General features: G+C 54.1%; 106 protein-coding genes and 1 tRNA gene (2 of these 107 cut by a window edge). 62 read left to right on the forward strand and 45 right to left on the reverse strand.

The genetic code is table 11. The features are described 5' to 3' along the window. Window positions 1-413, reverse strand: the 5' end (the start) of a protein-coding gene (locus OU789_RS06075) for a glucokinase (RefSeq protein WP_274654148.1). It extends 571 nt beyond the left edge of the window; 413 of the gene's 984 nt are visible here — the first part of the coding sequence; it begins with the start codon at window positions 411-413; its stop codon lies off the left edge, out of view. Window positions 414-536: 123 nt separating this feature from the next. Next, complete coding sequence (locus OU789_RS06080) at window positions 537-1,562, reverse strand: substrate-binding domain-containing protein (protein WP_274654150.1); 1,026 nt, start codon at window positions 1,560-1,562, stop codon at window positions 537-539. A 246-nt stretch (window positions 1,563-1,808) separates the two neighbouring features. On the opposite strand from OU789_RS06080, the gene OU789_RS06085 reads away from it, so the two are divergent. The 5 genes from OU789_RS06085 to OU789_RS06105 all read left to right on the forward strand — a co-directional run bounded on the left by OU789_RS06085 (window position 1,809) and on the right by OU789_RS06105 (window position 8,077). Then, window positions 1,809-3,155, forward strand: a complete 1,347-nt coding sequence (locus OU789_RS06085; RefSeq protein WP_274654152.1) for an ABC transporter substrate-binding protein — start codon at window positions 1,809-1,811, stop codon at window positions 3,153-3,155. A gap of 61 nt (window positions 3,156-3,216) precedes the next feature. Then, window positions 3,217-4,209, forward strand: coding sequence for a carbohydrate ABC transporter permease (locus OU789_RS06090; RefSeq protein WP_263953337.1), 993 nt, complete (start codon window positions 3,217-3,219; stop codon window positions 4,207-4,209). After that, complete coding sequence (locus OU789_RS06095) at window positions 4,209-5,339, forward strand: ABC transporter permease subunit (protein WP_274654154.1); 1,131 nt, start codon at window positions 4,209-4,211, stop codon at window positions 5,337-5,339. The genes OU789_RS06090 and OU789_RS06095 overlap by 1 nt, the downstream gene beginning before the upstream one ends. 11 nt (window positions 5,340-5,350) lie before the next feature. Further along, window positions 5,351-6,982, forward strand: coding sequence for an alpha-amylase family glycosyl hydrolase (locus OU789_RS06100; protein ID WP_446719166.1), 1,632 nt, complete (start codon window positions 5,351-5,353; stop codon window positions 6,980-6,982). 9 nt (window positions 6,983-6,991) lie between these two features. Further along, window positions 6,992-8,077, forward strand: coding sequence for an ABC transporter ATP-binding protein (locus OU789_RS06105; RefSeq protein WP_274654158.1), 1,086 nt, complete (start codon window positions 6,992-6,994; stop codon window positions 8,075-8,077). A 35-nt stretch (window positions 8,078-8,112) separates the two neighbouring features. Here OU789_RS06105 and OU789_RS06110 read toward each other — a convergent pair whose 3' ends face one another. The 5 genes from OU789_RS06110 to OU789_RS06130 all read right to left on the reverse strand — a co-directional run bounded on the left by OU789_RS06110 (window position 8,113) and on the right by OU789_RS06130 (window position 14,516). Next, window positions 8,113-9,513, reverse strand: coding sequence for a TRAP transporter large permease (locus tag OU789_RS06110; protein ID WP_263953333.1), 1,401 nt, complete (start codon window positions 9,511-9,513; stop codon window positions 8,113-8,115). Next, the gene (locus OU789_RS06115; RefSeq protein WP_263953332.1) at window positions 9,513-10,178 is read right to left on the reverse strand and encodes a TRAP transporter small permease subunit; all 666 of its coding nucleotides are present in this window, start codon (window positions 10,176-10,178) and stop codon (window positions 9,513-9,515) included. The genes OU789_RS06110 and OU789_RS06115 overlap by 1 nt, the downstream gene beginning before the upstream one ends. A 70-nt stretch (window positions 10,179-10,248) precedes the next feature. Further along, the gene (locus tag OU789_RS06120; RefSeq protein WP_274654161.1) at window positions 10,249-11,250 is read right to left on the reverse strand and encodes a C4-dicarboxylate TRAP transporter substrate-binding protein; all 1,002 of its coding nucleotides are present in this window, start codon (window positions 11,248-11,250) and stop codon (window positions 10,249-10,251) included. Between the two features lie 139 nt (window positions 11,251-11,389). Then, a complete protein-coding gene (locus OU789_RS06125) occupies window positions 11,390-12,742 on the reverse strand; it encodes a sigma-54-dependent transcriptional regulator (RefSeq protein WP_274654163.1) in 1,353 nt (450 codons plus the stop codon). 1 nt (window position 12,743) lies between these two features. Further along, complete coding sequence (locus tag OU789_RS06130) at window positions 12,744-14,516, reverse strand: sensor histidine kinase (RefSeq protein WP_274654165.1); 1,773 nt, start codon at window positions 14,514-14,516, stop codon at window positions 12,744-12,746. 181 nt (window positions 14,517-14,697) lie between these two features. Here OU789_RS06130 and OU789_RS06135 point away from each other — a divergent pair, with 181 nt between their 5' ends. From OU789_RS06135 to OU789_RS06150, 4 genes are all read left to right on the forward strand, one after another. Then, entirely contained in the window at window positions 14,698-15,489 is a 792-nt protein-coding gene (locus OU789_RS06135; protein WP_274654167.1) for an HpcH/HpaI aldolase family protein, read from the forward strand. Between the two features lie 147 nt (window positions 15,490-15,636). After that, complete coding sequence (gene guaB / locus OU789_RS06140; protein WP_263953327.1) at window positions 15,637-17,091, forward strand: IMP dehydrogenase; 1,455 nt, start codon at window positions 15,637-15,639, stop codon at window positions 17,089-17,091. Between the two features lie 58 nt (window positions 17,092-17,149). Beyond that, window positions 17,150-18,310: an RsmB/NOP family class I SAM-dependent RNA methyltransferase gene (locus OU789_RS06145; protein ID WP_274654170.1), complete on the forward strand. Its 1,161-nt coding sequence runs from the start codon at window positions 17,150-17,152 to the stop codon at window positions 18,308-18,310. 368 nt (window positions 18,311-18,678) lie between these two features. After that, on the forward strand, window positions 18,679-20,742 hold the full coding sequence (locus tag OU789_RS06150; protein WP_274654172.1) for an ATP-binding protein: 2,064 nt from the start codon (window positions 18,679-18,681) through the stop codon (window positions 20,740-20,742). Here the strand turns inward: OU789_RS06150 and OU789_RS06155 are convergent. Continuing rightward, window positions 20,739-21,332 carry a sulfotransferase family 2 domain-containing protein gene (locus OU789_RS06155; RefSeq protein ID WP_274654174.1) on the reverse strand — a complete coding sequence of 198 codons (594 nt, stop codon included), beginning with the start codon at window positions 21,330-21,332 and terminating at the stop codon, window positions 20,739-20,741. The genes OU789_RS06150 and OU789_RS06155 overlap by 4 nt on opposite strands. A 189-nt stretch (window positions 21,333-21,521) precedes the next feature. Between OU789_RS06155 and recA the strand changes: the two genes are divergently transcribed. The 3 genes from recA (at window position 21,522) to OU789_RS06170 (ending at window position 25,663) form a co-directional block, all read left to right on the forward strand. Further along, a complete protein-coding gene (gene recA, locus OU789_RS06160; protein WP_263953323.1) occupies window positions 21,522-22,589 on the forward strand; it encodes a recombinase RecA in 1,068 nt (355 codons plus the stop codon). A 130-nt stretch (window positions 22,590-22,719) separates the two neighbouring features. Continuing rightward, a complete protein-coding gene (gene alaS, locus OU789_RS06165) occupies window positions 22,720-25,374 on the forward strand; it encodes an alanine--tRNA ligase (RefSeq protein ID WP_274654176.1) in 2,655 nt (884 codons plus the stop codon). A 1-nt stretch (window position 25,375) separates the two neighbouring features. Next, entirely contained in the window at window positions 25,376-25,663 is a 288-nt protein-coding gene (locus OU789_RS06170; protein WP_263953321.1) for a DUF1330 domain-containing protein, read from the forward strand. 72 nt (window positions 25,664-25,735) lie between these two features. Here OU789_RS06170 and typA read toward each other — a convergent pair whose 3' ends face one another. The 6 genes from typA to OU789_RS06200 all read right to left on the reverse strand — a co-directional run bounded on the left by typA (window position 25,736) and on the right by OU789_RS06200 (window position 31,368). Next, window positions 25,736-27,550, reverse strand: a complete 1,815-nt coding sequence (typA, locus tag OU789_RS06175) for a translational GTPase TypA (protein ID WP_263953320.1) — start codon at window positions 27,548-27,550, stop codon at window positions 25,736-25,738. A 201-nt stretch (window positions 27,551-27,751) separates the two neighbouring features. Continuing rightward, on the reverse strand, window positions 27,752-28,960 hold the full coding sequence (locus OU789_RS06180; protein ID WP_274654179.1) for an NADP-dependent isocitrate dehydrogenase: 1,209 nt from the start codon (window positions 28,958-28,960) through the stop codon (window positions 27,752-27,754). A 125-nt stretch (window positions 28,961-29,085) separates the two neighbouring features. Further along, the gene (locus tag OU789_RS06185; RefSeq protein WP_263953318.1) at window positions 29,086-29,811 is read right to left on the reverse strand and encodes a VIT1/CCC1 transporter family protein; all 726 of its coding nucleotides are present in this window, start codon (window positions 29,809-29,811) and stop codon (window positions 29,086-29,088) included. 61 nt (window positions 29,812-29,872) lie between these two features. Beyond that, entirely contained in the window at window positions 29,873-30,454 is a 582-nt protein-coding gene (locus OU789_RS06190) for an HD domain-containing protein (protein WP_274654181.1), read from the reverse strand. Window positions 30,455-30,464: 10 nt separating this feature from the next. Further along, a complete protein-coding gene (locus OU789_RS06195; protein ID WP_263953316.1) occupies window positions 30,465-30,713 on the reverse strand; it encodes a hypothetical protein in 249 nt (82 codons plus the stop codon). Window position 30,714: 1 nt separating this feature from the next. Continuing rightward, entirely contained in the window at window positions 30,715-31,368 is a 654-nt protein-coding gene (locus OU789_RS06200) for an alpha/beta hydrolase (protein WP_263953315.1), read from the reverse strand. 322 nt (window positions 31,369-31,690) lie between these two features. Between OU789_RS06200 and OU789_RS06205 the strand changes: the two genes are divergently transcribed. From OU789_RS06205 to OU789_RS06250, 10 genes are all read left to right on the forward strand, one after another. Then, window positions 31,691-32,182, forward strand: coding sequence for an Rrf2 family transcriptional regulator (locus tag OU789_RS06205; RefSeq protein WP_274654184.1), 492 nt, complete (start codon window positions 31,691-31,693; stop codon window positions 32,180-32,182). Window positions 32,183-32,237: 55 nt separating this feature from the next. Further along, window positions 32,238-33,302: a cysteine desulfurase family protein gene (locus tag OU789_RS06210; RefSeq protein WP_274654187.1), complete on the forward strand. Its 1,065-nt coding sequence runs from the start codon at window positions 32,238-32,240 to the stop codon at window positions 33,300-33,302. A 57-nt stretch (window positions 33,303-33,359) separates the two neighbouring features. Then, on the forward strand, window positions 33,360-34,865 hold the full coding sequence (sufB, locus tag OU789_RS06215; RefSeq protein ID WP_263953312.1) for a Fe-S cluster assembly protein SufB: 1,506 nt from the start codon (window positions 33,360-33,362) through the stop codon (window positions 34,863-34,865). After that, window positions 34,862-35,158 carry a hypothetical protein gene (locus OU789_RS06220; RefSeq protein ID WP_263953311.1) on the forward strand — a complete coding sequence of 99 codons (297 nt, stop codon included), beginning with the start codon at window positions 34,862-34,864 and terminating at the stop codon, window positions 35,156-35,158. Before sufB ends, OU789_RS06220 begins: the two co-directional genes overlap by 4 nt. Window positions 35,159-35,200: 42 nt before the next feature. Continuing rightward, window positions 35,201-35,956: a Fe-S cluster assembly ATPase SufC gene (gene sufC, locus OU789_RS06225; RefSeq protein ID WP_274654190.1), complete on the forward strand. Its 756-nt coding sequence runs from the start codon at window positions 35,201-35,203 to the stop codon at window positions 35,954-35,956. Next, entirely contained in the window at window positions 35,956-37,227 is a 1,272-nt protein-coding gene (locus OU789_RS06230) for a SufB/SufD family protein (protein ID WP_274654192.1), read from the forward strand. Before sufC ends, OU789_RS06230 begins: the two co-directional genes overlap by 1 nt. A 3-nt stretch (window positions 37,228-37,230) precedes the next feature. After that, window positions 37,231-37,731, forward strand: a complete 501-nt coding sequence (locus tag OU789_RS06235) for a YIP1 family protein (protein WP_263953308.1) — start codon at window positions 37,231-37,233, stop codon at window positions 37,729-37,731. Next, complete coding sequence (locus tag OU789_RS06240) at window positions 37,728-38,306, forward strand: YIP1 family protein (protein WP_274654194.1); 579 nt, start codon at window positions 37,728-37,730, stop codon at window positions 38,304-38,306. Before OU789_RS06235 ends, OU789_RS06240 begins: the two co-directional genes overlap by 4 nt. Before the next feature lie 27 nt (window positions 38,307-38,333). Continuing rightward, window positions 38,334-39,554 (forward strand): cysteine desulfurase, encoded by a 1,221-nt coding sequence (locus OU789_RS06245; RefSeq protein WP_274654196.1) that lies wholly within the window; start codon window positions 38,334-38,336, stop codon window positions 39,552-39,554. 91 nt (window positions 39,555-39,645) lie between these two features. Further along, window positions 39,646-39,722 (forward strand) — tRNA-Arg (locus OU789_RS06250). 546 nt (window positions 39,723-40,268) lie between these two features. Here the strand turns inward: OU789_RS06250 and OU789_RS06255 are convergent. Further along, a complete protein-coding gene (locus OU789_RS06255) occupies window positions 40,269-41,831 on the reverse strand; it encodes an amidohydrolase family protein (RefSeq protein WP_274654198.1) in 1,563 nt (520 codons plus the stop codon). A gap of 552 nt (window positions 41,832-42,383) precedes the next feature. Between OU789_RS06255 and OU789_RS06260 the strand changes: the two genes are divergently transcribed. The 11 genes from OU789_RS06260 (at window position 42,384) to OU789_RS06310 (ending at window position 52,377) form a co-directional block, all read left to right on the forward strand. Further along, entirely contained in the window at window positions 42,384-42,563 is a 180-nt protein-coding gene (locus OU789_RS06260; RefSeq protein WP_274654200.1) for a Flp family type IVb pilin, read from the forward strand. A gap of 233 nt (window positions 42,564-42,796) precedes the next feature. Further along, window positions 42,797-43,600, forward strand: coding sequence for a Flp pilus assembly protein CpaB (cpaB, locus tag OU789_RS06265; protein WP_263953248.1), 804 nt, complete (start codon window positions 42,797-42,799; stop codon window positions 43,598-43,600). A gap of 21 nt (window positions 43,601-43,621) precedes the next feature. Beyond that, window positions 43,622-45,067: a pilus assembly protein gene (locus OU789_RS06270; protein WP_274654203.1), complete on the forward strand. Its 1,446-nt coding sequence runs from the start codon at window positions 43,622-43,624 to the stop codon at window positions 45,065-45,067. Next, window positions 45,064-45,564, forward strand: a complete 501-nt coding sequence (locus tag OU789_RS06275; RefSeq protein WP_274654204.1) for a TadE/TadG family type IV pilus assembly protein — start codon at window positions 45,064-45,066, stop codon at window positions 45,562-45,564. The genes OU789_RS06270 and OU789_RS06275 overlap by 4 nt, the downstream gene beginning before the upstream one ends. After that, window positions 45,561-46,211 (forward strand): TadE/TadG family type IV pilus assembly protein, encoded by a 651-nt coding sequence (locus OU789_RS06280; RefSeq protein WP_274654206.1) that lies wholly within the window; start codon window positions 45,561-45,563, stop codon window positions 46,209-46,211. Before OU789_RS06275 ends, OU789_RS06280 begins: the two co-directional genes overlap by 4 nt. 19 nt (window positions 46,212-46,230) lie before the next feature. After that, complete coding sequence (locus OU789_RS06285) at window positions 46,231-47,451, forward strand: AAA family ATPase (RefSeq protein ID WP_274654208.1); 1,221 nt, start codon at window positions 46,231-46,233, stop codon at window positions 47,449-47,451. After that, window positions 47,444-48,829 carry a CpaF family protein gene (locus OU789_RS06290; RefSeq protein WP_274654210.1) on the forward strand — a complete coding sequence of 462 codons (1,386 nt, stop codon included), beginning with the start codon at window positions 47,444-47,446 and terminating at the stop codon, window positions 48,827-48,829. The genes OU789_RS06285 and OU789_RS06290 overlap by 8 nt, the downstream gene beginning before the upstream one ends. Window positions 48,830-48,832: 3 nt before the next feature. Next, window positions 48,833-49,804, forward strand: coding sequence for a type II secretion system F family protein (locus OU789_RS06295; RefSeq protein ID WP_274654212.1), 972 nt, complete (start codon window positions 48,833-48,835; stop codon window positions 49,802-49,804). Between the two features lie 11 nt (window positions 49,805-49,815). After that, window positions 49,816-50,817: a type II secretion system F family protein gene (locus tag OU789_RS06300; protein ID WP_274654214.1), complete on the forward strand. Its 1,002-nt coding sequence runs from the start codon at window positions 49,816-49,818 to the stop codon at window positions 50,815-50,817. Between the two features lie 297 nt (window positions 50,818-51,114). Beyond that, window positions 51,115-51,951: a helix-turn-helix transcriptional regulator gene (locus OU789_RS06305; protein WP_274654217.1), complete on the forward strand. Its 837-nt coding sequence runs from the start codon at window positions 51,115-51,117 to the stop codon at window positions 51,949-51,951. 3 nt (window positions 51,952-51,954) lie between these two features. After that, window positions 51,955-52,377 carry a prepilin peptidase gene (locus OU789_RS06310; protein WP_274654219.1) on the forward strand — a complete coding sequence of 141 codons (423 nt, stop codon included), beginning with the start codon at window positions 51,955-51,957 and terminating at the stop codon, window positions 52,375-52,377. 92 nt (window positions 52,378-52,469) lie between these two features. Here the strand turns inward: OU789_RS06310 and OU789_RS06315 are convergent, their stop codons facing one another. Together OU789_RS06315 and OU789_RS06320 are read right to left on the reverse strand one after the other, a co-directional pair. Then, window positions 52,470-53,387: a hypothetical protein gene (locus tag OU789_RS06315; protein ID WP_274654221.1), complete on the reverse strand. Its 918-nt coding sequence runs from the start codon at window positions 53,385-53,387 to the stop codon at window positions 52,470-52,472. A 297-nt stretch (window positions 53,388-53,684) separates the two neighbouring features. Beyond that, the gene (locus tag OU789_RS06320; protein ID WP_263953237.1) at window positions 53,685-54,254 is read right to left on the reverse strand and encodes a YcbK family protein; all 570 of its coding nucleotides are present in this window, start codon (window positions 54,252-54,254) and stop codon (window positions 53,685-53,687) included. 315 nt (window positions 54,255-54,569) lie between these two features. Between OU789_RS06320 and OU789_RS06325 the strand changes: the two genes are divergently transcribed. From OU789_RS06325 to OU789_RS06340, 4 genes are read left to right on the forward strand one after another with little or no spacing between them, the layout of a single operon-like run. Next, the gene (locus OU789_RS06325; protein ID WP_274654223.1) at window positions 54,570-56,198 is read left to right on the forward strand and encodes a L,D-transpeptidase family protein; all 1,629 of its coding nucleotides are present in this window, start codon (window positions 54,570-54,572) and stop codon (window positions 56,196-56,198) included. 28 nt (window positions 56,199-56,226) lie between these two features. Further along, window positions 56,227-57,315, forward strand: coding sequence for a UDP-3-O-(3-hydroxymyristoyl)glucosamine N-acyltransferase (gene lpxD, locus OU789_RS06330; RefSeq protein WP_274654225.1), 1,089 nt, complete (start codon window positions 56,227-56,229; stop codon window positions 57,313-57,315). A gap of 36 nt (window positions 57,316-57,351) precedes the next feature. Further along, window positions 57,352-57,615 (forward strand): acyl carrier protein, encoded by a 264-nt coding sequence (locus tag OU789_RS06335; protein WP_263953235.1) that lies wholly within the window; start codon window positions 57,352-57,354, stop codon window positions 57,613-57,615. Beyond that, entirely contained in the window at window positions 57,612-58,820 is a 1,209-nt protein-coding gene (locus OU789_RS06340; RefSeq protein WP_274654227.1) for a beta-ketoacyl-[acyl-carrier-protein] synthase family protein, read from the forward strand. The genes OU789_RS06335 and OU789_RS06340 overlap by 4 nt, the downstream gene beginning before the upstream one ends. Before the next feature lie 71 nt (window positions 58,821-58,891). Here OU789_RS06340 and OU789_RS06345 read toward each other — a convergent pair whose 3' ends face one another. Continuing rightward, a complete protein-coding gene (locus OU789_RS06345) occupies window positions 58,892-59,512 on the reverse strand; it encodes an invasion associated locus B family protein (RefSeq protein WP_274654229.1) in 621 nt (206 codons plus the stop codon). Window positions 59,513-59,976: 464 nt separating this feature from the next. Here OU789_RS06345 and OU789_RS06350 point away from each other — a divergent pair, with 464 nt between their 5' ends. After that, window positions 59,977-61,536: a helicase HerA-like domain-containing protein gene (locus OU789_RS06350; protein WP_274654231.1), complete on the forward strand. Its 1,560-nt coding sequence runs from the start codon at window positions 59,977-59,979 to the stop codon at window positions 61,534-61,536. Here OU789_RS06350 and OU789_RS06355 read toward each other — a convergent pair. Further along, the gene (locus OU789_RS06355) at window positions 61,533-62,312 is read right to left on the reverse strand and encodes an enoyl-CoA hydratase (protein WP_274654233.1); all 780 of its coding nucleotides are present in this window, start codon (window positions 62,310-62,312) and stop codon (window positions 61,533-61,535) included. The two genes, OU789_RS06350 and OU789_RS06355, sit on opposite strands and share 4 nt — an antisense overlap. Window positions 62,313-62,368: 56 nt before the next feature. Between OU789_RS06355 and OU789_RS06360 the strand changes: the two genes are divergently transcribed. Beyond that, window positions 62,369-62,803 carry a PaaI family thioesterase gene (locus OU789_RS06360; RefSeq protein WP_274654235.1) on the forward strand — a complete coding sequence of 145 codons (435 nt, stop codon included), beginning with the start codon at window positions 62,369-62,371 and terminating at the stop codon, window positions 62,801-62,803. Window positions 62,804-62,860: 57 nt separating this feature from the next. Here the strand turns inward: OU789_RS06360 and OU789_RS06365 are convergent, their stop codons facing one another. After that, window positions 62,861-63,094, reverse strand: coding sequence for a DUF1127 domain-containing protein (locus OU789_RS06365; RefSeq protein ID WP_263953229.1), 234 nt, complete (start codon window positions 63,092-63,094; stop codon window positions 62,861-62,863). A gap of 93 nt (window positions 63,095-63,187) precedes the next feature. Between OU789_RS06365 and OU789_RS06370 the strand changes: the two genes are divergently transcribed. The 3 genes from OU789_RS06370 to rpsI all read left to right on the forward strand — a co-directional run bounded on the left by OU789_RS06370 (window position 63,188) and on the right by rpsI (window position 65,712). After that, window positions 63,188-64,582 (forward strand): aminotransferase-like domain-containing protein, encoded by a 1,395-nt coding sequence (locus OU789_RS06370; RefSeq protein ID WP_274654238.1) that lies wholly within the window; start codon window positions 63,188-63,190, stop codon window positions 64,580-64,582. A 177-nt stretch (window positions 64,583-64,759) separates the two neighbouring features. Further along, window positions 64,760-65,224 carry a 50S ribosomal protein L13 gene (rplM, locus tag OU789_RS06375; protein WP_263953227.1) on the forward strand — a complete coding sequence of 155 codons (465 nt, stop codon included), beginning with the start codon at window positions 64,760-64,762 and terminating at the stop codon, window positions 65,222-65,224. A 2-nt stretch (window positions 65,225-65,226) separates the two neighbouring features. Beyond that, on the forward strand, window positions 65,227-65,712 hold the full coding sequence (gene rpsI, locus OU789_RS06380) for a 30S ribosomal protein S9 (protein WP_263953226.1): 486 nt from the start codon (window positions 65,227-65,229) through the stop codon (window positions 65,710-65,712). 136 nt (window positions 65,713-65,848) lie between these two features. Here the strand turns inward: rpsI and OU789_RS06385 are convergent, their stop codons facing one another. The 8 genes from OU789_RS06385 to guaA form a co-directional block, all read right to left on the reverse strand. Then, on the reverse strand, window positions 65,849-66,469 hold the full coding sequence (locus OU789_RS06385) for a TetR/AcrR family transcriptional regulator (protein ID WP_263953225.1): 621 nt from the start codon (window positions 66,467-66,469) through the stop codon (window positions 65,849-65,851). Further along, complete coding sequence (gene ppk2 / locus OU789_RS06390; RefSeq protein WP_274654241.1) at window positions 66,462-67,325, reverse strand: polyphosphate kinase 2; 864 nt, start codon at window positions 67,323-67,325, stop codon at window positions 66,462-66,464. The genes OU789_RS06385 and ppk2 overlap by 8 nt, the downstream gene beginning before the upstream one ends. A 56-nt stretch (window positions 67,326-67,381) precedes the next feature. After that, window positions 67,382-68,299, reverse strand: coding sequence for a homoserine O-acetyltransferase MetA (gene metA / locus OU789_RS06395; RefSeq protein ID WP_263953223.1), 918 nt, complete (start codon window positions 68,297-68,299; stop codon window positions 67,382-67,384). Window positions 68,300-68,361: 62 nt separating this feature from the next. Beyond that, a complete protein-coding gene (locus tag OU789_RS06400) occupies window positions 68,362-69,234 on the reverse strand; it encodes an ATPase (protein WP_274654526.1) in 873 nt (290 codons plus the stop codon). A gap of 126 nt (window positions 69,235-69,360) precedes the next feature. After that, window positions 69,361-70,464: a hypothetical protein gene (locus OU789_RS06405; RefSeq protein WP_274654244.1), complete on the reverse strand. Its 1,104-nt coding sequence runs from the start codon at window positions 70,462-70,464 to the stop codon at window positions 69,361-69,363. Between the two features lie 128 nt (window positions 70,465-70,592). After that, window positions 70,593-71,489, reverse strand: coding sequence for a DMT family transporter (locus OU789_RS06410; RefSeq protein ID WP_274654246.1), 897 nt, complete (start codon window positions 71,487-71,489; stop codon window positions 70,593-70,595). Window positions 71,490-71,618: 129 nt separating this feature from the next. Beyond that, window positions 71,619-71,834, reverse strand: a complete 216-nt coding sequence (locus OU789_RS16915) for a DUF6552 family protein (RefSeq protein WP_342453574.1) — start codon at window positions 71,832-71,834, stop codon at window positions 71,619-71,621. 109 nt (window positions 71,835-71,943) lie between these two features. Beyond that, complete coding sequence (gene guaA / locus OU789_RS06415) at window positions 71,944-73,500, reverse strand: glutamine-hydrolyzing GMP synthase (RefSeq protein WP_274654528.1); 1,557 nt, start codon at window positions 73,498-73,500, stop codon at window positions 71,944-71,946. Between the two features lie 214 nt (window positions 73,501-73,714). Between guaA and OU789_RS06420 the strand changes: the two genes are divergently transcribed. Continuing rightward, window positions 73,715-75,253: a trimethylamine methyltransferase family protein gene (locus OU789_RS06420; protein ID WP_274654248.1), complete on the forward strand. Its 1,539-nt coding sequence runs from the start codon at window positions 73,715-73,717 to the stop codon at window positions 75,251-75,253. 17 nt (window positions 75,254-75,270) lie between these two features. On the opposite strand, the gene OU789_RS06425 is transcribed toward OU789_RS06420, so the two are convergent. Next, window positions 75,271-75,588, reverse strand: a complete 318-nt coding sequence (locus OU789_RS06425) for a DUF6477 family protein (protein WP_274654250.1) — start codon at window positions 75,586-75,588, stop codon at window positions 75,271-75,273. A 207-nt stretch (window positions 75,589-75,795) separates the two neighbouring features. On the opposite strand from OU789_RS06425, the gene OU789_RS06430 reads away from it, so the two are divergent. Both OU789_RS06430 and lipA read left to right on the forward strand, forming a co-directional pair. Then, window positions 75,796-76,899, forward strand: a complete 1,104-nt coding sequence (locus tag OU789_RS06430) for a DUF6456 domain-containing protein (protein ID WP_274654252.1) — start codon at window positions 75,796-75,798, stop codon at window positions 76,897-76,899. 301 nt (window positions 76,900-77,200) lie between these two features. Next, on the forward strand, window positions 77,201-78,157 hold the full coding sequence (lipA, locus tag OU789_RS06435) for a lipoyl synthase (protein WP_263953215.1): 957 nt from the start codon (window positions 77,201-77,203) through the stop codon (window positions 78,155-78,157). Window positions 78,158-78,253: 96 nt separating this feature from the next. Here the strand turns inward: lipA and OU789_RS06440 are convergent, their stop codons facing one another. Together OU789_RS06440 and hpt are read right to left on the reverse strand one after the other, a co-directional pair. Next, window positions 78,254-79,195 (reverse strand): hypothetical protein, encoded by a 942-nt coding sequence (locus tag OU789_RS06440; RefSeq protein WP_274654255.1) that lies wholly within the window; start codon window positions 79,193-79,195, stop codon window positions 78,254-78,256. Window positions 79,196-79,500: 305 nt separating this feature from the next. Then, entirely contained in the window at window positions 79,501-80,043 is a 543-nt protein-coding gene (gene hpt, locus OU789_RS06450) for a hypoxanthine phosphoribosyltransferase (RefSeq protein WP_263953212.1), read from the reverse strand. Window positions 80,044-80,123: 80 nt separating this feature from the next. Here hpt and OU789_RS06455 point away from each other — a divergent pair, with 80 nt between their 5' ends. Both OU789_RS06455 and OU789_RS06460 read left to right on the forward strand, forming a co-directional pair. Further along, complete coding sequence (locus tag OU789_RS06455; protein WP_274654259.1) at window positions 80,124-80,570, forward strand: type II toxin-antitoxin system RatA family toxin; 447 nt, start codon at window positions 80,124-80,126, stop codon at window positions 80,568-80,570. A 37-nt stretch (window positions 80,571-80,607) separates the two neighbouring features. Then, a complete protein-coding gene (locus tag OU789_RS06460; protein WP_263953210.1) occupies window positions 80,608-80,760 on the forward strand; it encodes a hypothetical protein in 153 nt (50 codons plus the stop codon). A gap of 77 nt (window positions 80,761-80,837) precedes the next feature. On the opposite strand, the gene OU789_RS06465 is transcribed toward OU789_RS06460, so the two are convergent. The 4 genes from OU789_RS06465 to OU789_RS06480 all read right to left on the reverse strand — a co-directional run bounded on the left by OU789_RS06465 (window position 80,838) and on the right by OU789_RS06480 (window position 84,283). Continuing rightward, entirely contained in the window at window positions 80,838-82,013 is a 1,176-nt protein-coding gene (locus OU789_RS06465; protein ID WP_274654261.1) for an ammonium transporter, read from the reverse strand. A 160-nt stretch (window positions 82,014-82,173) separates the two neighbouring features. Further along, window positions 82,174-82,644 carry a CinA family protein gene (locus tag OU789_RS06470; RefSeq protein ID WP_263953208.1) on the reverse strand — a complete coding sequence of 157 codons (471 nt, stop codon included), beginning with the start codon at window positions 82,642-82,644 and terminating at the stop codon, window positions 82,174-82,176. Next, complete coding sequence (locus tag OU789_RS06475) at window positions 82,641-83,135, reverse strand: phosphatidylglycerophosphatase A family protein (protein ID WP_263953207.1); 495 nt, start codon at window positions 83,133-83,135, stop codon at window positions 82,641-82,643. The genes OU789_RS06470 and OU789_RS06475 overlap by 4 nt, the downstream gene beginning before the upstream one ends. After that, entirely contained in the window at window positions 83,132-84,283 is a 1,152-nt protein-coding gene (locus tag OU789_RS06480; RefSeq protein ID WP_274654530.1) for a bifunctional 2-C-methyl-D-erythritol 4-phosphate cytidylyltransferase/2-C-methyl-D-erythritol 2,4-cyclodiphosphate synthase, read from the reverse strand. The genes OU789_RS06475 and OU789_RS06480 overlap by 4 nt, the downstream gene beginning before the upstream one ends. A 207-nt stretch (window positions 84,284-84,490) precedes the next feature. Here OU789_RS06480 and dusB point away from each other — a divergent pair, with 207 nt between their 5' ends. The 9 genes from dusB to hflX all read left to right on the forward strand — a co-directional run bounded on the left by dusB (window position 84,491) and on the right by hflX (window position 96,365). After that, window positions 84,491-85,474, forward strand: a complete 984-nt coding sequence (gene dusB / locus OU789_RS06485) for a tRNA dihydrouridine synthase DusB (protein ID WP_274654265.1) — start codon at window positions 84,491-84,493, stop codon at window positions 85,472-85,474. Further along, on the forward strand, window positions 85,471-86,565 hold the full coding sequence (locus tag OU789_RS06490) for a two-component system sensor histidine kinase NtrB (protein WP_274654267.1): 1,095 nt from the start codon (window positions 85,471-85,473) through the stop codon (window positions 86,563-86,565). Before dusB ends, OU789_RS06490 begins: the two co-directional genes overlap by 4 nt. Beyond that, window positions 86,565-87,941: a sigma-54 dependent transcriptional regulator gene (locus OU789_RS06495; RefSeq protein ID WP_263953204.1), complete on the forward strand. Its 1,377-nt coding sequence runs from the start codon at window positions 86,565-86,567 to the stop codon at window positions 87,939-87,941. Before OU789_RS06490 ends, OU789_RS06495 begins: the two co-directional genes overlap by 1 nt. Window positions 87,942-88,040: 99 nt before the next feature. Next, complete coding sequence (locus tag OU789_RS06500) at window positions 88,041-90,290, forward strand: sensor histidine kinase NtrY-like (RefSeq protein ID WP_274654270.1); 2,250 nt, start codon at window positions 88,041-88,043, stop codon at window positions 90,288-90,290. After that, window positions 90,287-91,699 carry a nitrogen assimilation response regulator NtrX gene (gene ntrX / locus OU789_RS06505; RefSeq protein ID WP_263953202.1) on the forward strand — a complete coding sequence of 471 codons (1,413 nt, stop codon included), beginning with the start codon at window positions 90,287-90,289 and terminating at the stop codon, window positions 91,697-91,699. The genes OU789_RS06500 and ntrX overlap by 4 nt, the downstream gene beginning before the upstream one ends. 92 nt (window positions 91,700-91,791) lie before the next feature. Next, window positions 91,792-93,168, forward strand: a complete 1,377-nt coding sequence (gene trkA / locus OU789_RS06510) for a Trk system potassium transporter TrkA (protein ID WP_263953201.1) — start codon at window positions 91,792-91,794, stop codon at window positions 93,166-93,168. A 5-nt stretch (window positions 93,169-93,173) separates the two neighbouring features. Further along, complete coding sequence (locus tag OU789_RS06515; RefSeq protein WP_274654273.1) at window positions 93,174-94,688, forward strand: TrkH family potassium uptake protein; 1,515 nt, start codon at window positions 93,174-93,176, stop codon at window positions 94,686-94,688. A gap of 156 nt (window positions 94,689-94,844) precedes the next feature. Continuing rightward, a complete protein-coding gene (gene hfq / locus OU789_RS06520; RefSeq protein ID WP_263953199.1) occupies window positions 94,845-95,078 on the forward strand; it encodes an RNA chaperone Hfq in 234 nt (77 codons plus the stop codon). A 6-nt stretch (window positions 95,079-95,084) separates the two neighbouring features. Next, entirely contained in the window at window positions 95,085-96,365 is a 1,281-nt protein-coding gene (gene hflX / locus OU789_RS06525) for a GTPase HflX (RefSeq protein ID WP_263953198.1), read from the forward strand. A 51-nt stretch (window positions 96,366-96,416) separates the two neighbouring features. Here the strand turns inward: hflX and OU789_RS06530 are convergent, their stop codons facing one another. Next, the gene (locus OU789_RS06530; protein ID WP_274654276.1) at window positions 96,417-98,897 is read right to left on the reverse strand and encodes a penicillin acylase family protein; all 2,481 of its coding nucleotides are present in this window, start codon (window positions 98,895-98,897) and stop codon (window positions 96,417-96,419) included. 104 nt (window positions 98,898-99,001) lie between these two features. Between OU789_RS06530 and OU789_RS06535 the strand changes: the two genes are divergently transcribed. Continuing rightward, on the forward strand, window positions 99,002-99,874 hold the full coding sequence (locus OU789_RS06535) for an NAD(P)-dependent oxidoreductase (protein WP_274654277.1): 873 nt from the start codon (window positions 99,002-99,004) through the stop codon (window positions 99,872-99,874). A gap of 76 nt (window positions 99,875-99,950) precedes the next feature. On the opposite strand, the gene OU789_RS06540 is transcribed toward OU789_RS06535, so the two are convergent. Both OU789_RS06540 and hemB read right to left on the reverse strand, forming a co-directional pair. After that, window positions 99,951-100,529, reverse strand: a complete 579-nt coding sequence (locus OU789_RS06540; protein WP_274654279.1) for a lipid-binding SYLF domain-containing protein — start codon at window positions 100,527-100,529, stop codon at window positions 99,951-99,953. 152 nt (window positions 100,530-100,681) lie between these two features. Continuing rightward, window positions 100,682-101,686, reverse strand: a complete 1,005-nt coding sequence (hemB, locus tag OU789_RS06545) for a porphobilinogen synthase (protein ID WP_274654281.1) — start codon at window positions 101,684-101,686, stop codon at window positions 100,682-100,684. Between the two features lie 125 nt (window positions 101,687-101,811). On the opposite strand from hemB, the gene OU789_RS06550 reads away from it, so the two are divergent. Both OU789_RS06550 and mfd read left to right on the forward strand, forming a co-directional pair. Then, on the forward strand, window positions 101,812-102,336 hold the full coding sequence (locus tag OU789_RS06550) for a component of SufBCD complex (protein ID WP_274654283.1): 525 nt from the start codon (window positions 101,812-101,814) through the stop codon (window positions 102,334-102,336). Window positions 102,337-102,390: 54 nt separating this feature from the next. After that, the gene (mfd, locus tag OU789_RS06555) at window positions 102,391-105,888 is read left to right on the forward strand and encodes a transcription-repair coupling factor (RefSeq protein WP_274654285.1); all 3,498 of its coding nucleotides are present in this window, start codon (window positions 102,391-102,393) and stop codon (window positions 105,886-105,888) included. Between the two features lie 21 nt (window positions 105,889-105,909). On the opposite strand, the gene OU789_RS06560 is transcribed toward mfd, so the two are convergent. Together OU789_RS06560 and OU789_RS06565 are read right to left on the reverse strand one after the other, a co-directional pair. Further along, on the reverse strand, window positions 105,910-107,142 hold the full coding sequence (locus OU789_RS06560; RefSeq protein WP_274654287.1) for a multidrug effflux MFS transporter: 1,233 nt from the start codon (window positions 107,140-107,142) through the stop codon (window positions 105,910-105,912). A 107-nt stretch (window positions 107,143-107,249) separates the two neighbouring features. Then, a complete protein-coding gene (locus OU789_RS06565; protein WP_274654289.1) occupies window positions 107,250-107,912 on the reverse strand; it encodes a DsbA family oxidoreductase in 663 nt (220 codons plus the stop codon). A 230-nt stretch (window positions 107,913-108,142) separates the two neighbouring features. Between OU789_RS06565 and OU789_RS06570 the strand changes: the two genes are divergently transcribed. Beyond that, window positions 108,143-108,763: a helix-turn-helix domain-containing protein gene (locus OU789_RS06570; RefSeq protein ID WP_274654291.1), complete on the forward strand. Its 621-nt coding sequence runs from the start codon at window positions 108,143-108,145 to the stop codon at window positions 108,761-108,763. A 100-nt stretch (window positions 108,764-108,863) separates the two neighbouring features. Here the strand turns inward: OU789_RS06570 and OU789_RS06575 are convergent, their stop codons facing one another. Continuing rightward, complete coding sequence (locus OU789_RS06575; RefSeq protein WP_263953188.1) at window positions 108,864-108,977, reverse strand: entericidin EcnA/B family protein; 114 nt, start codon at window positions 108,975-108,977, stop codon at window positions 108,864-108,866. Window positions 108,978-108,979: 2 nt separating this feature from the next. Beyond that, window positions 108,980-110,800 carry an extracellular solute-binding protein gene (locus OU789_RS06580; RefSeq protein WP_274654294.1) on the reverse strand — a complete coding sequence of 607 codons (1,821 nt, stop codon included), beginning with the start codon at window positions 110,798-110,800 and terminating at the stop codon, window positions 108,980-108,982. Window positions 110,801-111,133: 333 nt separating this feature from the next. On the opposite strand from OU789_RS06580, the gene OU789_RS06585 reads away from it, so the two are divergent. Next, complete coding sequence (locus OU789_RS06585; protein WP_274654296.1) at window positions 111,134-111,907, forward strand: 3-hydroxybutyrate dehydrogenase; 774 nt, start codon at window positions 111,134-111,136, stop codon at window positions 111,905-111,907. Window positions 111,908-111,963: 56 nt separating this feature from the next. On the opposite strand, the gene OU789_RS06590 is transcribed toward OU789_RS06585, so the two are convergent. The 3 genes from OU789_RS06590 to OU789_RS06600 all read right to left on the reverse strand — a co-directional run bounded on the left by OU789_RS06590 (window position 111,964) and on the right by OU789_RS06600 (window position 114,606). After that, entirely contained in the window at window positions 111,964-112,713 is a 750-nt protein-coding gene (locus tag OU789_RS06590) for a DUF502 domain-containing protein (protein ID WP_274654298.1), read from the reverse strand. A 73-nt stretch (window positions 112,714-112,786) separates the two neighbouring features. Then, window positions 112,787-113,704, reverse strand: a complete 918-nt coding sequence (locus tag OU789_RS06595) for a pseudouridine-5'-phosphate glycosidase (protein WP_274654300.1) — start codon at window positions 113,702-113,704, stop codon at window positions 112,787-112,789. Beyond that, on the reverse strand, window positions 113,701-114,606 hold the full coding sequence (locus OU789_RS06600; protein ID WP_274654302.1) for a PfkB family carbohydrate kinase: 906 nt from the start codon (window positions 114,604-114,606) through the stop codon (window positions 113,701-113,703). Before OU789_RS06600 ends, OU789_RS06595 begins: the two co-directional genes overlap by 4 nt. A gap of 149 nt (window positions 114,607-114,755) precedes the next feature. Between OU789_RS06600 and OU789_RS06605 the strand changes: the two genes are divergently transcribed. Further along, window positions 114,756-115,343: the 5' portion of a DUF2461 domain-containing protein gene (locus OU789_RS06605; protein ID WP_274654304.1), read on the forward strand. Its footprint extends 129 nt past the window's final position; 588 of the gene's 717 nt are visible here — the first part of the coding sequence; the start codon lies at window positions 114,756-114,758; its stop codon lies beyond the right edge, outside the window.

A 115,343-nucleotide genomic window follows, 5' to 3' on the forward strand; every position in this document is an offset into this window, starting at 1 on the left:
TGCGCGGCATTGGGGCCAGCTGCTTTACCAGGTAGAATTGTCGTCAGAGCGTCTGCTTCGAGATGGCCAAGTGCGTGCCCCTGCGCTTGAAGATCGTTCAAAATTGAAACAGTTTCTGCACCCGTGGCCTTGGCAACAGTCTCGGAATCAATTGTCCAGTCGAGGTTGGTCATTGTTGCAACCGAATCCCGAACCGGCCCAGCAGCAGCGACGCAGGCGCCAAGGCAATCAACGTTTCCTTCAGATGCCATATAGGCCGCAAGTACCTCTTCGAGGCTTCCGTACTCAGCGTTGCGAAAACGCCGAACCGAGTCCGCAACAAGCGACGTGCCTTCGCATAAGGCGACGCGTGTATTGGTGCCGCCAATATCAGCAAGCAGGGAATAGTGGTTGGCGCTGCGCGAAGTAACCATGGATGTGCTTTCAGGATGGAGAGGCGACGTCGTCGCTTGTGTTGGTTCGGGTTTCGGAGGAGGATAGATAATTCAGTTTGTGAAATAAATAGAATTTTCTACTTTGCAAGGGAAAACTTGGTGTCAGCTTGGGGCAGGCCCTGTTGAATCACCGAGCATTAACTCGGTTTCCCATAGCTCCTGCACAGGTTCGCCGTTTCCAGTTGCGATTGATTGCAATAGAATTTCCGCGCATCTCCGGCCTGCATTTCGGACCGAAGAGCGGGTGGCGGTAAAGCTCGGAATATCGTCTCCGTTCCTCAAATAAGAGAGATCATCGTCATGCGTCACAACCGAAACGTCGCGCCCTAGCAACAGACCAGCGCGGCCGATCGCGCGGCGCACGCCAATCGCTGTAATATAGGAAGAGACAAGAAAGGCTGTGGGCGGGCGCATCCCTTGGAGAAGCCGTTTCGCAGTTTCATAGCCGAATTGCTCGGTCATCTCGGCGCTGAAGGTTAATGTCGAGTCCGGGGCGAAACCGCGCTTGCGCAGCGCATCCTCGTATCCAGAACGACGGCGTGCGGCGAAATCCATGGTTTCATCACCGTTGAGAAGGGCAATCCGCTTGTGCCCCAAATCGAGCAATAGGTTGGTTGCGCGCTGAAAGGAGCGCCCGTTGTTTATGTCGAGCCACGAGTAACTGGTTTCGTCGCCCATACTCCGCCCATGCACCACAAAGGGAAGACCCAACTCTTGCAACAATTTGATCCGAGGATCGTTCCTGTGAGGGCCATGGACGATTACACCGTCTACTGAACCTTTTGACGCCATCGCGCGATAAGTTGCTTCTTCGTCTTTGTCCTGCACAACCGAAAGCAGCATATCATATCCCGCTTTGGAATAGCTTTCTCCTGCGCCAGCAATGAAATCACCAAAGACTGGGTTCACCATCTCTTGGTTGTTCGACATTGGGATGACGTGGCCGATTGCCATAGCTCGCCCAGTTGCCAATCGTTGCGCGCGCGTGTTCGGGCGATAGTTGTACTTCAGCGCTGCTGCTTTGACGCGTTGACGTGTGGCCTCGCTGACTTCTGGGTAGTCATTCAATGCACGGCTGATGGTCGTTTGACTAAGGCCAAGCTTTTCAGAGAGGGTTTTGAGGTTCATGGTCGACTTTCAAAGCGCTTATAATCTTCGTATTCCTACTGCGGCTCAGGAAATTCGTCAATTATTTCGTCGAAACAACTTTGTTTTTTACAGAAAATAGGGCGAGTCTGTTCTTTCGTTGACTCTTGGCGTGGAATCGTTGATGTTTGAAAAACCAAAGCGCTTTGGGTGATTTGGGCGCGGATTTTGCGTCTTGACCTAGGCGAGTGATTATCCGGCACAGCTGTGCCTAAAGGGAGGATAGAAATGAAACGATATTTGATGACAAGTGCTGCTTCGCTGATGCTTTGCGCGGGCGCAGCTCAGGCGGATTTGATGTTTGCTCCAGGTGAGGGTGACTTTACGTGGGATAGCTATGAAGCGCTCAAGTCTATGGACCTTTCTGGTGAAACGATTTCAGTTTTTGGCCCATGGCTCGGCCTGGAGCGCGACCGTTTCAACGCTGTTATTGCCTATTTTGAAGAAGCAACCGGCGCTAACGTCGAGTACGCAGGTTCTGATAGCTTTGAGCAGCAAATCTTGATCGACACCGAAGGTGGCTCTGCTCCGAACATCGCTGTTTTTCCGCAGCCCGGACTTGCGGCAAGCCTTGCAGCAAAGGGATTGCTCGCGCCGCTGACATCTGAAGATGCGGATTGGGTGCGTGATAATTTCGGCGCTGGTCAGTCTTGGGTTGATCTAGCGACTTTTGCCGATGAGAACGGCGATGATCAGCTTTTCGGTATGTTCTATCGTGCCGATCTGAAGTCTCTTGTATGGTATGTCCCAGAGAACTTTGAGGATTCAGGGTACGAAATTCCTCAAACAATGGAAGAACTTAAGGCCCTCACAGATCAAATCGTTGCAGATGGCGGTACGCCGTGGTGCATCGGTCTGGGCAGTGGTGCAGCGACTGGGTGGCCAGCTACGGACTGGGTAGAGGATTTGCTCCTCCGCACTGCTGAGCCTTCGGTATATGACCAATGGGTCGCCAACGAAATTCCATTTGATGACCCTGCGATTGTTGCCGCAATCGAAGAGTTCGGCGCTTTTGCTCGAAATGACGACTATGTCGCTGGCGGAGCGGGCGCAGTTGCATCCACAGACTTCCGCGACAGCCCCAAAGGTCTCTTCGCCTCGCCACCCCAGTGCTATATGCACCGTCAGGCGAGCTTTATTCCGGCATTCTTCCCAGAAGACACTGTGATGGGTGAAGATGCAGATTTCTTCTACTTCCCAAGCTATGAAAGCAAAGACCTCGGTAAACCAGTTCTTGGTGCGGGTACGGTGATGACAATCACCAATGACTCCAAAGGCGCGCGTGCCTTCATGGAATTCCTCAAGGCCCCAATCGCGCATGAGGCATGGATGGCCCAAGGTGGCTTCCTGACGGCACATTCCGGTGTAAATACAGCGGTTTACGAGAATGACGCACAACGCAAGATGGGCGATATTCTCCTCAACGCTGATACGTTCCGCTTTGACGGTTCCGACCTGATGCCAGGAGCAATCGGTGCGGGCGCATTCTGGACCGGCATGGTTGACTACGCTGGTGGCAAAGATGCAACCGAAGTGGCCAAGAGCATTCAGGAAACTTGGGACGGCATTAAGTAATCAAGGGTAGGGCTCTGTGCAATGCAGGGCCCTTTTCTGTCTTTTTCTCAGCGGGGCCGTTATGGAACAGCTATTCTGGGCGCTTTTCACCGTCGTTATCGGGGTGTTTGGTTGCGTTCTCTACTTTTTCCTATCGAATATGATCCTCGACCGGATCTATCCGGCAAAAGGCCCAAACGCGGGGCGTAACATCAACCGCGCCGCTCGTATCCGGCCTTGGCTCTTCATGTTCCCCGCATTGTTCTTGCTGACGATGTACCTGCTTTACCCCGTCGTTATTTCGGTTTGGTTGTCGTTTCACGGCTCTGACGGAGACGAATTTATCGGGGGTGGCAATTACGCATGGCTTCTCTCTGATGAAAAATTTGCAGAATCCATGAAAAACAATATGTTGTGGCTCATTGTTGTTCCTGCGGGCTCCACGTTTTTCGGATTGATCGCAGCCGCACTTACTGATCGAATTAAGTGGGGTAACTTCGCGAAATCATTGATATTTATGCCGATGGCGATCTCATTTGTCGGGGCCTCGGTGATTTGGAAATTCGTCTATGATTATCGCGCCGAGGGAGAGGCCCAGATTGGGCTATTGAACGCAATCGTCACCTATTTCGGCGGTGCCCCTCAGGCATGGATTACCGTGCCATTCTGGAACTCATTCTTCCTGATGGCCATCCTCATCTGGATTCAAACAGGCTTTGCTATGGTAATCCTCTCTGCCGCGCTGCGTGGTATTTCTGAGGAAACGATCGAGGCCGCTATTCTCGACGGTGCCAACCCATTTCAAATCTTCTGGAAAATCAAAGTTCCACAGATTTGGGGCACAATTGCCGTGGTTTGGACCACGATCACCATCCTTGTTCTCAAGGTGTTTGACATCGTTTTGGCCATGACCAACGGGCAATGGGGCAGTCAGGTTTTGGCGAACCTCATGTTTGACTGGATGTTCCGTGGCCTTGATATCGGGCGCGCGTCAACTGTTGCGCTGGTTATCATGCTGCTCGTCACACCAATCATGGTCTGGAATATTCGCAACGCACGACGGGAGATGGTGTGATGGATAACATTGCTGGCGTCAAATCGCGGCTCACATGGGCTGTTAACATCGCCGTCTTAGTACTTGTTTTGCTTTGGACAATTCCGACATTCGGGTTGTTGGTCAGTTCGTTCCGTGACCGCGATCAGATCTCGACTTCTGGTTGGTGGACAGCGCTGTCATCGAGCGAACGAAACCTAACACTGCGCGGAGCAAGCCCGTCAGAAGCGATTGAAACACCTGATGGATGGGTGATTGAAGGCAACCTCTTTGACGGTCCTGCCGAAATCACGGCCTTCGGAATAAACGCCAATCGTCCGACCGAATTTGCTCCGGGTGATACCGCTGAGCGGCGAGGCGCATTTATTACCGTTCAACAAGACGGGGCGTATCGAATTGTCTCTGCCGAGCAGCCGGAAGGTAGCCGTGGAACGCGCATATTTGTAACCTCTATGGAAGCGCCGAAATTCACCTTAGATAACTACCGTAACGTGTTGTTTTCGGAGGGTATTGGCAAAAGTTTCATCAATACTTTCACGGTAACCATTCCGGCAACGATCATCCCGATACTCGTGGCGGCCTTTGCGGCCTATGCATTGGCGTGGATGGAGTTTCCCGGTCGTGCGTTGCTGATCGCAACGGTTGTTGGCCTCTTGGTTGTGCCGTTGCAGATGGCGCTTATACCGTTGCTTCGACTGCATAACGAAATAGGTATTGGCAAAGACTACCTCGGGATTTGGCTTGCGCATACAGGGTTCGGGTTGCCCTTGGCGATTTATCTCTTGCGCAACTACATCGCTGGTTTGCCGCGCGAAATCATAGAGAGTGCACGCGTCGACGGCGCGACCGATTTTGAGATTTTCCGCAAAATTGTGCTGCCGCTGTCATTTCCCGCACTCGCAAGCTTTGCAATTTTCCAGTTCCTTTGGGTATGGAATGACCTGCTAGTCGCGACTGTGTTCCTTGGTAACAACGAGGACCAGCTTGTTATGACAGGGCGCCTGCGTGAATTGCTTGGCAGTCGTGGCGGAGATTGGGAAATTCTTGCGGCCAGCGCCTTTGTGTCGATCGCGGTGCCGCTTCTCGTATTTTTCGGCTTACAGAAGTATCTCGTGCGCGGATTGTTGTCCGGCTCGGTTAAAGGGGGCTAGAGATGGCAACTATGAATTCTCTGCCAATGAATCCGGATTGGTGGCGCGGTGCGGTGATCTATCAAATCTATCCGCGCAGTTTCCAGGATAGCTCTGGGGATGGGATCGGCGATCTTAAGGGCATCATTCAACGGCTTGATTATGTTGCGAAACTCGGTGCAGATGCGATTTGGATTTCGCCGTTTTTCAAATCACCGATGAAGGACTTCGGCTATGATGTCAGCGATTACCGCGATGTCGATCCGATGTTTGGAACGTTGGCAGATTTCGATGCACTCGTTGCCAAAGCACACGGGCTCGGGCTTCGGGTGATGATTGATCTTGTTTTGTCGCATACATCAGATCAGCACGATTGGTTTAAGGAAAGCCGTCAATCTACTGATAATGCGAAATCAAACTGGTTTGTATGGGCCGATCCAAAGCCGGATGGTACGCCGCCGAACAACTGGCTCTCTATATTTGGTGGGCCTGCTTGGACATGGGATTCACGGAGATGCCAGTATTACCTACATAACTTCTTAAGCACCCAGCCAGACCTCAATTTCCATGAGCCAGAGGTACAAGAAGCGCTGTTGGACGTGGCGCGCTTTTGGTTGAAGCGCGGGGTGGATGGGTTCCGGCTTGATACCATCAATTTCTATTTTGCAGACAAAGAGTTGCGCGACAATCCTGCGCTGCCACCAGAGAAGCGAAATGATACCATTGCGCCTTCGGTCAATCCTTACAATCACCAAGAGCATATCTACTCAAAGAACCAGCCCGAAAACATTGAATTTCTTAGAAAGTTCAGGTCTGTAATGAATGAGTATGGTGCAGCAGCGGTTGGAGAGGTTGGCGACGCTCAGCGCGGATTGGAGATCATGGGGCAGTACACCCGCGGGGATGACCTCGTCCAAATGTGCTATGCCTTCGAATTCCTTGCCAATGCACCGTTGACCGCAGCGCGGGTCGTCGAAGTTTTGACGCAGGTTGATGCGGTTGCAAGCGATGGATGGCCGTGTTGGGCCTTCTCGAACCATGATGTTGTGCGCCACGCGACACGTTGGAACCTTTCGCCAGAGGCGCAGCGCCTGTTTGCGATATTGCTCCTGTCGCTGCGTGGGTCTGTGTGCCTGTATCAGGGCGAAGAATTGGGGTTACAGGAAGCTGATGTGGCCTTTGACGATCTGCAAGATCCTTATGGCATCGAGTTTTGGCCGGAGTTCAAAGGGCGCGATGGATGTCGCACTCCGATGGTTTGGGAGAGAACGAACCAGAACGCTGGGTTCTCGCAAGGAAAGCCATGGCTTCCCGTGGCGCCAGAACATCTCCGCCAGTCGGTTGAGGATCAGGAAGCTGCTGAAGAGTCATTGCTGGCTTTCTACCGCGCTGCATTGGCATTCCGTAAGGCGCATCCGGTTTTGGCAACTGGTGATCACGCCAATCTTCGCGCAACCGGAAATGTGCTGAGTTTTGAGCGGAAATCAGATGACGCGCATCTTCTCTGCGTGTTCAACCTTTCCGACGAGGCGGCCGTTGTTCCGATGGACGTGACCGGTTGGGAGCCGCTCGGCAACGCGCTTGGCCTTGCACAGGGCAATGAGCTTGCTCCGTGGCAAGGAGCGATATTGCGTCGTGTAACAAAAGAAAAATCAAAGGGTTAGGAGCGGCAGATGGCAAATCTAAAACTTACAAATGTGGCCAAAGCTTATGGCGATGTCACTGTCCTCAAGGATATTAATCTCGAAATCAACGAGGGCGAGTTGGTTGTGTTCGTTGGTCCGTCTGGTTGCGGGAAGTCCACTTTGTTGCGGATGATCGCAGGGTTGGAACGCATCACCGACGGTACATTGGCGATTGATGACGTGAAGATGAATGATGTGCCGCCCGCGCAGCGTGGGATCGCGATGGTTTTTCAATCCTACGCGCTGTATCCGCATATGACCGTGCGCGATAACATGGCCTTTGCGCTCAACATTGCGAAAATGCCCAAGGCCGAGATCGAGAAAGCGGTCAATGACGCCGCAGCGAAGCTACAACTGACCGAGTATCTTGATCGTTTGCCCAAGGCGCTTTCTGGTGGTCAGCGACAGAGGGTGGCTATCGGGCGCGCGATTGTTCGTGATCCAAAAATCTACCTGTTTGACGAGCCACTCTCGAACCTTGATGCCGCCTTGCGCGTGGCCACGCGGATCGAGATTGCGCAGCTCAAGGAAGCCATGCCCGAAAGCACGATGGTTTATGTGACCCATGATCAGGTTGAGGCCATGACGCTTGCTTCGAGGATTGTGGTTCTGGCCAACAAAGGGATTGCACAGGTCGGAACGCCGCTCGAGCTTTATGAAAAGCCAGAGAACGAATTTGTGGCGCAGTTTATCGGCTCTCCTGCGATGAACCTGATTGCGGGTGAAATCATTGAAACGGGTGCGGAAACCGTTGTTGCGCTTGAAGGGGGCGGGGTTGCGCGCTCCAAAGTACCAACCGTTGCATCGGACCTTGGTGCACACGTGAACATTGGTGTGCGACCCGAGGATTTGGTTGTGACAGATGGAACGCCGCTCTATCAGGCGAAGGTCGAAATTACCGAGGCTTTGGGCGAAGTGACGCTGCTATACTTTGAGAAAGGCACGCGGTCGGAGGCGGTTATCGCAAAGCTTCCGGGCATTCACGCGACGGCAAAGGGCGAAACAGTCTCGCTTACGGCGCCAGCAGAAAAAGTGCATATTTTTGCCGATGGGCAATCGCTTCTCTATCGCTAAGCGACGATGCGGAGCCCGAAGGCTCCGCAATTTTCTTAGACCAGTGAGGGTAGCCAGAGGACAATGCTCGGGAAGGCTACGAGTGTCGCGATTGTCACCGCATCGGCAATGAAGAACGGTGTTACACCCTTGAACACGTCCTGCACTGTCAGGTCATCGCGCACGCCAGCCACCACAAAGCAGTTGAGGCCGATGGGGGGCGTGATCAAACAGAACTCCGCCATTTTCACCACAAGGATACCAAACCAGATCGCGCACATCGGGCCGGACATGCCGAAGGCAGAGTCCGCCGCCGATACCATCTCGCCGCCATTGAGCGCCATGACCGCCGGATAAACCACGGGTAGCGTCAGAAGCAGCATACCAATCGCATCCATGAACATTCCGAGCACGGCATAGGCCAGCAGGATTAGTACAAGCGTCAGCATTGGCGATTGGTCAAGGCTGGTGATCCAGTCCGAGAAGGCGCCCGGAAGATCCGCGAAGCCAAGGAACCGTACATAGATCAGCACGCCCCAGATGATTGTGAAGATCATCACCGCAAGCTTGGCTGTTTCCAAAAGCGCGTCTTTGAGTTGTGCCCACCGCATCCCTTTGTACAACGCCATGAGGAACACAACGAAGGCCCCAAGCGCACCACCCTCTGTGGGCGTGCCCCATGCGTCACCGCCAAAGGGGTTGTAGATAAAGAGGATGATAATCAACACCACAAAGACAATTGGCAAAGCAGGTGGCAACGCCTTAAGCCGCTCGCCCCAAGTGAAGCCGCGTACGGGTGGGCCAAAGTTGGGGATGACAAGCGCCATACCAACAATCAACCCGCCATAGATCAAAGCCGATACGGCACCTGGAACAAAGCCAGCCAAAAGAAGCTTGCCCACGTCCTGCTCTACGATAATCGCATAGATCACCAAAATGGCTGAAGGCGGAATAAGCGACGCCAGCGTGCCACCTGCGGCAACAACACCAGCGGCGAATTTCTTGTCGTAGCCGATTTTGAGCATCTCGGGGATCGCGATCCGCGCAAACACAGCCGATGTGGCAACCGATGCGCCAGACACCGCAGCAAAGCCAGCTGTCGCGAATACGGTTGAAACTGCAAGCCCGCCCGGAAGCCAGCCAACCCATTTCTTGGCCGCATCAAATAATGCGCGGGTTAGCCCTGCGTAATAGGCGAGGTAGCCAATTAGGATGAAGGTCGGGATAAGCGATAGCGCCTGAGAGCTCACCTTGGAGTGAGGAACTTGGCCCGCAGTTTTGACCGCAATGGTCAGCGCCTTGCCAAAACGGCTTGGGTCATATCCAGCCTTTGCCCAGAAAATCCAGATAAGCCCCACAAGTCCGGCAAGACCGGCGGCAAATGCAACGCGCATCCCAAGCAAAACAAGCACCAGCATGCCCGCAGAGACGGCAATCCCGATATCAATGGGTTCCATTAGTGTGTCTCCTTTTGGGTGTCTTCTGGTGCGTCAACGGGGCTTCCAGAGACGTGCTCCGCCTCGGCTTGGGCCTGTTCGGCGGCTGATTGGATAAGGGGGACAGCAACGGGCGACTCCGCACCGCTTAGAAATGCGCGGCCATAGCCCCAAAGCTGTAGGCACAGACGCAGCAGCAACACAGAGAATGCAACAGGCGCCAGAAGTTTTGCGGGCCAAAGCGGCAGCGCGATATCCATTGAGCTATCGCGGCTCCAGAGCGGCGCGTTAAAATCAAAGGCGCGCTGGAAATGCGAGAATGTGCCCCAAATCAACAGGGCAATCAGCACGATCATTGCCAATGTGGTGATGAATTCCGCTGCCCAGAGCGCACGGCCCTTCAGGCGTCCGACGAGGATGTCCATACGGATATGGCCGCCATCACGTTGTGTATAAGCGACACCCATAAAAGCGATTAGCGGCATGGCTTGTTCGATCCAATCCACATAGCCGGGCAGGGGGACGTTAAAGAAATTGCGCCCCGAAACCGATATGACCGCAAGGATCATCAGCGAGAAAACCGCAAGGCCGCTGACGAGAGATAGGACTTGTTCGAGTGAATACAAACGTCTGTCGATGCGGCTTAGCAGCGTGTCGTCAGACAAGACTGTGGATGATCCCGCCATAATGCCTCCGGTGCGAGAAGAGAAAACCGCCGCGCCAATGAAAGACGCGGCGGTTATGATTTAAGGTGGCTTACTTCGCCAATTCGCCTTGAACGAAATCAAGCAGGTCTTGGGCCGGAAGGCCTTTGGCTGTGTTGTCTTCAACCCACTTTGCAGCAGTTGGGCCAGCAACCTTTTCTTTGAACGCGGCAATTTCCTCGTCAGAATATGTCACGCGCTCAATGCCCTTTTCGTCGAGCGCAGGACCCCAAGCGGCCATTGTCTTTTCGTTGTAGAAGTCGATGTAGTAATCGAGCGCTTCGTCGACAGAGCTCAGGAGTGCTTCGCGTTCGCTGTCGGACAGCATTTCAAGCGCATCGGTGTTCACCACAACGGGGCAGTTCACGGTGCCGGGGTTGAGGTTGGTTGTCCACCAGTTGCCCGTTTCGATTGTACCGAAGGACATATGCGCATGCGGGGCAAAAGAGACAGCTTTCATCACGCCGCTATCGAGTGCTTGACGCACTTCGGTCGCAGACATCGAGGTCGGAACCGCACCAACACCAGCCATCGCATCGCCGATCCCGCCAGTTGCGCGTACGGTCATGCCTTCGAAGTCAGCGAGTGTTTTAGGCGCATCCCCCACGCCAACAAGGTTATACTGCGGTAGTGGCGACGGCATCAGGAGCGTGGCGTTCCAACGGGCCAGATCTTCGACTACTGCGGGGTGTTGATAGAGCGCTTGGCTCAAGGCGCGTTCTTGCTCGAGCGACTGCACGCCGAGGAATGGCAGTTCCAGTACAGTGATCGACGGGTTCTTGTCACGGTGATAGCCCGCACAGAACTGTGCCATTTCAAACGCACCGATCGAGATACCGTCAAGGTTCTCTGTGTTCTTTGATAGACCACCGTAGGAAATATTCAGCGTGAATTCTCCGTTGGTCTTTTCGCTAACAAGCTCAGCGAGCTTTTCAACATGCTCTGTGAAGGCGCGGCGCTTACCCCAGAGCGATACGCTCCACTCGGTTGCAACGGCTTCTGTGGCAAAGGCAAGCGTTACGGCGGCAATGGCCGATTTAGTGAGAATAGTCATGAATTCCTCCCTGAAACTGCGTCATGTTTGACGAATGTCGAGAAGGTAAATGAATTCTGAATTCCGCCCAATGAATTTATTTGCATGGGTATGAGGTGCTGCCCTGCGGAAATCCGCAGGGGTGAAATAGCCGCAATTTTCAGAGCAGAGCGTCTTTGTCGAGCCCGAGTTTTACGATCTTTTCATTGAGTGTACGGCGTCCAATTCCCAGATGCTCGGCTGTTTCGTCCATCCGCCCTTCGTGGGCCACCAGTGCTTGGGAAATAATTTGCCGTTCAAGTGCAGCAACAGCAGCCCGCAGTGATTTTGGCGTCTGCTGGTCTGGGTCATCAAGGCGCAAGGCCGACGCGACGCTTGGAATGCCGCGGCGCGAAGACAGCACCCAACGTTCCGCAACTTGGCGCAGCTCGCGCACGTTCCCTGGCCAATCGTGGGCCAAGAGATGTGTTAGATCGTCCTGACTTGGATCTGGGGCTTGCATGTCATAGGTGCGCGCGCATTCTCCGGTGAAATGGCGGAACAACAATGCAAGGTCGTCTTTGCGATGACGAAGCGGAGGAAGGTCGACGACCAAAGTGTTGATGCGATACAGCAGGTCGCGACGGAAAGCACCTTCGGCGACGGCTTGTTCAAGGTCGCTGTTGCTTGCGGAGATCAGCCGCACATCGGCATGGAGAACTTCAGTGCTTCCGAGGCGCATATACTCCTTGGTTTCAAGAACGCGGAGAAGTTTGGCTTGCGCTTCAGGGGGGCAGCTTGCCATCTCGTCAAGAAACAGACTGCCCCCGCTGGTTTTCTCAAGAACACCAGGTTCTTCGCTGGTTCCAAATAGGGTTGCCTCAAAGTGATCATTCGGCAAGGTCGCGCAAGACAGGGCCACAAACGGCCCGTCTGCACGGTGGGAAAGGTCATGCAGCGCACGCGCCACAAGGTCTTTGCCCGTGCCTGTTTCGCCCTGTAGCAGGATCGGCGCGTCGATGTCGGCCAAATCCAGAAGCTCTTCGCGGAGAGTTTGAATTTGGGGCGTCTGACCAAGCAGGATGCGATCCAGCCCCGAAAGATTTCGCAACCGCTCGCCCAATCGTGCAGCGCGTGCGGCCAGTCGGTTTTGCTCGGCGGCGTGGGTGAGGGCGGTCAGAAGGCGGCGGGGGTCAAAAGGTTTCTCAAGGAAGGTATAGGCGCCATCCTGCATCGCCGAAACTGCCATCGGGATGTCTCCATGTGCCGAGATAAGCACAACAGGAGGGCCATCAAATTGTCTGACCTCGTGCAAGATTTCGATCCCGCTCATGGTCGGCATGCGCACGTCGCTCAGGATAACATCAGGCGGCTGGCGTCCGATTAGGTTGAGCGCATCGCGGCCTTTGGAAAAGCTCTGCGTTACCCATCCCGCGCGCTCCAAAAGATGGCTCAGACTTTCCCGCATCTCGCGGTCGTCGTCGATAATGGCCACCGAATATTGCACGGCTGCTGTGTCTTTCGGAGGTTGCATATCACTGTGTTCCAAGGGTGGTTTCGGCGTTTGGCTCAGAGGGGGCATCAGTAGAACTTGGCGCTTCGGCTAACGGTAAGCTCACGGTGAATATTGCGCCGTTCTCACCGTCTTTTGCTAAGAACTTTCCCTGATGCTCCGAAATAATTGCGGCTGAGATTGCAAGTCCAAGCCCCATACCCTCTCCGCTTGCGCGGGTCGTGTGAAACGGTTCCCGCAGGTCCGATATCGTGCGCCCACCAAGACCGGGGCCATGATCAGAGACGGTGATGTTTAACCAGCTTTCATTTTTAGCGAAGGCCACATCGATCTGTTTATCACCACTTTCAAGCACCGCAAGCAGCGCGTTTTTGACGAGGTTCACAAGCACTTGTTCCAACCTATGGCGGTTGCCGCGCACATAGGCTGGCTCTTCTGGCAGCGAGACCGTCAAAGCAACATCGGCGCTCTTGATGTCTGCTTCGAGCAACTCATGAGTTCCAGCCCAGAGATCAGAGGCAGAAACCGCTTCGAGCTTGCTGGGTGAGGGGCGTGCAAAGAACCGCAATTCGCGGGTGATGCTCTCCATTCGACGAACAAGGCGGGAGATTTGGTTGATCAAGGTCGTCTCGCCTTCGGTCGCGCCAAATTCCGCGGCGGTCAGGAAGTTTTTCATGGCGCTGATCGGCTGCCCGAGTTCATGGGTCACGGACGCAGAAAGCTGGCCCAAGGCGGCAAGTTTGTTCGCTTGCTGAAGTTCAGCCTGTGCTTTTTCTGCGCGGCGTTCGGCGGCACGGCGTTCTTCGATCTGGCGGTTGAGCGCAGCGTTTGCGGCGCGCAGTTTGCGCCGTTCGGCTTGTGAAATGGTCAGCGCCGATTTTATCCGACGCGCCCTCAAAAACAGCCCGAGCGCGATCAGCAGCAACCCAACGATTCCAGCGGCCCCAAGAGTTGCAGCAGCGTTCAGCCAGACTTGTGATTTGGGCACGAGGAAGTGCAGAACCCACGGCGGCTCTCCTAGATCGCGGGTGAGGTGCACATAGCTCCGACCATCAAGGCGTGCGCTATCGTCGTTGGATTTTCTCCATGACAAAGCATGAAGCGGTTCGTTGGCGAATTGTCTACCTGCATCAATCTCGGCGCGGGTTTCGGGCGAGATATCCGTCAGGCTTTGATATTCCCAATCTGGTACCGAAGAGAGAACGGTGATTTGGTCTGGGTTGGTCACAAACAGCAACTCGCCCGCATCACGCCAGACACGTGTCAGCGCCGTCAAATCGACCTTTATGGCAATTACACCCGATACCTGCTGCCGGTGATCATAGACAGGTGCGGCAAGGAAGTATCCCGGCCTATTGGTGGTAACACCGATCGCAAAGAACCCCGTCTGTTTGCCATCGAGCGCATCTTGGAAATAGGGACGGAACCCGTAGTTTTGGCCAATGAAACTGACGTCATTGGCATAGTTGGATGCGGCAATCGTCATGCCTGTGTCATCCATGAGGTAAATTGCTTCAAGATCGGTTTGGGCGGTTATGTCGGCCAAGCGTTGATTGATACGCTCCAAACCGATGCCAAGGGCACCGCTGCGGATCATTTGGGTTTTTGCCAGCACATCGGGAAGGTGCCGATACCGATGAAGCGTATCTGTGAGGGTCGTATGATAGAGCGAGAGCCGCGCTTCTGCTTTCTGTCGCTCGCTTTGCTCAAAAAGGACGGAAGCAAAGAAAAACACCGCCGCCATAGCAGCAATAAGGCAAGCGCCCGTGACCCAAAGCCGTTTGTTCTGACGCATCACTCTATGGTTCGCTTCCCTTGCTTGCCATTCACGCTGTTTGAGCGCTCGGCATTTCGCACAGGGTAACGGGGCAGGCGTGGATGCGCAATAATGCGTGCTTGCCCTGTTTAGTGTGCTGTGAAACGGTGTTGTGCGAAAATCGCCGCGCGAAAACGATTGCCAAGTCAGAGGAATAGATATGCCAGCCCCAGAAAATGCTTTGTTGCGAAACCTGCGTTCAGGAGACCAGCAATTTGGCGTATGGGTTGGCTCTACGAGCGCGACGGTTGCTGAAATCATCGCGCGCGTAGGGTTGGATTGGGTTGTCGTCGATATGGAGCACGCGCCTAATGACCTACGCAGCCTGCGTGATCAGTTGCGCGCCTTCGTTGTTGGTGAGACCCATGTGGCTGTGCGGCTGGTGGCGGATCGAGATTGGATGGTGAAGCAGGTATTGGACCTTGGTGTTCAAACCGTGTTGGTGCCTATGGTTGAAACCGCAGAGCAGGCGGAGAAGATCGCGCGCGCCATGCGCTATGCGCCGCGCGGAAACCGCGGGGTCGGGGCCTTTGTTGCGCGCGCTGGTGGCTATGGCGAAACACCGGATTACATGTCGAACGCAAACGACGAGGTCGCTCTGATGGTACAGATCGAAACCCGCCGTGGCCTAAACAATCTTGATGATATCCTCGCCGTCGATGGCGTGGATGCCGTTTTTTTCGGCGTGGCCGATTTGGCGACGGATATGGGCCTCATGGGGCCGAATGGTGCGGACACCACGCATCCTGAATTGCTAGACGCGCTGAATGCCGCTGCAGAAAAGGTCCGCGCCGCGCAGAAACCCATTGGCGTTTTCGCGGCGTCAGTTGAGCATGCACTGAGTTATGCGTCGCTTGAAGCGAAGTTCATCTGTATTGGCAGCGATGTTTTGATGATCCGAGAGGCCTTTGCTTCGCGACTGGAAGAGGCAAAACAAAAGTTCGCGGATTAGGGCCCCGACAGAATAAGCGCCGCTGTTTAAAGGGGCGAATTCGTCTATCGCGCGTGCTTTCACGGCCATTGGTGAAATAAGGGCTTTCTAAAGGCGCGAATCCGTGCAATACGGCCTCGTCAAACGAAGCATCCAAGGAGAACCCCCATGGAAATTCGCGAGGCACTTACCTTCGACGATGTCCTACTTGTTCCGGCCGCCTCATCGGTGTTGCCGTCAACGGCCAATACATCCACTTATGTGACGAAATCTATCCGTCTCAACATCCCGTTGTTGAGCTCGGCAATGGACACGGTCACAGAAGCGAGAATGGCGATTGCCATGGCACAGGCCGGCGGCATGGGGGTTATTCACCGCAACCTTTCAGTTGAAGAGCAGTCCCGCGAAGTGCGGCGCGTAAAGCGTTTCGAGAGCGGCATTGTCTATAACCCGATCACACTCACCCCAAACCAGACGCTCGCGGATGCCAAGGAGTTGATGGAGCGGTATCGGGTCTCGGGTTTCCCTGTTGTGGATGAGGCTGGCCGTGTGGTTGGCATCGTCACCAACCGCGATATGCGTTTTGCCAGTGATGACAAAACGCCCGTATCGGTGATGATGACGTCCGAAAACCTCGCAATCCTCAAGGAGCCCGCTGACCTTGATGAGGCGCGCAACCTGATGCAGGCACGACGGATCGAGAAACTGCTTGTCACTAATGACGAAGGCAAACTTACAGGCTTGCTGACGCTTAAAGACAGTGAGCAGGCGGTATTGAACCCCGATGCAACCAAAGATCACCTCGGTCGCCTTCGCGTTGCGGCGGCGAGCACAGTTGGGGATGCTGGTTTTGAACGGACACAAGCGTTGATCGACGCTGGCGTTGACATGGTGGTGATCGACACGGCGCATGGCCATTCCGAAGGGGTCGCCACAGCGGCGCGGCGCGCAAAGGATATCGCTGGAGATGTTCAGATCGTGGTAGGCAATGTTGCCACTGGCGAGGCCACGCGCGCTTTGATCGATGCAGGTGCAGACGCGGTTAAGGTCGGCATCGGCCCTGGGTCGATTTGTACAACACGCATGGTCGCCGGTGTTGGTGTTCCGCAGCTGACAGCCGTAATGGATTGCGCCGCTGCTGCTGCCGATAGTGGTGTTCCGATTATTGCGGATGGCGGGATTAAGTTCTCCGGCGATTTCGCAAAGGCAATTGCCGCCGGAGCTTCCTGCGCTATGGTTGGCAGTATGATTGCCGGCACCGATGAATCCCCCGGAGAAGTTATTCTATATCAAGGACGTAGCTTCAAAAGCTATCGTGGCATGGGCAGCCTTGGCGCAATGGCGCGCGGTTCCGCGGATCGGTATTTTCAGAAGGACGCCGCAAGCGACAAACTTGTTCCCGAAGGTATCGAAGGACAGGTGCCTTACAAAGGTTCTGCTGGCACCGTAGTGCACCAGTTGGTCGGCGGTTTGCGTGCGGCCATGGGCTACACGGGCAATGCTACGGTCGAAGAAATGCGCAAAAATTGCAATTTCGTTAAGATCACGGGTGCGGGCCTCAAAGAGAGCCACGTGCATGACGTACAAATCACGCGCGAAAGCCCGAATTACCGCATCGGGTAATACGACAGAGGGGCCGATTTTCGGCCTCTTTTCTCTATTACACCTTAAGAGGTCCGCCATGACGCCTGCAGCCCGCATCGCCAGCGCAATCGAAATTCTTGACGGCTACCTCAGCGGACAACCCGCCGAAAAATTGCTAACGACTTGGGCGCGGCAAAACAGATACGCAGGCTCAAAAGACCGCGCCGCAGTGCGTGATTTGGTGTTTGAGGCGCTGCGCAATTTACGATCTTTCGCCGCACTTGGTGGCGCTATGACGGGCAGGGGACTCGCAATCGGAGCATTGCGCGCTCAAGAGCAAAATCCGGACGCGTTTTTTTCCGGAGAGGGCTACGCGCCAACGCCCTTAACGGAAGAGGAGCGTGCCAAGACAAGAACCCCAGAAGGCGCAGAAGCGCTTGATTGCCCAGATTGGCTAGAGTCGCAATTCCGCGAAAGCCTTGGTGCGGATTTTGAGGCGGTTATGACGCTATTGAAGTCGCGCGCGCCGGTGTTTCTTCGCGTAAATTTGCGTTTGGCCACGTTGCAAGAAGCGCAAGATGCCTTGGCCAAAGAAGACATCGAGACAAAGCCGCATCCGCTTTCTTCGACTGCTTTAGAAGTGACTCGAAATCCGCGCCGAGTTCAGAATTCCGAAGCCTATAAAAATGGGCTAGTTGAGCTTCAAGACGCCGCATCGCAATTCGTCGCCGATCAAGTGCCGATTTCCGAAGGGAGCAGGGTGTTGGATTATTGCGCTGGCGGTGGCGGAAAAACGCTCGCAATGGCTGCGCGCGTTGATGCATACTTCACGGCTCATGATGTGTCTATGGCGCGTATGAAAGACATTCCGGCACGTGCGGATCGCTCTAAGGTTGAAATAGAAGTGATTGAAACCTCGGAGCTAAAGCACGATCAGCCCTACGATGTGGTGCTTTGCGATGCCCCTTGTTCGGGGTCCGGGAGTTGGCGGAGGGCACCTGAAGGGAAGTGGGCCCTCACTCAAGGCAAGCTCGATGAACTGAATGCGATACAGTCGAGTATTCTGAATGATAGCAAAGAATATGTAGGTGAATCTGGCGTTCTTGCCTATGCGACATGTTCCATGCTTTCCTGTGAAAATCGCGGTGTTGTTGAGGCATTTCTGGCGCAAAATGAAGCGTGGTCTCTCAAAGAAGAACATGTGCTTACACCACTACAGGGGGGCGATGGATTTTACCTTGCTATCTTGACGCACTGAAATCTACGCACAATAAATACAACCTAAAGGTGTTTTTCGCTGATCTCGTCATGCAGCGTTAACGCTGGATTAACGGTTGTCCGCAAACACTAGGAAGGCCGATTCTGATAAGGAGCCTTTCTGTGCCCGAGAGCGCGTTACCGCCGAGGATGCTACATAAGACTGTGAGTGCGCTCTCTGCGCAGGTGACGCCTTTGATTGTCGGCGCGGTTATCTTGCTCACAATTGCCGTGTTTCTGCCGAGTGCTCAAACTGGCTTGGCATTCTTTGCCGCCGGTCTGACATTGGTTTTTATGGCGGGGCTGATTTTTTCGGGCGAATTGCGCAGCGTTGCGAGATCCGAAAAAGAAGTGAATCGCGTGGCGGCAATGCTCGACCGAGATATCTCTCCATGCTTTATCGCAGGGAAAGAAGGGGCGATCATTTATCAGAACCATATCGCCCAGAATAGATATGCCCTTGAGCTAGGCTCATCATTTTCGCGACTGTTTAACGGCTTATTAGCCAACCCAGCCTCGGTTGTTTTTCGTCTTCAAAACAAAGCCTCAGTACTTGGTTCAGCGCGAGAAGACATCGTAACAAGGCAGGGTACAGTCCAATTAACCGTTATGTACGTTGCTAAGAACGCATTCAGTTGGCGCGTTGACGAAATGCGCGAACCGGCGAATATGCCTAAGCCTATAGATGCACGCCCATACCCAGTTGTAATTGCTTCGGAAAACGGAGCCATTCAACAAATGAATACGAGTTTCAGCAAGCAATTCGGCCAAGGCATCAGTAGCCTGGAGCAGTTGTTCTCAAAATCGCAACTCACGGATGGCGAGCAAATCTGTTCGGTGTCGCGCTCTAATCCAGGAAGTTTCTTAGTTCAAAGAACGTTGATCAACACAGAACAATCTGAAATTTGCTTGTTTCCTTTGGATGCGCAATCGACGTCGAACGAAGATAACATGCCAGAGAACGGCGATATTCCAGTTCCTTTGTTGAAAATAGGTACGGACGGCAACGTTATTTCCGCGACTCCTTTGGCCAAGTCTTTGCTCGCGCACACGTTAGAAAATGGAACGCCAATTTCGGATGTTTTGGAAGGGCTCGGACGGTCTTTTGTAGATTGGCTGGTCGAAACTGCACGTGGCGTTAGCAGGAACCAGACGGAATTCCTCAAGGCAAAACGATCAGACAAGGAAGTCTATGTTCAGGTTACACTTAATCGTCAAAAGTCTGGTAACCCAAATGAAATTGTAGCCGTCCTAAATGATGCAACAGAGCTAAAATCTCTGGAAGCGCAATTCGTTCAGAGCCAGAAAATGCACGCAATCGGGCAGTTGGCCGGAGGAGTCGCGCATGATTTCAACAATTTGCTTACGGCAATCTCCGGCCATTGCGATTTGTTGCTCTTGCGGCACGACCAGGGCGACACCGACTATGGCGACTTAATTCAAATTCACCAAAACGCAAATCGTGCGGCGGCATTGGTTAGCCAGTTGCTTGCATTCTCCCGTAAGCAAAACCTGTGTCTCGAGCCTGTAGACCTTGTTGAGACTTTGTCTGACCTGAGCCATTTGCTGAACCGTCTCGTCGGAGAGAAAACTCAACTTACACTCGCCAATGACCCCGACCTCCCCGCTATTTGTGCAGACAAGCGTCAGCTTGAACAAGTGGTCATGAATCTTGTGGTGAATGCACGAGATGCCATGCCAAATGGTGGAGAAATCCGTGTTAACGCGCAAGCTTGCACGTTGCGAGAGCCGTTGAAACGGGATCAGGCTTTTGTGCCCGCTGGCGACTATGTGGTCGTTCGGGTCACGGATGAGGGCATAGGAATTCCACCCGATCGATTGCCGAAAATCTTTGAACCTTTCTTCACCACAAAGCGTCAAGGTGAGGGGACAGGCCTTGGGCTTTCAACGGCTTATGGTATCGTGAAGCAATCGGGTGGATTCATTTTTGTGAATTCAGAACCATCGAAGGGAACGGAGTTTACGTTATATTTTCCGGCAATTGAGGCCGAACTTGAGAGGACGGCTTTGCCAACAAATCTGGCCGCCAACGAGCAATCCACCAAATCTCAAGGGGTTGTCTTGTTGGTTGAGGACGAAGCGCCAGTTCGCGCTTTCGCCTCAAGAGCCCTGCGTATGAATGGGGTGACAGTTCTCGAAGCGGAAGATGCTGAGTCGGCCTTGAAAATATTGGAGGATGAAACTCTAAAGATCGATCTCTTTGTAACCGATGTCATCATGCCAGGAATGGATGGTCCAACTTGGGTGAAAAAGGCCAAACTCCGACGCCCTGATGTTAAGACTGTTTTTGTCTCGGGCTATGCCGAAGAGGATTTTTCCGACAATCAAAAAAGTATCAGAGATTCGGTATTTCTGCCCAAACCATTTTCACTCGGTGAGCTTACGCAGGTCGTACAACAACAACTTTCTTAGCGACTGGCACTCTCCCATAGTTCAAAGTCCAGCGCGTATTTTTCCTCGAATCGTTGAAGTGTTTCCTCTGTTGCTTCCATTTCCTCCAGAGGCGAAACGTTGTGCCGCGACAATTCGATCTTCTGGCATAAACGCTCCTCCATGAACGCAAGAAAGGCTGGGAACTCTTCATACTGAAATAGATGAGTCGGGCGTAACTTGCCGTTTCTGGTTAGGAAATGACTTTGACTCCCCACTTTTGCAAAGGCCGGCTGATTCTCTTGCAGGTAACCTGTCAGGAATTCTTCGAAGTTCATTTCAAGAGTACTATTAGGCGTATTCTTTAAGTCTTCACGTTTCCTGTATCTATACCAGCTCCCAACCCAATCGATCGGATTTCGAACAACTGCGACTGTTTCGAGTTCTCCATGACCAGTTTTATCCAAAAGTGGAACAAGAAACCGATTATAACGATAAAGAGGCATATGTTTCATAGCTGGCGGATTGCGTAAGACTGACGTCGCCCGAGGCGCAAGTTTCGCTTCGACAGCGGTAGAGCCCGTTTTAGGTACGGCAAGGTAGGTTAATTTTTCCTCTGCAAAAATAAGCATTTACAGATAGTTCCCTGATTTTGTTGCTCCTTGAAGTTTAACGTAACTAATCCTTAACCGTTATCGGAAAAAGTTATTTCAGAAGAATTTTGTTGAAATGTTCTCTTTTTGATCCCATAAGAGAACAAGAGGCGAACATTTCGAAACGATTGCTGCCCGAAGGCGGGTGTGGAATAAGGGAATAAAAACATGGCAACGGCAGATTTATTGAATATGAGCGACAAAAAATCACAAGATAAACAAAAAGCGCTGGATGCTGCGCTGTCCCAAATCGAGCGGCAGTTTGGCAAAGGCTCCATCATGAAGCTCGGCGATGGCGCAATCCAAGAAATTGAGGCGTCTTCGACGGGCTCACTTGGCTTGGATATTGCACTCGGTATTGGCGGTCTGCCGATGGGGCGCATTATTGAAATTTATGGTCCGGAAAGTTCTGGTAAGACAACGTTGACGCTTCACTGCGTTGCGGAGCGGCAAAAAGCCGGTGGCGTTTGCGCATTTGTTGATGCGGAGCACGCGCTTGACCCGCAGTATGCAAAGAACCTTGGCGTTGACCTTGATGAACTACTGATTTCCCAGCCGGACACCGGTGAGCAAGCGCTCGAGATCACGGATACGCTTGTGCGGTCTGGTGCCGTTAACCTTGTTGTCGTCGACTCTGTGGCTGCGCTTACGCCAAAGTCAGAGCTTGAAGGGGATATGGGCGACAGTTCTGTTGGTGTTCAGGCACGGCTTATGAGCCAAGCGATGCGCAAACTGACTGGTTCCATCAGCCGCAGCAACTGTATGGTTATCTTTATTAACCAGATCCGCATGAAAATCGGCGTGATGTTCGGTAGCCCCGAGACGACAACTGGTGGTAACGCGCTCAAATTCTATAGCTCCGTACGGTTGGATATCCGCCGGATTGGCGCTTTGAAAGATCGCGATGAAGTCGTGGGCAACGCGACACGCGTGAAAGTTGTGAAGAACAAGGTCGCGCCTCCGTTCAAGCAAGTTGAATTCGACATCATGTATGGTGAAGGAATTTCCAAAACTGGAGAGCTTCTTGATCTCGGAGTGAAGGCCGGTGTCGTTGAAAAATCTGGTGCTTGGTACTCCTATGGGGATGAGCGGATTGGGCAAGGGCGCGAAAACGCTAAGCTGTTCCTCAAAGAAAACGCGCAAATGGCGAATGAGATTGAAGATAAGATTCGCGCTGCACACGGTCTCGATTTTGATGGGTCTATGGATGGTGGCGACGATCTCGTTGAAGCATAGCGCGAAAACCACCTAAAAAATTGATACAGAAGGCCCGCAGTTTCCCTCGCGGGCCTTTCTTGTTGTGGACACTGCGCATAGGCCTCGCTAAACCAAGGAAACGTTGAAAATCTGCCCGAAAGAGCACCTTATGCCGAGCCTTAATGATATCCGATCCACCTATCTGGATTATTTCAAACGCAATGGTCACGCTGTGGTCGACAGTTCGCCGCTTGTGCCGCGCAATGACCCGACCCTGATGTTCACAAACGCGGGAATGGTGCAGTTCAAAAACGTATTCACAGGCGTTGAGCACCGTGACTATACCCGCGCGACGACAAGCCAGAAATGTGTACGGGCAGGCGGCAAGCACAATGACCTTGATAACGTCGGTTATACGGCGCGGCATCACACGTTTTTCGAGATGCTCGGCAACTTCAGTTTTGGCGATTACTTCAAAGAAGACGCTATTCCGTTTGCTTGGGATCTGCTGACCAAAGATTTCGGGTTGGACAAGGACAAACTGCTTGTCACTGTTTATCACACGGATGACGAGGCGGCGAATATTTGGAAAAAACATGCGGGCCTGTCGGATGATCGCATCATTCGCATCGCCACAGATGACAATTTCTGGTCGATGGGTGCAACTGGCCCATGCGGACCTTGCACAGAGATTTTCTATGATCATGGCGATCATATTTGGGGTGGCCCTCCCGGCTCGCCCGAAGAGGACGGTGACCGTTTCATCGAAATCTGGAACCTTGTGTTCATGCAGTTCGAACAGCAGGAAGACGGCACACGCCTAGACCTGCCTAAGCCATCGATCGATACGGGCATGGGGCTTGAGCGCATCGCGGCACTTTTGCAGGGTACGCATGACAACTATGAAACAGACCTGTTCAAACATCTGATCGAGGCTTCTGCGAGTGTTACGGGGCAGGCGCCTTACGGCGACAAAAACGTGCATCACCGCGTGATTGCTGACCATCTTCGCTCCACCTCGTTCCTTATTGCCGATGGTGTCATGCCAAGCAATGAGGGCCGCGGTTACGTTCTGCGACGGATTATGCGCCGTGCCATGCGCCACGCGCATCTACTTGGCGCGACCCGCCCCGTGATGCATGAGCTTGTGCCTGCGTTGGTGAGCCAAATGGGCGCTGCCTATCCGGAGCTTTCACAAGGGCAGGCGATGATCGAAGAGACGCTCAAGCTTGAGGAAGACCGCTTCCGTCAAACGCTGGATCGTGGTTTGAAACTGCTTGATAATGAGCTGGACAACCTGCCCGAAGGCGCTGATCTCCCTGGCGAGTCTGCATTCAAACTCTATGATACATATGGTTTTCCACTTGATCTGACCCAAGACGCGCTGCGTGAGCGCGGACGTGGTGTTGAGGTTGAAGGCTTTGATAAAGCCATGGAAAATCAAAAAGCTATGGCGCGGGCGGCTTGGTCTGGTTCTGGCGAAACAGCGGACGCTGCGATTTGGTTCGAGCTTGCCGATGAGTTTGGCGCGACAGAATTCCTTGGCTATGACACCGAGATTGCCGAAGGGCAAATTTTGGCGATTGTTGCGGATGGCGAGAAGGCCGAGACCGCTGAGAAGGACGCCAAAGTCCAGTTGGTAACCAACCAAACGCCATTCTACGCCGAAAGCGGTGGTCAGGTTGGCGATAGCGGCACGATCAAAACCGACAGTGGTTCGGGCCAAATTACCGACACACGCAAGGTCGGCGAGTTGTTCTTGCATTCGGTGACTGTGACGTCTGGCGAGCTTGCGATTGGTCAGGGCGCGGAACTTGAAGTTGATCACGCGCGCCGGAGTGCTATTCGTGCAAATCACACAGCAACCCACTTGTTGCATGAAGCTTTGCGTCAACGCCTCGGCGACCATGTCGCGCAGCGCGGCTCCCTCAATGCTGCAGACCGCCTGCGGTTTGATTTCAGCCATGGCAAAGCGCTTGAAGCTGATGATCTCGCGATTATCAGCGATGAGGTGAATGCTTACATCCGCCAGAATACGCCGGTTGAAACCCGCATTATGACTCCGGACGACGCGCGCGCACTTGGAGCGCAGGCCTTGTTTGGTGAGAAATACGGCGATGAAGTGCGCGTCGTCTCGATGGGGTATCAGGAGAAGTCCGGCAAAGGATTGTCTGGCAATACTTATTCGCTTGAACTTTGCGGCGGTACGCATGTGAAGCGGACAGGTGATATCGGGGCATTTGTGTTGTTGTCTGATGGGGCGTCTTCAGCGGGCGTTCGTCGGATCGAAGCTTTAACGGGCGAGGGCGCGCTGGCCTATATTGCACAGCAAAACCAATGTGTTGGTGAATTGACCGGTATGCTCAAGGCTCAACCTGATCAGGTTGCGGGGCGTGTCAAAGGTCTGCTCGATGATCGCAAGGCTCTGCAAAACGAAATCGCACAGTTGCGTCGCGAATTGGCTGTGGCTGGTGCTGGTGATGCCGCTGAGCCAAAAGACGTTAACGGCACAACACTGCTGGCACAGGTTCTTTCGGGCGTGGGTGGCAAAGACCTCCCGGATCTGATCGCGCAGTACAAATCCAAAATTGGATCGGGTGTTGTGTTGTTGATCGCGGATAGTGACGGCAAGGCCGCGGTTGCGGCTGGTGTGACTGATGATCTGGCGGAGAAGCTCTCAGCAGTTGATTTGGTGCGTGCCGCGGTCGGTGAACTCGGCGGCAAGGGAGGCGGCGGACGCCCGACACTCGCTCAAGGTGGCGGCAAAGACGCCAGCAATTCGGACGCAGCAATCAAAGCGGTTGAAGCCGTAATTGGAGGATAAGATGGGTGCACTTTGGATCGCACATGTGAAAGTGCTGGATGACGAGGCTTATGGTAAATACGCCGCCCTCGCAGGGCCGGCGATTGCCGCGCACGGCGGGCATTTTATCGCACGCGGTGGGGCCTATGAACAGCTAGAGGGCAACGATCGTCCGCGCAATGTCGTGGCGAAATTTCCAAGCCTTCAGGCGGCGCATGATTGCTATCATTCGGACGCCTATCAGGAAGCGTTGAACCATGCGCGCGATGCGAGCGAACGCGATCTGGTGATTGTCGAAACCAGCGAATAACGCGAATACATATCTGAATCAAAAACGGCGCTGAGAAAACTCAGCGCCGTTTTTTGGTTTTGTATTAGTCGCTTAAGACGCGCGTGCTTGGCGTTTGCGCTCGTGCGGATCAAGGAAGCGCTTGCGTAGACGGATCGAGTTGGGCGTTACTTCGACCAGCTCGTCATTGTCGATATAGGCAATCGCTTCTTCAAGAGACATGCGAACTGGCGTCGTCAGGCGAACAGCTTCATCCGTACCGCTGGCGCGAACATTTGTGAGCTTTTTACCTTTAAGCGGGTTCACTTCGAGGTCATTTTCGCGGCTGTGTTCACCAATGATCATGCCTTGGTACACATCTTCTTGCGCACCGATAAAGAACTTGCCGCGGTCTTCGAGGTTGAAGATCGCATAAGGTACCGAAACACCGTTTTCCATCGAGATCAGAACACCCGCACGGCGACCCGGAATTGTCCCTTTGTGCGGAGCCCAGCTATCGAATACACGGTTCATAACGCCGGTGCCGCGCGTGTCGGTCAGGAATTCGCCGTGGTAGCCGATCAGGCCGCGCGATGGAACAAGCGCGATGATCCGTGTTTTGCCGTTGTTCTGGCGCATCTCGGTCATGTCGCCTTTACGCGAACCAGTGAGCTTCTCGATCACCGCGCCGGAGTACTCGTCATCCACATCGATGGTGACTTCTTCGATTGGCTCGTGGCGCACACCGTCGATGTCTTGGAAGAGAACCTGCGGCCGGGAAATCGAAAGTTCGAACCCTTCGCGGCGCATGTTTTCAATCAGAACACCCATTTGAAGCTCGCCACGTCCGGCAACTTCAAAAGCGTCACCGCCGGGCGTGTCAGTGACTTTGATTGCCACATTGGACTCGGCCTCTTTCATCAGGCGGTCGCGGATCACGCGGCTCTGAACCTTTTTGCCGTCACGACCAGCGAGGGGGCTGTCGTTAATGCCGAATGTTACCGTGATGGTAGGTGGATCAATCGGTTGTGCGGGGATCGCCTCGGTGATCGACGGATCACAAAGTGTGTCGGCCACAGTTGCTTTGCTCATGCCTGCGATTGATACAATATCGCCTGCAACCGCTTCGTCGATTGGCTGTTGGCCAAGTCCACGGAAGGCAAGGATTTTCGTCGCACGGAACTGCTCGATCTTGTCGCCATCGCGCGAGAGCGCTTGAACTGTGTCGCCAGCTTTGAGTGTGCCAGTTTCAACGCGGCCGGTCAGGATGCGGCCAAGGAACGGGTCTGCGCCAAGCGTTGTTGCCAGCATGGAGAAGGGCTTGTCGGCCTGTTCCTGCTGCTTTGGAGCTTCGACGTGGGAAACGATCTTGTCAAAAAGGGCTGTTAGGTCTTTGCGTGGACCTTCAAGCGACTCGTCGCACCAGCCAGAACGGCCAGAAGCATACATGTGCGGGAAGTCGAGCTGCTCGTCATTGGCATCAAGCGAAGCGAAGAGGTCGAACACCTCATCAAGTGCACGGTCCGGCTCGCCATCCGGTTTATCGACCTTGTTCACAACCACAATCGGCTTCAGACCAAGTGCGAGCGCTTTGGATGTTACAAACTTGGTTTGCGGCATTGGACCTTCGGCAGCATCCACCAGCAGCACAACACCATCAACCATCGACAGAATCCGTTCAACTTCACCGCCGAAATCGGCGTGGCCAGGCGTGTCCACGATGTTGATGCGTGTATCTTTCCACTCAACCGAAGTGGCTTTGGCAAGGATGGTAATACCGCGTTCGCGCTCGAGGTCATTGCTGTCCATTGCGCGTTCTTCGGTGGCTTGGTTGGCACGATAGGTGCCGGATTGTTTCAACAGCTCGTCCACAAGGGTGGTTTTGCCGTGGTCAACGTGTGCGATGATCGCGATATTGCGAAGTTCCATTGGAGACTGCCTATAAGAATGAGTTGCGCGCGACCTAACGCGCCTTGCGACAAAAGACCACCCCAAAAGAGCGCATTACCTTTCGGGCAGCGCTTTTTCGCGGCGTTTGCCGGTTAAGACGATTTCGAATTCAGTGGAGAAATGGGCCCTGCGCGGCGAATTGCAAGCCCGCGCAGGGTGTTTTTGGGTCTGGCGCCAGCGTTAGAGCGCAGCTTGAAGGTTTTCGTCGATTTTCTCGAGGAAACCTTGAGTTGTTTGCCAGCTTTGATTTGGGCCAACCAGAAGCGCTATGTCTTTGGTCATGATGCCGCTTTCAACGGTTTCCACGATCACGCGTTCCAGCGTTTCTGCAAAGCTCTTGAGTTGGGCGTTGTCGTCGAGTTTGGCGCGGTGCTTGAGCCCGCCGGTCCATGCAAAAATCGACGCAATCGAGTTGGTCGAGGTCGCTTCGCCTTTCTGATGCTGGCGGTAGTGGCGCGTGACTGTGCCGTGGGCCGCTTCTGCTTCGACGATTTTGCCATCGGGCGTCATCAACTGGCTGGTCATAAGGCCGAGTGAGCCAAAGCCTTGGGCAACCGTATCAGACTGTACGTCGCCGTCGTAGTTCTTACAGGCCCAGACGAACTTCCCGTTCCATTTCATAGCGCAGGCGACCATATCGTCGATCAGGCGGTGTTCATACCAGATCCCAGCAGCCTTGAAACGCTCTTCGAACTCTTCCTCAAACACTTGCTGGAACAGGTCTTTGAATCGCCCGTCATAAGCCTTGAGGATCGTGTTCTTTGTCGAGAGATACACAGGCCAGCCAAGGTTCAAGCCATAGTTCAGCGAGGCGCGAGCGAAATCCTTGATGGATTCATCAAGGTTATACATGCCCATTGCCACACCCGCAGCGGGAGCGTCATAGACTTCTTTTTCGATAACAGTGCCGTCGTCGCCGACAAATTTCATTGTCAGCTTGCCCTTGCCAGGGAAGAGGAAATCAGTCGCTTTGTACTGATCTCCGAAAGCGTGGCGGCCAATAACGATCGGGCTTGTCCAGCCTGGAACAAGGCGGGGGACGTTTTTACAGATGATTGGCTGGCGGAAGACCACACCGCCAAGGATGTTGCGGATCGTGCCGTTGGGGCTGCGCCACATCTTCTTGAGGCCAAATTCTTCAACCCGCTGCTCATCTGGTGTGATGGTCGCGCATTTCACGCCAACGCCGTATTTCTTGATCGCTTCGGCGGCATCAATGGTGATCTGGTCGTTTGTCTCGTCACGAACCTCCATACCCAGATCGTAATACTTCAGGTCAATATCCAGATAGGGCAGGATCAGCTTCTCTTTGATGAAGTGCCAGATAATGCGGGTCATTTCATCGCCGTCGAGTTCTACGACGGGGTTTTCCACCTTGATCTTGGTCATGAGGGGCCTCTTTTGGTGAATCAGGTTATGCGGCTCAATAGCCTAAAATTTGCACGTCGTGAAGATGGTATGCGATTGTATACCAAAAATATCCTATCCCGAAAATGCAGCAAAGGGATAGGTGCTTATGCCCCGATCAACCAGCCAACGAGATAGGCAACCAGCGCACAGATACCACCAATCATCAGCGTTTCGGCGATACAACGCAAGAGCGCGACCCGAATGGCCACCCACCGCAGCACACCAAGTGCGACGAGCGCAAACGTAGTTGCCGCAATCGATAAGTTAAATGTCGTCGGAGACGGATCAAACAGCACATAGGGCAGGAGCGGGATTACGCCGAAGATAAGGAATGACACAAAGGTATAGAGCGCATTAACGCCAGCGTTCTCGCCATCGGGGTCGCTCATGCCAAACTCATAGTTCATCATAAGGTCCGCCATCAATTCGGGATGCTTCTGGAGTTGATCGGCAAGGGCGACGGCGTCGCGATCTTCCAGCCCTTTTTGGCGTAGCATTGTGATCATCTCGCGCCGCTCAAGAGAAGGTTCGTCGTGTTGCCGTTTGAGTTCCTCGCGGCGAGTTGCACGGTATACGTCGTGCTCTGCGCGGGATGACAGAAATTCCCCGAGCCCCATTGCGGTGGCATCGGCAAAAAGGTTGGCAAAGCCAAAGAGCAGCACCGCAATGGCGCCCATTTGCGCAGCGCCTTCAGCACCAGCGCCAGCAAAACCAGCGACCACAGCAAAGGTTGTTACGATACCGTCATTGCCGCCATACACAATCTGGCGAAGGTTTTCCTGAAGTCCGCTTATGCCATGTGCTTCACGGCGGTGTTTGGCGATATCCATGCTGCACTCCAATCATTTAGAATGATTCTAAGATAACCGGAGCGGGAAAGATTACAACAGATTAGTTCGCGGCAAAAAAGCGCGCCACGCGGTCTCGGATATACGTCCAGACAGCAGGTGTGCCGCGCGTGACCTTGGCGCCAACGCGCGTGTCGATTTGCTCTAGCGTGACGTCATAGTCGCGCCAGCTTCCGCCACCAGAGGCCATGTTCAACGCAAGAGGTTGAACGCGGTCTATGGATTTCGCAAATACGGCATCTGGTGTTTCGGCGGCTTCAAATTCGTCCCAGAGGGCGCGAAATTCGGCGCATTGCGCTGGTGGCAAGAGGCCGAATATCCGGTCAGCCGCGGCGCGTTCCTTGGCGGCTTGGGCCTCGACGTCGTGAGCTTCATGGATGGGCATGTCGCCTGCATCAATCTCGACAAGATCATGCAGGAGCAACATCTTGATCACCCGCGAGACGTCAATCTCGTCTGTCGCGTGTTCGGCCAGCACAAGCGCATAGAGCGCCACATGCCAGCTGTGTTCGGCGGAGTTTTCACGGCGCGAGTTGTCGTGAATGGGCGTGGCGCGCAGGATGTTCTTGAGCTTGTCTGCTTCTTCGAGAAAGGCGAACTGCCGCGCCAGATTTTCGTTGGTCAAAGAACCACCCTCAGCCATTTTCGCCGGATTTGGGCGTGTTGGCTTTTTTATATGTCGCCAATGATTGCTTCACGAACGCATGGCCGCGCCGTGCCGCAAGACGGAACCGGATCGACGTTAGGAAGGCTTCTTCCATTGTTGTCGAGCTGGTTCCGAGGAGTTTTGCAACCTCGCGGTAATACTCGGAGTCACCCATCAATTCGCCCGCTTCGAGCGTTTCTTTCGCGAGTTCGTCGGCGAGGTCTTCGAGGAGAGCCATATCAGCGTGTGTTCTCTGTGAGGCGACGGCGCACGTATGTATCGACGTTGTCGATCATTGTGTCCATGTAGGGCTCTTCAAAGAAGTGGCCTGCTCCCTCGATCTCTGTGTGGGTGATCGTGATGCCCTTTTGCTCGTGCAGTTTTTCAACAAGCGTATGGGTGTCTGCGGGGTTCGCCACGCGGTCCGCCGTGCCGTTTATCATCAGACCAGAGCTGGGGCAGGGTGCGAGGAAGCTGAAGTCATACATATTCGCTGGAGGCGATACGGAGATGAAACCTGTGATCTCTGGGCGCCGCATCAGAAGTTGCATTCCGATCCAAGCGCCAAAGGAGAAGCCCGCAACCCAGCAATGCTTGGCGTTGGGGTTCATTGACTGCAGGTAATCAAGCGCGCTTGCTGCATCTGAAAGCTCGCCAACGCCTTGATCGTACTCGCCTTGGCTTCGGCCAACACCACGGAAATTGAACCGCAACACGGTGAAGCCCATGTTGTAGAACGCATAGTGCAGGTTGTAGACCACCTTGTTGTTCATCGTGCCCCCGAACTGCGGGTGCGGATGCAGGATAATCGCAATCGGCGCGTCTTTCGGTTTTTGCGGGTGATAACGTCCTTCGAGGCGGCCTTCGGGGCCGGGGAAAATCACTTCGGGCATTGAGGTCCCTGTCTCTTTCTATGCTCTTGCTCTGGTCGCTGGTTCTTTTCGGTCGTGATATTCTTGACGAAAAGGATTGGACATTTTAGAACAATTCTAACATTTGGCAGCACGAGTGGTGCCGGATCATTATCGAAGTAAGCAAACCGGCGCGGAACGTCAATGAAAACCACAAAAATGGTAAGAATTTGACGGATGTTAAGGCTCTAGGACGTTGTATTTCCGACAGGAGTTGGGAGGAGCAAGGTCTGGATAGGATTCGCACGCTTGCAAATGTGTGGGAAAGCGGTGCGGTCCTGCGGATTGGGAACAGGAGACGAGGATGAAGCTCAGTACAAAAGGCCGTTATGCAATGGTCGCTCTTGCCGATCTGGCCCTGCAACCCGAAGGTGAATTGACGTCACTTGGAGAAATTTCCAAGCGGCAAGATATTTCGCTGCCCTATCTGGAGCAGCTTTTCGTGCGCCTGCGTCGGGCCGAACTCGTTGTGTCGGTTCGCGGCCCCGGCGGGGGGTATCGGCTGGCGCGCTCGCCAGATGCCATTCGGGTGGCTGAAATCCTTGGTGCGGTCGATGAGACTGTAAGTGCGATGCACAAAGGTGCCGGAGCGAGTGGCGGAGCCAGCGGAAGCCGTGCTCAGAGCCTAACAAACCGTTTGTGGGAAGGTTTAAGCGCGCATGTCTATGTATTCTTGCACCAGACACGGCTTTCCGACGTGGTTGGCAATGATCTTGCGCCATGTCCTGCGGTGCCGAACTTGTTTGAAGTGGTTGACGATAGCCCCGAAGAGCATAGCAGCGAACAGGGCGCTTGATACAGAGCGGCCTTGGCCCCACTTAAATTTCGAATGATTGGAAAACTGTTTCGGTATGGCTGAGCGCGTCTATCTGGATTGGAATGCAACCGCACCGCTGCGCGATGAAGCGCGGCAGGCGATGATTGTGGCCATGGATGTGGTCGGAAACCCGTCGAGCGTGCATGCCGAAGGGCGTGCGGCCAAGGGGCTGATTGAACGCGCGCGCGGGCAGGTGGCGGCGTTAGCGGGGTGTGATCCGCAGGATATCGTCTTTTGTTCAAGCGCAACCGAAGCTGCGCAGATGTGGTTTGCGGGGCGGTCCGATGTTTCTGCTGCTGCGGTAGAGCATGACGCGGTTGGTGCGCAGATTACTGCGCTTGGAGGTGCAGAGGTTCCGGTTGATCACGACGGGCAGGTCGTTTGGCCCAAAGACAAACCACTTGCAGCGCTTCAGGTGGCCAATTCAGAAACCGGCGTGATTCAGTCGGCGTTTCGCCGCCGACCGGTTGATTTAGTGGATGCGACACAAGCGCTCGGCAAAATTCCGTTCAATTTTTCTGAAGCGTGGGCACAGGCAGCGATTTGCTCTGGTCACAAGTTCGGTGGCCCAAAGGGCGCGGCGGCGCTGATCCTTGGAAAAGGCGTTGAAATTGCGCCATCGCTTGGCGGTGGTCAGGAAATGGGGCGGCGCTCTGGTACGGAAAATCTCATCGGGATTGCCGGTTTTGGCGCTGCAGCAGAGGCCTCTGCGCGGGATTTGGCCGAAGGCAGATGGGACGAAATCGAGAAACTTAGAAAGATTCTAGAAAAAGCGCTGGCAGAATCTGTGAAAGAGACTATTTTTGTCGGAAATAGCGGAGCGCGCCTTCCGAATACCTCATGTTTCATCACTCCGGGATGGAAGGGCGAGACACAGGTGATGCAGATGGACCTTGCCGGATTTGCTGTTTCGGCGGGATCAGCCTGTTCCTCGGGCAAGGTGCGCGCAAGCCGTGTTTTGACGGCAATGGGCTATAGCACGGATGAAGCGGCCTCGGCACTGCGTGTGTCGCTCGGGCCGGAGACAACTGAAGATCAAGTTTATCGGTTTGCCGAGGCTTGGAGCAAAGCATACAAGCGCCACGCGGCGCGGCGGTAACAGAATTGAGTTGCTTCGCGGCATGTCCGTGAGGCGTAGGAATACAAAGGGGGTCCGGTGTTGGATCAGGTTAAAGTCAAAGATGGTGTTGAAGAGGAAACCGTAGATGCGGTGAAATCGCTCGCCGGAAACTACAAACACGGCTGGAATACCGAAATCGAGATGGATTTCGCACCCAAAGGTGTGAACCCTGATATCGTCCGTTTGATTTCCGAGAAAAACGAAGAGCCGGAGTGGATGACCGAATGGCGTCTGGCCGCGTTCGAGCGTTGGGAAAAGCTCAAAGAGCCCACTTGGGCGATGGTGGATTACCCTGATATCGATTTTCAGGATATCTATTACTATGCCCGTCCAAAGAGCATGGAGACAAAGCCGAAATCGCTTGATGAGGTAGATCCAAAACTGCTCGAAACCTACGAGAAACTCGGTATTCCGCTGGCAGAGCAGGCGCTCCTTGCTGGTGTTGAAGTCCCCGAAGAAGAGCGCAAGGTTGCGGTTGATGCGGTGTTTGACTCTGTCTCTCTCGGCACCACATTCCAAGAGGACCTGAAGAAGGCGGGCGTTATCTTCTGTTCGATTTCCGAAGCGATCCGCGAGCATCCGGAGCTGGTTAAGAAATACCTCGGCTCTGTGGTTCCGGTTTCGGACAACTTCTATGCAACGCTCAACTCGGCTGTGTTCTCGGATGGCTCGTTTGTATACGTGCCGCCTGGTGTGCGCTGCCCAATGGAGCTGTCGACCTATTTCCGTATCAACGCCGAAAACACCGGCCAGTTCGAGCGCACATTGATCATTGCCGACAAAGGCTCCTATGTGAGCTATCTTGAAGGTTGCACGGCGCCAAAACGCGATACCGCGCAGCTTCACGCTGCTGTGGTCGAAATCATCGTCGAGGAAGATGCCGAGGTTAAATACTCCACGGTACAAAACTGGTATCCGGGCGATGAAGAAGGCAAAGGCGGTATCTATAACTTCGTGACCAAACGTGCTGACTGCCGTGGTGACCGCTCCAAGGTGATGTGGACACAGGTTGAAACGGGCTCTGCGGTAACGTGGAAGTATCCGTCCTGCATCTTGCGAGGTGCTGAAAGCCAAGGCGAGTTTTACTCCATCGCCATTGCGAACAACTACCAGCAGGCCGATACCGGCACCAAGATGATCCACCTTGGCCGAGACACCAAATCGCGGATCGTATCCAAAGGTATTTCCGCTGGTAAGGCGCAAAACACCTATCGCGGTCAGGTTGCCATGCACCCGAAAGCGCAGAACAGCCGTAACTTTACGCAGTGCGATAGCTTGCTGATCGGCGATAAATGCGGTGCGCACACCGTTCCCTATATCGAGGTCAAGAACAACTCGAGCCGTGTGGAACATGAAGCAACGACCAGCAAGGTGGACGACGATCAACTCTTCTATTGCCGTCAACGCGGTATTGGCGAAGAAGACGCCGTGGCGCTTGTTGTAAACGGGTTCTGTAAGGATGTGCTGCAAGCATTGCCGATGGAATTTGCCATGGAAGCACAAGCCCTTGTTGCCATTTCGCTCGAAGGATCCGTTGGATGACCGATAAGCCGGAGCAAAAAGCCTCAGACGGCAACCGGATTATGCTCGGTCGCTATGGGCGCATGAACTCAGAGAACCAATCTCTGACATTCGTTCTGCTTGGCCAAATTCTGGTTTTTGTTCTGGCGATGCTCCACGACGAGTTCGTTCACTATCTATACATCACGGGTCGAATTGCCTCTGAGCAAATTGGCCCTGCGGAAGTCGTTATCGGCTTCATTCTATTTGTTTTCTGGATGCTGCTTACCTTTGCATGTGTCCGTATCCTAAGCACCCCAACCACCTCAGAGTGACCCTCTGCACGTTACGTTGGCTGAAGAAAAGACGAGAGATAAATGTTAGAAATCAAAAACCTGCACGTGAAACTTGAAGACGAGGATAAAGAAATCCTTCGTGGTGTAAACCTGACCGTCGGAGAGGGCGAAGTGCATGCGATTATGGGGCCGAATGGCTCTGGTAAATCGACCACGTCCTATGTTCTTTCTGGCCGTGACGGCTATGAGGTGACAGCAGGATCAGCAACGCTTGATGGCGAAGACCTCCTTGATCTTGACCCAGAAGAGCGCGCAGCCCTCGGCATGTTCCTTGCGTTCCAATATCCGGTCGAAATTCCTGGTGTGGGCAACATGACCTTCCTGCGTACAGCGGTGAACTCACAGCGTAAAGCGCGCGGCCAAGACGAACTTTCTGCAGGTGAATTCCTTAAGGAAGTGCGCGCGATTGCCAAAGACCTCAAGATCGATCCGGAAATGCTTAAGCGCCCCGTCAACGTCGGCTTCTCCGGTGGCGAGAAAAAGCGCAACGAAATCCTTCAGATGGCGATGCTTGCGCCGAAGATGTGTGTTCTTGACGAGACCGACTCCGGCCTTGACGTTGATGCGATGAAACTCGTGTCTGAAGGTGTGAATGCCCTGAGGGACGGAAAACGCAGCTTCCTTGTTATCACGCACTATCAGCGTCTTCTGGACCATATTAAGCCGGATGTCGTTCACATCATGTATAACGGTAAAATCATCAAATCCGGCGGCCCAGAGCTCGCGCTCGAAGTTGAAAACAACGGTTATGGTGATCTTCTGGCGGAGGCAGACTAATGGCATTGGCGCTCGAAACTGACGCGCTGCTTGCGGATCGGCTTGCCGGATTGGAAGCCGTGGCCAAAGGCGCAACCCAAGCCGCCCGTCGCTCGGCGGCGGCGCGTGTTGCTGACATGGGCCTACCTACGCGGCGCGATGAGTATTGGAGATTTACCCGCCCTGACGCACTGACTGTCGCGGAGCCTGCTGCGGCAGGGGCATTGAACCTTGACGAGAGCCCGTTTGACGCGGCGAACCCGCTGACTTTGGTGTTGCGTGATGGCGTGTTTGACGCCGAGGCTTCGGACGCACTTGAGGGCGAGAACCTGACGATTGATCTGCTTTCTGCAGCGGCGGACATTCATTGGGCTGGCGAGATTTACGGCACACTTGAGACTGCAGGGCAAACGCCTGTTGCGCGTCCTCTCGCAGCGCTTAACACGGCGCTCGCAACCGAAGGTGTGCTGATCCACGCGAAAGGTAAAGTCGAGCGTCCGGTTCTGATCCGCTATATCGCGGGCGAGGCTGACGTGATCTTGCACCATGTTGTGAAGGTAGAAGAGGGCGCGAGCCTGACGTTGCTGGAAACTGGTACGCCCGGTGCGCGTAGCAATACCGCGCTTGAAGTAGACGTCGCCAAAGAAGGTGCGTTTAATCACATCCGCACCCAAGGGCGCGATCACGAGCGCAGCCTTTTGAGCCACACATTCGCGCGTATGCAAGATGATGCGGAGTTCAAAAGCTTTACGCTGACGGCCAATGGCACCCTCACGCGGAACGAGTGCGTGATCGAGATTTTGGGTGACAATATCTCGGCGCACGTCGGTGGCGCGGCGATTGGTGACGGAAAAGATTTCCATCACGACGACACGGTCTTTATCACCCATGACGCCGTGCATTGCGAAAGCCGTCAGGTGTTTAAAAAGGTGCTTCGTAACGGGGCAACTGGCGTGTTTCAGGGCAAAATTCTGGTGAAGCCAGATGCTCAGAAAACCGACGGTTACCAGATTTCGCAATCGCTCCTGCTGGATGAAGACTCGCAGTTCTATGCCAAGCCTGAGCTTGAGATCTATGCCGATGATGTGGCCTGTTCCCACGGTTCCACAACAGGCGCGATCGACGAGACAGCTCTGTTCTACCTTCGGTCGCGCGGGATCGAACGCCGTGAGGCGCAGGAGCTACTTGTGCTGGCCTTCCTTGCTGAAGCGTTGGACGAGATCGCCGATGACGATTTGCGTGCGGCCGTTCAAGACCAGCTAGAGTTCTGGCTTCGCAACCTCAAGGGATAGGCCATGTCGGTCACACGTGACATGACGGATAGTTACCGCGCTCCCGGTCGGGCCTTTGCGCGCCAACTGCGCGAAGGTGTGAGCGAGGCGCGGGTTCTGTCTTATTTGATGATCTCGTGTTTCATTATCTTTGTGTCGCAACTTCCGCGTCTAGCGCGGGAGGCGCATCTTGATCCGAGCATTCCACTTGATGCGCGGGCAGGGGCGGCGATCCTCGGTTGGCTATTCTTTGTGCCGTTGGTGGCCTATGGGCTGAGTTTTCTGCTTGTCCTCGTGCAGAAAGTTCTGCGGATGCAGGCCCATGCGTTTACAACACGTATGGCGCTGTTTTGGGCTTTGCTTGTTACCACACCTCTTTGGATTCTACAGGGGCTTGTGGCAGGGTTGATCGGAGTAGGGCCGGCGCTTACCGCTGTAAATGTTATTTTGCTTGCTGTTTATCTTATCGTTTTATTTGCCTGTCTGCGCGCAGCGGGTACTTATCTCAAGGAGTCCCAATCGTGAGCCAATCCGGGACAGAAGGCACAATCGCTGACCTGACTAAGCTACTCCTCCGTACGCCCCGACTTGGCATGCGGGCGGTACTTGATATGGGTATTCGCGGCGCGACTCTCTTTCAACTTGCCGCGCTGATGATCGTGCTGGCATCGATTGTTGCCTATGGAATTGGGGCTTTGGCTCCTGCGCCCGAAGGGGCAGAGGGCATGATCGCGCCGATTGGCTACATCCTCGTGGCGGGCGGAAATCTCGCGGTAACTTCCGTTGTGCTCTACTGGGGCGGGCGGATGATCGGCGGAACTGGAGACTTTCAGGACGTCCTCCTCGCGATGAGCGTTCATCAAGGCGTGACCATCCTGTTTCAAGTCGTATTCGCGCTGGCCTCATTGGTCTCGCCTGCGCTTGGCGCAGTGTTGCTGACTGTTGGCGTCTTTTACCTGATCTACCTCATGGCCGCCTATGTTGCCGAGGTTCACGGTTTTGAAAGCGTGTGGAAAGCGACGGGTCTGATCATCGGTATGATCTTTGGTTTGGCCTTTATTCTATTGTTTTTGTTTACCCTTTTTGGGCAACCAGTTTAAGAGGCCCAACGGGCTAATGGTGGGCTAATGTACGATATCGAAAAAATCCGCGCCGACTTTCCGATCCTTTCGCGGGAAGTGAACGGCAAGCCGTTGGTCTATTTAGATAACGGCGCCTCCGCGCAAAAGCCGCAGGTTGTGATCGATACGATTACCCAAGCCTATTCAATGGAATATTCCAACGTTCACAGAGGCTTGCATTACCTTTCTAACCTGGCGACAGAGAAATATGAGGCCGTGCGCGGCACGATTGCGCGGTTCCTGAATGCCGCCTCCGAAGATCATATCGTGATGAATTCCGGTACCACCGAGGGTATCAACATGGTTGCCTACAGTTGGGCAATGCCGCGTATGGAAGCGGGTGACGAGATCATCCTCTCGATCATGGAGCACCATGCCAATATCGTGCCGTGGCATTTCCTGCGCGAGCGTTTGGGTGTGAAGCTGGTTTGGGTCGATGTCGACGACAAAGGAGATCTTGATCCCCAAGCGGTTCTGGATGCCATCACACCCCGCACCAAACTGATTGCAGTGACACAAATGTCGAACGTGCTCGGGACATTGGTTGATGTGAAAGCCATCACCAAGGGCGCTCATGAAAAGGGTGTTCCTGTTTTGGTTGATGGATCACAGGGCTGTGTGCATGCGCCAGTGGATGTGCAGGATATCGGCTGCGATTTCTATGCGATCACCGGCCACAAGCTATATGGTCCGAGCGGTTCTGGTGCGATCTATATCCGGCCGGAACGCATGGCCGAGATGCGCCCGTTCCTTGGGGGTGGAGACATGATCCGTGAAGTTTCGCGCGACGTCGTGACATACAACGACCCACCAATGAAGTTTGAAGCCGGTACGCCAGCGATTGTCCCGACAACGGGTTTTGGTGCTGCGCTTGAATATCTGATGGACCTCGGGATGGACAAGATTGCCGCCCATGAGGCGGGTCTTCGAGACTATGCAAACGAGCGGTTTTCGGGGCTCAACTGGCTGAATATTCAAGGGAATTCCGCGACCAAAGGTGCGATTTTTTCGCTCACCTTGAACGGCGGAGCCCATGCGCATGATGTCTCGACAGTGCTCGACAAAAAGGGCGTTGCCGTGCGCGCCGGACACCACTGCGCCCAACCATTGATGGCGCATCTGGGCGTAACAGCAACCGCGCGGGCAAGTTTCGGCCTTTATAACACCCGCGAAGAGGTCGACACGTTGGTTGATGCCTTGGAACTCTGCCACGAACTTTTCGCCTAACGAGCGCTTTGGCTAAACCCGACGCACCATCGCAGCCAATGCGCAATTTCCGATTGCAGGGCCGCGCTGAATTGCCTATGAACCGCATAACGCACCCGTAGCTCAGCTGGATAGAGCGCTGCCCTCCGAAGGCAGAGGCCAGAGGTTCGAATCCTCTCGGGTGCGCCATCATCACCTTGTTTGTTAAATGTGTTCGTTTGCTTCAAAACGCCAATGTGAATTTTGAGCGTAGTAAGCCTGTTTCTAAAGTTTATTCAACGAGGGTGTAGATCGCTGAGAGTATTGGTTTTGACATCTCATCGGAGCATGAGGCTGGCGATATGACCAAACATGCTTGGACATTGAATCAATTCTCAGCAGCCTATCGGAGCGTGATCGTAGGTGCAGTTTCGGATCAGCAGGACAACTGCTGATTTCCTATCGATTGTTAACGCGACGGCCAGCCAGAAAATGGAACTGTCTCTGAATCCTCAAATAGCGCCTCAAACTAAAACGCAATGTCTAGGCGACCTAATGGCGGGCACGCATTGCGATACTGCTGTCTCCCCGAGAAACGCGGTTGCACATTCGCGTATCGACCTCAGGCGCGGCGCAAAACGGACGGTCGTTGGTTTGAGTAAGCCCGAAATTAAGATCCATCGGGCTTACCTGTTGGCGATATGATCATTAAGATCGCGGACGCCGAAATGTCACATTACCTTGGTCCTCAACAACCTATTTCCGGATCGGCTGGCCGGGAAGAACGTTGGTGTCCATCTCTCCGCCGCTGATAACTGCGGTGCCGTTTACGATCAGATATTCTATGCCTTCAGTCGTTTCGAAGGGGCGATCGATAGTTGCGCGGTCGCCAATCGTTTCCGGATCAAAGACGGTGATATCGGCGTCCATACCTTCTTGAAGGCGTCCTTTGCGTTCCATAGCCGGTACCTGCCCATCAAACAGTTGTGCGGGGATCAGCGACACTTTGGCAATCGCTTCGGGCCAGTCCAGTAACTCGTCTTCCCGAACCCATTCACGAAGGAACTTGCCGTAGGTTCCAGCGCTGCGCGGATTAGAGAATGCGTTGTCGGGCATGGGCCATTCCTGTCCGGTTATCGGTGTGCCGTCTGGCTGCGTGTAGGGAATGGAGTCCGAGGCAATGGCGATCCAAGGAAGTGCGGTGACTTTGCGAAGAATGTCTGCGTCAGTCGCGTCTTCCTCGTCTAGGTATCGCATGATGATGAATTGACCCGGATCCGCGTCTTGCTCGGCCCGCATGTCCGCTTCGTCCTCGATCCAGCGCCCCTTGGCGATAAGGCGGACTGAGTCAAAATCAATTCCCATGCGCGCACGGAAGGCTTCGCCAGCCTGCAACAGAACAGCCGAGGCAATGGGCATCGAGGCAATGCCGTAGGGATAGACCTCTGTGTGTACGTCAATGCCGATGCTGCGCGCCTTGTCGACCATGTCGGCGGCCTTCAATGTGTCGTGCAGGTTAGTTGAATGAAGGTGGCAAATATTGGTTCGTGCGCCCGACGTCGCGGACAGCCCAAGAACCATCGCCAACCCCTCAAGCGAACTGAGAGGATCCGCCTCAGACCAATTGCGCATATGCGTGCTGACCGGGACGCCGTTCTCTGCGGCCAATTCCCAAATGCGAAGCAATTCCTTGCCGCCTACACCAGGGACGTAGCCAGAATTAACACCAATCCCAAGCGCACCATCGTCCAGACCTTGCTGGATAAGATCGACGATCTTGTCGAGTTCTTCTTCGGTCGTCACGTTCGTTGTCCAACGCGGATAGTTGAATGCGCCCTGATACCAAGCAGCGGTAGGTTCCACTGGCGGCATTTCGGGAACCATCGTTGCAATCCTCGCGAAGGACCATGACGCAGTTGCGCCGAAGTTTGTCGCTCTGCCTTCTGCTTCGACGCTGGCATACCAATCTGCAATCGGAAGCACGCCGGATTCCAATTCCAATGCCGTCGTTACCCCGTCGAACGCCTGCAAACGGTTGGCCGGAAGGTCCACAACAGAATGGGAATGCAGATCGATGAAGCCGGGGGCTACGATCAGCCCAGATGCATCGATAACCTCTTCACCTTCGAGTTGCGATTGTGCAATCTCAACGATCTCGCCATCCACGATACCAACGTGTGCTATGGCATCAAATCCCGTCTCGGGATCGATGACACGGCCATTGTTGATGACAAGGTCGTAGGTTTGCCCGTTAGCCGCTGTGGTAAGTGTGACGAACAATGCGGTGCCAAAAACGGAGTTTCTCAAAGCGCTATTCATGTTGAATTCTCGATTCCCAAAATTGAAAAAGCCTAAAAATGAATGACTATTTTTTGGGTCATGTGCCGGCTTCGGCGGCCCGAACAATGGTCAACGAGAATTGTTCCAGACGAAACTGCGAACTGTCAAGTTTCAGGTGTAGAATTACCGTGCATCGCCTCAGAATGGTACGCTGAAATGCTGTTCCGAGACTTTCGCACTCGGCAGTAAGGTCAGTGTCAGGCATTAACTTCCCTGATTGTTTTAGTACTTCAGCGTTAATGGCGCCGTTTCTCGTAATGCTGTTTTCAAAAGTTATTGCGTGGATATGTGAAGACTATTTCACAGGGAATGCATTGTTTTGGCGTTCGATTTTGCTTCCTGAGTTCCTGCACTCACTCATCAAAAACCTGTCAATCATACAACCTAAGCATGTAATTCTGGCCGTTTGCGATGATGCGGCAAGGGGGCGGGCGCTCATAAACTAGACTCCTGCCAGTGACGGGCCATGTTGGTTCGTTCTGCTGTTTTATTGGCCTGATTGGCCGTTCATAACCAGTAAGGAGTCTCGATATGCGAGATATGATTCTTAAGACCTTCATCCGCCTTCGTCATGATGATGAGGGCGTTACGCTCGTTGAATACGGCATTGCGATCGCACTTGCCGTCACACTTGGCGTTGGTGCTCTCACCACGCTTGGCGGCGAAATCGGAACAGCCATGGGCGCCGCTGGCACACAGATGCCAAACTAAGGCCTCTACCATTGGTCTTGGTGATGGTGTTGTTCCGCCAAACAGAGTGGGCAACACCATCCATCCCTCTAGACCGATAAGAGCCCTGATGGTCACTCTGCTAGTCGAGCCATCACTTCCCCAAGAATGCCGACTAGCGAAAAGCAGCCGCAGTTCATTTCATCTCCTTGATATGGCCGCGTAACTGTTTGAAAGAAATCTATTTTGGATTTCGCTCCCAGAAAGGAAATACCATGCGTCTTAGTTCTTTATTAACAGCCCTCATTGGACTTGGAGTCGCGGGTGGATCGGCCTTCGTCGCCCGAGATATGATCGAAAAGCGAAGTGCCGTTGCTGTACAAAATGATGAGTCCGCTATGGTCTCTGTCATTGTTGCTGCAAACGACATTGCTTTTGGGCAAGCCATCGAAGCCCGAATGCTCAGAACAATTGACTGGCCGCGGGATGCTGTGCCTCTTGGCGTTTTCACAAGCTATGATCTGCTGCTTCCCGAAGAAGGGCAGCCCTCACGCCGTGCGCGTCGTGCGATTTCCAAGGATGAGCTCATTCAAGTGAACAAGGTTTCCGACTACGGCGAGAAGGTCACAATCGTTCAGTCCATCGGTACAAACCAGCGCGCCATGGCCATTAAGGTCTCGGCCGAAACTGCCGTTGGTGGCTTTGTAACACCTGGTGATTTCGTCGATGTCTTGCTGACGCAGGGGCGTGATGAAACTCTGCGCGCCGTAACGATCCTCCAAAACATTCGCGTTATTGGCGTAGATCAGGATGCCGACGAGCAGACGGATGCACCCGAGGTTGCCCGTACTGTAACGGTTGAAGTTACGCCGGATCAGGGGCAGCGCCTCGCCTTAGCGCAGCAAGCCGGAACACTGAGCCTGACCCTTCGGACGCTCGATTACACTGAGGACAAGCCACTCGACTCGATCCGTTTGAGCGACCTTTTGCAGGATGTATCACCGCTGCCGGAAGATGCGCCTTCGCGAACAATTGCCGTTCGCCGCGCAAATGTCCTGACTCTTCACGAAGTGAACTGAGATTGAGGTCTGGATCGAGCCATGTTGCACAAATGGAAAACATATCAAACCTTCGTCAGAGACGAGAGCGGTGCCGCTCTGGTGCTCTGGGGGGTGAGCTTTGTGATCTTCTTTGGCATCGTGGCTCTATCGTTTGATTTGGGGCGCGTCTCAATTACCCAAACAGAGTTGCAATCCTATGCTGATAGCGTTGCGCTTGCTGCTGCTGGAGAGCTTGATGGCAAAGCCGACGCAATTGATCGCGCAACCTTAGCTGCGGCGAACTTGATTTCCGACAGCAAAACCTTTGGGGCAGGCGGGGCGCTTCTTTCCGGAGCAAATGATTACACACTCACCTTCCTTAGCGACCTGCCTGCAAGTGACACAACCGCGATAACAGCCACAACAACCGATCCCGGTGACGCGCGATATGCCCGCGTTGTTGTACAGCCATCGAATGTGGAGATGACATTTGGCGCCGCGTTTTTTGGCTTAACGGGCAATACCGCACCTGACACCACGGCGCGCGCAAGCGCCGTTGCGGGCTTTACCCAATACGCATGTGATGTGACACCGCTGATGTTCTGTTTGCCGCCCACACCTGTAACCGAAGGCATGATGATCTTGCTGCGCTCTGGCGGAAATGGCGCGGCATGGGGGCCGGGAGATTTCGGTTTTCTCGACCCATCCAAATTTCTTGTCGACACCGAGGGGCCCTGCGAAGGCAAGAATGGCGCGCAGCTTGATGCCTGTCTTTTGGGTGCAATCGGTAGTATCACCCAGTGTTTTTCACAGCGCGGCGTTGATACTGAACCCGGTCAAAAAGTCGGCCTTCGTGACTCTGTCTTTAACGTGCGTTTTGATATCTACAAGGCCGTCATGAACGGGAAGAAGAACGACCCCGACTATGCGCCTGCACCCAATGTAATCAAAGGAATAGTCCCCAAAAGTGGGCAATGTATTGGGAATAGCGAAGAAATTTCCCCAGACACGCTTGGACTGCCGCGCGACACTTGTTTGGTCAATGGCACATGCGGACGGTTTGGCGATGGAGACTGGGCTGCTGGTCGGGTCGATTATGTAAATACCAACTACGGCGGTGTTGATCCGCATCCTTCCGCGACGACCCGCTATGAGTATTATCTCGCCGAGATCGGCCCGAACCCAGCGTCGACGGCGGATATTCTGAGCGGTCTTTCAGAGACTGGCCGCCCGCAGTGTTCCAATCACCAATCCAACGATCCAAAACGCCGCGTCGTTATCGCTGCGGGGATAGATTGCACTGCCAATCCGATCAACGGTGCCGAAACTGGCGTTCCGGTCGAAGATTTCTACGAAGTGTTCCTCACAGAGCCTGTCGGAGACGATGGCCTATCGCCGCCTACTTTGGACCTTTGGGTCGAAGTCATCGGAAGTGTCGGGCCTGGTGGTGCGGGAACAGGAGGGAGCGGCGGCATTTTCCGTGACGTCGTTCAGCTTTACCGATGAACCGCTTTGTATCGCATATCCTGCGTCGGTTCTGGCGCGAAGAACGTGGCGCAGCGCTTGTCGAGTTTGCGATCATGCTGCCGATGATGCTCCTGTTTTTTGCTGTGATCATAGAGGGCGGCCGTCTGATGTGGTCCTATCAGGCCGTTGCCTCGGGTGTTCGTGATGCCGCACGGTATCTGGCACGGGTGACACCGCGCGATATCTGTCTGTCAGGCGGAAGCGTGGGGACCTATACCTCTGATCTAGAGGCGATTATTCGCCAAAGCAAAGACGGATCAAACCTTTTCCCAAGCGGAATAAGCGTTACCTCCGTTACGCCAAGTCTGTCTTGCGTGTCTGGAACTTATCGCAACTCGCCAGCGCCAGTGACAGAAGTTACCGCCAACTTAACCGTGACCTTTCCCTTTGCCAGCGTCTTTTCCTTCGCGGGTGGAAGCAATCTTGTGACCATCAATACAACGATTTCGGATCAAAGTCGGGTGTTTGGAACATGAAGCGCGTGGGCCAACATAAACCCACAGACTGGTTCGCGATCTGGCGGGATGATCGGGGCGTCACGATGGTGGAGCTGGCGATCGTGATCCCGCTGTTCCTATTGCTGTTTTTCGGCATGATCGACTTCGGCCGGATGGCGTTTCATTACGTTACCGCAGAAAATGCAATGCATGTCGCCGCGCGCGTAGCGACGGTTCGTCCTGCGGCGTGTCCGAGTGTGCCACAAGTGAACGCGCGCGGGCCGCTTGAGCAATCACAGATACCACCGCAATTCGGCACAAACTGTTCTGCAGGCGTCAATACTTGTGCGAACCCTGGTGTTATTGCGTGTGCCGGATCCGCAGGAAACGCAACGGCCAATGAGATCTGGGATTTGCTTCAGGGGGCTCTGCCGAATGATGCGACAATCTCTAACCTTCGGTTTGTTTATTCTTACGACGAAAATTTGGGCTTCCTCGGTGGACCATATGTACCGGTTGTCACCGTGGAACTGCAAAACCTGAATTTTCAGTTTGTCTCACCGCTTGGCGCTCTTGTCGGGCTGACGGGGGCAACTGCGCCAGCAGGGCTCGGGGCAACCGTAAGCTTTCCCACCATGAGCGTTTCAATGCCAGCCGAGGATTTGTCTCATGGCAACACAGGGTAATTCGAAAGAGGAAATGAAAATGAAAGCAAAAGAAAAGCCGCTCACCCTCGTTCCTCCATCAGAAGGAAAAGCGTCATCGGTGTTTGAAACGCTGTCTACGCTGCCGCATACGCCGCTGTCAGAGAAGTTTCGTGATCTTGGAGGTGTGAATGGCCTCGCTCTCACACTCGAAGACAGCCGCGATTTTGTAGTGATCGAAGTTGGCGCTGATGTTCGGCGTTCGATCGTTGCTGTAAAGGCCCTGCGGGAGATGCTTGAAGACGGTGCAGTTCTTTTGGCGATTTCCGACGACCTCATCACTCTGAATGATGTCCGCCAACTGGAAGGGGCAGGTGCAACCAAAGTGCTACCTGATTCAATTTCCGCGGATGATCTTCGCCAAGTGGTTGAAGCTTTAACCGTTAAGGAACGCGACCGTTCAGGTGCGCCTTACCATCGCCCATTGGGAAAAATTATTACTGTGGCGCAGACCCGTGGCGGTATTGGTGCAACGACAGTAGCCGTAAACCTTGCAAATGAGCTCATGCAGGAAACGGGCGTATTCAAGAAGAAAACAACCAAACGTGTGGCTCTGGTTGATCTGGACATTCAATTCGGGAGTGTGGCGAGTTTCCTTGATATTGAAGCCAGCGACGCGCTGCATCAGATGGGTGCAGAAAACACTGAGCCAGATGCACTTTTTCTTCAGCAAGCTTTAACAACACTTCCTTCGGGTCTTTCGGTTTTGACGGCACCGGCGCGTTTCATGCCTCTTGATGGCTTGACCGTAGAGCAAGTTCGCGCAGTTCTCGAGTTGTTGCAGGCCGAGTTCGATTATGTGGTTGTTGATCTGCCCCATGCGCTTGTGGATTGGGTCAGCGGCGTTCTCGAGATGACGGATCGCTTGATGCTGGTTACAGATAGTTCTGTTCCCGCGATCAATAGCGCCTATCGGTTGATCAACTTTTTCACCGAGGATCACCGTGATCTCCAAATCGATATTATTGTTTCTCATGAGAAAAAGCCTGTTGTTTTGCGCAAGCACCACACCGCAGCATCCAAAATTCTAGAGCGGCCACTTCAGGGCTGGTTGCCCTATGATCCTGTCGCGGCGCGTGAAGCCACTGACCGCGGGCAACCTCTCGCAAGAGCTGCAGGGCGATCCCCGTTGGCGCGCAGTATACATAAGCTTGGGCAAACAACCCTCGAAGCGCTCTCCTCCTCGACCCCAGTTGTGAAAAAGGAAACACCGCATGTTTAAGAGTTTTGCAAAACGTGGGTCGACCGAGGATGACAATGTCATTCCTTTGAAGGCAAGCGATCTGGTTTCCGAGCCCGAGGCGTTTGACACGCAGGCAGACGATGCTGAATTGCTCAAATCGCTTGAGTTGAAACGCCGCCTTCATGATGCGCTGCTTGATCGGCTGAACCTGTCGATTATTGACAAGATCGAGCCCGAAGACCTGCGCCATGAAGTTTCAGTTCTGGTCAATGAGACGCTGGAAAAAGACAATACGCCTGTACGCTCGGATGAGTTCAAACGCATCGTAGCAGAACTCATGGACGAGGTGCTTGGCCTTGGTCCACTTGAGCCGCTGCTGAAAGACCCCACCGTGAATGATATTCTGGTGAATGGTCACAAAACAGTATTCGTCGAACGCAATGGGGTTCTTGAAGCCACCAAAACGCGCTTTCGCGACGAGAAGCACTTGTTGCGGATCATCGACAAGATCGTGTCGCGCATCGGACGGCGGGTTGATGAGTCAAATCCTTGGGTCGATGCCCGCCTAGAGGACGGAAGCCGCGTAAACGCGATTATTCGGCCCTGTGCGATTGACGGCCCTTCGATCTCGATCCGTAAATTCAGCCGTGTGCCTTTGACAATGCAGCGCCTCATTGAAACAGAGAGCTTGTCTGACTCTGCTGCGAAACTTTTGCACGCACTTGTTGAAGGGCGCATGAACATTCTGATTTCGGGCGGAACCGGGTCGGGTAAAACAACCATGCTCAATGCGATGTCTGCCCAAATCGATCCGCGCGAACGGATCGTAACAATCGAAGACGCCGCCGAACTTCAACTTCAGCAAGACCATGTTGTGCGTCTCGAAACGCGCCCTGCGGGACCTTCGGGCGGAGGGGCTGTGCTACAGCGCGATCTTGTTCGCAACGCACTTCGTATGCGCCCAGACCGGATTATCGTTGGCGAGGTCCGTGGCGCCGAAACCTTCGACATGCTTCAGGCGATGAACACGGGCCATGACGGCTCCATGACAACGGTGCACGCTAACTCTGCAAGAGATGCGCTTGGCCGGATCGAACAGATGGTCAGCATGATCGGCATTGACTTGCCGCTCAAGGCGATCCGCTCTCAGATCGCATCGGGGCTTCATTTCGTTGTTCAGCTTTCGCGGATGTCTGATGGTCGCCGCCGTGTGGTCAGCATATCCGAGATTACGGGTCTAGAAGGAGATGTAATCTCCATGCAGGATATCTTTGTTTATCACCGTAACGGCAGAGCCGAAGACGGCTCACTCTTGGGTGAATTTGTTCCCACTGGTATTCGGCCGCGTTGCGCGGACCAGTTGATCGCTTCCGGGATCGACCTTGGCGAGTTTTCCTTCACGCGGAACAAGGGGTGAGACATGGCTGATTTTTCGCAGTTTACGGATATGAATTTTCTGATCTACGCTCTCGTTGCGCTCGGTGTGTTTCTGCTCTTCACAGGTGTCACACAGCTCCTAAGCCGTAGTGAGAACCGTCTAGAAGCCAAGAACAGGCGCTTGCGGATGATAGGGAAGGGACGCTCAACCGAGGAAGTTCTTGCCATCCTGAAGCCAGATACCGACGGCAGCATCCTGACGCGACTGCCCTTCATCGGAAATCTGCCACAACTTCTAGGCCAAGCGGGGCTAACGCTTCGGCCCGGAGCATTCGTGTTGCTCATGATCGTTGCCACGGCCTTCGCGTTTCTTGTGGGCCTACTCTATCTCTCGTTGCCAAAAGCAATTGTGGTCGCCCTTGTTTTTGGAATTGGTTTGCCTGTGTCTGTGGTGCGCTCCAAACGCAAAAAGCGCATGGACCAACTCGTTGGACAACTTCCGGATGCTCTCGATCTTCTGGCGCGTGGCCTACGGGTCGGGCATCCGCTCAATACATCAATCGGAGCCGTCGCCGAAGAAATGGCAGACCCGATCGGCACGGAATTTGGCATTATTTACGATCAGGTGAGCTATGGCGAAGATCTGACGGATGCGTTCCAACAGTTTGCAGATCGCGTCGACCTTGAGGATGTCCATTACCTCTCGGCCAGCATCGGCATTCAGCATGGTACAGGCGGTGATCTCGCTCGGATCGTCAACGTTTTGTCGCGTGTCGTTCGGGACAGGATCATGATGCGGCGCAAAATCCATGCCATTTCGTCGGAAGGGCGGATGACGATGTATATCCTCTCTGCAATCCCTGTGGTGATCTATACCTACACCTCAATCATGACGCCGAGCTACTACGGAGGCGTTGCGGATGATCCGCTTTATGTCCCAATGGCAACGGCGGTGGTTGTTCTGAGTGTCTTGAATTTTCTGACGCTGCGAAAACTCGTCAACTTCCACATATAGGAGAACCTGCAATGTTCGACCAATTCATGAATACCGCACAATCCTATGGCATTTCCCCAGAGATCATGATGATCACAGGCGTGGGGCTGGGAGTTTTGATTGCCTTTTACGGGTTAAACGCAGCTTTTGCAGATCGTAACCCAGCCGCAGCGCGTATCGCGGCGGCCAGTATGAGCTCACAGCAGCGGCGGCAACAACTTGGCCTCCTGCGCGCGCCGGATGCCGATCCTAAAGGCTGGATGAAGTCCTTTGTGCCCGCCGATGAAGCCAAACGCGGCGAATTGCGCCTTCGTCTTGCGCAAGCGGGTTTCCCAGGCCCAAGCGCTCTGCGTAACTTTACGCTGGTTCGAGCGATATTCGGGATTGTTTTGCCAATTTTGTTCCTCGGTTTGGTTGCTGCGAGCAAGTCTCCCGGAATCGCCATGCCTTTGGCAATTGAAGAACGTCTCGGCCATATGAGCAACCTTCGCACCTTTCAGATTGTCACCATTTTGGTCGGGCTCGGGTATTTTGCACCGTTGAATTGGTTGAACAGTCGAGCCGCTGCGCGGAAACGTAAGATTGAAGAAGCTTTCCCGAACGCGCTCGACCTTATGCAGATTTCAATCGAAACCGGCATGGGGTTTGATGCGGCAATGACGCGTGTCGGCAATGAGCTTGCGCGGATTTCTCCAGAGATTTCCTTCGAGTTCCTGAGTGTTCAACATCAGGTGCAAGCCGGTCGTGATCGTGATCTCGCGATGCAGGACATGGCAGATCGCACCGGTGTTGAAGTGGTGCGGTCATTTGCGCGCGTGGTTCAGCAATCTATTCGTTACGGCACCAGCATGTCGGAGGCATTAACCACCTATGCTGATGAAATGCGGCAGTATAGAGAGCTTACTGCACAGGAGCACGCGAACAAGCTGCCCGTCAAAATGTCGGCCGTTCTTGCGATGCTTATGTTGCCGGCTCTGATCTTACTTACAGTGGGGCCGGTGGTCATTCGATACATTCGCTATTTTGCGGGATAAGCGCCTCTTTTGGTCGAACTTTTCGAATCAATTTAGGCTGATCTGAATGTGGCAATTTCATGACGTGTGCGTGTCAATTCTGCACAAATGACCCTATTGTTGATTAGAAATGCCCGCATAGGTTGAAGTTTTTGCCAAAATAAGGGCCGACAGCGAATTTTCCTAAGAGGTTAACGAAATCTCTATTACCATTGTTATCACAACGTTTTTTTGTTGTTTATTTAACGAGTGAGGCCACCCCGAGCAGTCACAGCACCTTATCAAAAAAGGTGAAAAGACAATTTAAAGGGGATGGTAATGAGTAATACAGTTTCTGCGCCGGAGGGGCGCGTTCTGACTGATGTAGATATGATTGGGGCAATTGCACATTGGTGCGAATGTCTTCAGGGCCGCAACGATTTGAATTCAGCACTCAAGTTGTTAGCGGAGAGTCTCAACGCAAAGGCTGTCGCCTTGGCACGCGTCTCCAGAGATGGTTCAAGCCCGACGAAATCTGTTCTTTATGACAGCCCGGATTCTAAAAGCACGCGGCATCCGCTGACGCGATCTTATGCGCGTGCATTGATTGGCGATTACTTGCTGCGAACAAAAGTTGGGGCGATTTGGTTCAAAACCTTGATCGATACCGAGTCCGAAAATGCGCTGACAGAGTTTCACCGAAATCGCGGACTTAACGAGATGGTGGTCATACCGCTCGAAGTTCACGGCAAAACGATTGATGTTCTAGAGGTGCATTTCGCCCATCGTCTTGATGCTGGGCTACACGCCATCCTCAACATTCTTACGCCGACATTCACAGAAACGTGGAAAAACAGAGCGCCCGGTCTTGTGACCCGTTCGATGTTGCATCGCGTGACCCAAAAAGAGCCCGTAGGGCAGGGTGGCTTGCCGATTATGAGTCTTGAGAACCCAGCTCATCTTAGTCGTGCGGAGTATCGGGTGTGTCTGCTGCTCTGTAAGGGATTGAGCAACGGCCGCATTTGTAATGAGCTATCGATTTGTGACTCGACGCTGAGAACGCATCTGCGCAACATTTATCTGAAGGCCAACATGTCCAGTCAGGCAGAACTGACACATAATCTTCTGACAATGCAGGCTATGCCAGAGCCGCAACATCTTGAAAAACGGGCCTAAACTGTGTTGACGCAACTTATTCCATTGATGCTTTTGTCGCCGATCCTCGTTGCGATTGCGGTATGTGATATGCGCCAACTTCGCATTCCAAACATGCTTTGTTTGATTGCCGTTGGCTTGTTTGTTCTGACATTGCCTATGCTGCCGTTGGGAGAAGCCGCATTGCGGGCTGGCGTGGCGGGGCTGGTTTTTGTCATTGGGTTTGTGCTCTTTGCCTTCCGAATTATCGGTGGCGGGGATGTAAAAGCAATGTCTGCACTTCTGTTGTTTATTCCAACAACAACGCTTTCTCTATTTTCTCTGGTTTTCTCATTCTCACTCATTATTGGAGTGACTTTCATCGTTACGCTGAGAAGTGTTCCTCGCATGCAGCGCACAGGTCTAGCCTCAATGCAAGCCGTAGGGCGGTTTCCGATGGGGGTCTAAATTGGAATGGCAGGGCTAATTCACCCTGCCATAGTTTTGTATCTGTTCTGAGCGCTGAAGCGGCATTTACCTAGGAGATTGGTCGGGTGCCGTTATTTAAAGAGCCCTTTGAAAGACTTCGTAAGATCTTTACCTGCTTTCGAAAGGGATGTTGAAACATCTTCCCCGAATTCGCCGATGGATTCACCAACTTCACCAAGGTTTTCGCTAAGATCGGCGCGCACGACGCCCAAGTCGTCAGCAATCTCATCAAGTAAGTTGTCGTTCCGCTCTGGCGTGAGGGTCTTGTTCGAACTGTAGGTTATCCGATCCTCGGAATCTTGCAAGAATTGGTCAAGCTGGGCCTGAGTAAACTCAGTGTCACGCTTGGCAATTTCCTCATCAACGAGTTTCTGCGCGCTTTCATTAAGGGCCAGCAGCTCTTGCTCGTCTTCTGGGCAGTTGTCCGAACACATCACAACGCCGTTTTCTGAAGTGAATATTGGAGCTTCGTTGTTTTCTGAATCATTCAGAAAATCCTCGATATCTGCATCGGTTACTTCTGGTTCAGTTTTCGTGATGAATTCGTCGAGCGCGCGCTGTTCATATTCGTTCAACTCGTCGCCGTTCGCTGCTTTGGCTGCGAGTTGGTATTGGGCGAGTGTTCCGACTGTACCGTTGAAATTGCCGTTTCTGATGTGGGCATCAAGCGCCTTTTGGTTGGCATTCGAGGCGTTCCAGCGCCCCTTTTCTCTAGGATGCAAAGGGGCTGCTTCGTCTGAATCAAGCGAGGTTGTCCGCGTCACGTTTCTATTGTTCGATTTCTCTTTTTTGGGCGACGACGATCTAGAAGAGTTTCCCTTCGACGCACTCTTCTCGGAAGATTTCGAACTGTTGCCGCCCTTATTGGATTTGTCAGAGCCCGCGATTGCCATGCCGGTTTCTGTGCCATTTGAGCCGAGTGCGATGGAAACAGGCTCAACAGCCAAACCCAAAACTATTGCGATTGAAAACGTTGAAAGCTTGTTCATTTTCTCATTCCTCCTGAGCAGAGCGGTTTGGCTCGTCGCGCTCCAACTATAGCGTAAGCTAAGCTTCGCGTAAAAACTCAACTTTCGCGCCTTCGCAGAGCAGGGTTGAGTCGATGCATGCAAGAAGAGCCGAAGCCACCTGCCGAGCGATATTTGAGTGTGTTCAAGAGAAAGTAGCTGAATTTTGTGACGTTATTGGGGCGAGCGCAAAAACAAAAAAGCCGCACAACTCTATGAGTGTGCGGCGAAACAAAACGGGCTAGTTTTGGTTGGTCGTGTGACGGTAGGATCTGTGCCTTACCGTCCCCACGTGCGGACTGGACCGCAGTCCATATGGACGAAGTTGGAGCGGCTATAGCGGCCAACACCACCAGCGGAACAGGATGCCGCGGCTTTAGCCATTTGGCTGACACTGCGGGATTTTAGGCGCAGGTCGGCAGCTTGGGCTTTCATGTGAAGTGAATTCTTGGCAACGCCGCGGGAGCGGGCGCGCAGCATTCTGTTTGTTGCCGGTGAGCGGTAGCCGGACAGCAGCATATAAGGTTCGGATACATCCAAAAGCGAGTGCGACGCTGCGATGATATCAATCGTGCGCGTGTCGATACGGGCAACTTCGTCTTGGCGCCAGTCGCGCATGAAGTAATTTACCTGATCGAGTGCTTCTTTGATGTATTTGCCATCGACCCAGTAAATCATGTCGATGTTTTCACCGGTGCGTTGCGAATACATTGTGATCCGTCGCACATCGCCGCCCTTGCGCAAGAAGCTGGCGGCGTTTGAAAATGTTGGTGCCGCGGTTACTGCTGTGGCTGCAAATGCAGCAAGCACACCACGACGGCTCAGCCATGAGTTTGGTCTGTCTGTCATTAAAACTGCCCGTTCCGTCTCTTTGTGCCGCGTCTTAGCGCAGCTTCATCAAATATCCCCAGATGATGCGTTTTTATTGCACATGCTGATTCCCGAACCAAGAGAAGATTTTTCGCTTGCACAGAATCGGCCTGAAATCGGCAGTAATTTGCTGAAAGGTTTCCTTCGTGCCACAGGTGCGACAAAATGGTGACCATTCCATTTTGATGCCACAAAATCCCGTATATGTCGTGAATGTGAATTAACACGCGCTTGTGCATGAGGCACAATTTCCTTAACCGGATTAAACTATTTACGTGATTTTCTGAGGCTATGATGACGCTTTCCTATACCCGCCCGATGCGCCTTTTGGGCTTGTTTGCTTCGCTCTCTTTTGCGCTGCTGCTACTTGTGGCGGGGTTGGTTGCGACACCAGCCAAGGCTGAGATCACAGCATTCAAACAGGCTGTTGCAGAGGCTGCATCCAAAGACAAAGCCGTCGCGGCCTTCTATCGGTCACGTGGATTCGAGCCGATCTGGACAGGAAGCAGCAGTGAGGATGCCAAGCGTCGGAAAGCATTTATCGCGGCTGCCGGAAACGCCGCAGCGCATGCCTTGCCGACAGAACGCTACACGCCCGAGATGATCAAATCCATTCTTGGAACTGCCAAAACACAGCGAGACCTTGGCCGCGCAGAAGTCGAGATGAGCCGCCTCTTTGCGCAGTTCGCTCAGGATTTGTCGCGCGGGGTTGTTGCGCCGTCTTCGATAGATGAGGGGATTGTGCGGGAAGTGAAGCGTTATTCATCGACCTCAATTCTTGAATCATTCGCAAAGTCCTCTCCCGCAGCATTCATCAAGTCACTTGCGCCGGATACACCGGAATATGTGATGTTGATGAAGCAGAAGCTTGTCCTTGAGAAGAAGCTGGCAAGCGGCGGTTGGGGCCCAACGGTTCCTGGTAAGAAACTAGAGCCCGGCCAGAGCAACGCCAATGTCGTGGCACTCCGTAACCGACTGATGACAATGGGTTATCTTAAGCGGACATCTTCCAAAACCTTCGACGCAAACCTGCAAAAAGCGGTTCAGCAGTTCCAAATTGACCATGGCTTGCTGCCTGATGGTGTTGCTGGTGCTGGGACACTTAAAGAGATCAACACTCCGGTCGAGCAGCGCCTCAAGTCGGTGATGGTCGCGATGGAGCGGGAGCGCTGGCTCAATGGAATGGAGCGCGGGAAGCGCCACGTTTGGGTAAACCTGACGGATTTCCATGCGCGGATCATTGACGACGGGAAAGTAACTTTCAAAACGCGGTCGGTTGTTGGGCGGAACACACATGATCGCCGCACACCCGAGTTCTCCGATATCATGGAGCATATGGTGATCAATCCAACGTGGAATGTGCCGCGCTCTATCGCGACAAAAGAATACCTGCCCATGCTGCAGCGGAACCCGAATGCGGTATCTCATCTGCGTTTGATCGACAGTTCCGGTCGCATCGTTAGCCGCGAAGGAGCAGATTTCACGCAGTACAACGCGCGCAATTTCCCCTTCGACATTAAGCAGCCACCAAGCCGCCGCAATGCACTTGGCCTTGTGAAGTTCATGTTCCCGAACCGTCACAATATTTATTTGCACGACACGCCAGAGAAACACCTGTTCCAACGCGAGGCACGCTCGTTTAGCCACGGTTGTATTCGTCTGCGTGACCCGTTCGACTTTGCCTATACGCTGCTTGCGCCGCAGGTGAGCAACCCACAGGCCTATTTCAAAGAGCGCTTGGACACGGGGCGTGAAACCGTTGTGGAGCTTGATGTGCATGTTCCTGTCCACCTTGTCTATCGTACAGCGGTTGCCGTTCCGAAGGGAAAGATGAACTATCGACGTGACGTTTATGGTCGTGATGCAAAAATTTTTGCGGCCATGTCAAAGGCTGGGGTAGAACTGCGCGCCGTTCAGAGCTAAATAATTCCCCACATACTTAGGGGGCCTGATGGCACATAAGATTTCCGAGATTGCACAAGCGCTAGAGGCTCAAGCTTTTGGTGATCTGAGTATCGAGATTGACGGCGTCGCCGAGCCGAGCGCGGCCGGCCCCGATGATCTGGCGCTTGCCATGAGCGAGAAATATGCTGAAGGCCTTGGCGCGGGAGACGCACGCGCCGCAATTGTTTGGGATGGCGCAGATTGGCAAGCATTAGGCCTTGAGGCAGCGATTGTCGTGCCGCGCCCGCGCTATGCGATGTCTGGCGTAACGAAACTTCTTGATCCTGGCCCCGTCATTCAAAACATCCACCCGACCGCCGTCATAGACCCAAGTGCCGAAGTTGGCATTGGCGCGGCTATTGGGCCGTTTGTTGTAATTGGTCAGGGCGTTTGTATCGGCCAAAACGCCCGTATCGCCGCGCATTGCAGCATCGCGGAAGGTGCACGCATCGGTGACAACGCTCTGCTGCATTCTGGGGTGCGTATCGGTGCGCGCGTGAAAATCGGCAATGATTTCATAGCGCAGCCTGGAGCTGTTGTTGGTTCTGATGGGTTTTCGTTTGTGACGCCCGAAAAATCCGGCGTTGAAAAGGCCCGTGAAAGCCTCGGCGATCAGGGTGATGTGCAAGCCCAAAGCTGGACCCGCATTCACAGCCTTGGTGCTGTTGAGATTGGCGATAACGTTGAACTTGGCGCCAATGTCGCGATTGACCGTGGTACGATCCGCGACACAAAAATTGGCAATGGAACCAAGCTCGATAACCTTGTTCATATTGGCCATAATGTTGAAATCGGCGAAGATTGTCTCTTGTGTGGGCAAGTCGGTATTGCAGGCTCGACCCGCATCGGCAACCGCGTCGTGATGGCGGGGCAATGCGGCTGTTCGGATAATATTTTCGTCGGTGACGATGTGGTGGCCGGTGGCGCAACAAAGATGTTTAGCAATGTGCCCGCGGGGCGCGTTGTCTTGGGGAGTCCGGCGGTCAAAATGGAAACCCAAATGGAAATCCAGAAATCTCTCCGCCGCTTGCCCAGAATGATGCAACAATTCCGAGACCTTCAAAAAGCTGTTTCAAAAAACGGTCAAAAGGAATAAAGCAGCAGCAAGAGTGAGCCCAAGAAAGGGCAGGAAATGCCAGACGTACAAGAAAAGATCATCGAAATCATTGCCGAGCAGGCCGTTCTTGAGCCTTCGGATGTTACAATGGATGCCACGCTGGAAAGCCTCGGCATCGACAGCCTTGGCCTTGTTGAATCGATCTTTGCCATCGAAGAAGCCTTTGATATTCAAGTGCCTTTCAACGCAAACGATCCGAGCGAGAGTGATTTTGACATCTCCTCTGTCGCCTCGATCGTGAACGCCGTTCGTAGCTTAGTGGAAGAGCAAGCCGCGTGAAGCGTGTTGTTATTACGGGGCAGGGCTCGATCAACGCGCTTGGCCATTCTGCTGTCGAAACCATGGAGGCCATGCGCGAAGGCACCTGTGGAATCAAGCAACTCGACTTTCGTGATGTAGATCGGCTCTCGATCAAGATTGGTGGGCAAGTCACCGGATTTGACGCGGAGTCACAGTTCAATCGCCAGCAAATAGCGCTCTATGATCGCTATACGCAATTCACGTTGCATGCCGCCAAAGAGGCGATGGCCCAGTCGGGTATCGAATTCAGTGGCGAACTTGCGCAGCGTTCCGGTGTGATCCTTGGGACAGCTGGCGGCGGTATGAACACCCAAGACGAGAATTACCGCACCGTTTATGAAGAGGGCAAAAACCGCGTCCATCCGTTCGTGGTGCCAAAACTCATGAACAATGCCGCGACCAGCCACCTCTCTATGACATATAACGTCATGGGGCCGTGCTTTACTGTTGCGACGGCTTGCGCAAGTTCGAACCATGCCATGGGGCAGGCGTTTAATATGATCCGCTGTGGCATGGCTGATGCGATGCTGACGGGTGGCTCGGAAAGTATGCTTTGCTTTGGTGGCGTTAAAGCTTGGGAAGGCCTGCGCGTGATGAGCCGCGATGTCTGTCGCCCGTTCTCTGCCAATCGCAATGGAATGGTGCAGGGCGAGGGGGCAGCTGTCTTTGTGTTCGAGGAATATGAACACGCCCGCAAACGTGGCGCAGAGATCCTAGCCGAAGTCACGGGCTTTGCCATGACATCTGATGCGGCTGACATCGTTATGCCAAGCAAACAAGGCGCAGCACGAGCTATTTCGGGCGCTTTGGCTGACGCCAAGCTTAATGCTTCGGATGTTGGGTATATCAACGCGCACGGCACCGGGACAGCGGCGAATGATAAAACCGAATGCGCAGCCGTGTCAGATGTGTTCGGCACGGCGGCGGATGATTTGATGATCAGTTCGACCAAATCCATGCATGGCCATCTTATTGGCGGTACGGGTGCTGTTGAACTTCTGGCCTGTGTAATGGCTCTAAAAGACGGGGTGATCGCTCCGACTATTGGGTATGAACAGGAAGATCCCGAATGCTCGCTAAATGTAGTGCCGAATGTGGCGCGCGAGGCAAAGGTTGATCATGTCTTGTCAAACGCATTTGCCTTTGGCGGATTGAATGCTGTGCTTGCCCTTAGCCGAATTTAACCAAAGCTAAACTACAAATAGAAAAGGCAGCCAATTCGGCTGCCTTCGTCTTTTTCGCATATTCAGTATGATTACTGAGCGGCGGCAATTTCTTGAATTTTGGTATAGGCCGCTGTGAAGCCCGAAAGCGACATATAGGCTTCAACTTCAGTGTTCGGCGCTTGAACCGGCACGAGTTTCACAGTGCCTTTCGTACCTTCCTTAAAGCCTTCGATATCAGTGTTGGTCAGGCCAACGCGCGCAACGCAGCCGATGTTCGAGCAGAACGTATAGGGGTAACGGCGGCCTTCAGTCTCGTCCACGACCAAAACCACCCCTTGCTCAAGCATAGTGCCAAGCGGTGTGATGATCGTCGCGCCTGCGGCAACAAGGCCAGCGTCTTTCAACGGATAGAGCGAAATCTCCGCAACGTCTGCTTCAGCGTTCGAGATAAGTTGATAGAGCTGGCAGGGGTCGACGCCATTCTCTGTTTTCGCGCAGCGGATGTCCCAATCGCCGTGGGATTCAAGCAAGTATTCTTGCCCAACCTGTGCGCTGTCTTTGCTTGGTAAGCCCGGATTTACAGGCTCGCCTTGAGAGAAACCAACTGCAGCGTCATTGCTTTCGGAATTGGCGTCCGCATCCTGTGCAAACATTGGTGCAGCCGCAGACAATCCGGCGACAAGCGCTACAGAACCAAGGAATTTTTTCATTTGTACTCGCGTCCTCTAAATTGATTTGCACCGATTTAACATGGATAAAATGCGATGTCAGAAAAACATGCACAGGTTCACCTGTGGTCGGCGGATTTTTGTCAAGTTTGGAACAGGTCTTGCCGCGCGCAGCTGTTGTCGAGGAATGTCTCGCAGGCTTTTGTTTTGGAAAAGAAAAAGGGCTCTGAAGTACAGAACCCTTTTCCTGATTTTTGCTCCCTGTCGGACGGGCCGACTTATTGATCAAAAACCTACGAGGTGATTTTAAATGCGTCAACAGGGAAGTTTGTGAAAACATTCAAATTTTCGAAAAAAGGCCGCGCCACGAAGGCACGGCCAGTCTAACAGGGAGGAAATCAGTTCAAACAACTAAAGACAACGGCTTGAACTCCTCCTAGATTGAGCGAAAGAGGTTAATAAATTGTTGTCCTTAGCCGGAATTATTTTGGGCGCATGGAGTTATTATGACAGACGAGATTTTTATCGGTGGCGGCGGAGAAGAGTATGCACTGCCACAGGGGTTGAAACTGAAATACGCCAACCGACACGGGCTTATCGCCGGAGCAACCGGAACCGGCAAGACAGTTACGCTCCAAATCCTCGCTGAAGGATTCGCCGCAGAGGGCGTTCCTGTCTTTCTGTCTGATGTGAAGGGCGATCTCTCTGGATTGGCGGCTTCGGGGCGTGCGGACTTCAAATTGCATGAGGCGTTTACCAGCCGCGCTGCGAAAATTGGATTTGATACGTATTCATATCGTAAGTTTCCCGTGACGTTCTGGGATTTGTTTGGCGAGCAGGGTCACCCCGTTCGGACAACAGTTGCCGAGATGGGGCCACTCTTGTTGTCACGGATGCTGCAATTGACCGAGGCACAGGAAGGCGTTCTGAATATTGCGTTTCGGATGGCGGATGAAGAGGGTTTACCGCTTCTCGATCTAAAAGATCTGCAGGCGTTGCTTGTTTGGCTGGGAGAGAATTCAGGCAACCTTACTCTGCGCTACGGAACCATTTCGTCGCAATCTATCGGCGTGATCCAGCGGCGTTTGCTGGTTCTGGAAAATCAGGGTGGGGCAAAGCTGTTTGGCGAACCTGCGCTCGCCCTTAGCGACCTCATGCTGCAAACCGAAACAGGCGAAGGGCGCATCAACATTCTTGCGGCAGATAAGCTCATGGGCGCCCCGACGCTTTATGCCACTTTCCTGCTTTGGTTGTTGTCGGAATTGTTTGAGGAGCTTCCAGAAGTGGGCGACCCCGACAAACCGAAGCTTGTTTTCTTCTTTGATGAGGCGCACCTGCTTTTCGACGGCGCAAGCAAAGCGTTGATCGATAAAGTAGAGCAGGTTGCGCGTTTGATCCGCTCTAAAGGTGTTGGTGTTTTTTTCATTACGCAAAACCCTGATGACGTGCCCGAAGATATTCTCGGACAATTGGGGAATCGCGTCCAACACGCGCTGCGGGCCTTTACGGCACGGGACCGTAAGGCGCTTCGTATGGCTGCGGAGACCTATCGGGAGAATCCGCGGTTCTCGACCGAAGAAGCCATTCGTGAAGTCGGTGTGGGTGAGGCTGTAACCTCGATGCTTGAGAAAAAGGGCGTGCCTGGCATTGTGGAGCGTACCCTGATACGCCCGCCGTCGTCGCAACTTGGCCCGCTGGATTCAGATGCGCGGCGCGCGGTGATTGCGGAGTCTCCGGTTGCGGGGAAATATGAAACCGTTCTGGATCGGTCTTCTGCATATGAAATATTGGCGAAACGGGCCGATGAGGCCGCCTTGGCAGCAGAGAAAGACGAAGAGGGGCTCGATGATCTCGCACCGATGGAGCGCGAATATAAAACCGCGCGGAGATATTCCGGAGGACGCGTCGGACGAAGTTCCGCGAAAGCGCCGAAAACCGTTCAGAGCCGAAGCCGTAAGGTGAGCCTGACAGATGCACTGACCAATGCGGTGATTAAAGAGATGAACGGCACGACAGGGCGACGGCTTGTTCGCGGCATTCTAGGTGGTCTGTTTAAGGGGCGCTAATCCCAGTTCGGCGCACGTTTTTCAAGGAAGGCCGCAATGCCTTCTTGGGTATCATCAAGCGCGAGATTGCGGGCCATCACATCGCCAGTATAGGCATATGCCTTGTCCAGCGGCAGTTCGAGCTGCTTGTAAAAGGCCTCCTTGCCGAGTTTGACCACTGCGCCGCGCTTTGCAGCGATCTTTTCAGCGAGTTCTCTGGTCGCGGTGGCCAGTTCCGCTTCAGGAACGGCGTGGTTGATCAACCCATGCGTTTCAGCTTCCTCCGCAGTGAGAAACTCACCTGTTGTTAGCAGCTCAAAGGCTTTCTTGCGCGAGATGTTTCTTGAAAGCGCGACCATCGGTGTTGAGCAAAACAGCCCGATATTCACACCGTTCACGCCAAAGCGCGTTGTGTCTGCGGCAACGGCAAGGTCACAACTGGCCACAAGCTGACAGCCTGCCGCCGTCGCCACGCCGTGAACTTGCGCGATTACGGGTTGGGGCAGATCGCGGAGGGTCAGAACCATTTTGGCGCAGCGCTGGAACAGATCGGCATAATAGGAGTCACCACGCTCTTCTTTGCGTGCGGTCATTTGCTTGAGGTCGTGCCCCGCGCAAAAAGCCTTGCCCTCACCACGCAGGATCACCACGCGGATTTTAGGGTCGTTGCCGATACGCAGGAGGCTCCCCGTTAGCGCTTCGATCATCTCATCCGACAACGCATTGAGGTTCTTAGGGCTGCTCATGGTAAGTGTGACAACGCCTTCGGTGCCTTCTTGAACAACAATCCCAACCATCTTGCATCTCCTTCTCTTTACAGGGAAAGTCTAGCACAGGAAGTGCGGAGGCAGGAATGAAATTGAAAATGGATCGTGCGGAGTTGAACGGCTTTCTGCAGGAGGCGTTCCCTCAAGTCGCTTCGGATTTCGAGGTCGAGGAAGTTAGCGAAGAGACGTTGCGGGTTCGTATGAAGATCACGGAGAAGAACCTGCGCCCTGGAGGAACGGTTTCTGGTCCTGCGATGTTCTCGCTTGCTGATGTCGCAATTTATCTGGCGGTTTTGGCAAGGATCGGCCCAGTAGCGCTCGCTGTTACAACAAACGCCAATATTGATTTCATGCGTAAACCCGTGGCCGGAGAAGATTTGCTTGCCGAGGCGCGCATCTTGAAACTTGGGAAGTCTCTGGCGGTTGGGGATGTATTGATACAATCCGAAGGTATGGAGGCGCCGGTTGCGCGCGCCTCACTGACTTATGCGATCCCGCCGAAGCGCGAAGATAGCCGGTAATGACACAAAAAAGACCGGGGAAAACCCCGGTCAGTTTGGTTCTGGAAGAGGGGATGTCTAATCCTGCCAGAACTTTTTGCGCGTTTCCTTAAGGGCTGTCGAGCGTGTGAGCCCGATATCCTTTAAGTGATGGTCAGATAAGTGTAAAAGGGCTGTTCGTGTGCGGCGGCGCTGTTCCCATTTCGTCAGGACAACTGCCACGCGAAGCGCCATCAGACCCAGTGCGGGAATGGATTTACGGCTTTGCAAGTAATGCAAAGGTTGGGCGTGGGGTGCAGTTGAGTAAGCCATGGGGCTGTCCTTTTGTGTATTGATACAATCCTGAAGTTGTTCTATTCAATACTGATACAATTACGAATGCACCGTGTCTAATGAAAGATTGTAATGAATACAATTTGGTTCCCTGATCTATCCGAAACGGAAGGTCCAAAGTATCGCGCGCTGGCCAAAGCTATTCGCGAAGCCGTTGTTGATGGGCGTTTACCTGTTGGCGAAAAGCTCCCCCCAGTGCGAGAGGTTGCTTGGCAGCTACAGATCACGCCAGGCACGGTTGCGCGGGCCTATTCGATCCTTGTGGATGACGGAGTGCTCGAGGCAGCCGTCGGTCGCGGTACCTTTGTTGCGCAACGTCTTATGCGGTCTGATCTGCCTGAAGACAGCCTGATCAACATCGTTCGCAACCACAATCACATCGATTTTCGTGGGTGTCGTGTTCCTGATGTGGGACAGGGGAAGATTATCAATCGGCATATGATCGAGGCCGCCAAACGCGCCGAAGATACCTATGTTGATTATCCGACGTCCTCGTCTGATGCGGCGGCGCGCAAAGCGGTTTGCCATTGGATCGGAGAGGACCATGTCGGGAGGTTTGAGGCGGATAATGTCGTGCTCGGACTGGGCGCGCAGAACTGTACAATCCTTGCTCTTCAGGCGCTGTTGCGTGGAGTTCGGCCGGTCATCATGACGGAGCAACTGGCCTATCCCGGTGTCCGCCGCGCAGCCCAGCTTTTGCGGGCCGAGCTTGTTGGGCTTCGGATGGATGGCGAGGGTATTCGGCCCGATGCGTTCGAAGAAGCCATTCGCCAGCAAGGCGGGCAGGTCTTGTTGACCGCGGCGGAAGTTCATAGCCCAACCACAATTCGAACTCCTTATTCCCGCAAAAGAGAGCTCGCAGAAATCGCGCGGCGGTATGCGGTGCAAATTATTGAGGATGACTGCCACAGGATCGCGGCTCCGCAGGCTCCCGCGTATCGTGCAATATTGCCGGAGCAATCTTGGTACATTGGATCGCTTACCAAAAGCGTTGCTGCGAGTTTGCGATTTGGCTTTTTGGTCGCGCCTTCGGAATATTCACGCATGGCGCGGCAAGTCTCGCAAGGAAATTTCTATGGGCTTCCGCAACCGATCCTTGATCTATGCGAAACACTGATCATGAGCGGAGAGGCCAGCGATATACGCAAACGTGTTGTCGCGAGTTGCGAAGATCGGGTGCAGAACGCCGTTAACATCCTCGGGCAATGGGATATTCGGTGGCGCCCCGATGCGCCGTTCCTATGGCTCAAGATGCCACAAGGGTGGCGTGGCTCTCGGTTTGCGCTGGTGTGTGGTGAGCAGGGGATACGTGTGAAGCCTGCTGATGAGTTTGCCTTGTCAGATGCAGAGTCCCCGAATGCGGTTCGTATAGCGGTGAACCGTCCCGGTAACGATGCGCGTGGCAGAGCCGCGCTTCACCGGCTGAACGAGATTCTTCAACAGCATGCATTGGAACCTGAAATTTAGCGAATTTCGGGCAAAATTAATGGGGTATTATTTTACCTTATTTATATCATATTGTTTTTGCTTGGAAAAACGCGTCCTTTTGTGCTTGTTTCTGCATGAAACCCCTTTATAAACCGCCCATCAATTCATTGCAGAGCCGAGGGCTTTGCACTCATTCGGAAACGATAGGGTAAATTCATGAAAACCTTCTCTGCAACACCTGCGGATATCGAAAAGAAATGGATCATCATCGACGCTGAAGGCGTTGTTCTTGGCCGTCTCGCTTCGATCATCGCAATGCGCCTGCGCGGCAAGCACAAGCCTACGTTCACTCCTTCGATGGACATGGGCGACAACGTGATTGTTATCAACGCTGACAAAATCCAGCTCACTGGTAAAAAGCGCGACGACAAGATCTATTACTGGCACACTGGCCACCCAGGTGGCATCAAGCAGCGCACAGCACGCCAAATCATCGAAGGCGAGCACCCAGAGCGCGTGGTTACTAAAGCCGTTCAGCGTATGCTTCCAGGCAACCGCCTGAGCCGTCAGCTTATGACAAACCTGCGCGTATACGCAGGTACAGAGCACGGCCACGAAGCCCAGTCTCCTGAAGTGCTGGACGTTAAATCCATGAACTCCAAAAACGCGCGGGGTGCATAAGCATGTCTGACGAAATCAAAACACTCGACGATCTGAACACCGTTGTTGAAGGTGTTGCCGAAGTTGAAACTGCGGCTCCTCGTGAGCCAGTTCGTGACGAGCTTGGCCGTTCCTATGCAACTGGTAAGCGTAAAGACGCGGTTGCCCGCGTTTGGATCAAGCCAGGTTCCGGCAAAGTGACCGTGAACGGCAAAGAGCAAAACGTATACTTTGCGCGCCCAGTGCTTCAAATGATCCTTGCCCAACCTTTCCAGGTTGCTGGTGTTGAAGGTGAATTTGACGTTGTTGCAACTGTTAAAGGCGGTGGCCTTTCTGGTCAGGCTGGTGCGGTTAAGCACGGCATCTCCAAAGCTCTGCAGCTTTACGAACCCTCCTTGCGCGGCGCTCTGAAAGCTGCCGGTTTCCTCACACGCGACAGCCGTGTTGTTGAGCGTAAGAAGTTCGGTAAAGCCAAAGCGCGTAAGAGCTTCCAGTTCTCCAAGCGTTAATCGTTTCGGGACAGTGCAAAATTTCAAAGGGCTCGCAGGTTTGCGGGCCCTTTTTGTATGATTGGCGGATTGAAAGATCGTCTAAGAAGCTATTCTTGGTTCTTGAGGAATTTTAGCGGAATCCACGGCGGTTCAGCTAGCTATCCTTCTCGATAAGCCCAAGACCCCGCAGGTAAATCCCGATGCCGCTTTCAAGCAAGTCTTCGGGCGGGAATGGCGCGATCGAACCAGGGGCCGTACGCGCGAAAAGTTCAACCACACCATGAGACATTGCGAGTATATGCGCTGAGAACATACTTGCAGGGGGGCGCTTGTCTGCTGGGATATGCTGAGACAACTCCTCGGCCGCTTTTTCGAGAATGCCATTGGCGCGCTTGGCGGCCGCGGCGAGTTCTGGTGTCCGGTTAACAGAGATCCCGCTTTCAAACATGGCAACGTAGTGGCCGGGATAACGGCGGGCAAAGGCGAGATACGCGCGCCCTGTGGCTTCGAAACTTGCGAGCGCGGAGGGTTGGCCTGTGGAATATGCGTATTCCATCAAATCCCCGAAAATCTCGTAGCCCTGTCGGGCAGCCTCTGCGATGAGGTCTTCGCGTCCCTCGAAGTGCCGATACACCGCAGCAGGGGTTACGCCCGCGCGTTTGGCCGCTTCGGAAAGAGTAAACCCAGTCGGCCCTTTTTGTTCAATCAGGCCAAGTGCCGCTTCGACAAGTGCTTCTCGAAGGTTGCCGTGATGATATCCGCGCTTTTTAGCCATGCCAGATTTCCGGCCCGCCGGTTATTGATGTGTCTAGGTCGGGAACGGGGTTTTTCCCTTTGTAATCAATTCCGTGCAGGACAGATTTAATCACTTCAAGCCGTGCGCGGCGCTTGTCGTCGGAACGTATGACCGTCCATGGCGCATAGTCGAAATGGCTCTTCTCGAACGTCTCGCGAATTGCGTCCGAATAAGTATCCCAGCGTTTCAGGCCTTCCACATCGATCCAGCTTAGTTTCCATTGTTTGAGTGGATCTTGCTCGCGTTCGAGGAAGCGGCGGAGTTGCTCTGCGCGGCTGACGTTGAGCCAGATTTTAACGAAATGATAGCCTTCGTCGGCGAGCATCATTTCAAAACTCGGCAATTGCGAGAAGAAATGTGCGCGTTCGCTCGAAGTACAGAAATCGAAAACGTGCTCGACAACGCCGCGGTTGTACCAACTGCGATCAAACAGCGCGAATTCTCCCTCTGTAGGGAGGTGATCTACATATCGCTGGAAAAACCACTCTCCGCTTTCACGATCTGTTGGTTTTGAAAGCGCTACAATCCGCGCAACCCTTGGATTAAGATTCTCGCGTAAACGCTTGATGCAGCCGCCTTTTCCTGCCGCATCGCGGCCCTCAAAAACGACGATTACACGCTTTCCCGTTGCTTTGACATCGGCTTGTAGCTTAACCAATTCACACTGAAGCGCGTCCATTTCGTCTTCGTAGTCTTTGCGCTTCATCAACTGATCATAGGGATAGTCCGGCGCGAGAATCTCGTCCTTATCCGCGGCCTGAATAGCGGCGCGAACCTCTTCTGGTGCGTCATTGGTGAAAAACGCGCTAATCGCTCCGTCAAAGGGCAATTGCATAGCCTGCCTCCCTATTTCTATCGAGTATGACGCGCAAATCTCGCCGTATCAATGGCTTAGGTGCCGATTTTGGCGAGGTCAAACGGTGTTGTCTGATAGATTTCGTTCAACCAATTCCCATAGAGCAGGTGCGCGTGACTGCGCCATCTGTTCTGCGGGGTCTGGGTTGGGTCATCGTTCGGATAATAATTCTGCGGCACATTGATTGGCGTACCGTCGGCAATGTCGCGATCGTATTCTTCTTTGAGTGTGCCGCTGTCATATTCAAAGTGATTGAAAATATAGAGCGCACGGTGGTCCGGATCCTGAACAAGGCAAGGTCCGGCTTCCTCACTGCCGAGCAGTGTTGTGACATTATCCGTGGCGTCGATCTCGTCCTGCCGAATCTCTGTCCAGCGCGAAACGGGTACAACGCAATCGTCTGAAAAACCACGTAAAAACGGCGAATTCGGCTTGAGGTTCTGGTGGCGGAAGCAGCCGAACAGCTTGTGGTCCAGCAGATGCTTTTTAATGCCATGGAAGTGGTTGATCATGGCCATACCGCCCCAACAAATTCCAAGTGTTGAGTGCACATTGGTTTGGGTCCAGTCCATGACTTCAACCAACTCGTCCCAATAGGTCACATCTTCAAAGGGCAGGTGCTCAATTGGAGCGCCTGTGATGAGGAGACCGTCGAATTTACGATCCTTAACGTCGGAGAACGCGTGGTAGAACGCTTCCATATGCTCAGCCGCGGTGTTCTTGGTCTGATGCTCGCTCATACGGATCAAGGTGAGCTCGATCTGGAGCGGCGTTGCACCGATCAGACGGGCAAACTGCGTTTCAGTCTGGATTTTCTTGGGCATCAAGTTGAGCAGACCGATTTGCAGCGGGCGAATATCCTGCCGAGCGGCCAGCTTTTCGTCCATCACCATAACGCCCTCGTTCGACAGAACGGAGTAAGCGGGCAGGTCGGATGGAATCTTGATGGGCATTGGTCACTCTCTTTGTGAGATTGGTGTGTTGCTTGATTGTTATTGACTACGGAGTGCTAGACTTAAGCGGCCTTTGCGCGCTTCTCAAGGGCCTTCCCAATGAGGGCGACGAAGGCGTCAGGTGTGGTGGCTTGCGCTACGTCTTCCGCACAAACGCTCACGCCCCAATTTTCCGCCATGGCCGCATAGCGCGGTTGGCGGGCTTCCAGCGCTCGTGCATAGGCCGAGCGAACGAAATCATCAGGATTAACTTCGTTCTCTTGTAGTTTGTTATCGCTTAAGTATTCGCTCCAAACCCTTTCGAGAAACTCTGGCTGATAATACATCGGCTTGGGGCTTTTATCGAAGCGAGAGATGAGCGCGTCGGTATGGGCTTCGTTACCTTGGATCCAGACCATAAGGGTGTTTTCGGCAAGGGATTTCAGTACGGGATCATTTTCGTCCCATGGATCAACGACTTCGCAAATTGAACCGCCGGTGTCGCAGACAAAATTGGGATAGCCATAGAGCGCTTCGGCACGGTTTATGAAATGCGGGGTGTCCAGCAGAGCGTTGATTTCGGCGGTACGGTGGAGGTCTTGGCGACGGCGGTATTCCTCGCAGGGAAGCCCGCCTAGATCAGGATTGCCCGGCTTGCCGAGGTAAGTAGAGAGCGGCGCGAGGTTGTTGAAAGTTATGTTCGAGCCGATATAGATGCTGTCGCTGCGCAGAAGTTCCGCGAGGAAAGGGTCCTTCATCGCGTGGAATTTGAAATTGTCGACGATGTGTTCACCCATGTAACGGGTGCCAATGCGATAATCGATTGAATAGTGAAACCACGCGCCAGTTGCCCGCAACATATTGGAGACATGCGTTTTTCCAAGGCCGGACATTCCAAAAAGGAGAACCTTTTTGTTCGGGGATGCAAGCCAGTCTTTTGCGGCGGGGATCATGATGCGGCCTCTGTACAGTTTGCCCTGTCCTAGCCAGCGGAATGGAGTGGGTCAATTGCCGTTAAAACCAAGGCAAAAGAAAAGGCCCTGCCGTTGCTGGCAGGGCCCAATTTGTTTGGTGTCGAAGCTTTAGTAGCTAAAGCCGATACGAACACCAGCGCCGATTGCCGAGTTGTCGTCGAACGTTGTTGTTCCGAAAGCGCCAAGATCAGTGTTGGCTTCACCAATTGCGGCGTATTGAATGCCGGCGGTGATTTTCATGTTGTCATGTGTATAGGATGCTGCAACGCCGACAGTTGTGTAGCCATTTGTCGGGCCGAGGTTACCAGTAAAGCCGGAGCTTTGTCCTTCGTATCCAATAGTGAGTGCACCAGACCATGCGTCAGTGAACTGACGACCAATACCGAGACGGTAGCTGACGGTATCTTCGTCGTAGGACACGAGCGAGTCGCCACCTGTCGCCATGGCATAGCCAGCAGGCGAGATGTCGAACTCAGACCAGTCAACCCAACGTACGACGCCAAAGAGGAGCGTGTCTGCTGCAATGCCTGTCTGAAACTCGAGGTTTACCGACTGTGGCATAGTCGTTTCAAATGGTAGGCTTGGTGCGCCATTTTCTTCGACGGAAAACTCGTGCGTGATTGCGGAGTTATAGGTCAGAGCCACGCGCAATGCGATATCTGGCCGTTCATACGCCACACCGGCGAGGTAGCCATAGTCAGCCTGACGATTGGTGCTCATGGTATAACCTTGCAAAGGAATATCAACTTTGCCCGATGCAGTTCCCACGCGCATACCACCATAGACACTTACGTTCTCGTTGGCTTGATAGCGAACAATTGCCGTAAGGTTGGTGATATCAACTTGAGCAGTTGTCCCTTGAAGCGGGTAGGCCGTACCATATGGGAACGGCAAATCCGTGCTTGTTGGGTAAGCGACATCCGCACCGTGAGGCTCGGATAGCTGGATACCAACATGCCACTGATCGTTCAGTTGCGTTTTGTAAGATAGGCTACCGGTGGTGTAGCTCTCGAGCATGTCACCGGATGTAACGGATGGATTTACATCAAGACTGCCGCTCACTGAGGGTTTCACATGGCCGAGAGCGATTTCGGCATAAGAACCCTTCTCGAACATGAACAGGACGCTTTGATCAGCGCGCTCAAGGCCACCGGCGTGTGCTGCGATGGTTGAGCTGGCGAGAATCGCGCCTGTGCTAAGTAGTTTATTCATCTTCCCTCCCAAAGGAATTCGCGTTTGTTGGTACAGGCTGGAAACAATCCTATAAATCGTCAACGTAAACGCCGCGTAAACTAAGTCAGCGTTTCGCAACTGTGTTACAAAAGACATGTAAAATAGGGTTACTGACCCGTATTCTCACGGGACTCGCGCAGCAGGTTGATATAATTTGCTGTGAATATGATAGCCGCACCGTAAAACACATAGATGTCGATTCCTTCGTCATAGAAGAGGAATCCGATCAATGCGATGAGTGGTAGGCGCGCGAAATCAATCGGCATAACCGTTGGAGCTGGGGCTATGGATAGCGCCCGTGTCAGACAAAAATGAGCCACCAATCCACATAAACCAACAAGGAAAATTGCCGGCACATAAGCCATACTTGGTATTGTGATGTGCCCATCATACCCTGCGCCGATCAAGCCAAAGACGGTTTGGGTTGCGGTGAGGTAAACCATAATACAGGTGATTGATTGGCTGCGGGTCAATTTGCGTGTGAGCACGTTTGTCATCGCAAAACATATCGCGGAGAGCGCCGCGGCAATGATCCCGACGTTGATGGTTTCAACCGTTGGGCGGGTCACAACCAGAATGCCAATAAAGCCGAAGCAAGCCGCAATTGCGCGCCCGCGTGTTAGCCGCTCACCTAGAAGCAGTGGAGAAAACAGAAGAACCCAGATCGGCGACGTGAATTCAATCGCAAAGACTTGGGCCAATGGGATGAGCGTAAGCGCCAAAAACCAGAGGTTCTGTCCGGTGAAATGAAACAGGTTGCGCAGGATTTGCAGGGGTAATTGTTCGGTATTGACCTCACGCAGGCTTCCAGTTGCCAACGCCACGGGAACCACAATCAACAGGCCAACGATCGAACGGTAGAGCATTAGTTCGAACGTGTCCAACTCGTTCAGAATCTCGCGCCCGGCAACAGCCATCGTCGAAAACGCAACAATTGCGCCGATCATCCAAAATGCCCCGCGAATTGCGGCGGGCTTAATGGTGGGGAGTGTTTGTTCTGACATGAGGCGAGATCCAAATAGAGCGAGAAACAGGTATCAGGAGAGAAACCCGTGTCAATTCAAATCCTGCGTTGCCATTGCTGATAAATCGGGATTCACGGGCGGCCATCGCATCCCACGGTGTATGCGAACTCAGTCACTTGACAGAGAAGACTTTGTTAATGCGTTTAAGTACCCAAAGAGGAGCGATAGAAACGCCCCCAAATGAACAACCATGATCGCCTTGTCTTTCCACATGACGCCAACTGAAAACCATAGGAAAATTCCTATGAAAAACAGATAGATGTTGTAGGGGACAAGGTTCAGACCCGTTAAGCCATAGCCGAACAATTGCACAACCGTGGCAATCCATTAAACAACATCGACCCGTTTGATATCCCTTAACGACAATTTTCTTGCCCCCATGGGGCCATGAGAAAAACGTAGGGAACTCTAGAGTTTTGCAGCAGCCCCTGAGTTATTCCCATTCGATTGTGCCGGGAGGCTTGGAGGTGATGTCATAAGTGACGCGGTTGATACCTTCGACCTCGTTGATGATACGCGTTGCGGTTTCGCCAAGGAACTCGTGGCTGAACGGGTAATAATCCGCGGTCATACCGTCTACCGAGGTCACCGCACGCAGCGCGCAGGCGTAGTCATAGGTGCGCCCATCGCCCATAACGCCAACGGTGCGCACAGGGAGGATTGCAACAAAGGCTTGCCAGATTTCGTCATAGAGGCCGTGCTTGCGGATTTGGTCAATATAGACCGCATCGGCTTCGCGGAGGATGTCGAGCTTGGCACGTGTGATTTCGCCGGGACAGCGGATTGCAAGGCCGGGGCCAGGGAAGGGGTGCCGACCAATGAAACTCTTGGGCAGGCCAAGCTCGGTTCCGAGCGCGCGCACTTCGTCTTTGAACAATTCGCGCAGTGGCTCAACCAACTTGAGGCCCATCTTTTCGGGCAAGCCACCCACGTTGTGGTGGCTTTTAATTGTCACCGAAGGGCCGCCGGAAAAGCTCACCGATTCAATGACATCAGGGTAAAGCGTGCCTTGGGCCAGATATTCAGCGCCATCAATCTTGTTGGCGTACTTCTGGAATACGTCGATGAACAGACCGCCGATGATTTTGCGTTTGGTTTCCGGATCTGCTTGGCCATCGAGCGCGCCGAGGAACAATTCCTGCTCGTCGGCGTGGATCAGCTTCATGTTGTAGTGATCGCGGAACATGGTCACGACCTCTTCGGCCTCACCTTTGCGCAGCAACCCGTGGTCAACAAACACACAGGTCAGTTGATCGCCAATCGCTTCGTGGATCAGAACCGCCGCAACAGAACTATCAACGCCGCCAGATAGGCCACAAATCACCTGCTTGTCGCCAACCTGCTTGCGGATGGCTTCGATCGCCTGTTCACGATAGGCACCCATGGTCCAATCGCCGGAGAAACCAGCGAGTTTGATGAAGTTTTCATAGAGCTTGGCGCCGTTCGGTGTGTGATGCACTTCGGGATGGAATTGCACAGCAAAGAAGTTGCGCTCCGTATCGGCCGTAATCGCAAAAGGCGCGTTTGGCGACGTGCCGTAAACCTCAAAACCCGGCGCGATGGCAGAAACGTGGTCGCCGTGGCTCATCCAGACCTGCTCCTTGCCGCCATCAAACCAGCCGTCGAGCAGAGGCAGTTTAGCATCCTCTGGTGTTACATAGGCACGACCAAATTCAGCGGTGCCGTGTCCGCGTTCAACCTTGCCGCCGAGCATATGCATCATCACCTGCTGGCCGTAGCAAATACCAAGCACCGGAACGCCGAGGCTGAAAACCTCTTTCGGCGGGCGTGGCGAGCCTTCGGTCATGACGCTGGCCGGTCCTCCTGAAAGGATCACCGCTTTGGGTGCAAATCCGATCAGAAACTCTGACGTAACATTCTGATACGGATGGATTTCGCAATAGACCGAGAGTTCACGAAGGCGACGGGCAATAAGCTGCGTCACTTGCGAACCAAAGTCGATGATAAGGAGGCGCTCGTGCGAGGAAATATCTGTCATGCGGCGGGAATAAAGTGCCGCGCCCTTTGGCGCAAGAGCGAGCTTCGATTTCAGTGCTCTTGGCGCTGTTTTAGGCGGTGAATGGCACGGAAATTTGCGCCCAGTTTTTGAAAATGTCGCTTTCGGTCGTAAAATGTCCATTTTGCGCCCTGAGTAGGTGGAAATGCGTGACTAGATGTAAGGGGTTAGGACAAGGAAGACGCCAATGTCAGAGAGAATCGCTCGCAAGCGCGGCGGAGGCGGCGCAGCGCGCCGTGCAGCGCGGCAGGCCGTGAGTTTTGAAACTGCACCAACAATCGTGCGGAACATTCCGAACTACGAACCGATTGATGCGGCGACTTTGGATATTATTGAGCGCAATGCGGAAACAGTCCTTGAGGAAATTGGTGTATCGTTTCCTGAAAACCCAGAAGCCCTAGAGATCTGGCGGAACGCGGGCGCGGAGATTGATGGGGATCGTGTTCGGATTCCACGAGGATTGGCGCGCGAATTGTGCAAAACCGCGCCGTCGCAATTTACGCATCACGCAAGAAATCCAGAACGAAGCGTTACCATTGGTGGCGATAATCTTGTACTTGCGCCGGTCTATGGGCCGCCGTTTGTACGCGATATTGAGGGTGGTCGGCGCTATGCCGTGATGGACGATTTCGAGAATTTTGTGCGCCTTGGATATATGTCCAAATACTTGCACCTCTCTGGCGGTACGGTCTGTGAACCAACCGATATTCCTGTAAATAAACGGCATCTTGATATGTTGCTCGCGCATATGACGCTGTCGGATAAACCTTTTATGGGGTCCGTGACAGAGCCAAGCCGCGCGCAAGACTCCGTCGAGATGTGCGAAATTCTGTTCGGCAAGGACTTTGTCCGCGATAACACGGTGTTGACTTCGCTCATCAACATTAACTCGCCGCTTACATTTGACTCGATCATGATGGGGGCGCTTGAAGTCTATGCAAAGGCAAATCAAGCGTGCATCATTTCGCCGTTCATCGTTGGCGGAGCAATGGCGCCCGTTTCGGTTGTTGGAACGCTGACGCAAGTCTTGGCCGAGGTTCTGGCTGGTGTAGCCTACTCTCAGTTAATTCGCCCTGGCGCTCCTGTGATTTTCGGAGCTTTCGTGGCGTCTATTGATATGAATTCCGGCGCCCCAACTTTCGGAACTCCCGAATCTTCACAAATCCTTTACGGGGCAGGGCAGTTGGCGCGCCGACTTAACCTTCCCTTTAGATCTGGTGGAGGGCTTTGCGGCTCAAAACTTCCCGACGCACAAGCGGGATACGAAACTGCAAACACGTTGAATGCGGCCCTGCTGGGCGGGGTGAATTTCATGTTACACGCCTGCGGTTGGCTTGAAGGCGGGTTGGTTGCGTCATTCGAAAAATTCGTCATGGATGCCGACCAGCTTGGTGCTTTGCACAAAATGGCCGCGGGTATATCGAACGACGAAAATGCCCAGGCCATGAGTGCAATCGAAGAGGTTGGCCCAGGTGGGCATTATCTCGGTTGTGCCCATACCCAAGCGAATTATCAGGACGCGTTTTGGCGCAGTGATGTGCTGGACTATAAGCCATTCGAAACATGGCAGGACGAGGGCGCGCGCGATACCGAAAACCTCGCAGCCGCCAAGGTGAAATCGCTTCTGGCCAGTTACCAACAACCGCCTCTTGATCCCGAAATCGAGAGTAAACTTCGATCCTATGTAGCTGCAAAGAAATCGAGTTTACCAGATTCCTTGACCTAACCCAGTCGGTATCAGGGTTATCCAACGACACGCAAATGCGAACGTGGGATTTCATCTGATTGCGTATAAAGCTGTGCTTCGCCCATGAGTGCAACAAGCACCTCGATATGGCGCATGACAGAATAGCTGGCTTCACCGGATTTGCGCTTGTTTTCGAGGGTGCGTTCTTCGTTGATTAAGGTGATTAGTGCTTGGCCCGAACTTGGGATTTGCTCCAAACGCAATAGCCGTTTGAGATCACGTGTTCGATTGTAGTCGCGCAACCCATGACGTGCGGCGCGAATGAGAATGCGTGGGCGATGCAGCATTTTCAGCATTGATTTGATGTCGTTCATAAAGCCTCCGGTGTTTCTTGGATGCTTTAATCAAACACAACCTATGCGTGTGTTGCGTGTAAATTGACTCGCCGTACGCGTGTTTACGGATTGTTTAGTAATTAAACCCAAGGATAGCGAAACTGGTATTTTTTAACCTTTGGGTAACCATGTGTATTTCGGTTTGCTCGCGTACTTCAATCCAAAACCACAACAAGGAGACTCTTCATGGGGGATGTTATGGATACCTGTTTGCATCAGGATCCGTTGCCACACTGGGTGCCGCAAACTGCCGAGCGGTACCTGCTTCATACAGAGACGGGGTTGTCTATTCGGGCCGTTGCAAGGGCGGTAGGGTGCCATGCATCAACGGTAATGCGGCAAATTCATAAATTTGAATCACGTCGCGATGACTTGCTCGTAGATCTTGGTTTGAAGCGCTTGGGCAAAAGTCATTTTCAGCCGCCGGAGGATATCGAAACGGCCAAAAAAATCGTTTTGCCAGCGCGCCCCGAAACACCAACGGAAGAGGATAAAGAGCTTGAACAAGAGGCGCGGCGAGTTCTTAAGCGCCTTTGTGAACCAGGTTCGCACTTACTTGTGGGGGAAGAAATGGAGCAGGCGGTTGTTCTGCGCGATTTGCCAAGTGGGCAATCCACGCGCACAGCAATATTGCACCGCAGTGTGGCTGAAGTTATGGCGCTAAATGACTGGATAGATTGTGTAAAATCCGGCAAAGTCACGCTCTATGAGATCACACCTCAAGGCCGTGCATTTCTGAAATGCGGCGGCGTGTCGCCGATGACGACATCTGTTGGTTTCGCCGAAAGCCAAGCCGCGTTTTCCTCTGCGCCGTCCAGTCGTGCGATCGAGGTCAACTTACGCAAAACAAACCTTGCGGAAACCCCATTAACGATGTTGTCCCGCCGCCGTGATCCGGATGGTAACCCGCTTTTGACGGACGAAATGATTGCAGCTGGCGAGCGGATTCGAGAGGATTTCGAACTCGCGCAGCTTGGGTATCAATGTGATGATATCTGGGAAAACTACATCTACGAAGGGACGTATGCGAACGACAACCCTATAATTCCCTTTGCCAATTCAAAACACAAAGAAGCACACGAGCGCGCGCGTGATGCGCTCAGAGAACTCGGACAAGACCTCGGTGACGTGGTCCTGCGCTGTGTTTGCAAGCTTGAGGGGCTTGAAGCGGCAGAAAAGGAAATGGGGTGGTGCGCCCGAAGTGGAAAAGTCATCCTACGGATCGCATTGTCGCGATTGGCTGCCTACTACAAGCACCGATATGGCGAGCACGGGCCGCTGATTGGTTAATGGCCATTCGGATGTCGGCCCGTAAATGGATGCTGGGTCTGCTTTACGCAAGAGGCTACGAACAACACATCTTGCAAGTGGGGCAGCGCTGATGCGCTTGAATTTGCTTAGATTGCCCTGCGTTTTTTCCGTCTTAAGAAGGATTGCTCGAAGCCCGAATCCACGACGGGCTTGGGGCTATGATGAATTTCCTCATATGCGCAGCGTTGAGTTTGCTGCATAGCTGCTCACCGCGACGATTCAAACGCTTCCCATTCCCGACAAAAAACCGTTATACACGGGCAAATTGTGAGGAGAAATCATGCGTGATCTCAAGATTCCGGCCCAGCGCCATCCAGAGAAAGCCAAGAACCCCGATAACGCTCAGCCTAAGAAACCAAGTTGGATTCGGGTAAAGGCGCCGGGCGGCAAAGGCTATGCCGAGACCCACAAGATCATGCGGGACAATGCGCTGACGACGGTTTGTGAAGAAGCGGGCTGTCCGAACGTTGGTGAATGCTGGTCGCAAGGCCATGCTACGATGATGATCATGGGTGAGGTCTGTACTCGGGCCTGTACGTTCTGCAATATTGCAACCGGTAAGCCGCCCGAAGACCTTGACCCGTTTGAGCCTGGTCGCGTTGCTGCTGCAGTCAAGAAGCTCGGATTGAACCACGTGGTGATCACCTCGGTTGATCGCGACGATGTTGAGGACGGCGGAGCAGAGCATTTTGCTCAGACGATTAGAGCCATTCGCCAGCAATCCCCGAATACGACTATCGAGATTTTGACGCCGGATTTTATACGATGCGATCCCAAGGTGCTTGAGATTGTCGTCGAAGCGCGGCCTGACGTTTTCAACCATAACCTCGAAACGGTTCCCGGCCTCTATCCAGAGGTGCGCCCAGGCGCGCGCTATTTCCACAGCCTGCGTCTTTTGCAGCGTGTGAAAGAGATGGACCCGACGATGTTTACGAAGTCCGGCATTATGGTTGGCCTTGGTGAAGACAAACAAGCGGTGATGCAAGTGATGGAAGACATGCGCGCTGCAGATATCGATTTCTTGACGATCGGGCAGTATCTTCAACCGACGCCCAAACACCACGCCGTTGATCGGTTTGTAACGCCTGAGGAGTTCAAGACCTATGAGAAGGCCGCCTATGGCAAAGGTTTCCTCATGGTTTCAGCGACGCCACTGACGCGAAGTTCATACCACGCTGGCGACGACTTCGCGCAATTGCGGGCAGCCCGCGAAGCAAAGTTCGCGACAAAAGCCTAACAAAATTTGAACTAACAAATTATGAAAGCGCTCCGACAATTGTTCGGAGCGCTTTTGATTTTGGGTAATCGGTTGAGTGATTGGCTACGATATCAGCTAGAAATGTTGCCCAAGCCCGGCACCATAGAAATAGTCTGTGTTTTCGACATTGCTGCCAATAAAGACGTTGAGCCATCCGTCGTTAAAAAACCGATACTTGCCATTTAGGCCATAGACCAATTCGCCGGAAAAGCCGTCGCTATACATTAGGTCAACGCCAATCGAGGCATTACGAACGATGTTATAATCGGCATAGGCCGTGATCGTATTTTCAAAGGGCGATTCCAGTCGGTCCCAACGAAGACCGGCGTTGAACTCTGTCGAATGTGCCTCGATACCGATGCGATAGAGGAATTGGTCATAGTCCTGAAGTGTAGTCCACTCAAGGCCGCCATATACAGCGAATTGATAACCCTGATCGCTTACTGGGAAATCGTGGCGAACAGCGAGATTCCAATCCCTTAGATCAAGGTCGTCCATTTGGTTGTAGGAAATGCCAACTTTTGTGTTGGAAAACTGCCCGTCCCAGCGGGCGCCTATCGGGCGATCACCGGAACTTGAAAACAAATAAGCGTTGGAAACCCAAGAGCGTGTTAATTGTCCAAGCTCAAAATCAAGCCATGTGCTGCCGAGGAAAAGGTGCGTGTCAAAATAGCCCTCGTCGGTTACCGGACGCGGCGCCCCGATCGAAAAGCGACCAAAGTCACCTGTATAACTCACTGCTGCATAAAACGCTTTAGGATCATCTCCGCCCGGGCCATCAAGGCCTTCTATTGCGAAATGTAAACCGATGGGGCCGAGATTAGATGAATGCTGATCTGGGCTAATCCCAAAATCAAGACGGCCAGAGAAGGTCGTTTCGCTGTCTCCAAAAACAGAAAACCGTTCAAGCCCCACGTCACCGCGGATATATATTCCGTTTGGCGCGCTGACTTCTGCGGCGACTTGAGTGGCCGCAACGCTGGCAACGAACGCACAAAACAAACTGCGCTTAGCCATAATTCTTCCTAACAAATGTATTCTTACTCGATACTCAACTACCAACTTCGATACTTGCAAAGCGGTCTTGTACCTATAGACCGCGAAACATTACCAAAACCTTGTTGCAGAACCGATACAGAGCTATTCGATGCGAATTTTGGGGTTTGGCTCGCGCTGCAAGCCCTCGGGAATGCCGACAAACCGCTCTAATCCAGCCAAGGCCAAACACAGGAGCACCACACCAAAAACGAGTATCACGCGCCGCGTGGAAGGCGGTCTGCGGCTCCAGCGCGACATGCGTAGTAAGTGGCGCGGATTAAGGCTCATTCTTCGGTAAAGCGCACCTTGCCAATATAGGGGAGGTTGCGGTTTCTTTGTGCAAAATCAATGCCGTACCCTACGACGAATTCGTCGGGAATTTCAAATCCGGTCCAGTCGGATTTGATGTCAACCTCACGGCGCGATGGCTTGTCGAGCAGGCAAATCGTCTTGAGCTTTGCAGGGTTTCGGGAGTTCAAAAGATGCGTCACATGGGTGAGGGTGTGGCCTGTGTCCACAATGTCCTCAACAACCAGAACATCACGGCCTTCAATGGCACCGCGCAGGTCTTTCAGGATGCGCACTTCGCGGCTGCTTTCCGTACCGTCACCATAAGACGAAGCCTCGAGGAAATCGACTTCAACAGGCAGATCAAGTTCCCGCACGATATCCGCAATAAAGACAAATGAGCCGCGCAAAAGCCCAACGACAACAAGCTTGTCTGTCTTGGAAAATTCACGCTCGATCTCGCGAGACAGCTCTTCGATCCGTGCGGCGATAGACTTGGCGGTGATCATCTGATCGATGACATAAGGACGCGTTGGCATGGTTCTCCCCTTGCATTTAGGCGCGGAGTACACGAAATGGAGGGCCAATGCTATGAATAATTGAGATAGTTTAACCCGATATGCCCACGCACCAAGAGACCCGCACACTTCCTTATACGGCAGAGCAGATCTATGACCTCGTTGCGGATGTCGGGGCTTATCCCCAGTTTTTGCCATGGTGCGCAGGGGCGCGAATTCGGTCTGTGACTCCAATTGAGGGCGGAGACGAAATGCTGGCTGATCTGGTGATCAGTTTCAAAGTTTTCCGTGAACGCTTCGGCAGCCGCGTGCGTCTTTATCCGGAGCGGCGGTTGATCGAGACCGAATACCTTGATGGTCCGTTCAAATACCTCAAGAGCCATTGGAAAATGCGAGACCTCGAAGAAGGGGGCTGCGAGGTTTCGTTCTTTGTGGATTTCGAGTTCAAAAGCAAAATCCTACAAAAGCTCATTGGCGTAGTGTTTAACGAAGCGATGATGATGATTGTGCGTGCTTTTGAATCGCGCGCCAAGAAGCTCTACGGATGAGCCCGACTTACCCGAACGGCCGTGAGGGGCGCATCGTATGACCCCCATGGCCATACTTATCATCGCGGTGATCTTGTTTGTTTTGCTGGGCTATTACCGCGTTTTGATCCGGCTTGTTTTCAAGTTCGTCTGGCTCATCCTAACCGCAATCCTGTTGCTGGCTGTGGTCGGAATGTTCACCTCGGGTTGAGGGGGCGGTTTCCTGTCGGAGAATAGAAAAGGCCGCCCTGATTAGGAGCGGCCCTCATTTTGTAAGCAGTGATAAAACTACGAGTTAAATTCGTAGGCCCGCTCGCCATGAGCTTCGAGATCAAGCCCGTTGGTTTCGGCTTCGGCGCTCACCCGCATTGGCGTGATAAAGCCAACAGCTTTCGCAATGATAACCGTCACGACCAGCGTGAATATCCCGACAATCACAAGCCCGCCAAGTTGTGCAACCCAGTCGCCCTTGCCAAATGCCGCAATCATAATGGTGCCGAAGATGCCACCAACTCCGTGTACCGCGAACACATCCAGCGTGTCGTCGATCTTAAGAACATTGCGGATCAGGTTCACAGCTTCCTGACACAGGATGCCCGCAACCGCGCCGATAATCAGTGCCTCGATCGGTCCAACAAACCCCGAAGCAGGCGTGATCGAAGCAAGGCCAGCGATGGTGCCGGTAACAAGGCCAACAAGGCTCGCGGTGCCGTATTTGATCTTTTCCCAGAGTGCCCAAGTCAAGCTGGCGGCCGCCGCCGAAAGATGCGTGACTGTTATCGCCATCGCTGCGCCACCGTCTGCGGCAAGTTGCGAGCCGCCGTTAAAGCCGAACCAGCCAACCCAGAGCATCGCCGCGCCGATCATAACGAAGCCGGGCGAGTGGGGTGGTTTGTTCTGAACTTTGCGCGCCCCAAGCATGACGGCCAGCACAAGCGCCGCGATCCCAGCGGTTTCGTGCACGACGATACCGCCTGCGAAATCCATGACGCCTGTGCCGAAGATGCCGCCTTCAGAGAGAAAGCCGCCGCCCCAGATCCAATGCACAACTGGCGCATAGCACAGCAGCATCCAGAGGCCGGAGAAAGTCAGCACATATGCAAAGCCGATCCGCTCGACATACGCCCCAACGATCAGCGCAGGCGTGATAATCGCAAATGTCATTTGAAATGCGAAAAAGAGGACCTCCGGAAGGGTTCCGGAGGTGCTTTCGGTTGTGACCCCTGAGAGGAAGGCTTTGCCCAAGCCGCCCCAATACGCACCGCCGTCACCGAAGGCGATGGAATAGCCAACAACAAGCCAAAGCACGCTCATCAAGCACGCAATGGCGTAACAGTGCATGAAAACGCTCAGCACGTTGCGCGCGCGCACAAGCCCCCCGTAAAAAAGCGCCAGCCCCGGTAATGTCATAAACAACACCAAGGCCGTGGCCATCATTATCCAAGCTGTATCTGCCCCGTTCATCGTCCCCTCCGATAGGTTTTTTCCGTGATAGAGGCATGAAGCGTCCAATCAGTGATGTGAAAAGAGGCAAAAGGTGTGATGGGTGTGTAAAAAACGGGCAGTTACGCGATTGCCGCAATAATAGGCAATTCGCAGCGTGTTTGATGAATTGTTGTGCGAGTTAGGAAATGGCGTTGAGGAGAAGCGTAAGCGCATGATCGCGCGCCGCGATACGGACATTGCCGCGCCCCATGGCACCAAACTCCACGGTTTCAGTTTTGGTCGGGTGGCCCGCTTGCGCCAAACCGAAACAAACGCGCCCCTCGGGTTTGTGCTCACTTCCGCCCGGACCTGCTATGCCTGTGATTGAAACCGCAAGCGTGGCGTTGGAGTTTGCAAGTGCGCCATCGGCCATCTCTTGGGCGACTTCTTCGGAAACTGCGCCAACGCGGTCGAGCGTTGCGCCCTTCACGCCAAGAAGCGCTTGTTTTGCGTCATTGGTATAGGTGACAAACCCGCGATCAAATATCGCCGAGCTTCCAGCCACATCTGTGATCGCCGCGCTGACCATACCGCCCGTGCAGCTTTCTGCCGTGGCAATCGCCACTTTGGCACGAAGGCTGAAGGTTAAGAGGCGCTCTGCAAGGCTCATACCCATACGATATGGTAAATCACCCCAAATGCAACAACGGTAAGAGCAGCGAACACGCCTGCGATCACATCATCAAGCATCACACCAACAGCATCGTTGCGGCGGTCCGCCCATCCCACGGGGCCGGGTTTGGTGATGTCAAATGCGCGAAACGCAAGAAACGCCACTATAATGCCGGGGTAAAGCGCGAGCATCGTAGTTTCGGCAAACCCAGCCCCAAAAGACACGGGCCAAAGCGCGATCCACATGCCCGCAACCTCATCAATTACGATCTCGCCTGGGTCATGATCCGCTTTGCCAGCAGTTTCCTGTTTGGTCGCCCAAATGCCAACAAAGATCACCGCAATGGTCGCGACAGCCAGCACAGGAAAGCCACCGATCAGGTGTAGAATATAAGCGGCGGGTAGGGCTGCGAGGCTGCCCCATGTGCCAGGGGCGGGCTTGAGAAGCCCGGCGCCAAAGAACGTTGCGATCAGTTTCGTTGCGGTCATGATTTCACCAATGTCGCCGTAGCAAGCGCGGCGATCCCTTCTTCGCGGCCAGTAAAGCCGAGGCGTTCGGAGGTTGTTGCTTTCACGCTGATGCGCTCAATGTCCAACCCCATGATTTCGCAAAGTTTTACGCGCATTTCTGTGGCGCGTGGGCCGATCTTCGGTTGTTCGCAAATCAGCGTACAATCGACATTGCCAATGGCAAAGCCGCTGTCTTGTGCCAGCTCAACGGCGTGCTTAAGGAAAATGTCACTTGCTGCACCTTTCCACTGCGCCTCGCTCGGCGGGAAGTGCTGCCCGATGTCGCCCTGACCAAGCGCGCCATAGATGGCATCAGTGATCGCATGCATTCCCACATCGGCATCGGAATGGCCTTGCAACCCGCGACCAAACGGAATTTCAACACCACAGAGGATCACATGGTCGCCCTCACCAAATCGATGCACGTCAAATCCGTTGCCAAGCCGAATGTCCATTGATCTTTGTTCTCTTTCTTTAAGTATGCGTTCCGCGTGGGCGAAATCCTGCGGGTAAGTAAGCTTGATGTTGTCCTCATCCCCTTGGGTGATGGTGACGTCAATTCCATGGCCAAGTGCCAGCTCTACATCGTCTGCGGCCTCGTGTGTGCCGTTTTCATGCGCTGCGCGGATAGGGTCGAGTGCAAATCCCTGTGGTGTCTGGGCGCGATAAAGCCCGTCGCGCGATTGCATGCCAGTCACCTGTGCGTCTTCTCCGCACCAAAGTGCATCGGTGACAGCAAGGGCAGGGGCAGCAGCATCTGCATCGGCTAGAGCCTCAATAACCCCGTCGATCACGGCACGGCTGGTCAAACAGCGCGCGCCGTCATGTATCAGCACATGCGTTGTGCCCGATGGAAGAGCGGCAAGCCCAAGCGCAACAGAGGCTGCGCGGCTCTCGCCACCGATTGTAAAGCCGATATTCTCTATATCCTTAAGGCAATCCCGCGTGGTTTCTTCGGTGTCCGCGGCATGTACAACCGTGACCGATGCCACATCCGGATGCTTTGCAAAAATCTCAACCGTGTGGCGCAGAACAGGGCGTCCCGCCAGCAAGCGGAATTGCTTTGGCAATCCGCCACCCATCCTGCTCCCGCTTCCAGCGGCGACGATGAGCGCGGCCACTTTCATCTGGTCCGGTGTTCCGGTTGGAATTTGTGCGTTCGTCATGGGGTATCTCTAGGCAAATCACGAATTGATAACAACGACAGATTGTGCGTCATGGGTGCGTGATTAAAAAATAGGCATTGCGTGTTTTTGTTGCATTTTACCAATCGGTAGAATTGCCAATTGTGTTTTAGGGCGGTAGCAAAGAGCAAATGCACAAGGATTAAGCGTTTGACCGTAAAACTCGCAGAATTGGATTTGACCCCACCGGTGTTCCTCGCACCGCTGGCGGGTATTACCGATCTGCCATTCCGGAATCTCGTGTCAAAATTCGGAGCGGGCCTCGTTGTAAGCGAGATGGTCGCCAGTCAGGAAATGGTGCAAGCCAAACCGGGTGTCCGCGAACGCGCTGAGCTTGGGTTTGACAGCGCCAACACCTCGGTGCAAATCGCGGGGCGGGATGCCTATTGGATGGGCGAGGCCGCACGCATGGTCGAAAGCAACGGTGCGCGTCTGATTGATATCAATATGGGCTGCCCTGCCAAGAAGGTCGTAAACGGCTATTCCGGATCGGCACTGCTTAAGGATCTGGACCATGCGCTCACATTGATCGAGGCCGTCGTCGCGGCTGTTAAAATTCCGGTTACACTCAAGACGCGCCTTGGATGGGACGACGACCTGCTCAATGCACCGGAACTTGCCAAACGGGCGGAAGCTGCTGGTATCCAGATGATTACGATCCACGGCCGAACACGTTGCCAGTTTTACAAAGGTCGCGCCGATTGGGTCGCGATCAATAGGGTGAAAGAGGCGGTTGCCATTCCAGTGATTGCGAATGGCGATGTCCTTGGCCCCGAAACCGCGCGCACTGCCCTCGAGAAATCCGGCGCAGATGGTGTGATGATCGGGCGCGGCGCGCAGGGGCAACCATGGGTGCTGGCACAAGTATCAGCCGCTCTCTATGGAACGGATGAACCCGAGGTGCCAAAGGGCGCGGATTTTGCCGATATGGTCGCCGCCCATTACGAAGAGATGCTCTCGTTTTATGGGGAAACGCTTGGCGGTCGTGTCGCGCGCAAACATTTGGGGTGGTACATGGATCGCGTCCAAACACCGCCTGACCTTCGAAAATCCATACTGACTGAACGCGCGCCCGCCGCCGTTCTGACGCGCCTGCCAGAGGCGCTCCTACCGCATGACAGGATCGCAGCATGACGGAAACCAACATCGACTTTTGGGCATCCTTGCCCATTCCAGCCTTCATTCTCGACGCAGACGATCACATCGAGGATTGTAACCCAGTGGCCGAGAGTTTTCTCAATACATCGGCCAAAACGCTTCACGGCGCACCTGTTTGGGACAAAGTCATGATTGACGCGCCGCTTGAAAGCTCGTTTGAGCGCGTGCGCAAAGATCGGTCCGCACTGTTTATCAATGACGTGGACGTCGGCGGCGGCGACCGCCCACCGGTTCTCTGTAACATTCAAATCGCGCCACTTTCTCTTGTTGGCGGCGAGAGTTCGGCCAAGGTTCTGCTCCTGATTTCTCCGCGCGAGATTGCAGGGCGCTTAGGGCGCAGCCACTCGGTAAAGTCAGCAGCCAAATCTGCGATCGGCATGGCCGAAATGCTGGCGCATGAAATCAAGAACCCGCTTGCTGGCATCACGGGGGCTGCGCAACTCTTGTCGATGAACCTCAGTGTGGAAGATCAGGAAATGACTGATCTGATCGTTGCTGAAACACGCCGCATCGTGAAACTGCTGGAGCAGGTGGAGCAATTCGGCAATGTGCTCATGCCGCAGTGTAAGGCCGTGAATATCCACGATGTTCTGGATCGCGCCCGCCGTTCGGCCATGGTCGGTTTTGGTGCGCATATGGATATCGTTGAGGATTACGATCCCTCGCTCCCCGCAACGTGGGGGGATGCGGACCAGCTTCAGCAGGTGTTCTTAAACCTGCTCAAGAATGCGTCCGAAGCCAACAAAGCGGGCGGAAAAATCCGCATTCATACATTCTATGAAAACTCGATGCGCCTGCGCCGTGCCGATGGCTCTGGTTCCGTGCCGCTTCAAATCGAAATCATGGATGATGGTCCGGGTTTGCCGGCCGAAATCGCAAGCGATGTGTTCGAGCCCTTTGTATCGGGCCGCGAAAACGGAACCGGCCTCGGCCTCGCGCTTGTGAGCAAAATCATATCCGAGCATCAGGGATGGATCGCCGTTGACTCGGCGCCAGGCAGAACCGTGTTCCGCCTCTCCTTGCCTGTTGCCCCGAAATTTGAACAAACCGAAGTGGAGACCGCCTGATGGATGGGACAGTTCTAGTCGCAGATGATGATCGTACAATTCGTACCGTCCTGACCCAAGCTTTGACCCGAGCGGGCTGTAAGGTCCATGCCACGTCTTCTTTGATGACGTTGATGCGTTGGGTCGAGGAAGGGAAGGGCGATCTCGTGATTTCCGACGTCATGATGCCCGACGGAAACGGCCTCGAAGCGCTGCCGAAAATTGGCGAGCTCCGTCCCGGTTTGCCTGTGATTGTGATTTCGGCGCAAAACACCATCATGACCGCTATTCAGGCCGCTGAGGCCGAGGCCTATGATTACCTTCCCAAGCCGTTCGATCTTCCTGATCTGATGAAGCGAGCGGCCCGCGGCCTTGAGATTAAACGCCGTGCGCGCAACGCCAAACGAGACGACGACACCCAGCAAGAGGGCGCTTCCGACGATCTGCCGTTGGTTGGCCGCACGCCTCAAATGCAGGCGCTTTATAGGCTGGTTGCGCGGGTGATGAACACCGATCTCTCTGTGATGATCTCTGGCGAAAGCGGTACTGGCAAGTCATTGATTGCGCGGGCAATCCACGATTTCTCCGACCGCAGAACGCTGCCCTTTGTTGTGGTAAGTGCGAATGATCTCAAAGGGATGGACGGCCCAGCTACAGTAGTTTCCCGCGCAAAGGGTGGCTCGATCCTGTTTGATGAAGTTGGTGATTTGGATGCGGATTCTCAAGCACGGGTTGTTCGAATGCTCGACAGTTTCGGCGACAATGCCCCGCGCATCATGGCTACCAGCCAAACCAACTTAAGCCAGAAAATGGAAAGCGGCGAAATTCGACAAGATCTCTATTATCGCCTCTGTGGCGTGACAGTGACTGTACCTGCGCTGCGCGAGCGGGTGGATGACATTCCGTTGCTGGCAAACCATTTCTTAGCGAAAGCAGAACGCGAAGGTGCGCCGGTCCGTCGTCTTGGGCAGGATGCGATGGAGATGATCCGCGCCTATAGCTGGCCGGGCAACGTACGCCAGTTGGAAAACACGATCCGTCGTCTGGTCGTTACATCCGTTGAAGAAGAAATTACCGTCCCTGAGGTCGAGCTTGTCCTAGGCAACCAGCCCGCAATGGAGCCGACCAGCACAGGTGCCGAGGGCGAATTGCTGTCTGCATCGGTAGCAAAACACCTGCGCCGCTACTTTGATCTTCACGGCGGTGTCTTGCCGCCACCCGGCGTTTATCAGCGGATTCTGCGCGAAATCGAGACACCATTGATCGAAATCGCCTTGGATGCGACAGGTGGAAATCAGGCTAAGTGCGCGGACTTGCTTGGAATTAACCGAAACACCCTCAGAAAGAAGATCACAGACCTCGAAATTAGCGTGACACGCCGCCGCAAATTGATGTAAAAGAGCAACATACCCGTGACAATAAGGCTGCGGCCATAGAAAAGCAGTGGGTATGTTGTGGTGGCCACACATGGGGCCACATCATCTTTGGAGGGCACAGTGCCAATTTTGGGACAAAGTGCGACGATAAACAGGCTTAGTCGGCTGCGCCGACAACGAAAATTTCAGAATATCGCAACTCTGGGATTGGTCGTTCTTGGCCCGATATTGGCAGCGGCGACATTTGTTGTGCTTGGCCCCTATGAGGTGGCCGCTGGCCCAACTGCGCTTCGCCTGATTCTCTTGGCCGATTTGGTCTATGCGCTGCTTGTGGCTTCGCTCGTGTTGCAACGGGTGGTGCAGATGATCGCCGCAAGGCGGGCGAAATCTGCTGGGTCGCGGCTTCACTTGCGTTTGACCGGCGTTTTCGCGGTTGTGGCGCTCTTGCCGACTATTCTGGTTGCTGTTTTCGCGATGCTAACGGTGAATGTCGGGATCGAGGGCTGGTTTTCCGAGCGTGTGCGGGAAGTGGTTTCATCTTCGCTCGATGCTGCACAAGCCTATGAGGCGGAGCATCATCGTTTTCTCGTAACCGATGCCGAAGCTCTCGCAGACCGTATCAACCTCAACGCGTTGGGCAGCGTGCGCACGCCTGATGGTGATCTGCGCGAATTCCTGAATGACGCCCAGCAAGAGGTGAATCGCAACTTCCGCGAAGCTTTTGTAATTGACGGAGCCGGTGAAATCCGCGCTCGTGGCGTACGGTCATATCTATTTGATTACGAACGCCCAAGTGACGACGATCTTGCCCGCGCCGATGCTGGGGAAACCGTAGTCATCCGCGATTGGAACAACAACGAATTCCGCGCCTTGGTTTCATTGTCGGGCTTGCTTGACCGTTATTTATACGTGTCCCGCGATGTCGATGGAGAGATTTTGAACCTGCTGGACGAGACACAAGAAACCGTGTCGCTGTATCAGCAGCTTGAAAAAGACCGTGGCAAAATTCTCTTTGAATTCGGTCTCTTATACCTCGGTTTTGCAGTTATTCTGATCTTGGCGGCGATCTGGCTTGGCCTGTGGTTTGCCGAGCGCCTGTCGCGACCGGTGGGCCGACTGACCAGCGCGGCACAGCGCGTCGGTTCGGGCGACATGTCTGTTCAGGTTCTTGAAGAGCGTGGCGACGATGAAATCGCAATGCTCGGCCGTTACTTTAACCAAATGATGCGCCAACTGCGTGATCAGCGCGAAGCCTTGCTTGATAATACACGCCAGATTGAGGCGCGCCGTCGTCAGTTTGACTCGGTGCTGAACTCCGTTACTTCAGGCGTTGTCGGGCTTGACGCCGAGGGGCGCGTCGACTTTGTGAACCGCTCCGCACGGCGTCTGCTGGCTTTGTCGAGTAATGCTGGCGATGAACAGATTGCCGTAGCCGTTCCCGAGTTTGGCGCGTTTTTTGAACGCACGCGTAAATCCCGCGCCGAAATTGCGCAGGAAGAGGTTCGCGTAACGCGCGACGGGAAGCTAGAGAACCTGTTGGTGCGGATTTCACCACGGCGGAACAGCGAAGGCGGGCTAGAGGGCTATGTGATTGCCTTTGACGACGTGACCGACCTTGTAACCGCGCAACGTATGGCAGCTTGGGGTGATGTTGCGCGGCGGATTGCCCATGAAATCAAGAACCCGCTAACGCCCATCCAGCTTTCTGCCGAGCGGATCAAACGCAAATTCTCGCCCCGGCTTGAGGAAGCAGACGCCGAAACACTCGCTCAGATGACCGAAGTGATCGTGCGCAAGACCGATGATCTACGCCGCATTGTAGACGAGTTCTCGAAATTCGCGCGGATGCCAGAGCCAGAATTGCGCGAGCATGATCTGAATGAATTGCTGCGAGACGCCGTTGTTTTGCAAACTGGCGCATTGGGCGAAGTTACGCTTTCCGCAGAAGTGCCGGATGGCCCGTGTATGTCTGATGTCGACGCGACAATGATCGCCCAAGCGCTGACAAATATTATTAAGAACGCTGGGGAAGGTGTTGAAACTCATATGGAAAAAGGCGTACCAGAAGGCTTTGATCCACAGGTTCGGATAGAGGTTGAAACCAATGAGTCCGAATGGACGGTGCGTATTTCCGATAACGGCATTGGCTTCCCAGCCGACAGGACGCGGCTCTTTGAGCCCTATGTCACCACCCGCGATAAGGGGACAGGCCTTGGCTTACCCATCGTGAAGAAAATCGTTGAGGAGCACGGCGGTACGCTGGCGCTGCTTGATGCAGAGAAATTTGGCAATACCGAGCGTGCAGGCGCTTGTGTGGCGATCACTCTCCCGTGGTCTGCTGCGACAACAGGAAGAGAGGTAGGACAATGAGCGACATTCTAATCGTTGATGACGAAAGAGATATCCGCGAGTTGATTTCGGATATCCTTAAAGATGAAGGGTTTACGACCCGTCTTGCAAGTAACTCCGACGAGTGCATGGAGCAGATCAACGCAGAGCCTCCGGGCCTGATGATCCTGGATATCTGGCTAAAGGACAGCCGGATGGACGGTATTGATATCCTCAAGGCAACGAAGCGCGACAATCCCGATATTCCGATTGTGATTATCTCTGGGCACGGCAACATCGAGATTGCGGTTGCCGCGATCAAACAGGGTGCTTACGACTTTATTGAAAAGCCGTTCAATATTGATCAGTTGATGGTTGTTATCACCCGCGCGATGGAGACATCGCGTCTGCGGCGCGAGAACAACGAGTTGCGGCGTCGTGATGTTTCAAGCGCCGAGATGCTTGGTTCAAGTTCTGCGTTTAAAGCGCTGAAATCTAACCTTGAAAAGGTAACCAAGTCTAACGGACGCGTGATGCTGACTGGTCCGGGGGGTGCAGGCAAAGAGATCGCCGCGCGGTTCATTCATGCCAACAGCGACCGCGCCAATGCGCCGTTCATCGTTGTGAATTCTGCTTCGATTGAGCCTGAACGGATGGAAGAAGTTCTTTTCGGTCGGGAAACCGCAGAGCGCGGCGTTGAGCCGGGATTGTTGGAGCAGGCCCACGGCGGCGTAATCTATTTTGACGAAGTCGCGGATATGCCTCTTGGAACCCAATCCAAGATTTTGCGCGTGTTGGTCGATCAGCAATTTCAGCGCGTTGGCGGCAGTGACAATGTGCGCGTAGACATTCGCGTTATTTCGAGTTCAAACAGGGACTTGCAAGCTGAAATTGATATCGGGAATTTCCGTCAGGAGCTGTATCATCGCCTGAATGTTGTTCCGATCACGGTTCCATCTCTTGAAGATCGTCGCGAGGATATTCCTGAACTTGCCGAAGCCTTTATCGCGAAATTTAACCGCGATCAGGGTTTGCCACTGCGCGAACTTACGGGCGAAGCCAAGGCACTGCTACAGACAATGCCGTGGCCCGGCAACGTGCGCCAACTCAAGAATGTGGTTGAACGCATCTTGATCCTTGGCAACGACAACGGCCCGATCGACGCCAGTGAGCTTCCACAACAAAGTGAGCCTGAAGGCGATGGTGCAGGGGTGATCCTATCGGCTGGTCTTGCAACCTTGCCATTGCGCGAGGCGCGCGAGTTGTTCGAGCGGGAATACCTCATGACCCAAATCAATCGGTTTGGCGGCAACATCAGCCGCACCGCGACATTCGTTGGAATGGAACGCAGCGCTTTGCACCGCAAGCTTAAATCGCTTGGTATCGTGACCAGCAACAAGACTGGCGCGCGCGTTGCCCATGTGGATGAGGTCGCTGACGAGCAGGCGTAATCCGGAATTGGCGCGTGATACCGTGGGTTTGACGCCGCGCGGTTCATGCGCCATAGATTGGGCCGGATAATGCGGCACAGAAGGATCGTTTGATGAAGGTCATCATTTGCGGAGCTGGTCAGGTGGGCTGGCAGATTGCCCGTCATCTCTCTGGGGAGCGCAACGACGTTACTGTTGTTGATAACAATCCCGATCTCGTTCATCGCGCCACCGATACGCTCGAAGTACAAGGGATCGCCGGTTTTGCCAGCTATCCCGATATCCTCGAGCGGGCAGGGGCGCGGGACGCGGATATGATCATCGCCGCGACCCATTCCGACGAGGTGAATATGGTCACCTGTCAGGTGGCACACTCGGTCTTTGCGATTCCTCGGAAAATTGCCCGTTTGCGCAGCCAATCTTATCTGGATGCGATTTACTCTGATCTTTATCGGCGGGACCACATGCCGATCGACGTGGTGATTTCGCCCGAACGCGAGGTGGCCGAAGCTGCGTTGAGCCGTCTTGCTGCGCCATCGGCGTTTGATACCGAGAGCTTCCTTGATGGCGACAGCCAGCTTCTTGGCATTCAACTTGATGACGATTGTCCCGTTGTTCATACGCCATTGCGGCAATTGACCGATCTGTTTTCGACGCTCTCTGCGATTGTTGTTGGGGTTCGTCGCAAGGGCACCCTGTTTGCGCCCGAGGCCAATGACCAGCTTTTTGCCGGCGATCAGATCTATGTGTTCACCAATACCGAGGACGTTGCCCGAACGCTTGAGGTGTTTGGCAAGACACAGAAGAAGCAAGAACGCGTTGTGCTTGTGGGCGGCGGTAACGTTGGTCTTGCCGTTGCGCAGGCGCTTGAGAAGCGCGCAACCCGCATACGCGCAAAGGTGATTGAACGCTCGCGGGAGCGCGCCGAGATGGCCGCAGACGCGCTGGAGCGCACAATTGTTTTGAATGGTGATGGGCTCAGCCCCGAACTGTTGACCGAAGCGGGCATCAGCCGCTCTGACGCCATCCTGACTGTCACCGAAGACGACAAAACCAACCTGCTCGCCGCGCTGCGCGCCAAGGGAATGGGCTGCCCGATGTCGATCTGTTTGGTGAACGACCCAACACTACTGCCGTTGCTTGGGCCAATGGGCATTGACGCTTACATCAACCCACGGGCCACGACGGTGAGTTCGATTTTGCGCCATATCCGCCACGGGCGGGTGCGTGGAGTTTATTCGATCGGCGACGCTGAAGCCGAAGTCATCGAAGCGCAGGTTCTCTCAACGTCGCCTATCTCGGGCCAGCATATCCGCGACATCAACTTCCCTGAAGGCGTTTTGGTCGGGGCGGTCAAGAAGGGCGCGAAACTTATGCGGCCCTCTGGTGACCTACGGATTGAGGATGGTGACGTGATCGCGATGTTTGCAATGGCGGCCGATGTGCCCGAGGTCGAGCGCCTGTTGCAGGTCTCGATCGACTTTTTCTAGCCGCCATGTCGCGCCTGCTGCATCTCCCACTGTTTGTGATCCTGATGGGGATCGGCTCTGCTGCGATGCTGGTGCCTGGTTTCCACGCCGCTGCCACGCGCGATTTCGAAACGATGCGGGTGTTTGGCTATTCGGCCCTGTTGTTCTTTGCGCTCACAGGGCTTTTCGCGCTCGCAACTGCAAACTACAAAGCCAAAGACGCCGCACGTAGCCATCTTTTGTCATTGCTGGCCTGTTTTGCCGCGCTCCCTCTTTTGTTGGCGATTCCGCTGCACCAATCTGTGGGCGACACGACGTTCTTCAACGCCTATTTTGAAATGGTGTCATCCATCACAACCACAGGTGCGACGCTCTATGATCTGCCTGATCGTTTGCCAGAGTCGGTTCACCTTTGGCGCGCATTGGTCGCTTGGATGGGCGGCCTGTTTGTCTGGATTACGGCCGCTGCGATTCTCGCGCCGCTAAATATCGGCGGCTTTGAAGTGATGACGATCCAGCACGACAAGATTGGCACAAGTGCTTCGCAAATCACCGAGATTGCGGACGGCAGTACACGGTTGATGCGTTGGTCTCGTAAGCTGGTTCCGATCTATGTGGTTGTGACGGGGCTTCTCTGGGTTGGATTGACCCTCGCGGGCGACAGGGCGTTTGTTGCGTTGATCCATGCGATGTCCGCCATGTCCACAAGCGGCATCTCGGCAACCGGCGGGCTCAAAACATCCGAATCCGGTATGGTTGGAGAGATGTTGGTCTTTCTCGTGTTGCTCTTTGGGTTGTCGCGATTGGTATTCTCCGGTGAATGGCGTGATCGAACACCCAAAGCGCTCGCCAAAAATCCCGAAATCCGCATTGCTGTGTTCTTGATGGTCTGTGTGCCGTCACTGTTGTTTGTACGGCATTGGTACGGCGCGCTTGAGGTGGACTCGGTTGATGATTTTGAAACATCTCTCAAGGCCCTCTGGGGCGGTGTCTTTGCGACGATTTCATTTCTGACCACGACTGGTTTTGAGGGATCATCTTGGGATGAGGCGCGCGATTGGTCTGGGCTCAACACACCGGGGATGATCCTCATGGGGCTGGCCATTGTCGGCGGCGGCGTGGCGACGACTGCGGGGGGCGTAAAGCTCTTGCGGGTCTATGCACTCTATAAGAACGGACAGCGCGAACTCGAGAAGCTTGTACACCCCTCAAGCGTTGCTGGGGCGGGCGGCATGGCGCGGCATCTCCGCAGGCGCGGTGCTTATGTGGCGTGGATCTTCTTTATGCTGTTTGCCATTTCGATTGCGGTTGTCGCTGCGCTGCTGTCCCTTCTTGGGCACAGCTTTGAAGAGGCGATGGTTCTGACTGTTGCCGCACTTTCAACAACGGGGCCGCTGGCCGCAACAGCAACCGAAACACCGATTTCCTATGCAACGCTCTCGCCGCTTGCCAAAGGTGTACTGGCCGCCGCGATGGTGCTGGGGCGGCTTGAAACCCTTGCGTTTGTGGCCTTGTTCAATCCGGAAAGCTGGCGGAATTGATGCCTGACGTGGGCGTCACTACACGCCGATGTTATTGGACTTAAAAATTCTTTTGCTTTTTCACTGGAAACTCGGTCGCGGTATCCCCATACTCAGACTTAAGAAACGAGAACAGCCCGCCGCGCTGGCGTAAAGACAAGAAAAAGGTAACGAACAATGGCTGCCGATAAGCAAAACCTGCAAGATGCCTTCCTGAACAATGTCCGCAAGAGCAAAGTTCCGGTAACAATTTTCCTGATTAACGGCGTAAAACTACAGGGTGTTATCACTTGGTTTGATAATTTCTGTGTATTGCTGCGCCGCGATGGACAATCGCAATTGGTGTATAAACACGCGATTTCGACGATTATGCCATCCCAGCCGATCAGCCTCTATGAAGGTGAAGAATAGGCCCTAATGGGAGAAGAAACGCTTGACCAGGCGGTAACGCCGGTCTGGGTATTACACCCTGATTTCCGCAACGACCGCAATCGCCGCGACCCGGATTTTGCGCTCGAAGAAGCTGTGTCCTTGGCTTTGGCCATGCCTGGTGTCGATGTTGTCGGCTCTGATGTTGTTCCTGTGCCCAAGACCCGCGCTGGCTGGCTCTTTGGCAAGGGCAAGACCGAAGAATTAAAGCAGCTATTCAAAACGGTGAAGGTTGACCTTGTGTTGATCGACGGCCCCGTAACACCGGTTCAGCAGCGCAATCTTGAGAAAGAGTGGGGCGTTAAGGTTCTGGACCGCACAGGGCTAATCCTTGAAATTTTCTCGGACCGCGCGCGCACCCGAGAGGGTGTGCTTCAGGTCGAGATGGCCGCCCTTGCGTACCAACGAACGCGTCTGGTGCGGGCATGGACCCACCTTGAGCGCCAACGTGGCGGGCTTGGGTTTGTCGGTGGTCCCGGTGAGACCCAGATCGAGGCAGACCGCCGCGCGATCGACGAGCAGATGGTGCGCCTGCGCCGTCAGCTTGATAAGGTTGTCAAAACCCGCGCGTTGCATCGCAAAAGCCGCGCAAAGGTGCCGTTCCCCGTTGTGGCTCTGGTCGGCTATACCAACGCGGGGAAATCCACGCTTTTCAATCGCCTAACGGGCGCGGAAGTCTTTGCTAAGGATATGCTGTTTGCCACGCTCGATCCGACCATGCGTTCGGTTGAATTGCCTTCGGGAAAGCAGGTTATTCTCTCTGATACGGTTGGATTTATCTCCGAGCTTCCGACACAGCTTGTTGCCGCGTTCCGTGCCACACTCGAAGAGGTGTTGGACGCCGATCTAATCCTTCATGTACGGGATATTTCGTCGCCGCTGACCGAGGAGCAGGCTGATGATGTGCGCCAGATCATGAAAGATCTTGGTGTTCCCGAAGACGCGCCGCTCATTGAAGTTTGGAACAAGATCGACCAACTTGATGATAACGCGAAAGAGGGCTTTACCTCTAAGGCGGAGCGGGAAGAGAACGTTTTTGCAACCTCTGCCGTGACGGGTGAGGGGCTGGATGCGCTTCTTGAGGAAGTGTCAGACAAGCTCACAGATCCGAAAACCCGCCGCGAGATCACCTTGCCGTTTTCTGATGGACGAAAACGCGCGTGGTTGTTTCAAGAAGGGCTGGTCGAGAACGAAGTTCAGACCGAGGATGGCTTTGTTCTCTCTGTCTATTGGACTGCCAGACAGGAAAAGAACTTCCGCGAACTCTAAGCCAAGGCCGCGGATTGCGGCTTTGGCATCTGTTTGGGTTTTCTGCTTCGATTACTCTGCAGCCTGTGCTCGCAATACCGTGATGCCCACGCTACCCGCACGTGCGAGCTCGGGGTCGAGGCTCATCGGAATATACTCGCCGCGCCGCCACAACTCTCCCAGATCATCATAGAACCGCGACAGCGGGTGGCCTGATTGCCCTGTCGACATAATGAACACCGAAGAATCCGGATCCGCAAAATCATAGACCCCGCGATAGCCCGCACCGTGCACGTTCTGGAAGGGGTCAGGGCCGGTTCCGAGTGTGGTGCCGCGCATGAGGGTATTGTCGCCGCCCGAGGTGCTTTGGTGGATATTCACAAACCAGTTCAGCACCGGAATGGTGCCAAGCACCGCGTGATTGTGGGTTGCGATATGCGCGTCCCCCCACCGCAGAGATGCAAGATCTTTGTTGTACCGTTCCCGCAGCATAACCAAAGCCTCGTCAAGCGCGATGCGAGCGATGTCTGTGCAGTCTTCGGTCTGGGTTGATTGCACCACGTCGCACCATGCGCTTGCGCCGTCCACATCAAGGAAAACGCGGGCGAGGAAAACGGGGTTGATATGAGTGAACGACTCTTCGAGTGGCCCAAGCTCATCGCGGATCAGACGCGTTTGCAACGACCGCATCCACGCCGCATAGATCAACGGTTCAGGCAGGTGTTCATTCATCTCGCCATTCCAATCAGCCAACAAATCCAGCGCGATCTGGCGTTGGCGCTCTGGCGTGCCTTCCGGAGCGGTTGCGCCTTTAAACCAAAGGTCTTTGGCGATGAGCGGCAAGAGACGACGGGCGGTTGGGCTAACTGTATCAAGCTGGGCTTCCATGAAGCTTTCACGCGTGTGCACATCGCGGCTTTGCAATAGGCGCTCAAGCCGTTTCACGCGCTCTGTGTCGCCCCATAGGAAGCTCATGTGGTTGGGGAAGCGTCGGTCGATAACTTTGTCGTTGGTATTGGCCAGCAGACCCGAGTCCGGAGCGCGGTACTCAGGGTTAAGCCCATAGGACAGTCGCCCGTTCCAGCGGTTGTGCTCTATCCAACCAGGGGATGGAATACGGCCTTTTGTTTGATGACGGTAGCTGCGTTTGGGCAGGACGCCGAATGTTTTGAGCGCAATTTCATCCGCTGTGACCATCGTAATGTTGACCGAGCTTGAGATGTAATTTTCACCCGCCGCAATCGCCTCGTCGATTGTGGTGGCACGGTTGAGCGCGAGTAGGGCCGCAACCGACGTGTCACGCGGGGATAGTGCCGTCCAACTCAGAGAGGCCACATGCCCTGCGGGTGTGATTTTGCCAACGTCATAGTGACGTGCGGGAAGCACAGGGCCATTCTCTGTCCACCGCATGGTGAGCGTGCGCGGTTCACTGTCTTTGACCTTCACGATTGTTTGGCGAATTTCAAAGCGTTTGTAGCCGTCTGGAGTCAGGTATTCTTCGGGGTCGTCGGGGTTGAGTTTTTCGATGAACACATCCTGATCGTCGGCATAGGATGATGTCATCGCCCAGCCAAGGTGATCGCTCCGCCCGCTAAGAACTACGGGCGTTCCGGGGATGGTGCCGCCGATGATGCCGCCGTGTTCAAGTTCAATCCGCGCAAGATACCAGATCGACGGCGCTGCAAATTCAAGATGCGGGTCATTGGCAAGGAGTGTGCCGCCATTCGCAGATCGCGCGGGAGCAGCGGCCCAAGCGTTGGATGCGCCGGCCATTCCGCGCGCCTTAAAAGGCGAGAGGCGGGCCATATCCGCGGGGAGGTCACCATATTCCGCATAGCGCGGAAATACGGATTTCGGGAAAAGCGCTGCATAATCTGCCAGCTCGGTGATCGGCGCTTCTTCGTTATCCGGCATAATGTCGGCCAGCCGTTCAGGGGGAAGGGCGAGCGTTGCTCTGGCGCGGAGGACCTCGTTCTCCATATGTGCCGAGAGTTGCATCGCCATCAGCTTGCCGATGGCCAGAGAATCCGCCGGTGTCCAAGGCGCGAGTGTATTGGGGAATAGGAACAGTTCTGGTGCGCCACGACCGCGTGCGCCCGTGTTGACCTCTTCCAGCCATGCGTTCACACCGGCGGCATAGGCCTCAAGAATTTCGATGGTTTTGGCATCTTGATGCCGCACAGAGCGTTTTGCCAGATCATAAAGGTCAAGGCGGCGCATGATGTCATCAAGCGGCAGTGCCCGTTCGCCAAAAACTTCTGACAAACGCCCCTCTGCGGTGCGGCGCATAATGACCATCTGCCAAAGACGATCTTGTGCATGGGCAAATCCGAGCCCGAAATACACGTCTTCGTCGGTTGGGCCGAAAATATGCGGGACATTCGCGTTATCACGCACGATTTCCACATCACCTGTTAGGCCGGCGATATCAAATTCTGCCGAATACTCCGGAAGCGACCGGCTCGCCAAATAATAGACGCCGATAATCGCCAAAATGCCGAGGCCAAGAATAGAAACAAATACGCGGAACAGCCATTTGAATAGGGTTGACATCGAGGCTCCTGCTTGACGGCGATAATGTATACACTACTGTGCGAGGCGAATTGGCCCGTGAGGGTGAACCGACACTTACGCGATAATGCGAAGGGAGAAAAGACATGGCGAAAATAACATTTTTGGGCCTCGGAGTTATGGGGTATCCGATGGCGGGGCACCTTGCGGCGAAGGGCCATGAGGTAACAGTCTATAACCGTACATTCGCCAAGGCTGAAAAGTGGGTCAGCGAACATGGTGGCGCCTGTGCCAAAACACCTGCAGAAGCCAGCGAAGGCGCTGATTTCGTTATGTCTTGTGTCGGAAACGACGATGATTTGCGTTCGGTTTGCACGGGTGAGAACGGAGCGTTCTCAACCATGAAAAAGGGTGCAATTTTTGTGGATCACACGACCGTTTCGGCAGCTGTAACGCGCGAGCTTTATGCGGTTGCGAAGGACGCAGGACTTGGGTTTGTTGATGCGCCTGTCTCAGGTGGGCAAGCAGGAGCGGAAAACGGTGTTTTGTCGGTAATGTGTGGCGGCGATCAGGCCGACTTTGACGCCGCAGAACCAATGATCGCAGCCTATGCCAAAGTGTGCCGCCGGTTGGGCGAGAATGGCGCGGGGCAGCTTACCAAAATGGTGAACCAGATTTGCATTGCCGGTCTTGTTCAAGGGCTCTCTGAGGGGCTTCATTTTGCAGAGAAAGCCGGCCTTGACGGTGAGGCGGTCATCGAAACAATTTCGGCTGGAGCAGCAGGAAGCTGGCAGATGGAGAACCGCTACAAAACCATGCTCGCTGATGAGTTCGATCACGGCTTTGCTGTCGATTGGATGCGCAAAGACCTTGGGATTTGCCTTAAGACAGCAGATGAGAATGGCGCGAGCCTGCCTGTAACGGCGCTTGTTGATCAGTTCTATAAAGATGTTCAAAAAATCGGCGGCAACCGCTGGGATACATCAAGTTTGATCAAGCGCCTGCGCCATATGGGCTAAGGGATACCTAGTCATTACAAACGAAAACGGGGCGCATAGACGCCCCGTTTTTTCATGGATAACCCGTGTCGCGTTATTACGGAATAATACGCGAGTATTTTGTGCCCTCGAGCGATGCGCCCGCGAGGAAACCAGCCTGCCCAAAGATTGCGGCAATCACAGGAGCTGTCGCTGTTGTTGTTGCAACGTTGAGGTTTCCGCCTTTGTCGTTCAGCGCATATTCGAGGTCTGCGCCCGCGGCCCAACCGCTGGAATGACGGAAGTCCATGAGGGCTTGCTCGGTCATAAAGAACAACACATGTGCGTATTGTTGAGCGCCGATTTGAAAGCCGACTGTTGCTTCGGTTGCGGAATAATAATCAACCGTGACATTGTTGATGCGCAGTGCGCCACGCCCATAAGAGCCGCCCACGCCGAAGCCCGCTTTGGTAACGACAGGCATAATAAGCATACCCGCAGATTTATCACGCAGGTCAGTTGTGCCGGGGTAGGTGCTGTATAGGAAATTCAGTGTCGCATCTACGCGTGCGTCAATGTCCTGCGCGCCTGTGCTGCCCAATCCGTTGCTGCATGCTGTTGTGCCAAGCGCCGCTGCGGCGCCCACACTCACGAGAAACCCTCGTCGGGATAATGTATTGAAATTATCTGTGCTCATGTCTTTTCCTCTTGCCTGTGCCGGATGCTTTGATCCGTGCCTCGTTCTTCGGGATTTGCCCGTTATTGCCCCCAATTATAGGGGAAACTCTTGTCTATGTCATTATATGTTGTGCCTGACTGGCAGATTCAAACGGGCGGATTTTCGCCAGTTTATTCGTTTTCTTTCAGCAGTTTTGCTGCCCGCGGCGCGAAATAGGTAAGGATGCCGTCGCAACCGGCGCGTTTGAAGGCCATAAGGCTTTCCATCATGACCTTGTCGCCGTCGAGCCATCCGTTCGCCACGGCCGCTTCGATCATCGCGTATTCGCCAGACACTTGATAGGCAAACGTCGGCACGCCGAATGAGTCTTTGACGCGGCGACAGATATCAAGATACGGCATCCCCGGCTTGACCATCACCATATCCGCACCCTCTGCCAAGTCGCGTTCCACGAGGCGCAGTGCTTCGTCGCCATTCGCTGGGTCCATTTGATAGGTATTCTTGTCACCCTTTAGGCCGCCGCTTGCGCCAACGGCGTCACGGAACGGGCCATAGAAGCTACTGGAATATTTGGCGGAATAAGACATGATTGCCACGTCCCTGTGCCCAGCGCCTTCAAGGGCGTCGCGGATTGCACCAATGCGTCCGTCCATCATATCGGACGGGCCGAGGATATCCGCACCCGCTTCAGCCTGTGCGAGCCCCATTTTCACAAGGGCCGCAACCGTTTCGTCGTTTACAATTTTGCCGTCCACAACATAACCGTCGTGGCCGTTGATATTGTAAGGGTCGAGCGCGATGTCGGTCATAACCGCGATATCGGGAACGCGTGCCTTAATTGCGCGGATCGCTTGGTTGGTGAGGTTGTCGGGGTTCCATGCCTCCGCACAATCCTCTGTTTTCAACTCCTGTGCGGTGTAGGGAAAGAGACAGATCGCCGAAATACCAAGGCCGGCGGCCATTTCCGCAGCCTCGACAACGAGATCAACCGAGAGCCGTTCAACACCAGGCATGCTTGGGATCGGCTGGCGGATGTTTTCGCCCGCCACGAGGAACACGGGCCAAATCATATCTTGAGCGGAAAGACTGTTTTCGCGCACCAAACCACGAACAGCGGGCGTACTGCGCAAGCGGCGCAGGCGAGTCTTGGGGAAAGGAGCAACAGTTTTGCGCATTTTGATACCTCGGATCAGTGATGTCCTTGGGTGCCATGGATTTTCCCGCGCCTCAAGGGTAGGAATTGCCTCAGGCACAGGATAGATTTGCCAAAAGCGCCGATTTACGAGTTAGGGATACGCAGTTGGACTGGTACGACATGATTTTCGAGCTCATCGATATGCGCTCGTTCTCTAACTTCTGGTATTGGATCGGTTTGGCGGTTCTTTGGTCTTCGGCGGCGCATCGGGTGATGGGGGTTCCGTTTGATTCGATCCAGCGCGCCAAGCGAAACGGCGGGCAGGCGATGATCGACCTCGAAGACCTGGCGCGGATCAATATCAACCGCATCCTCTATATCTCGGGCGTGTCCGGCCTCTGGTTGCTCGGCTTCACGAGTTTCTTGCTCACCACGCTTGTCATCATGGGGTTTGTCTATCACGTAGAGTTTGCGCAAGCGGTATTCCTGATGGCATTTCCCATGTCTATCCTTGGGCTTATGTCGATCTCGACAGCCAAGAAGATTCAGGAAAACGGCATGACGGGGTTGGTTCTTTGCAAGCAACTCATGCGGCATCGCCTCTATACGCAATTCCTTGGGATGGTATCTATATTTGTCACCGCGGTTTGGGGCATGTATCAGAACCTCAGTATCAGCGCACTTGGCTAGGACACCTGCGGTTTTCCCGCGCGTTCTCGCCACTTGATCCAGACGGAGAAGCTCTTGTCACAACAGGCTCAAACTCTCACCCAAAGCGGTGCGCCCGAAGGCTATGACGCGCAGCTATTGCTCGCGGAAATGGAAAAACAGGGCGGCGCGGTTATTCATATTGCGCGTGACGCTAAGCGCATGGCGGCGATGAAGGCCGCTCTTGGGTTCTTTGCGCCTGATACAGCCGTACTTGAGTTTCCGGGGTGGGATTGTTTGCCCTATGATCGTGTTTCGCCCAATGCCGACACGGCAGCGGCGCGGATGGCGGTCTTGGCGGGGCTGGTGCATGGGGCTCCGAAACGGTTTGTATTGCTGACTACGCTGGCCGCCGCGACGCAACGTGTTCCGGCGCGGGATGTCCTGAAAACCTCTGCTTTCTCGGCGCGTGTTGGCGAACGGGTAAACGAAGCCGAACTGCGGGCCTTCCTTGTGCGTATGGGCTTTAGCCAGACCGCGACCGTAACGGAACCGGGCGACTATGCGGTACGCGGTGGGATTATTGATATCTTCCCACCAGGCGATACCGGCCCCGTGCGGCTTGATTTCTTCGGTGATACGCTCGATGGGTTACGCCGTTTTGATCCAGTGAGCCAGCGCACGACAGACACACTGAATTCGCTTGAACTTGCGCCGGTATCTGAAGTCATTCTTGACGAATCTGCAATTACACGGTTCCGCCAGAACTACCGCGCGGAATTCGGTGCGGCTGGAACAGATGACCCGCTCTATGAAGCTGTAAGCGCAGGACGAAAGCATCAGGGTGTTGAGCATTGGTTGCCGCTGTTCTACCCGAAACTTGAAACTTTGTTTGATTACCTCCCCACGGCGTCTGTGGTGTTGGACGATCAGGTTACGCCCGCTCGGACCGCGCGTTGGGAAGGGATTGCCGATCAATACGAAACGCGGCGGCTGGCGATGTCGGCGCGGGGCGGTAAAGACAAGCTGCGGATGGACACGGTTTACAAGCCTTGTCCTCCTGAAATGCTGTATCTTGATGACAGTGCTTGGAACGCAGCGACTGCTGCGCATCGTGTGGTGAGCTGGTCGGTCTTGCCCCAGAGTACAGGGCTTGGCGTTGTTGATGCTGGCGGACGTGTCGGGCGGAACTTCAGCCCCGAGCGGCAGCAAGACAATGTGAACCTGTTTGAGGCCCTCGGAAATCACATCCGCGACCGTCGCAAGCATGATCAAGTCATCATTGCCAGCTATTCCGAAGGTGCGCGCGAGCGTCTTGCCGGATTGATCGAAGATGAGGGCGTTGAGGGCGCAACTCCGATCAAGAGTTTTCAGGATGTTCCTGATGGCCACGGCGGTGTATTTCTCGCAGTTTGGCCGCTTGAGCACGGGTTCGTTGCGGATGGGCTAACGGTCATTGCCGAGCAGGATGTGCTTGGCGATCGCCTCATCCGGAGCGTTAAGCGCAAGAAGCGGGCTGAAAACTTCCTGACAGAAACCCAGAGCCTCACGGCAGGGGACCTTGTGGTGCATGTGGATCACGGGGTCGGGCGGTTTGTCGGGCTTGAAACAATTACCGCCATGGGCGCCCCCCATGAATGTTTGTTGTTGGAATATGCGGGCGGTGATCGGCTTTATCTTCCTGTCGAGAACATCGAGCTTCTAAGCCGCTTTGGCCATGACGAAGGAATGCTCGATAAACTTGGTGGCGGTGCGTGGCAGGCCAAGAAAGCCAAGCTCAAGGAACGCATCCGCGCCGTTGCCGATAAGCTCATCCGTATTGCCGCCGAACGCGCGTTGCGTCGTGCACCAATCATGGCGCCGCCAGAGGGCATGTGGGAAGCCTTTTGCGCGCGCTTCCCTTACGCCGAAACCGAGGATCAGCTTGCCGCGATTGATGACACAATCGCCGATATGGAAAGCGGCCATCCGATGGATCGGCTTATTTGTGGCGATGTTGGGTTTGGCAAAACGGAGGTTGCCATGCGCGCCGCCTTTGTTGCGGCAATGTCCGGCGTTCAGGTCGCGGTTATTGCGCCAACGACCTTACTTGCGCGGCAACACTATAAGAGCTTTTCCGAACGGTTCCGCGGATTTCCAATCGAAGTTCGGCAGTTGAGCCGATTTGTCGGGAGCAAAGAGGCGCATGACACCCGCGAGGCCATAAAGCGTGGAACGGCCGATATTGTGGTCGGCACTCATGCGCTGTTAGCCAAGAATATTCGCTTCCAGAACCTCGGCCTATTGGTCATCGACGAGGAGCAGCGCTTTGGCGTTACTCATAAAGAGCGCCTCAAAGAGATGCGCTCTGATATTCACGTGCTGACCCTGACAGCAACGCCAATTCCGCGCACATTGCAGATGAGCCTTTCTGGAGTGCGTGATCTTTCGATTATCGGGACGCCACCCGTCGATCGCCTCGCCATCCACACCTATGTCAGCGAGTTTGACAGCGTTACTTTGCGCGAGGCGTTGCTGCGCGAACACTATCGTGGTGGGCAGAGTTTCTATGTGGTGCCACGGATCAAGGATTTGCCCGAAGTCGAGGAATTCCTGCGCGATCAGGTTCCTGAAGTGAGCTTTATCACCGCCCATGGCCAAATGGCGGCGGGCGAGCTTGATGATCGCATGAATGCTTTCTACGACGGGAAATATGATGTGCTTGTTGCGACAACCATTGTGGAAAGCGGCTTGGATATTCCGGCGGCGAACACAATGATCGTGCATCGCGCAGATATGTTTGGGTTGGCGCAGCTTTACCAAATTCGGGGTCGTGTGGGCCGAAGCAAGACCCGCGCCTATGCTTATATGACAACGAAACCACGCACGCCGCTTACGCCAACTGCGGAGAAACGGCTTCGGGTGCTCGGCAGCCTCGATAGCCTTGGTGCCGGTTTCACGCTGGCGAGCCAAGATCTTGATATTCGCGGGGCAGGAAACCTTTTGGGAGAGGCGCAATCGGGCCACGTTCGCGAAGTTGGGTATGAGTTGTATCAATCCATGCTCGAAGAGGCGATTGCCAAGATCAAATCGGGCGAGGGCGAGGGGCTTTCGGATGACGGCGATCAGTGGGCGCCTCAGATCAACCTCGGTGTTCCGGTGCTTATCCCCGAAGATTATGTGCCAGACCTTGATGTGCGCCTCGGCCTCTATCGTCGTTTGTCGGGCCTCACCACGAAGGTCGAACTAGAAGGCTTTGCTGCGGAGTTGATTGACCGCTTCGGTAAATTGCCGCGCGAAGTGAATTCATTGATGCTCGTTGTGCGGATCAAGGCCATGTGCAAACGCGCCGGAATTGCCAAGCTCGATGCAGGGCCAAAGGGCGGTACGATCCAGTTCCACAATGACAAATTCGCTTCCCCTCAGGGGTTGGTGGAATTCATCACGGATCAAAAAGGCAAAGCCAAGGTGCGCGACAACAAGATCGTTGTGCAGCGCGATTGGGCCAACGAAAAAGACAAGATCAAAGGCGCATTCCAAATCGCCAAAGACTTGGCCGAGAAGTTGATTGCTGAAGAAAAACGCACCAAAAAAGCGCGCGCCGCCAAAGGGTAACGCGCGCTTGGTTTCCTGAACTTAGGCCTGTTTTCTGGGCTTAAGTTGTGTTCCCAGCGGATCATCCACGGGGCGGGGCCCGAGATAAATCATCAGCGCCACGCTGGTGATAACACAGCAGAATACCGTGACCGCAAGTGCGCGCGGCGTGCCGTCAAACATTTGTGTTGCAGGGATACCGATAAACCCGGCCGCAACAGTGGAAACACCCGCGACAATCGACGAGGTGATCCCCGCGATGTGGCCCATTGGCTCGAGCGCGAGGGTTGTGAGGTTGCCCATCAGGAAGCCGAGGATAAGGAAGCAAGACGCTGTCCATAGGAAGTAGAGCCAGAAAGGCAGCGTTGCTGTAAACACGATGAACAGCACGACGGAGGTGAATGCCAGTTGCGCGAGAAGGGCGCGCATAATCATTTTGCGCATCCCCAAATGCACAACGAATTTTGCGTTCAATACATTTGAGGTCGAGCTGATGAGCGCAATCAGGAAGAACCAGCGCGGGAAGCTTTCGGCTTTGTCATAGGTCATCTCGAAAATCGGTTGCACAGAAGAGATACAGGAAAACAGAAAGCCCATCACCAGTGTTTGCACAGCCATAGAAATGACCACGATCCGGTTGCTCATCATCTCTTTGATGGCGCTGAAATAGGTTCCGAACCCGAGTTTGCGCGTGTTTTCAGGTGTGAGTGTTTCCGGCTGGCGCAGGGCCATCCATGTCCCGACTGTAAGTGCAAATAGTGCGAACACCGCAAAGAGCGAGCGCCACCCCAGACCCTCAATCACGAACTGGCCGACAAGCGGCGCAACAGCAGGGACCAGCATAAAGACCGTCATGGCGATCGACATGATCTTTGCCATTTGCGGGCCTTCGAATTGGTCACGTACCAGCGCGAGTGTCGCGACGCGCGGCCCCGCAACGCCGAAGCCCTGAAGCAAGCGCGCCAGAAGCAGCACTTCGAGAGACGCGGAAAAATAGGCCATGATCGAGCCGGCAAAATAGATCCCGATGCCACCAAGGATCACTGGCCGCCGCCCGAATGCATCGCTTAACGCGCCCGTCAGGAATGTGCCTATGCCCATGCCGATTACAAAGATAATCACCACAAACATGATGCGGTTTGGCGCTTCGGGTGTCAGGTCTTGGCCCATGGTGGGCAGACCAGGCAACATCGCGTCAATCGAGAAGGCGATCATCGCGAAAAGCATAGCAATAAGGCAGACGAATTCCCATTGCGGGAGACGTTTAGTCGGCATGTCAGGAGCTTTCATAGCGGACGGAAAGTGTCCGCCGCCCAATGTGCCGGTTTGGCGCTGATTGTCCAGAGCTCCACGAAAAAATTCTCGTGTTGGCAAAAAGCGGCTTAGTTTTTGGTGCTGGCTTCGGCTTCGGCAGTGAGCTGCTCGTTGATTTCCGAGATAACTTTTGCCCAAGTTTCAGGGGGTTGCGCACCGGGAACGGCGTGTTGCTGGGCAACGATAAAGCAGGGAACGCCCGATACGCCCATCTTGCGGCTGTGGGCGTCGCGTTCGCGGATGTCTTCGATATCCTGATCGCCCTCAAGCAAACGGCGCACCACGGCAGCGTCCATTCCAACACCGTCGGCAATATCGGCCAATACATCTATGTCGCTAATATCGCGTCCGTCGACGAAATACGCGCCAAATAGAGCGGCAACCACAGGTGTCTGTTTGCCTTCAAGCCCAGCCCAATGGATCAGGCGGTGGGCGTTGATCGTGCTGGGAGTGGTTTTGATCAGGTCGAGATTGATCTCAAGCCCTGCGGCCTCGGCGGCTTCGACAACGGGCGCATACGCGGTCAGCGCGCCTTCTTTGCCGCCGAATTTCGTTTCAAGATATTCGCGACGATCCATGCCGCCTTCGGGCATGTCAGGGTTGAGCTGGAACGGGTGCCATTCGATTGTGAACGGATGGTCCGGATTGGCCTCAAGCGCTTTGTCGAGGTTGGCTTTGCCGATATAGCACCACGGGCAGATCGGGTCGGAGATGATATCAAGACGGACCATAACAGGCTCCTCGGGTATGAATTCTTGCGCAGTCGGGCTGCGCGGGGTTGGGCAACCCCTAACAGAGCTTTGTCGCTAAAGTAAACGCGGATTGGCCGAAGTCGTTGTGCATTGCGTGTAAATTCGCCGTGAGTACCTGAGTGTTCTGGTGTGTGTCTGCGCGGGTTTGCACGTGTGTATCTTGCTCGCATGGCGTGACCACTCTATAGGAAGGGCAAGAGAGGGACGGCATGAGCGACAAACAGACCAGCATAATCCGCATTGCCCGCGAAAGCGGCGCGGAAACCCATGTAGAGCCGCTGAACCTCGGCGAACGCGTGCGCGACCTGCGCAAATCACGAAACTGGACTCTGGAACAGGCCGCGAAGCAGGCGGGGCTTGCGCGCTCGACTTTGTCTAAAATTGAGAACGGGCAAATGTCTCCCACCTATGAGGCGCTAAAGAAGCTGGCCGAGGGTTTGGAGATTTCGGTGCCGCAATTGTTCACCGCGCCGAGCAAAGCGCAAGTGAACGGCCGTATCGCCGTGACAAAGTTTGGTGAGGGGGAAGCACATGCCACCGCGACTTATGAACATGAGTTGCTTGCTGGTGCGCTGACCAAGAAACAGATGCTGCCGTATCGCGCCACCGTGCGCGCGCGGGACGTGAGCGAGTTCAATGGCTGGGTGCGCCATGACGGCGAAGAATTCCTCTATGTGCTGACCGGCGTGGTGCAGCTTTATACAGAGTTTTATGAACCCGTAGAGTTGCGTCGCGGAGACAGCGCCTACTACGACGCCTCTATGGGGCATAATGTTGTGTCGACATCGGCGGAGGACGCGATGATCCTCTGGGTGACATCGCTAACCTGAGGCGGTTTTATCAGTATTTTCCAGAAAAAAGGCGCCCCGAAACCGGAGCGCCATTTGTTTTCTTCTTCACCTAAAGAGGTGCTGTTATGAGGCTGCGGCCTTAAAGAGCGGCGTCAACCGCACGCGCGCCTGACGAGATGTCTTGGCCAATCCCATCAACAGTTGCACAAGCGGAAAGTGCCAGCAACGCGGCGCAAACAGCAGCAATTTTCATCTTTATTCCTCCATCCACCAGACGTCTGGTTGGTACATGATCCAATCGCCGTAAATCGGCACGTGCTCTGGATATTTCAAACGACTGTCGTGAGCAATACGGGCGATGTTGGAATAGCTGAAGGGTATGACATATCGGCCAGATGTCAGGATACGATCAAGCGCGCGAACGGCGGCGACAAAATCATCCTGGCTCGGCGCGTTGAGCATGGCGTCGATCATTGCTTCGGCGGCTGGAACGTCCATGCCCATCCAGTTGCGCGAGCCTGGTGTTTCGACACCTTCGCTGCCCCAGTAATTATACTGTTCGTTGCCCGGCGAAAGCGACAGACCGCGGCGGTAATAGGCCATGTCGAAATCATAGATCTGTGTACGCTCCTTAAGCTCGGCGGAATCCACACGGCTTAGGGTGGCGTCAATGCCGAGCGGCTGTAAGGCTTCGACATAGAGGTTTCCAATCCGCTCATTGGATTTGTCGCCGGCGTTTATGACAATCTCGAATTGGAATGGCTCTCCGGCGGCATTTTGCATTTTACCGTCTTTGATCTCCCATCCGGCTTCCTTGAACAATCCCAATGCTTTTCGAACGTTCTTGCGATTGGCAAGACTGCCGTCTGAAACGGGCAGGGTGTAGCCCTCGATCGTGCCAGGTAAGAGATCATCAGCGTAGGGTTCAAGCAACTCCGCTACCTTGCCCTCGGCAGGACCATCTTTCATGCCCAATGGGGAGTTATCAAAATAGGAGGTGATGCGGGGTAGGGTGCCGCCAGACACCGTATCGTTGATCGCCTCGAAGTTGAACAGCGTGATCAGCGCCTCGCGAACGCGCCAGTCTTTGAATTGGTCGCGGCGCGTGTTCATCACAAAGCCGGTAATGCCAGTTGGGCGTTGGTGGGCGATTTCAGATTTCACGAATTTGCCGGAGGTGATGGCGGGGAAGTCATAGTTTTCTTCCCACTTCGCGGCATTGGTTTCGCGGAAGCTGGTGAGGATACCAGCCTTGAATGCTTCAAACATCACCGACCCGTCGAGATAAAACTCCATGCGGATTTCATCGAGGTTGGCGCGGCCCTTATTCACAGGAAGGTCTTTGCCCCAGTAATCAGGGTTCCGTACCAGCGAGACATATTTACCCGGTTCAAAGTCACCGACCTGATAGGGGGCGGTTGTGATCGGGATGATGTCAAAGCCGCCTTGATTGAATTCTTTGCCGTCCCACTGCGCTTTCTTCAGGATTGGACGCATGCCCATGATCAGGGCAAGTTCGCGGTCCGGTTCCTTGAAGGTAAAGCGGACTGTGCGCTCATCTATGGCTTCGGCTTTTTCGACCTTGGACCATGCGCCAAGATACCGAGGATGGCCAACACCAGCCGTGCCGAGAGTCTCGTATGACCAGATCACATCCTCGACCGTGACGGGGCTTCCGTCGGCGAATCGTGCTTCGGGCCGAAGGGTGAATTGAACCCAATCGCGCTCTTCCGACGTCTCTACCGATTCGGCAAGGAGGCCATAAAGCGTGAAAGGCTCGTCCCAAGAGCGCGCCATCAAGCTCTCGTAAGCATAAAACCGAAGCATCCAAGGAACGCGTGATTTCGCGATATGTGGATTGAGGCTGTCAAAGCTCCCGCCTTCGCCCAGAACGATTTTTCCGCCTTTGGGAGCGTTAGCGTTCACATAGGGCAGAGACACAAAATCATGTGGTAGTGCGGGTTCTCCATACATAGAGATGCCATGCTTTGGCTCTGCATTTGCGAATCCCGTGGCGAAAACCAGTGAAATCGCCCCCATGAACCGGCCTGCTGTTTGGAATAAATCTAGTCTCATTATGGCAACAATCCCTCTCTGCCCTTTTTTATATGAGGCTCAGCCTACGCATGCTTTCTAGGTTTTTCAAACTTTTAGCTTGGAAGGTGGCGAGGATTTGCGTATAAAGAGGTTACTGCTCGATAGGTTTCTTGCCTGTATGAAACCTGCCTCAATAACTTAACGCCAGCTTCGTGCTGGCGTTTTTTTTGTCCGGCAGTATAGCATTTCCTCTCAAATGCTCTGCCTTCATCTCCGCGTCAAATTTCCCGTTGCCGAAGTTTTCGTTGCTGTGCATTGTGCAGATGCAGAAAACCTCTGCGTTATCGTATTTCACACACCGAGGAGCCGCCCATGTCGCTTGCTGGAAAAACCGCCGTTATCACCGGATCAAACTCGGGCATTGGCCTTGGTGTTGCGATCGAGTTGGCGCGGTCGGGAGCGGATGTTGTTCTTAACTCTTTTACTGACCGCGACGAGGACCATGCGATCGCGGCTAAGATTGCGGAAGATCACGGCGTGAACGCGCGCTATATTGCAGCGGATATGTCAAGCGCCACAGATTGCCGTGCATTGATCGAGAAGGCAGGGCGCTGCGATATTCTGGTGAACAACGCCGGCATTCAGCATGTCGAGGCGATTGACAAATTCCCGATAGAAAAGTGGGACGCGATTATCGCGATTAATCTAAGCTCGGTATTTCACACAACAGCAGCAGCTTTGCCGATGATGCGTGAAGCGGGCTGGGGGCGTGTGGTGAACATTGCTTCTGCGCATGGATTGACGGCCTCGCCTTTCAAAGGTGCTTATGTCGCGGCAAAGCACGGTGTGGTCGGGTTTACCAAAACCACTGCACTCGAAACCGCAGAGGAGCCGATTACTTGTAATGCAATTTGCCCAGGATATGTTTTGACGCCACTCATTGAGGCGCAGATCCCAGATCAGATGGCAGCGCATAATATGGACCGCGATACCGTCGTGCGCGAAGTGATGCTCGAGCGTCAGCCTAGCCGTGAATTCGCGACGGTAGAACAGCTCGGCGGCACCGCAGTATTCCTGTGTAGTGACGCAGCCGCGCAGATTACTGGCACAACCATAAGTGTTGATGGTGGATGGACGGCGCTTTGATCGCGCGGCGCTTCCTTTTTACTGATTAACTTTGAGAATTGAAGAAAAGGGCGCGCTTAGGCGTCCTTTTTTGGTGCCTCATCGTTATCGCTTCCGGCAACGGGCGGCGCGATGAGAGAATGCTCTTTCACGGCGTTCTCGGCGTCTTTCTTGCTTGGATAGACAAGCCCCGCCGAAATAACCAGTTTTGCGGCGTCCTCGACCGACATCTCGAGTTCGATCACGTCCACTTGCGGCACAAAGAGCAAGAAGCCGGAAGTTGGGTTTGGCGTGGTGGGCAAGAACACCGAGACGATCTTCTGATCATTCAGAATGCGGCTGTTGATTTCGCCCTTGGCGTCAGTCGAGATAAAGCCGATGGCCCAAATACCTTTGCGCGGATATTCGATCAGACAGGCTCGATCAAAGCTTTGATCCGTCTGGGCGAACACGGTCTCCGCGATTTGTTTCAGACCGTTATAGATCGATCTCACAACAGGCGTGCGATCGACCAGATTTTCGGCCCAATGAATAAATGTGCGCCCGATCAACCCCTTGGCCAACCAGCCAACCAGAACCGCGAAAATCAGGAATATGATGAGCCCGACACCGCGAAGATCAATCCCGATGTATTGCTTCGGGCGGTACTCCATTGGAACAAAGGGAAGAACCCAACCGTCGATCCACCCGACAACGGTCCAGATCAACCAGAGCGTCACCGCAATGGGGGCAATCACAACAAGCCCTGTTAGGAAGTTTGCCCGTAGTCCGGCAAAGAACCCGCGCCGTTTGGGCTTTGGGTTAAGATCATCCTGAAGGTTGTGCATTGGTCTTCCCGAGTTGGTTACAAAGTAGGAGCTTTGGTGGGCCGCTACAATGTGGGCGTGGCAGTCCTTTGGCTTATTTTGCCTGTTTGCGCATTTCGCAAGCGATTTCAGCCGCCAAACGTGCGTTATTAAGCACTAGTGCGATATTTGCCGTAAGCGAACGACCTTCCGTCAGTTCGAAAATCCGTTGTAGCAGGAAGGGCGTGACGCCTTTGGCGGCGATGCCTTGCGCATCGGCCTCTTCCAAGGCTTGCGCAATCACGGGAGCCAAAACATCCGCGGGGATTTCGTCATTTGCCGGAATGGGGTTGGCAACGAGTTGTCCGCCCTTGAGGCCAATCGCGGTGCGGGTGATCTGGGCGCAAGCGATTTCTGCGGCTGTATCCATACGCAGAGGCGCGGTCATATCGGATGTGCGCGACCAGAACGCAGGGAGCGTGTCTTGGCCATAGGCAATGACGGGAACACCCAGCGTTTCCAAAACCTCGAAGGTTTTTGGCAGGTCAAGGATGGCCTTCGCGCCCGCCGCCACGACTGTCATAGCAGTTTCGGAGAGTTCGCGGAGGTCGGCGGAGATGTCGAAGCTCTCTTCCGCTCCTTTGTGAACGCCGCCGATGCCGCCTGTCGCAAAAACGGTGATGCCCGCAAGATGCGCCGCGATCATCGTCGCTGCAACGGTTGTTGCGCCATAGCCGCCACGAGCCAAAACCACGGCCATATCGGCGCGGCTAACCTTGGCAACGTCTTTGGCTTGAGCCAACTCCTGAAGCTCATCCGCCGTTAGGCCGATGTGGATGCGCCCGTTCATCACGGCGATTGTGGCCGGTGTTGCGCCGTTTTCGCGAATGGTTGCTTCGACCATCTCTGCGGTTTCGACATTTTGCGGATAAGGCATGCCGTGGGTGATGATCGTGCTTTCCAGAGCGACGATTGGTGTGCCAGCATCGCGGGCTTTGGCGACTTCGGGAGAGAAGGCGAGGGGGAGGGTCATTGGGCGGTTTCTCCTGAAACATAGAGTGCAGCGGCTTTTAGTGCGGCGGTTAGGGCGTCTGGTCGTGGTGACTTGCGCAATTCCTGCACCATATGGGCCGCCATGAAGGTATCGCCCGCACCGGTAACGCGCGTCACAAGGACTTGCGGTGGTGTGGCGGTATGAACGGTGTCGGCTGTGGCGTCGGCGGCGAGATTACCTCCATCGGTAACCAGCGCACGTGCCGCACCGCGTTCACAAAGTGTGCGGGCTGCCGTTTCGGCGCTGTCAAATTCACGATGGCAAAGCAGGCCTGCTTCCTCAAGGTTCACGTAAAGCGTGGCGTGAGCATGGTTCAGCAGCGGCAAAAGGCGTTCGGCCTTGCCCGGGCTAGCTGGCGCAACGCGTAAATCAGCGGCAGCAAAGAGCGGGTCGGCGGAGATTTCCTCAAGCAGGCTTCGCGTGAGGTTGCCGTCCAATGCGATTGTGCCGTCGTAGGGTGTTGATGCACTGCCGAGGCGGCCATCTCTGAGCGGGCGCAGGATTTTGTCTCCAGCAGCTTCAAGACTATGGGCGTCGGCAATCGCGGCGATGAGGCCGTTCGCGCCTTCAACAGCCATATAGCGGTCTGTTGGCAGGTCAGCGGAATGATAGACGAAATCGGTGTTGATCCCGAGGCTTCGGGCGGCGGCCAGAAGCTCTTCGCCCTCGGCATCCCGACCAACCGCCGTAAGTACGGCTGGCGCTTCGCCGAAACGTGTTAGCGTCATGGCGATGTTCATCGCAACACCGCCGGGCAAACGCGTGATGCGGCCCGGTACATCAGAGCCAACACGCATCGAGTGGTTCGCGCGGCCGATCACGTCCCAGAGGACGCTGCCAATGGCGAGGATTTGGGGTAGGGGAGCGGTTTCTTGTGTCATAGGGCTTTGTCGCGATTTGAAGCGGAGGGAGCAAGCGAATTTACATGCGTTTGTCAGGAGAGGCGCTGTTTCTCTGTGTTTTTCGTCGCAATTTACGTTGCGGCTGGCGTAAAGTCGGCTGAGATTTTGGGAATTGAAAGGAACGGATTGTGTTCAGCGGGTTTTCTCCGGAGCTTTTTGAGTTCTTGCGCGAGCTGGAGCAGAACAACTCTAAAGATTGGTTCGACGCGAACCGCGAAATCTACGAGACCCACTATAAACAAGCTGCGCAAGACTTCATTGCGGCGATTTCTCCAAAGATGGCTGCGCTTCAGCCGCCACTGCAGGCCATTCCCAAGGTCAACGGATCACTGCGGCGGATCAATCGGGATATTCGTTTTTCAAAAGACAAAACACCTTATCACACGAACATGCATTTGGTCTTTTGGGCCGGAGATCACCCGAACCGCTCTGCCGGGATGCATTTCGTATTAAAAGCCAATGGGCTCGGGTTTGGTGCAGGGTATTTCGGCATGGTTCCCGTTGTCTTGGCGCGTTATCGCAAAGCGGTTTGTGATGATGACACGCGCCAGAACCTTGAAGCGGCGCTTGCAACCGCTGCTGAGGTGGGAAGCAAGCTAGAGCCACCAAGCCTTGCGCGGGTACCTCGTGGACTGGCCGCATATGGGCCAGAAGCCGAGTTTCTCAAACATAAGGCATTCGTCGCACGTACCTTTGATGATGTACCTTATGGCGCA

The sequence above is a fragment of the Halocynthiibacter sp. C4 genome (assembly GCF_028823805.1).
Classification (GTDB): domain Bacteria; phylum Pseudomonadota; class Alphaproteobacteria; order Rhodobacterales; family Rhodobacteraceae; genus Falsihalocynthiibacter; species Falsihalocynthiibacter halioticoli.

Excerpts from the sequence above, each read along its gene's own strand:
- OU789_RS06080 (WP_274654150.1), bottom strand. The coding sequence starts at position 1,562 with ATGAACCTCAAAACCCTCTCTGAAAAGCTTGGCCTTAGTCAAACGACC.
- OU789_RS06085 (WP_274654152.1), top strand. The coding sequence starts at position 1,809 with ATGAAACGATATTTGATGACAAGTGCTGCTTCGCTGATGCTTTGCGCG.
- OU789_RS06090 (WP_263953337.1), top strand. The coding sequence starts at position 3,217 with ATGGAACAGCTATTCTGGGCGCTTTTCACCGTCGTTATCGGGGTGTTT.
- OU789_RS06095 (WP_274654154.1), top strand. The coding sequence starts at position 4,209 with ATGGATAACATTGCTGGCGTCAAATCGCGGCTCACATGGGCTGTTAAC.
- OU789_RS06100 (WP_446719166.1), top strand. The coding sequence starts at position 5,351 with ATGAATTCTCTGCCAATGAATCCGGATTGGTGGCGCGGTGCGGTGATC.
- OU789_RS06105 (WP_274654158.1), top strand. The coding sequence starts at position 6,992 with ATGGCAAATCTAAAACTTACAAATGTGGCCAAAGCTTATGGCGATGTC.
- OU789_RS06110 (WP_263953333.1), bottom strand. The coding sequence starts at position 9,513 with ATGGAACCCATTGATATCGGGATTGCCGTCTCTGCGGGCATGCTGGTG.
- OU789_RS06115 (WP_263953332.1), bottom strand. The coding sequence starts at position 10,178 with ATGGCGGGATCATCCACAGTCTTGTCTGACGACACGCTGCTAAGCCGC.
- OU789_RS06120 (WP_274654161.1), bottom strand. The coding sequence starts at position 11,250 with ATGACTATTCTCACTAAATCGGCCATTGCCGCCGTAACGCTTGCCTTT.
- OU789_RS06125 (WP_274654163.1), bottom strand. The coding sequence starts at position 12,742 with ATGCAACCTCCGAAAGACACAGCAGCCGTGCAATATTCGGTGGCCATT.
- OU789_RS06130 (WP_274654165.1), bottom strand. The coding sequence starts at position 14,516 with ATGCGTCAGAACAAACGGCTTTGGGTCACGGGCGCTTGCCTTATTGCT.
- OU789_RS06135 (WP_274654167.1), top strand. The coding sequence starts at position 14,698 with ATGCCAGCCCCAGAAAATGCTTTGTTGCGAAACCTGCGTTCAGGAGAC.
- guaB (WP_263953327.1), top strand. The coding sequence starts at position 15,637 with ATGGAAATTCGCGAGGCACTTACCTTCGACGATGTCCTACTTGTTCCG.
- OU789_RS06145 (WP_274654170.1), top strand. The coding sequence starts at position 17,150 with ATGACGCCTGCAGCCCGCATCGCCAGCGCAATCGAAATTCTTGACGGC.
- OU789_RS06150 (WP_274654172.1), top strand. The coding sequence starts at position 18,679 with ATGCTCGACCGAGATATCTCTCCATGCTTTATCGCAGGGAAAGAAGGG.
- OU789_RS06155 (WP_274654174.1), bottom strand. The coding sequence starts at position 21,332 with ATGCTTATTTTTGCAGAGGAAAAATTAACCTACCTTGCCGTACCTAAA.
- recA (WP_263953323.1), top strand. The coding sequence starts at position 21,522 with ATGGCAACGGCAGATTTATTGAATATGAGCGACAAAAAATCACAAGAT.
- alaS (WP_274654176.1), top strand. The coding sequence starts at position 22,720 with ATGCCGAGCCTTAATGATATCCGATCCACCTATCTGGATTATTTCAAA.
- OU789_RS06170 (WP_263953321.1), top strand. The coding sequence starts at position 25,376 with ATGGGTGCACTTTGGATCGCACATGTGAAAGTGCTGGATGACGAGGCT.
- typA (WP_263953320.1), bottom strand. The coding sequence starts at position 27,550 with ATGGAACTTCGCAATATCGCGATCATCGCACACGTTGACCACGGCAAA.
- OU789_RS06180 (WP_274654179.1), bottom strand. The coding sequence starts at position 28,960 with ATGACCAAGATCAAGGTGGAAAACCCCGTCGTAGAACTCGACGGCGAT.
- OU789_RS06185 (WP_263953318.1), bottom strand. The coding sequence starts at position 29,811 with ATGGATATCGCCAAACACCGCCGTGAAGCACATGGCATAAGCGGACTT.
- OU789_RS06195 (WP_263953316.1), bottom strand. The coding sequence starts at position 30,713 with ATGGCTCTCCTCGAAGACCTCGCCGACGAACTCGCGAAAGAAACGCTC.
- OU789_RS06200 (WP_263953315.1), bottom strand. The coding sequence starts at position 31,368 with ATGCCCGAAGTGATTTTCCCCGGCCCCGAAGGCCGCCTCGAAGGACGT.
- OU789_RS06205 (WP_274654184.1), top strand. The coding sequence starts at position 31,691 with ATGAAGCTCAGTACAAAAGGCCGTTATGCAATGGTCGCTCTTGCCGAT.
- OU789_RS06210 (WP_274654187.1), top strand. The coding sequence starts at position 32,238 with ATGGCTGAGCGCGTCTATCTGGATTGGAATGCAACCGCACCGCTGCGC.
- OU789_RS06220 (WP_263953311.1), top strand. The coding sequence starts at position 34,862 with ATGACCGATAAGCCGGAGCAAAAAGCCTCAGACGGCAACCGGATTATG.
- sufC (WP_274654190.1), top strand. The coding sequence starts at position 35,201 with ATGTTAGAAATCAAAAACCTGCACGTGAAACTTGAAGACGAGGATAAA.
- OU789_RS06230 (WP_274654192.1), top strand. The coding sequence starts at position 35,956 with ATGGCATTGGCGCTCGAAACTGACGCGCTGCTTGCGGATCGGCTTGCC.
- OU789_RS06235 (WP_263953308.1), top strand. The coding sequence starts at position 37,231 with ATGTCGGTCACACGTGACATGACGGATAGTTACCGCGCTCCCGGTCGG.
- OU789_RS06245 (WP_274654196.1), top strand. The coding sequence starts at position 38,334 with ATGTACGATATCGAAAAAATCCGCGCCGACTTTCCGATCCTTTCGCGG.
- OU789_RS06255 (WP_274654198.1), bottom strand. The coding sequence starts at position 41,831 with ATGAATAGCGCTTTGAGAAACTCCGTTTTTGGCACCGCATTGTTCGTC.
- OU789_RS06260 (WP_274654200.1), top strand. The coding sequence starts at position 42,384 with ATGCGAGATATGATTCTTAAGACCTTCATCCGCCTTCGTCATGATGAT.
- cpaB (WP_263953248.1), top strand. The coding sequence starts at position 42,797 with ATGCGTCTTAGTTCTTTATTAACAGCCCTCATTGGACTTGGAGTCGCG.
- OU789_RS06270 (WP_274654203.1), top strand. The coding sequence starts at position 43,622 with ATGTTGCACAAATGGAAAACATATCAAACCTTCGTCAGAGACGAGAGC.
- OU789_RS06275 (WP_274654204.1), top strand. The coding sequence starts at position 45,064 with ATGAACCGCTTTGTATCGCATATCCTGCGTCGGTTCTGGCGCGAAGAA.
- OU789_RS06280 (WP_274654206.1), top strand. The coding sequence starts at position 45,561 with ATGAAGCGCGTGGGCCAACATAAACCCACAGACTGGTTCGCGATCTGG.
- OU789_RS06285 (WP_274654208.1), top strand. The coding sequence starts at position 46,231 with ATGAAAGCAAAAGAAAAGCCGCTCACCCTCGTTCCTCCATCAGAAGGA.
- OU789_RS06290 (WP_274654210.1), top strand. The coding sequence starts at position 47,444 with ATGTTTAAGAGTTTTGCAAAACGTGGGTCGACCGAGGATGACAATGTC.
- OU789_RS06295 (WP_274654212.1), top strand. The coding sequence starts at position 48,833 with ATGGCTGATTTTTCGCAGTTTACGGATATGAATTTTCTGATCTACGCT.
- OU789_RS06300 (WP_274654214.1), top strand. The coding sequence starts at position 49,816 with ATGTTCGACCAATTCATGAATACCGCACAATCCTATGGCATTTCCCCA.
- OU789_RS06305 (WP_274654217.1), top strand. The coding sequence starts at position 51,115 with ATGAGTAATACAGTTTCTGCGCCGGAGGGGCGCGTTCTGACTGATGTA.
- OU789_RS06315 (WP_274654221.1), bottom strand. The coding sequence starts at position 53,387 with ATGAACAAGCTTTCAACGTTTTCAATCGCAATAGTTTTGGGTTTGGCT.
- OU789_RS06320 (WP_263953237.1), bottom strand. The coding sequence starts at position 54,254 with ATGACAGACAGACCAAACTCATGGCTGAGCCGTCGTGGTGTGCTTGCT.
- OU789_RS06325 (WP_274654223.1), top strand. The coding sequence starts at position 54,570 with ATGACGCTTTCCTATACCCGCCCGATGCGCCTTTTGGGCTTGTTTGCT.
- lpxD (WP_274654225.1), top strand. The coding sequence starts at position 56,227 with ATGGCACATAAGATTTCCGAGATTGCACAAGCGCTAGAGGCTCAAGCT.
- OU789_RS06335 (WP_263953235.1), top strand. The coding sequence starts at position 57,352 with ATGCCAGACGTACAAGAAAAGATCATCGAAATCATTGCCGAGCAGGCC.
- OU789_RS06345 (WP_274654229.1), bottom strand. The coding sequence starts at position 59,512 with ATGAAAAAATTCCTTGGTTCTGTAGCGCTTGTCGCCGGATTGTCTGCG.
- OU789_RS06350 (WP_274654231.1), top strand. The coding sequence starts at position 59,977 with ATGACAGACGAGATTTTTATCGGTGGCGGCGGAGAAGAGTATGCACTG.
- OU789_RS06355 (WP_274654233.1), bottom strand. The coding sequence starts at position 62,312 with ATGGTTGGGATTGTTGTTCAAGAAGGCACCGAAGGCGTTGTCACACTT.
- OU789_RS06360 (WP_274654235.1), top strand. The coding sequence starts at position 62,369 with ATGAAATTGAAAATGGATCGTGCGGAGTTGAACGGCTTTCTGCAGGAG.
- OU789_RS06365 (WP_263953229.1), bottom strand. The coding sequence starts at position 63,094 with ATGGCTTACTCAACTGCACCCCACGCCCAACCTTTGCATTACTTGCAA.
- OU789_RS06370 (WP_274654238.1), top strand. The coding sequence starts at position 63,188 with ATGAATACAATTTGGTTCCCTGATCTATCCGAAACGGAAGGTCCAAAG.
- rplM (WP_263953227.1), top strand. The coding sequence starts at position 64,760 with ATGAAAACCTTCTCTGCAACACCTGCGGATATCGAAAAGAAATGGATC.
- rpsI (WP_263953226.1), top strand. The coding sequence starts at position 65,227 with ATGTCTGACGAAATCAAAACACTCGACGATCTGAACACCGTTGTTGAA.
- OU789_RS06385 (WP_263953225.1), bottom strand. The coding sequence starts at position 66,469 with ATGGCTAAAAAGCGCGGATATCATCACGGCAACCTTCGAGAAGCACTT.
- ppk2 (WP_274654241.1), bottom strand. The coding sequence starts at position 67,325 with ATGCAATTGCCCTTTGACGGAGCGATTAGCGCGTTTTTCACCAATGAC.
- metA (WP_263953223.1), bottom strand. The coding sequence starts at position 68,299 with ATGCCCATCAAGATTCCATCCGACCTGCCCGCTTACTCCGTTCTGTCG.
- OU789_RS06405 (WP_274654244.1), bottom strand. The coding sequence starts at position 70,464 with ATGAATAAACTACTTAGCACAGGCGCGATTCTCGCCAGCTCAACCATC.
- OU789_RS06410 (WP_274654246.1), bottom strand. The coding sequence starts at position 71,489 with ATGTCAGAACAAACACTCCCCACCATTAAGCCCGCCGCAATTCGCGGG.
- OU789_RS06420 (WP_274654248.1), top strand. The coding sequence starts at position 73,715 with ATGTCAGAGAGAATCGCTCGCAAGCGCGGCGGAGGCGGCGCAGCGCGC.
- OU789_RS06425 (WP_274654250.1), bottom strand. The coding sequence starts at position 75,588 with ATGAACGACATCAAATCAATGCTGAAAATGCTGCATCGCCCACGCATT.
- OU789_RS06430 (WP_274654252.1), top strand. The coding sequence starts at position 75,796 with ATGGGGGATGTTATGGATACCTGTTTGCATCAGGATCCGTTGCCACAC.
- lipA (WP_263953215.1), top strand. The coding sequence starts at position 77,201 with ATGCGTGATCTCAAGATTCCGGCCCAGCGCCATCCAGAGAAAGCCAAG.
- OU789_RS06440 (WP_274654255.1), bottom strand. The coding sequence starts at position 79,195 with ATGGCTAAGCGCAGTTTGTTTTGTGCGTTCGTTGCCAGCGTTGCGGCC.
- hpt (WP_263953212.1), bottom strand. The coding sequence starts at position 80,043 with ATGCCAACGCGTCCTTATGTCATCGATCAGATGATCACCGCCAAGTCT.
- OU789_RS06455 (WP_274654259.1), top strand. The coding sequence starts at position 80,124 with ATGCCCACGCACCAAGAGACCCGCACACTTCCTTATACGGCAGAGCAG.
- OU789_RS06460 (WP_263953210.1), top strand. The coding sequence starts at position 80,608 with ATGACCCCCATGGCCATACTTATCATCGCGGTGATCTTGTTTGTTTTG.
- OU789_RS06465 (WP_274654261.1), bottom strand. The coding sequence starts at position 82,013 with ATGAACGGGGCAGATACAGCTTGGATAATGATGGCCACGGCCTTGGTG.
- OU789_RS06470 (WP_263953208.1), bottom strand. The coding sequence starts at position 82,644 with ATGAGCCTTGCAGAGCGCCTCTTAACCTTCAGCCTTCGTGCCAAAGTG.
- OU789_RS06475 (WP_263953207.1), bottom strand. The coding sequence starts at position 83,135 with ATGACCGCAACGAAACTGATCGCAACGTTCTTTGGCGCCGGGCTTCTC.
- OU789_RS06480 (WP_274654530.1), bottom strand. The coding sequence starts at position 84,283 with ATGAAAGTGGCCGCGCTCATCGTCGCCGCTGGAAGCGGGAGCAGGATG.
- OU789_RS06490 (WP_274654267.1), top strand. The coding sequence starts at position 85,471 with ATGACGGAAACCAACATCGACTTTTGGGCATCCTTGCCCATTCCAGCC.
- OU789_RS06495 (WP_263953204.1), top strand. The coding sequence starts at position 86,565 with ATGGATGGGACAGTTCTAGTCGCAGATGATGATCGTACAATTCGTACC.
- ntrX (WP_263953202.1), top strand. The coding sequence starts at position 90,287 with ATGAGCGACATTCTAATCGTTGATGACGAAAGAGATATCCGCGAGTTG.
- trkA (WP_263953201.1), top strand. The coding sequence starts at position 91,792 with ATGAAGGTCATCATTTGCGGAGCTGGTCAGGTGGGCTGGCAGATTGCC.
- OU789_RS06515 (WP_274654273.1), top strand. The coding sequence starts at position 93,174 with ATGTCGCGCCTGCTGCATCTCCCACTGTTTGTGATCCTGATGGGGATC.
- hfq (WP_263953199.1), top strand. The coding sequence starts at position 94,845 with ATGGCTGCCGATAAGCAAAACCTGCAAGATGCCTTCCTGAACAATGTC.
- hflX (WP_263953198.1), top strand. The coding sequence starts at position 95,085 with ATGGGAGAAGAAACGCTTGACCAGGCGGTAACGCCGGTCTGGGTATTA.
- OU789_RS06530 (WP_274654276.1), bottom strand. The coding sequence starts at position 98,897 with ATGTCAACCCTATTCAAATGGCTGTTCCGCGTATTTGTTTCTATTCTT.
- OU789_RS06535 (WP_274654277.1), top strand. The coding sequence starts at position 99,002 with ATGGCGAAAATAACATTTTTGGGCCTCGGAGTTATGGGGTATCCGATG.
- OU789_RS06540 (WP_274654279.1), bottom strand. The coding sequence starts at position 100,529 with ATGAGCACAGATAATTTCAATACATTATCCCGACGAGGGTTTCTCGTG.
- hemB (WP_274654281.1), bottom strand. The coding sequence starts at position 101,686 with ATGCGCAAAACTGTTGCTCCTTTCCCCAAGACTCGCCTGCGCCGCTTG.
- OU789_RS06560 (WP_274654287.1), bottom strand. The coding sequence starts at position 107,142 with ATGCCGACTAAACGTCTCCCGCAATGGGAATTCGTCTGCCTTATTGCT.
- OU789_RS06565 (WP_274654289.1), bottom strand. The coding sequence starts at position 107,912 with ATGGTCCGTCTTGATATCATCTCCGACCCGATCTGCCCGTGGTGCTAT.
- OU789_RS06570 (WP_274654291.1), top strand. The coding sequence starts at position 108,143 with ATGAGCGACAAACAGACCAGCATAATCCGCATTGCCCGCGAAAGCGGC.
- OU789_RS06575 (WP_263953188.1), bottom strand. The coding sequence starts at position 108,977 with ATGAAAATTGCTGCTGTTTGCGCCGCGTTGCTGGCACTTTCCGCTTGT.
- OU789_RS06580 (WP_274654294.1), bottom strand. The coding sequence starts at position 110,800 with ATGAGACTAGATTTATTCCAAACAGCAGGCCGGTTCATGGGGGCGATT.
- OU789_RS06585 (WP_274654296.1), top strand. The coding sequence starts at position 111,134 with ATGTCGCTTGCTGGAAAAACCGCCGTTATCACCGGATCAAACTCGGGC.
- OU789_RS06590 (WP_274654298.1), bottom strand. The coding sequence starts at position 112,713 with ATGCACAACCTTCAGGATGATCTTAACCCAAAGCCCAAACGGCGCGGG.
- OU789_RS06595 (WP_274654300.1), bottom strand. The coding sequence starts at position 113,704 with ATGACCCTCCCCCTCGCCTTCTCTCCCGAAGTCGCCAAAGCCCGCGAT.
- OU789_RS06600 (WP_274654302.1), bottom strand. The coding sequence starts at position 114,606 with ATGACACAAGAAACCGCTCCCCTACCCCAAATCCTCGCCATTGGCAGC.